Below are 115343 nucleotides of genomic sequence, written 5' to 3' on the forward strand. Positions count from 1 at the left end.
TTCGTGAATCGCCTGAGTCGAGATGTGCACGGTGAGATGATCGCCGTCGAACCTCGCCACGGCGGCATGTGGTTCGAGGCTTGCGTGCTGTTGAGCAGAGACGCGGAAGGTCTCCTCGACCAGCAGCGGATTGCGTTGCTGGCGCGCCTCGTCAAGCCAGCTCTTCGCCTGCTTGGCCCTTTGCGAGAACGGCGCCGAAGGTCCGCGCACATTTCCGCTCCACGACACCGGAGCGCCGCCAGCGCCCTCGGACACGTTCCCGGCACGCTTGCGGTCCCTTTTTTCGAACACGACTGGCGCATCGTCGCGTCGCGCAGCATCCAGCCCGATCACGGCGGGTAAAGGCGATGCCTTGAAGCTGATCGCAGCGATTGCCTTTAGCGCGGTGCGGCGATCCCTGGCCGCAACGGCTGCAATGGGCGCGCCGACGAAGCGGACCATGTTGTCGTCGTCGAGCAGCGGCACGACCGCAGCAACACCGGCCATGGCGCGCGCCGGCGCCAGATCAAGCCCGGTAATTTCAGCATGCGCGACGTGCGAACGCAGGATGACGCCTTCGAGCTGGCCGTCATGGTGGATGTCGACGGTGTAACGGGCCAGTCCCGTTACCTTGTCGCGGGCTTCCAGTCGCGGCGCGATCGGATCGATGCCGTCGAAGCGGCCCGAGCATGCTTCGGCCACGGCGCGATAGATGCCTTCATAGGCGCCGCAGCGGCAGAGATGTCCCGATAGCGCTTCGGCGATCTCCTCGCGCGAGGGTGTGGCCGTGCCCTTGGCCGCGCGCCAATGATCATGGAACGCGGTGGCTTCGACGACAAAGCCGGGCGTGCAGAACCCGCATTGGAGGGCGTCGTGCGCCATGAACGCCTTCTGTACGGGGTGCAACCCTGCGGCTCCGACGCCCTCGATGGTCGTCAATGATTTGTCGGCAGCCGCCCGCGCCGGCAAAAGGCAGCTCACGGCGGGCGTGCCATCGAGCAACACGGTGCAGGCACCACAGACACCGGAGCCGCAGACGAGTTTGGTGCCGGTGAGGCCGCTATCGCGGATCACCTCGATCAGGAGCGCATCCGGATCATCGGGTAGCACCAGAGGCCGTCCATTGATGGTCGTGATCGTCATTTTCGAACTCCCGTTTTGCGTAGGGACTTCCTTGCGGACGGCGCCATCGCGCCGGCGATCAGCATGCGCAGCATGGTCTCGAGCTGTTTGAGGAACGCGTCGACCGGCTGCATCGATGGGAAAGCGGTTTTGGTGCCGTGGACCGCCATCTCGACACAGCGCGCGAGCTCTCGCACGCTGACACCGCTTTCGAGCGTGAGCTTTCTCTTGCGGCACACCCGCGCGATCGTGGCTGCAATTTCATCGCCGAAACGGCTCGAATAGCTCTGATAAAGGTCGCGCGCCTGCGCGAGGTGCTCCGAAAACAGCTCCTCGCTATGAGGCGAGTCCTTGAGCGAAGCGAGCATCGACTGCATTCGCGCGCCGATCTCGGCGACCAGGATGTCGGCAAGCTCGAGGCCTGCTTCCTCCGCAGCCTTGGCCGCCGCGACTTCCGCAGCAAGCCCCTGCTCGTAGAGCCGCTCGATGACTGCGCGAAACAGCGCCTCTTTGGAGGCGAAGTGATGATAGAGCGCCTGCCGCGTCAGACCGGCTTCCTCAGCCGCCTGCTCGATTGATGAGCGGCGGAAGCCGTGGCGCCGAAACACGCGCATGGCGGCGTCTAGGATCCGGTCCTGGGGAGGGGCCTTGGCCTGCATTTGGTCAGTTTTGACAACGGCGACCGAACTGTCAAATCACAGTTCGATGACGGCGTTCTACGCGCAAGAGCGAAACTCGCCCTGCTCGGGGGGGGGAGCATCGCCGCATTCCACTGGCCGGCATTGGCGCTCCGAAGACGTGCCTGCGCCGGTAACGTCTCCTGTTCGAAGACACTCACGGTTCAGCACACAGAACATTCACCAGGGGAGCAGACGATCATCCGGGTTTCCATTCGGCAATGAAGTCACGATGCGGGACAAACAACCCGGGTGAGCGATACATTTATCATTTTGCAAGGGCCCGAGCCGGATGGCGGCGACGCGCCTTCTCGTCGCAGCTCCGTTCACGACAGCACCGGCCCCGCCCGCGATCTGCCGCTCAATTGAGTTTAGTCGCGATTTTCGACCATCGCGGCCTTGTCCGGTCAAGAACCGTACGGCGAAGGTCGTGAACCTATGCTGCATCATAAGGCGAATAGCCAAGGTTGGGAAAATCTGGTCTATTCTGGCCTTGCGAGCGGCCTCCGGCAGCGAGGCCCCCATTCTGAGATCGGCGACCAGCGGAGTCAGCCTTGGTTCCACCCACGCTTCTCATCCCAGATCATGAAGCTCCTTTCCAAGCGGCGGCGTCAAACGGAAATCGGAAAAAGCGACCTCGAGCCCGAATCGCTCTGGTGTGCAGGCCATGGGTCCGACGAGATAGGAAGAGTTCCTGGGGAATGGCGCAAGCCGCATGAGAGGCCAGATCTTTCCATCGTTCGATGCCTGTAAACGGACGACCCCATGCGCAACCGTGACACGCAACCGAAAGTCACTGGCGTCGTGCACATAGGTGGCTGTTGCCCAATCCGATTGACCCGCAGTCAGCACGCTCGACAGCATGGCGCGCCCGTCGGAGAATTCGATTCCCGCCTTTAGCCAGCATCGTTCGTCTACACGCACCATCAGGCCCGCTTGATCGTAGAGCGCTTTGAAATTGGCTCGCACGCGGAGTTCGGCGGTGAACGCATCTCCCGCCTGAAAAGCGAGAAAATGTCCACTATCGCGGATGAACCCGTAATGAGTTTCGCGCCAGAAATCGGTCGCTCGGTCGGTTGCTAGCTCAAGAAGGTTTTCCCTTTCTGACCAGTTCTCTGGCTCATTGAACCAATTGCCGTCAGACTTACCAAACATCTCTTGTGCTCGCTCTGATAAGGTCGCCGTTCAACAACGACGCCAGGCCACTTTCCCAGAAGTATAACTCGTCTGCGTCCCAGATCCGCCTGCGTGAAAAGCGGCTCTCGACGTGTCGAAGAAGACGTCCTCGAATCGCTGCAGGTCGCGACAACAAGGGTTCACCAACGAGCCGCATCAAGTGACGCTCCAATACGTCAGACACGTCCTTTCTATATCCCCGCATCGGCACTTCAGCCATGACGACAAATGTCTCCGTCGTCTGCCCGCTAGGACAAGTTCGACTTATGCTCCTTGGCTGGCTTTGCACCTCGTGAGCAATGGGCGGAGCGGAAGACGGGAAGGCATCCGCAGGAGGGACAGCATAGCGGTCGTAGTGTCAGCGGCGGGCCCCGGGACCGAGTGCAGTCGCCAGACCGGCTAACAAGGCACCCGCGTTTGCGACAGTCAGGACGGTGCCGCGGGGCGGCAGTCCCCAAACGCGAGTGCCTCCGGCGAGCGACACCATGACGGCGCGCTTTTCTTCGTCGATGCGCTAATCGAGGTTCTAAGGCGCGCTCTCGACTGGCTGAACGGCAGCGGTTCATCTGATAGTGCCTACGCCAAATTCATATAACGTTGGGGCTGAGCGCGTTTGGTCCAAGCGCTGGAGCTGTCGGGCCGGACGAGGTCATGTGGAAGACCTGCACTTTCGTGAGGACAGGTGACGCGCCTTCTTTCGTCCAGACGAAGATAATCAGAAAGACGCGCGCATCTTGCAGGATTGGTGTCGCGCTTGTCGGAGCTGCGCAACTCGTCCGATGCATCAGAGGGGCCTCAAAGGTCCAAGCACCTGCGCTAGCGCAGAGGCGAGCTCGTCGCTTTTGAATGGCTTTGACAGGCGTGCCAAATCAGGCGCAAGGCCCTCTGTTTCCGCATAACCAGATACGATCAGAACTCCTGCGTCGGGACGAGCCGCAAGGACAAGGCGGGCCAGTTCTACGCCACTCATACCCGGCATCAGATGATCGGTTACGAGCAGATCGATTGGCTCACCCTGGTGCACAAAGCGCAGTGCCTCCTCTGCGGAAGCGGCCTCAACGATGGAGAATCCCAAACCCTCCAACATGTCTGCCGTGCTGGCGCGGACCAGATCCTCATCATCCACGAGGAGCGCATGGCCGCGAGGTCCGACAAGGACCCGTGCATCAAGTGACGAAGACCGTGTTTCTGGAGCCATGTCGCTGCGCGGAAGCCAGAGCTCAATGTTTGTGCCGAGCCCCGGCCTTCGCCACCCCACAACATCACCATGGGCACTGGCGATCGAAGGAGGATCGCTGCGGCGGTTCTCAGGCTTTGAGGCCAAAGCTCGATCGGACCCAGTGAGGTCTGCGACCAATCGAAGGTTCGAATGAGCCGGCCCGCTTCTCCTCCGTCAGCCAGAAAGCTCCGGTTTATCTCTTCGTGCAGCCCCACAGACACCGTTCTCCTCGGGAGGCCTCGCTCCTGGCCGTTCTATTCAATAGTGCTGGTTCACCTCAGACCCGCTTGCGGCCCACACAAACCTCGCCCTAACAACAACTCCGCCAGTGACCTAAGGTTCCAGGTGTCACTGAGATCTGCACACAGCTGCGATCGGTCCTTGCCAGGCTGGGCGAGACTACCCGTCGGGAGCCCAATTCTTCGCCATTCTATCCAAGGCCCGCACCAAGGCCCCAGATCTCTTCCCCGGTCCTCCTGCAGCATCTTGACTGCATTCAGCGAGGAGGCCGCCCTGGAGCAATGGAGCTGTAGGTACTCGCCTGGCCCGCAACCGAGCATTTCTAATGAGCCCAACTCAGATTGACAACTTCAAGCAGCGTCGGCTCGTCGAGTTCAAGGATGGATGCCGCTATGGCAGATTCGGGAAGACGAAAGCTTATGAGCTGATCGCGCGCGAGCGGATCAAGGCTTACAAGATGGGGGGTAAGACACTCATCGATCTCGACAGCATCGACGAGTATCACGCCTCGCTGCCTCGCGTTGAATCAAGAGCAATGATCTAAGCCCGCCTTTGCTGCGGCGGGGCCTCCCTCACGAAGCCGATCGAGCCGGTCGGCCCGATGCTACATCAGGCATACACGTTCCGGTCACGAATGCGGTGCTCGCCGCTTCACTGAAGCCGAACATGTACCGGAGCGAGGACAACCCACCCGGTCATCCGGCAGAGCGGTTTGAAGCGATCCACGGCCGCCACTTGTGCATCAGAGCTCGGCGCATTTGCGTTCACCATTATCGTCAACAAGCGCACCGAGCGAGACGAGCAATCAGCCTCTGAAGCTCCGCTGCAGTAAGCCCCCTGGTGATCGCCGCCTCGCGCCGGAGAGCGTGTTCCAAACTCGTATCGTGCCCGACCCACGGGCAGACTGAAGGCTTGCGCTCGGCACCAGCGATTTGTCAGTGTCGTGCATCTGTTGCGACTGAAAGTTCCAGCATGACGACCGACCGATTTACCATCCGCTCGATCAAAGCTTTTTGCTTTCGCTATCCTCTGGCGACACCGGTTGTAACGTCGTTCGGTCGAATGGGCGACCGGCCGGCCGTCTTTATTCGCGTTATCGATGAGGATGGGATCGAGGGCTGGGGGGAAACGTGGTCGAATTTTCCGGCACCGGGAGCCGAGCACCGCTAGCGCCTTGTCAATGAGGTGATTGCGCCAGGCATTGCCGGACGTAGCTTCGGTGTCCCCTCCGAGGCGTTCGAGGAGCTGACAAAAGGGACCGAAGTGTTGGCGCTGCAGTGTGGCGAGCCCGGCCCCTTGGCTCAAGCGATAGCGGGTGTCGATCTCGCCCTCTGGGATCTCGTTGCCCGGCGCCGACGCCTGCCTTTGTGGCGCTTGCTTGGGGGGAGTGCGAACACGATCAAGGTCTATGCCAGCGGTATCAATCCCGGCGGCGCTGCGCAAACGGCGGAAGCCGTGCTGAAGCGTGGGCATCGCGCGTTGAAGCTGAAGGTCGGCTTCGGTGCCGACATCGATCTTGCGAATTTGGCCGCACTGCGCACTATCGCGGGAAGCGGCATGCTCGCTGCAGACGCCAACCAGGCTTGGTCGACCGAGCACGCGCTGACCATGCTGCCGCGTCTTGCCGCATTCGAGTTGCGCTGGCTCGAGGAGCCGATCCGAGCCGATCGACCGCGCGACGAGTGGCGCAGGTTGCGCGCACACGCACCAATGCCTCTCGCCGCCGGCGAGAACATCGCGAGCGTCGGCGGATTTGAGCAGGTATTGGCTGAGGACGTTCTGGGAGTCGTGCAGCCGGATATCGCAAAATGGGGCGGCATCAGCGCCGGTGCGAGCCTCGCCCGCGATATTATCAAGTCAGGTAAGACGTTCTGCCCTCACTATCTCGGCGGCGGCATCGGACTGCTTGCATCCGCTCATCTGCTGGCCGGTATTGGCGGCGGAGGATTGCTGGAAGTCGATGCCAATGACAATCCACTTCGGGACCAGTTCTGCGGTCCCGTGGCCCGAGTCACCGACGGAACGGTTGCTTTGGGCGAAGAACCCGGGATCGGCCTCGTGCCCGATCTCGCCTCGATCGCTCAGTATCGCAGCGCCTAAAGCACGCCGTGAGTTTGGCTGGACGTCCGGACAGCTTTCATGATCGCACCCGAACCTAAAGAATCCGGAGTGCATGAGCGGGTGTTGAGGCAATGACATTTGATGAAGCGTGCCAGAGCTGGGCCGGGCCTCCACTGAAGCCGGCCAGTAGCATAGCTCTGGCAGTAAGGCTTCGACCGGCCGGCTGCGGAAACTTTGCATCTCAAGCCGCGGAACAGGATTGAGAAGCGCCGAACAGCTTCAGAAATCGTCGGCGCCCAATCGTTCTTATCAGGGTTTGATAAATCCAGGTCGATGTCGATATGCGACCTTGCGTCCGTTATGCTCTACCAACTCGAGTCCTACTCCGACTAGCCGTCCATCCACGACCGCTAAGCAAGAAGGCTTTCTCGCAAGGCGTCTGGATACGCCGCGCTTGCTGATTTGCGCAGCAATCCTCTATCCACAACAAGCGAACAAACCTGCCTTGATGACCATGCCAGGACGCCAGGACAATAATCAGCTCCGACTGCTCAAGTTAAAGACGTGTGCCGGTATGGCAAATTCAGCAAAGCGAAAGCCTATGAGCTGATCGCGCGAGAACAGATCAAGGCTTACAAGATGGGAGGCAAAGACACTCATCGACCTCGACAGCATCGACGAGTATCACGCCTCGCTGCCCCGGGGCGAATCTCGGGCGATGATCTGAGCTGATTTGCGCACCGGCTCGGCAGCCCTCTCACGAAGCCGATCGAGCCGGTCAGCCCAATGCTGCATCAGGCGCACGCGTTCACCCCAATAAGCCGCCCTGTTATAGATGCCGCGGATCTTGTTCTTGTCGCCCTTGGCAAGCTGGCGTCGCACCACCTCGTCCCGGCGCCGCCTTTTCTTCTCATCTGTTTCGTGGGCAAGCTGAGCTTCCACCACATCACCGTCGAACACGCCTTCTTCATTGAGCAGGGTCGACGCACTCGAGCGAAAGCCGTGCGCGCAGTGGTCGCCACCGGGGCCGGTGTCATAGCCCATGATCCGCAAGGCCTTGTTGATCGTATTGTCTGACATCGGCTTGGCATCGTCATATGAGAACAAATAACGGCCGCGGCCAGTCAGAGGTCGCAGCTTGGCTAGGACAGCAAGAGCTTGCCGGGAAAGTGGCACCTCGTGATCATCTCGCATCTTCATTTTCGCCGCCGGGATGAGCCAGACGCAATTCGCCTCGTCGAACTCGCTCCATTCCGCCAACCGCAGCTCTCCTGGCCGAACCATGGTCAAAGCGATCAGCTTGAGCGCGTAACGCACCAATCCGCCGTTCTTGGCGTCATAGACCTCAATCCTTCGCATCAGATCGCCGATATCATCCGGGTCGGTCAGCGCTGGGCGCGGGCTACTCTTGGGCGCCCTGGTCAGGGCATGGGTCAAATCGCGGGTGGGATCGCTGTCGCAGTAGGCCGCGCCGACGCCAAACTGAAAGACCCGTGACGCTGTCGATCGCAGCCGCCCAACCGTGTAGAACCGGCCCCGCGCCTCGACGCGGCGCAATGCCGTCAGCAACTCCGGCGGGGTGATCTCACAGAGCGGCCGGTCTCCGATCTCGCGATAAAGCTGATCGAGATTCCATCGCTCGCGCTTGATCGTCGCCTCGGCTTTGTTCTCTCGCTCGAGCTTCGTGGTCACCCACTCTTCCCCGACCGCCCGGAAGGTGTGCCTGAGCTTTTCGTCTTCCTGGCGCTTGGCCTCGCGCACGACGACCGGATCCTTCCCTTGGTCGAGTAGCTTTTCGGCCTCATGGCGCTTGTCGCGCGCAGCCTTCAGCCCAACGCCTGGGAACGTTCCGAACGACATGTTCTTGCGCCTGCCGGCGAAACGATAGCGATAGAGCCAGAGCTTGGTCCCGTTGGGCCGGACGACGACGCTGAGGCCCTGGCGGTCAGCAATCGCGTATTCCTTGGCCGCCGGCGCGGCATTGCGAATTCTGGTATCGCTCAGCTCATCCATGGGGCGCCCCTCGTGATCGAGCGACGCGCCAGTGTACCCGGCCTGTCCAGTGTACCTACAGTGTACCCGAAAACGCCGGATGCTCTCGAACGGTCGCGAACCGTTTCGAGCGGTACTATAGCACGAAAAGACTGATTTTATGGCGGTTTTCGTCGTGCCACGAACCAGCGCGGACGAAAAAGAACGGGGTCGGAAGAGGGGATGGTGCCCAGGGGCGGGATCGAACCACCGACACTGCGATTTTCAGTCGCATGCTCTACCAACTGAGCTACCTGGGCAGGTCTCGTTCGGGACAGAAAAGCCCGGCGAGCCGGCGGGTTATAGTGGGACCGGGCGGTGCTGTCTACCGCCCAAGCGCGAAGTTTTCACATTCCTTTTGCAGTTGCTCGGAGGGCGCCGAGGCGGCCGCCAGACGGCCTGCGCCGCTGCGGCAAGGTCATGAAAACACGGCCTTATTCGACATCCTCCTCGTCACCTTCGGTGGCCGGGATGACATAGGAGCCGCTCAGCCAGCGGTGCAGGTCGACGTCGCGGCAGCGCGGCGAGCAGAATGGCCGCACGGCCTCGGCCGCGGGCCGGCGGCAGATCGGACAGCGGCCGGCGGGCTTGGGCGAGGCGGCGGTGGGCGGGGTGGGCGATTCGTTCGACATGGCCGCTATCTAGGCGCCCTGGGGGCGTGATGCACCCCCTCGGAGACGGCGTCAGACGCCGACGGTGTTCAGCCAACCGAAGCGGATCGGAAAGCCCTCGCCGGCGAGCAGGGTCGTGGTCTCGTACAGCGGCAGGCCGACGACGTTGGTGTAGGAGCCGACCATCTTCACCACGAACGAGCCGGCGATGCCCTGGACGGCGTAGCCGCCGGCCTTACCCCGCCATTCGCCGGAGCCGATATAGGCCTGGATGTCGTCCTCGCTGAGCCGCTTGAAGCGGACGCGGGTCTCGACCAGGCGCTGGCGGAACGCCTCCTTCGGCGTGACCAGGGTGATCGCGGTGTAGACGCGGTGGTTGCGGCCCGACAGCAGGCGCAGGCACTGCGAGGCCTCGTCGACCAGGTTGGCCTTGGGCAGGATGCGGCGGCCGACCGCCACGACGGTGTCGGCGGAGATGATGAAGGCGCCGCGCAGCTCGTCGTCGAGCTGGACGGATTTCAGCGCCGCGTCGGCCTTGGCGCGCGCGAGGCGATTGGCACAGGCGCGCGGCAGCTCGCCGCGCTTCGGCGTCTCGTCGACGTCGGCGGGGCGCAGCGCGTCGGGCTCGATGCCGGCCTGGTTGAGCAGCGCCAGGCGCCGGGGCGAACCGGATGCAAGAACGATTTTGGGGCGGCCGAGCATGCTGATTTCGCTAGGGGATTCGGAAAGCGTAAGGCGGGCGCGCGGAACCTATCGGAAGGGGTGCCATTCCACAACCCGGAGACTGCGACAAGGCTGCGACAGCCTGCTCTACGGGCTCAGTTTGAGCGGCGGACGACGTTGGTATTTCGGTTCGATGACACCTCGCCTGGGGAACCGGAACTCACAACCCCGCCGGGCCGGGCTTGGCGAAGCGCTTGCGGATGCGCGCGAACAGGCCGTCGCAGACCTCGCGATAGGCCGACAGCTTCTGCTCGCGATTGCCGTCGGTATTGGTGGGGTCCGGCGTCGGCCAATATTCGACGTCGGCGGCGATGGTGCGGGTCAGCTCGAGGGCCTTGTGATGCGCTTCCGGCGACAGCGTGATGATGAGGTCGAAGTTCAGGCCCTCCCAGTCCTCGAGCTCCTCGAAGGTGGTGGGCTTGTGCTGCGAGATGTCCTGGCCGAGTTCGGCCATCACCGAGACCGCGAACGGGTCGAGCTCGCCCTTCTTGACGCCGGCGGAGCGGACATAGAGCGCATGCGGAAACATCTGGCGCAGCAGGCTTTCGGCCATCGGCGAGCGCACGCTGTTCTGCCCGCAGGCGAACAGCACCGCCTGCGGCTGGCGCGCGCGCGGCGGCCCCTCGGCCATGCGGCTAGGCGCCCTTGGCCGGAAGCTGGGACGCGCGCTGGCGGGCGCGCGGCGTCACTGGCCCTCGCCCTTCCAATGCAGCACCGTAATCAGGGTGAACAGCCGGCGCGAGGTCTCGAAATCGACCCGCACCTTGCCCTTGAGCCGCTCCTGCAGGGTACGCGAGCCCTCGTCATGGATGCCGCGGCGGCCCATGTCGATCGCCTCGATCTTGTCGGGCGTGGCGGTGCGGATCGCCTGGTAGTAGCTGTCGCAGATCATGAAATAGTCCTTCACGATCCGCCGGAACGGCGACAGCGACAGCAGGTGCGTCACGACCGGCGTGCCGTCCTCGCGGCGGATGTCGAACATCAGCCGGTTGGCGGTGATGCCGAGATGCAGGGTGAACGGACCGGCGCCGTCGGCGCCCTCGGGCGCGAACAGGTTCTCCTCGACGAGGTCGTAGATCGCGATCGCCCGCTCATGCTCGATGTCCGGACCGGAGCGGCCGATCGACTCCTCGTCGAGCGTCACCGCCACGATGCGATTGGTCCGGTCGTCGCCTGGCGGGTGCTGGGTCATGGCAGGTTGAGGCGTATTCCCACGGAGCGTGAATGGGCGTCGAGACCCTCGGCCTTGCCCAGAGTCATCGCCGCTGGCCCCAGCGCGCGCAACTGCTCAGGACCGCATTTCAACAGCGACGTGCGCTTCATGAAGTCGAGCACGCCGAGACCGGAGGAGAACCGCGCCGAGCGCGCGGTGGGCAGCACGTGATTGGAGCCGCCGACATAGTCGCCGATCGCCTCCGGCGTGTGCGCGCCGAGGAAAATGGCGCCGGCATTGCGGACACGGGCCGCGAAGGCATCGGGATCGGCGGTCATGATCTCCAGATGCTCGGCGGCGATGGCATCCGCCAGCGGCACGGCCTGGTCGAGGTGGTCGACCTCGATGATGGCGCCGAAATCGGCCCAGGACGCGCCGGCGATCTCGGCACGCGGCAAGGTCTTGAGCTGGCCTTCGACGGCGCGGGCGACGTCGGAGGCCAAGCGCGGGCTGTCGGTGATCAGGATCGATTGCGCGCTGGCGTCGTGCTCGGCCTGGGCGAGCAAATCGGCGGCGATCCAGTCGGCATTGCCGCTGTCGTCGGCGATCACCAGCACCTCGGACGGGCCGGCGATCATGTCGATGCCGACCTTGCCGAACACCAGCCGCTTGGCGGCGGCGACATAGGCATTGCCCGGGCCGACGATCTTGGCGACGGGCGCGATGGTCGCGGTGCCATGGGCGAGCGCGGCCACGGCCTGGGCGCCGCCGACGCGGTAGATCTCGGAGACGCCGCCGAGATGGGCGGCGGCCAGCACCAGCGGGTTCAGCCTGCCGTCCGGCGCCGGCACCACCATCACGAGCCGGCCGACGCCGGCGACCTTGGCGGGAATGGCGTTCATCAGCACCGAGGACGGATAGGCCGCGGTGCCGCCAGGGACATAGAGACCGGCCGACTCGATCGCGCTCCAGCGCCAGCCGAGCTCGACGCCGGCGGCATCGGTGAAGCGCTGGTCCTGGGGAAACTGCTTGAGGTGGAAAGCTGTGATGCGGTCGCGGGCGAATTTCAGCGCATCGACGGTGGCCGTGTCGCAGGCCCTCACCGCGGCTTCGATCTCGGCGGGCGTCACGCGCAGCGTGGCGGCGTTCAGCTCAAGACGGTCGAACTTGGCCGTCGCCTCGAGCAGCGCCGCATCGCCGCGCTTGGCGACGTCGTCGACGATGGCGCGGGCGGCGGCTTCGACGTCGGCGGAGGTCTCGCGCTTGGCGGCGAGAAACTGCCGAAACTGGGCGTCGAAATCGGCGCTGGCGCGGGACAGGCGAATGGGCATCTCTGGCACTTTCCGAAGGGGTGGCTGCCCCCGACCCCCTGCTCAATGGCGCGGCAGCGCGGGGCCGTCAACCCTTTGAAACCGCCTTACCCGGTCAGCGGCGGGACGTCGTCGGAGGTGCCGAGATCGTCGGCACCGAGATCGGTCAGCTCGCATTCCAGGCATTCGACATCGAGTCGCAGCGCGCCGCCATGGGAGAACAGCAGCAGCGCACTGCCGGCGGGCGCCTCGGCTCCGGCGTGGAATTCGATGCCGATCAGCTCCAGCGCCGCGTCGGGCGCGGCGAGGTCGATGCGGCGCGACTTGCAGGCGAGCACCCGGTCGAAGCGCAACGCGGCCAGCAGCCGTCGCGGCTCGCTCTCGCCGTGCAGCGCCTGGTCCCAGTCGAGCCGGTTCATGCCGATGACCAGCCGCTTCTCGGCCTGGCGCCAGATGATGTCGGCCGGCTGCACCCGCGCGTCCTGCACGTGGGCGGAGATCACGGCGAGATCGTCGGCGTCGAGCGCGATCAGTTTGAGCCGGTCGGTCACGACATCATCCCCCTGGCAGCCTCATTCGCGGATGCGCTCGATCGTGGCGCCGCAGGCCTTCAGCTTGTCCTCCAGCCGCTCGAAGCCGCGATCGAGATGATAGACGCGATTGATCATGGTTTCGCCTTCCGCAGCAAGCCCGGCAATGACCAGCGACACCGAGGCGCGCAGGTCGGTTGCCATCACCGGCGCGCCGCGCAGGGTCGAGATGCCCTCGATCCGCGCGGTCTCGCCGTCCAGACTGATACGCGCGCCGAACCGCGCCAGTTCCTGGACGTGCATGAAACGGTTCTCGAAGATCGTCTCGGTGATCGCGGACGCGCCCTGCGCACGCACCATGAGCGCCATCAGTTGCGCCTGCAGGTCGGTCGGGAAACCGGGGAACGGTGCGGTCGTCACCTGCACCGGGCGGATGCCGTGACCATTGCGCACGACGCGGATGCCTTCGGCATCGCTCGAAATCTCGGCACCGGCTTCAGCGAGCACGTCGAGCGCCGATTGCAGCAGCTCGGGCCGGGCGCCGGCGAGACGGACGTCGCCGCCGGTCATCGCCGTCGCGATCGCATAGGTGCCGGCTTCAATGCGGTCGGGCAGCACCGTATGCCGCGCGCCGTGCAGAGACGCCACGCCCTCGATCTCGATGCGGGGCGTGCCGGCGCCGCTGATACGTGCACCCATCTTGTTGAGGCAGTCGGCGAGATCGGTGATCTCCGGCTCGCAGGCGGCATTGGTGATGATTGTCGTGCCCTTGGCGAGGCTCGCGGCCATGACCGCGACATGGGTGCCGCCGACGGTGACCTTGGGGAAATCGATGGTGCCGCCACGCAGCCCGCCCGGCGCCTTGGCAACGACGTAGCCCGCATCGATCTCGATGCCGGCGCCGAGCCTCGTAAGCGCCATGATCAGGAGATCCACCGGCCGCGTGCCGATGGCGCAGCCGCCGGGCAGCGACACACGGGCCTCGTGCATGCGCGCGAGCAGCGGTGCGATCACCCAGAAGCTGGCGCGCATCCGCGACACCAGCTCGTAGGGCGCCGTGGTGTCGATGATGTCGGCGGCGGAGATCTGCAGGGTCTGCCCCTGGTACTGGCCGTCACCCGGACGCTTGCCGACGGACATGATGTCCACGCCGTGATTGCCGAGAATGCGCTGCAGCTGGGCGACGTCGGCCAGCCGGGGGACGTTGTCCAGGATCAGCGTCTCCGGCGTCAGCAGGCCCGCGATCATCAGCGGCAAGGCGGCATTCTTCGCGCCCGAAATCGGAATGGTGCCGTGAAGCGGGTTGCCGCCGACGATGCGAATGCGATCCATGCTGATCCTGCTGGGCTGATCGGAAATTTGGCTGAGATGGGCGCAACAGGACCGACATTACGGCGATTTGATGGGTTCGCAACGGCAGGTCGCGGCGTCTCGAGATTCCTCCCAAGATGACGCTAATCAGACCGGCGGCACCAGCGGATCAGCGAGAAAGCCGTGCAGCGCGGCGACCACCTGGGCGCCCTCGCCGATGGCGCCGCCGACGCGCTTGACCGAGCCGGAGCGGACGTCGCCGACGGCATAGACGCCGGGCACCGAGGTCTCCAGCGGCGACACCATCCGCCCGGCGTTCTGCTCGGACTGCGCACCGGTCACGACGAAGCCGGCGCGGTCGAGCGTCACGCCGCAATCGCCGAGCCAGCCGGTGGCCGGATCGGCGCCGACGAACAGAAACAGGTTGCGGATATCGGCCGGCGTCTCCTCGCCGGACAGCCGGCTCTTCAAGGTGATGCGCTCCAACCCGGCATCGGCGCCGCCATCGAGCGCCACCACCTCGGTATTGAACAGCAGCTCGATGTTCGGCGTCGCCTCGATGCGCTCGATCAGATAGCGCGACATCGACGCGGCGAGCCCACCGCCGCGGATGATCATGAGCACCTTCTTGACGTGGCCCGACAAGAACACCGCGGCCTGTCCGGCCGAATTGCCGCCACCGACCAGCGCGACCTCCTGTCCGGCGCACAGCCGCGCCTCGATCGGCGAAGCCCAGTACCAGACGCCGCGGCCTTCGAACTCCTTGAGCCGTTCGAGATCCGGCCTCCGGTAGCGTGCGCCGCTGGCCACCACGACCGCGCGCGCCCGCACCTCGTCGCCGCCGTCCAGCGCCAGCACGAAGGCGCCGGCCTTGCGCTCGCAATCGAGCGCCGTCACCGACACCGGGATCATGATCTCGGCGCCAAACTTCTGTGCCTGGTTGAAGGCGCGCGCGGTCAGCGCCAGACCGGTGATGCCGGTCGGGAAACCAAAGTAGTTCTCGATGCGCGCGCTGGCGCCGGCCTGGCCGCCGAACGCCCGCGAATCCAGCACGGCGACCGACAGTCCCTCCGATGCGCCATACACCGCCGTGGCCAGCCCCGCCGGTCCGCAGCCGACGACCGCGACATCGTAGACCTTCTCACCGCGCGGCCCGCCGATCATGCCGACGGCGCGCGCCAGCTCCGTCTCGCTCGGATTGCGCAGCACGCTGCCGTCGGACACGACCACCAGCGGCAGCTCGGCCGGCGTCGGCGAATAGCGTGCGATCAGGTCGGCGGCGTCGTGATCGACGGCGGGATCGAGCAGATGGTGCGGAAAGCCGTTGCGGGTGAGAAAGCTCTGCAGCCGCGCGATCGCGGCCGATTGCGGCGGGCCGATCATGACCGGACCGCCGGCGCCGCCCTGGATCAGATTGACCCGGCGCAGAATCAGCGCCCGCATGATGCGCTCGCCGAGCTCGGCCTCGGCGATCAGCAGCGCCCGCAGCTTCTCGGGACGAATCAGGATGACCTCGACATCGCCCTCGGCATGACCGTCGACCAGCGCGACGCGGCCGGAGAGCTGGGCGATCTCGGCGAGAAACTGGCCCGGCCCCTGATCGATCACCGGCGTGACGTGGCCGAGACCATCGCGCTGGGTGATGGCAACGTGACCTTTCAAGATGACGAACATGCCGGGACCAGGCTTCCCGGTCTCGAACAGCAGCTCGCCGTCTTTATAGGTCCGGATCTCGCCGAAGCCGCGCAGCCGGGTGATCTCCTGTGGCGTCAGCTCCGGAAAGGTCTGGTCGAATCGCGGCAGCGTCTTCGCGAGCTCCGCTCGCTGTGCCGCCGCATCCGCCGCTGTCCCGTCATTCACCGCCATCACGCTCCCCACATTCAATCCGTTCGACGCGCTACGTCGTCAGAGCCGCCGCGAGCGGCCTCGTCCCCCTCGCCCTGCTCGGCCGGCGCCGCCTGGCTGCGCTCACGGCTCTGCACCTTGCGCCGCTTGAGGTTCTCGCGCAGCGCCTGCTTCAGCCGCTCCTCGCGCGCTCCCTTCCCCTTGCTGGTCCGATCCGTCATCCCCTTCCCCGGTCACCCCTTACCAGGGGCACAATTGGTGCTGCGGGCGCGAAAGCCAAGAGGGGATAGCGACGCAGACGGTAGGTTCCGGCCGACCTGGCGTCGACTGCCCGGGTGGGGAGTTGCGGACACGGCCCCCCTCGCTGGCCCCGCCTTTGACGAGGAGGAGAGAGAATTGTTGGCCAGATGGACGATTCCTTACGGATTCGGAGATCTTCGCCCGGTTTTTGACGGATCGCCCCCGCGTCTTTCCCCGAAAACCGGGCGAGCCGCGCTTGCGCCGGCGGGGAGCTTGTGGCAAGAACCGCCCGCGTTCGGGCGCGGCCTTCGGGCCGGCCCCGCGAGTCCCTTTGCTGCCGTAGCTCAGTGGTAGAGCACTCCCTTGGTAAGGGAGAGGTCGACAGTTCAATCCTGTCCGGCAGCACCATTTATCCCATTGCAGCCATTGATTTTATTGACTTTTCGGTCCTGGGTGCCACACGAAAGTGCCACGCAGACCAATGGTTTCCTTGAAGTTTTCGATGGCTAACAGAGCCCGTTCCAACGTTCCTCAATTCCGAGTTCGCGTCCCTGCGAAGGTCGTTGATCGGCTACGCGGCAAGCGCGTGCTGCTCAATCTGGCGAGCAAAAACGATCCGCCATTTATCAAGGTCCCGACCATTGGGAGCGATGTCGCTTTCTCCCTTGAGACCAGCGACCGCATCGTTGCAGCAGCGCGGCAAGCGAATGCTCTCGATCATTTAAGCCGGCTCTTTGAACTGACCGAGTCAGCGCCGATCGGTCTCTCGTTCAAAGAGATGGTCGCATTGAGCGGGACGGCTTACCAGATCTACAACGAGATTCACGGCGACAATCCGGGCGAGCCGTCAGCTTGGGCCTATCACAAAGCCCTGCACCGGGCGTCACTTGAAGGGCGCATACAAAACCCTCCGGACGCGACGCTTACGCTTGACGATGCTGCCAAGGCAATTGAGCTTTTTGGCTCTGGCGATCTCACAGAAGCCGTCAACGCCCTTCCCGCTGGCCATCATGACGCCCTGGAAGCGCGATTTGGACTGCTCGGAGATTGGGTCCTGATCCGTCAGCGCATTAACCTAGCGCCTGCCGATCGACGTCGTTTCCTGCAGCTGATCGGCACCGCCTCTCTCGATGCCGGCTACAATCTCAAGCGCAACGCGACTGGAGATTATTCGCCCGATGCGAAAGCGCAGCGATTTCCGCCTATCGAAACCGTCGCAGCGCTGAAGCCGAAGCAGACAATTACGGGGCTTCTCGACTCATGGTGGACAGAAGCAAAGAGGACAGGCCGCAGTCAGCAGACCTACGAAACTTACAAGGGCGCGATTGACCGCTTGATCAAGAAGCTCGGGCACGATGATGCTGATCGCGTCACCGAGCAGGACATGCTGGATTTCAAGGACGCTCGTCTAAAGGTGGTCTCCGCTAAGACGCTCAAAGATGGTGATCTGCCGGGGATCAAGTCCGTGTTCGGCTGGGCCGTCGACAATCGGAAGCTCGCGAAGAATCCCGCAAGCGCGATCAAGGTCAAGGCAGAGAAAAAGATCCTCACCCGCCCGAAAGGCTTTACAGATGATGAGGCAAGCGCGGTAGTCAATGCCTGTCTTGCATACGTTCCAAAGCCGAAAGAAGACGCGCAGACGGCTGCTGCCAAGCGCTGGGCTCCGCTGATAGCTGCCTATACCGGTTGTCGGATCAGCGAGGCGCTGCAGCTCCGCAAAGAAGACGTTCGAACGGATGCCGGACATCACGTTTTCGACCTCAATCCGCTTGCAGGCAGCATCAAGTCTGGAACGTACAGGCTGGTGCCTCTGCATAAGCACCTAATCGAATTAGGCTTCCTCAGCTTCGTCAAAAGCTCCAGCGATGGGCCACTGTTCGCAAAAGGCAGCTATAAGCGTGTCCTCGACTTCGTCCGGACCATCGTGAAAGACGAACGGGTTCAGCCAAACCACGCTTGGAGGCACAGATTTAAGACGATCAGTCGCAACCTTGGGCTTGATCATCGGGTCGTCGATGCAATCCAGGGCCATGCGGCCCGCACTTCTGGCGAGGATTACGGCGACATCTCTGTCATGGCCATGGCTCGGGTGATAGCAGCGCTTCCGAAGGTCAAAGCCACCGCATGAATAAGTCAATCCGCCGGTTCGGGACGAGGCACTTCGGGACTCCGACTCTGCCGAATCGACGTCGGAGGTCTACGCGCAATTCGTGCTGCGGCGCTCGCTTGGTAGTCGGGATGGTGATGGCCGTAGACTCGCTCTAGAACCTCTACGGTCATCCCAAGATAGCCAGCTGCGTCCCAGATGCTGGTGCCGTTCAGCATCAACCAAGTCGCTGCGGTGTGACGCAGTGTATGTGGCACGACGGCACCGATTGATGTATCGATCCTCGCCAGCCTGACAACCTTTCGGAAAGCCTTCTTGATCGAAGCGACGGGACGTCCGTTGAATTCGACGAAGCGCTCGCTTGCAATACCCGTGCGCACCCATCGTCGAAGATGCGCCAGCAGGCGTGGCGGTATGGGAACCGTGGTTTGACGCTTCTTGGTCGCCTTTTTGCCGATCGGCTTTCGATAGAGAATGCCGCGCTCCAAATCCACGAACGAGTGTCCCGGGACTTGTCGATGAGAAGCTGAGGCGATTGTGGCCGCACGGCTGCCGGTATAGCAGCCGAGGAGGAGAAAACGAGCGACGTGACGTAGGGGCCGCCGCTCGGTCACGACCTTCTGTCCTTTCCTACGGCCGACATGAATGGTTTGAACCTCGCGATACCGATAGGCCGCCCAGATCATGCGAGCCACCTCGGAGCGGGTCAGCCATCGGTCTCGTGGTTCACCGCGATCGGGAAGCCATAAACTGACGTTACCGTAATGGAGATTTTCTCTCGAATGATGATTGATGGCAGCCCGCATAACCTCAAGGTCGCGCCGGGCGCCACCTTCTCCGCCGCCTTCATAGATCCGGTGTTTGACATAAGCCTTTGCGGCCGGTGTGTTGATTCCAGCCAGGGTTAAATCGCCCCAATAGTCATTGAGACGGCTGATGTGTTGTATCAGAGCGCGCATCTTTATGGTCAGCACGGTCTGAGAACATTTCGGATCGCACTGATCCTCCAGGTAGACGGTCAGCACGTCAGCAATTGGAATCTGATCAATATCCCTGGAGCGCCGCTCTCCGTTCAGGTGAACAGTCGGCAAAGTGGCTGAGCTGCCCACTTCGTTACACAGACATTGTCTAATCTTTGCCCGCAACGATGCCCTTGATCTTGCTCCGTGTGCCCTCTCAAAAGGAGAGACCGACCCGTTAGGTGAGCAGATGGGCTTTATACCTTGATTTACAGGTGAATTCGGCCCTGCCGTCTGTATACGGCAGAGCCGCCGCATATTCTCGATGTCTCCCAGTGTTGTGTAGTATTTTCCCGCGATCAGTTCATAGCCAAGGCGCCCGCGGGTTATCTCGCAGCGCAGGCCAGAGAGCGTCATGGAGCCGTCTGGAAAAGCTAGGCTTGCAGCGACATCTAACCTCAGCGGAGTCGTCGAATCGACGTTGCGCAGGTCGATCGCTTCAGTCTGGTCCGGCTTCTTTGTCAATTCGAGCGCCCATGAATTTCTGCCGCTCATGGTCTGCCCAACGTGAGGTTCGGCAGACCAGACGGCCGACCACCCGATTGTCGTGAATCCCCATTTGCATATCAATTTGCATTATCGTGGATCACGTAACGCAATCGCCTGTTGCGAGTGCGAGAACTACGACCTTCAGGTATATTCGGTCTCACTGTCGTGGGCACGCCAATTCATTGACTCATCGATGCGTCGCTGTACCAGGGCCGCCAGTGCTTCCGGATCGTGCGAACCACCGTTGATGTGGATCGCGACATTTCCGGGGACCGAACGGGCATCCCCTCCGCCAGCTCCAGACGTCGTTGCTGGAGGTACGTTCTTCACCGTATCTGCCGGAGTAGGAACCTTGTCCAACCAAGGCTTCTTTCCGGTCCATTCGAAGTGCATGGGATCGCGGTAGCGTCGCGACCAATCGCCTCCCCACGACAGGCCGTGCTTAGCAGCCATGTCGCGAACGTTCGCCGGCATATCAGTGCCGCCGTACTGCGGGTTAGCCGCCGGGTTGATATCGATCGCGTTGCCGTAGGCATGCTGAGACCAACCGGATGCGCCCTTCTTCTTGCGCGGGCTGTATCCTCCAAGCGACTTGATCTTGTAGCCCGAGGATTCGAGTTCATCGACGAAACCTTTGAAGGACTCCGCCGCAGCGGCGTTGACTGTGAACCTCTTGCCGGTGGCAGTGACGATTGAGACTTGGTTTTCGCCGATACCGCCATACTGACCGTGCATGAAGTTGGCTGCCCCCTTAATCCCGAGCTTCTCAGCCAAGCCGGCCTGAGCGCCGGACGCGATGTTGGAGCTTCCGGACTGACCGTCAGCCATCTGGCTCATGAACTTGCCGACACCGCCGACCCAATGCTTATTCAGTCCATTCGGATCGTTCGCGGCTCCAATCGGCGCATAGATGTTGCCCATACGACCGAGATCGCCACCAGCCCTGGACCAGTTTTTGGCGACAATCGAAGCCGTCTTCTCAATACCGGCATCGAGGCTACCGAACCGCATCTTGCCGGCCGACGTCATGAGACCACCCGGGTTGTTCCAGTTCAGATTCTTACCCTGACCAGTCTCGTGGGCCATGATGCCCGCCAAAAGCGCAGGACTGATGCCGTTCGCCTTCGCTGCGGATACGACTTGATCGTACTTGTCTGCCATCGCTGTGCCAGCGAACACCCGGGCAAATGCCGACCTGTTTAGGCCGCTCGCCATGCTGCCACCCGTTCCGGAAAACGAAGGCATCCGATCGCGGCGGATGATGCCACCGGACCCAACGCCAAAGTTCGGAAGGATGCTGCCGGGCGCGCTTTTAAACAGAGCGGTCGGGTTGGCGCTACCAAGTGCCGGTTGGATTGGAACGGGCGATACACCGGCACCACCGGCGACGAATGAAGAACGCTCGACGATGGCACCATATTTTGCAAGCTGATCCTTCAACTCATCGACGGCGGAAGACGCTCTGCGTCGGCCGGAGAAGTCCGTAGGTGCGCCATCCTTGCCTTGACCCTGCTCTTTCTTGAGGCGCTTCTCTCGTTCCTTTTTGAACTCCTCTTGCAGCGCCTTGAAATCTTCGGGGCTGTTGTCCGGCCTGCCATCGCCGTAGAGCAGCATGCCGAGCCAGCCGGTCAATGGGGCAGCTACACGGCCGGACACCTTTGGGGCTGCTTTCTTGATGGACTCCTTACCAGGAACCAAGCCGGCGATCCACTCGACCCACTTGCCGATGCGCCATAGGAACGCGCTAACGGCTCCGAGCACCGTAACGAGCGGCGCGAGGAAGCGAAGCACCAACGTGAAGCCGAGTAGTTCGGTCGCGAGCTTCGCCATAGCCTTCGTGTCACCTACGTTGACGCCGGCAAACTTTGCGATGCCGGTGAAGACGTCCTTCATGGTGGACCAGACGGCCTTGATCCCTTCGGCAATGCCTTGGCCTATCTCGCCGTACCTTTTGGCATCGCCTACCGAGGCGCCACCGAACGCATTATCGAGCAGTTGTTTCCATGAGCCGTATCCGAATCCTGTCCGGATGCCGTCGACGAAATTCCGGACGTTCTCGGTCAGGCGGCTATAGTCGAATGCGTTACTGAAGTCGCGGAACCAGTCGCTGATTTCTTCGAACGCATCGGTGAAGCCACCGCCCATATGTTCGAATGCGAGCGCGAAGCTCTGAACGATACTGTTCCACCGACCTTGGAGCGAGTTGGTTTTGAGCTTCGACGCTTCCGCGATCTTGTCCGTCTTTTCTTCAACGGCTTTCCTGGTTGAGATAATCTGATCGACGGCGTTCCCGATCTGCAGAATCTCATCGTCCCAGGATTCTCCTCCGAGCAGCCGAGCAACATGGGTTCTCTTCTGGTCGGAAAGCGACTTCATGCGCTTAAACATGTCGATCAGAAGATTCATGGGGTCGTCGGCGGCACGCCTCGACATTGCAGACTTGCCGCCAAGCCCTAGAAGTCTCGCTGCCTGATCTAGATCCTTCGCCTTCTGACCTCTCGCGCTGCTGCCGCCGACCAACGTTGAAACCAGGTTGCTGATCGCGTTGCCAGCTTTGCCCGGTTGTACGCCGCTGGAAACGGCCACCGACAAGAGGGTTGCAAGATCACGTTCGTTGAGCTTGCTCATCGAAAGCGCAGCGTTGCCCTTCTTAAAGCCCTGAATTACCTCATCAGGATCAGCGGCCGTCTCCGCGGCTGCTACGCCGATCGCGTTCATCATGGCAAGCACGCGCTTCGGGTCCACGTTCCTGACGTCTCCGCCGAAGATGGTGGCCACCTTGCCGCTGAGCTTGATCAGTTGGTTGACGTCCAACTCAAGCGCAGACGTCGCCTCAAGTGCGCCCTGCGTGATCTGGCGAGCAGCGCCCCTGCCGAATCCCGCCTTCAGCGACTCGGTGAAGCTGTCGATGATCTTGCTGGCGGACTCGCCGAACTTGATTGAAGACTTGTCGATCCAGCCCCTTCGCTCGCTCTTGATCTCATCGCGGCTAAGGTCACCGAAAATGGAGGCCTTCACCTCACTCAGATCGGATTGCATGCGGCGCTTGAGGGCCGCTCCGATGCCGCCAGCCGTGGCTACGCCACCGATCGCGAGTTGGCGGGCAGTCGGTCCGGTAATGCGGCCAACACCACCATATCCAAATCGGCCACCGCCACCACGTCCGGCTGATCGTTCGGCTCTGCGCTCCGCAGCAGCGCGACGCTCGACTTGACGCAGATAGCCGGCTTCCATCCGCTCAAGAGACTGAAACATGCGGCGCGTATCGGCAACACGCTGATCAGCCGCCCTGCGCCAATCGTGAGATATGGAGCGGGCGGCGGACTTGCCGGTGTTCGCGAGACCTCGCATTTGTTGCGCCGCTGCCTGCGCTGCCCGGTTAAAGCCGTCCATGGACGACAATCCGGCGCGTCCCACGCCGGATAGCTGATTGTTGATCCGCTTGGCGATGTTTTCGAACTGCTTAAAGTCCGCGATCACCCGCTTAAGGACCGGCGACATTTCGTTGACGGCGGTTAGACGGGCGTGGATATCGAGGTCTTCTGACACGTGTTATCTTTCTTGTTGTTGGCGTCACGCGGACGCATGAACCTACCGAGATGTGAGGGGTACTTTTGAGAGGCGGTGGGGTCGTAATTCGTCTTTTACGGAATCGATCAGAAAAGGCGCTTCCCAACCCCAGCCGGCATATCGCCAAAAAAGTTTCGACTCTGCCCCGTCGGTTTCGGTGCTGGGAAACCGTTTTCGGCAGACTTGCAGCGGTGTGGCTGGTCGATGCCGCCGCTTCGCGAAGGCCGATCACCATCTGGCCAAGACGCCAGCGCGATCTTGGCTCCGCCAAGCGCATGCGCCCGGCTACATGGTGTTGGACCACACCAACACGGTGAGGCTCGGATGCAGCCAGTGGGAATACGACGCTATGCTGAGGCAGAAGCGTTCGCCAACACGCTATGAAGCCCATAGGACAGGTGGACGGTCATGCAAGCAGGCCCGCTACCGGTTCGCTCTGCGGCCAGTGGCGCCGACGCCAGTGCAAGTGCGAGGGCAGCCGTTCGGGTTGGCAATCCCGTCCAGCACCGTCTCTTTAGGGTATACGGTAGCGAGACGACGCGCTGAGACGGAAATTGTGTCTCAATAGGATTGACAATTGAGATATGAGACGTCATTGTCTCAAGGTCTAGAGTCAAACGAGACAGGAACCCCTTGGAATGCCCGTTATCGGATACGCTCGCGTCAGCACCACCGATCAAGACTTGTCGATCCAGGAAGCCGCCCTGCGGGCTGCCGGCTGCGACATCATCAGGACTGAGAAACGGTCCGGTACGACCACGGCGGGCCGCGAGGAGCTTCGGACCGTCCTGGACTTCATGCGCACGGGGGACGTGCTGGTCGTCACCCGCGTTGATCGGCTCGCGCGGTCGATTGGCGACCTGCAAGACATCGTTCGCGAGATCAAGGCGAAGGGCGCTGCCCTGAAGGCCACCGAGCAGCCGATCGACACCAGCACCGCAGCCGGCAAGGCCTTCCTCGACATGCTTGGGGTGTTCGCAGAGTTCGAAACGAACCTCCGGAAGGAACGGCAGCTGGAAGGTATCGCCAAGGCCAAAGCGAACAACGTCTATAAGGGCCGTAAGCCCTCTATCGACGTCGCGAAAGTCCGAGAGTTGAAGGCGGCCGGGGTGGGTCCTGCAGCGATTGCGAAACAGCTCAAGATCGGTCGTGCGTCGGTCTATCGTGCGTTGGGGGAAGCAGGGCAGGAGGCGCAACGGTGAGAGCCGAAGCGACGGGGTGAGCGATCCAGCGTTTCTCAATCACCGTCGCGCCTCCACTGGTCGAAGTACTAAACGGCTAATCGCCTAGTGGGGCGCTACTACTGTAACGCCTTCCCCTCTCTTTCGATCTCTGCCAGCTTCGTCAGTGCGGCATCCAGCGCGGCTTCCTCTGCGGCGGCGTCCCGGACCCGGTTCAGCGCCACGCGAGCGGCTTCAACTTCCTGTCGGGCTGCCTCAAGGGCGCGACGCCGTTCAAAGTCCTGGATGGCTTTGGCACGCTCTGCCCGAACTTCGGACGGGACGCTTTCGATCAGGTCGGCAGTAGCATGAACCGAGCGTGAGCGGCGGAATGTGTAATTCGTCATGTCATTTTCCTTGGCGGCGGCTTGCCGCAACTGCATCCATGTGAGCCCGGGTAACGGTGCCGGCGGGATAGCGCTCGCGGACCGCGTTGAAGTCCCCCGGCAAGGCCTGCCTGCGAGACACAGCCACGGCGGCCCGCATCTGTTCGGTCATCGTCACATTGCCGGCTGGCCGATCGTCGGGCCGGCCTGCATCGACGGGCCTGAAAGCGGTCGGCATCGCTTCTCGCAGCGCGCGGGCATAGTCGGCCGGCGCGAGCGCGCCTTTGCCGGGCACCATGATGAGGCCATGGGGCGTCAAGACGGCCCCGGCAAGATCGACGGCGGCCTGACGGATCGCGTCTGCCGTAGCTCCATAGCCCTGTTTCTTGGCAGCCTCGACTACCAGCGACTCCAGATCCGTCATCGGCTGGCCTCCCGCTTCAAACGGTCGATCAAGGCGCGCCGCATCCACGAACTGCGGTTCGGGCTCGATGGGTCGTCTTGCGCGGCTGCTCGGTCGATTTGTTCCAGCAGTAGCTTCGGAATTACAAGACTGACGTTCTCCATCGGGCTGGCGACGAGGTCAGATGGATCGAACTTGATAGTGGCCATGAGGGGACTCCATGAATCGAAAAGCCCGCTCGGCTGACCCGGCGGGCTGAAGTGACGGTTGCAAAAATGGAAATGGCCACCTTCAAGAGGCGGCCATTATTCATCGTGAACTTGTAGCAGTCTATCTGTAATCCTACCAAATATACGGCAATGCGTCAAGGGCGTGCAAACGGCCGGCATCGAGATGCGAAAATCAAATGTCCCTTTTTATGCGATCGGAATCGAGCGAACGGCAGAACCACGACTGAGGTTTAGTTCGCTCCTGTGGGGACTCAACCTGAGTTGACTTCGTTCGGTCGATACCGGCGCTAGAACACTTCGACTTTCCTCTGTCCGTGCTCCAGAGCCTGAATGCTGACTCTGGAGCGCTTTGAACGAGTTGGCCGGCGGTTGGCCGTGAGGTCGCAGAGAACGCACCGGTGAGGCCCGCAGGGGCCGGGCTGACCGGCTTCCGAATACGAAAATCCCGTGGAGACCGGCTGCCCGTTCAGATAGCGACAGTCCGGCGCGCCAAGACGCGGCGATGACGCTCCTCCACCGTCTCTTCCGGTAAGTCGTGCTCATCCGTCCAGCGCCGTTTTGCGAGCCAGTTGGCCGGATAGCTGACGAAGCGGCGGCGGTCCAGATCCCTCACGTCCCTGCGGACATCTGGACTTTGGGCATACCGCCGCATTCCATTGACTACGTCTTTGAATTCGACTGCGTCGGATTGTTCGATGCGCTCAAGCTCAGAGAGCGCTGCGTCCTTTCCAACCTTGAGGGGAACCACGTTCCAAAACTGCTCCTTGTAGTCGGCCGGCCATTGCTCCGTCTTTCGGACCGTAGCCGGTTGATGGGCCGGTACCTTGCCGCCGAGATCGCCTTCTGACTTTGGAACGTCCTTATAAGAGACAGCCGCCAGCCCAACACACCGCGTAGCGACGGGCTCCGCCCGACCTGCGTGGATGGGGTGCGTCTCTGGGAGGGGTGTATGAGGAGAGTCGGGGCCGGTGACCGAACCCTTACCGATAGGTGACCGAACCCCTGATGATAGGTGACCAGACCCCCCTCGATAGGTGACCGAACCCTTGTTATCATCTTGATAGGTCACCGAACCCTCAGGGTCGACTAGGAACGCTCCCCAGTCATTCAACCGGTATCGGTTGGAACCGTCCTTGCCGTCATCGGTCTTTGTATGCTCGACATCCAGGACTGCCTTGCAACTGACAAACTTCGTCTGTCCGCCGGAACGTGTCTGGCGCTGACCAGACTTCAACTCCTTGATGATGCGCTTAACAGCACTCACGTCCTTGGCGCAGTCGTTCGCGATCGTTTCATACCTCGGATACGCGCACCCCCACAGGCTCTCATCGGTGCCAGGCTTCCCCTCGTTCAGTCGGTCAACAACCGAAAAGAGCGCTCTGAACTGAGCATCGGTGATTTCAGGATCACGGCAAAAGGATCGCATTTGCTTCAGCGTGCGACCTTGTGTGATCTTAATCTTACTACCGTCTGGCGTCGAGATGACTGGCGTCTGATGGTCAGGCTTGCGGTTGCTTTTCTGGTTATTTTTCGGCATAGTCACTCGTGTTCAATCGTGATGGGTTGGACAGACGGTGAAATGGTTTCTGAAGCCCATGGCGCGCCAACGCCGTGGGCTTCTTAGTTAGTGGTCACTTGCGGCGGTCCGCAGCCATTGCAGACGCTCCTCGATGGCCTGGCGCACGAACTCCGACCTGCCCTGACGCAGGTTCAGGCGCGCTTCATCCAGCGCGGCCAGTTGGTGCGCTGACAGCCTGAAGCCGACATAAGGCCGCGCGGTGTCGGGGTCATAGAAGAGACGGTGGTTCATAGTTCCTCCAAAACGAAACGCCCCGGCAGGATTGCCGAGGCGCAAACGGGATGACGAAAAAGCCCCCGCTTGTGGCGAGGTTTTCCTCTGCGAAAATGAATAGCGATGTGGCGGTCCAATAGCACAAACCGGGAACGCTGTCAAATATTTGTCCGCCCGGCCGCATCAGCGATGGACCTGCGGATCATCAGAGCAGCCGCACAGCGCCCCGCCTTAATACCGCACCTCGGAAGAGCGAGGCGCGACCTAGAGCTCGACCGCAACCCGCGCCGATGGACTCATTTTGGCAGCTTAGCAACCAAATCGATGAGCCCCGCACGATGCACGTCGATCATGTCCGGTGACGTCTTCGGTGACAGCGACGCCCGTTCCTTTCGACCAAGGAAGTAAGCGATCCGCTCCGCATTAGCTCCGCTGGGATGAGGCAAGCCCGAGAGCAGGCGGCTTTCCGACAGAAGCCCGAGTTTGACGAGCAGCCCGAGCCCTTCGCTTGCTTTTGGACCCAAGGGCAACGAAACGTTCGAGGTGAGACATAGAGCTTACTGCGTTATCTCGATGTACCCGATCAGCTCAGCCGAGTAGCTGCCGTTTCCGCTTGCGGAACCCTTGTGCTTCAACTCTCGCTGCAAGGTCGGCTCGACTGCGCGTGTAAACAGGTCGAGCCGCTGCTCCGGCCGTAGGGTCGGGACAGCCGATTGGGCTTGAAAGTACTTCTCGCACTGGCGTTCGACCGCCGGGACACGCGCTCCATCCTGCTTGACCGCGATTGGCTGTACCGTCACACGGCGTTCGCCATTGCCAGCGGACGTCTCAACCATCCAGAGCGACAGCAGCACCTGTCCGTCCATCTCACCGGACACGGCGATGCCAAGATTCTCTGGTGGCAGATTGCGCCAGCGCTCCAGCTCCTCCTGCACCAATGGATGGTCTAAGCCCAACAATTGCAGTTCGTCCTGACCCGTCGCAGCTTCGCGGCTCAAAGTGAAGCGGGCACGGCGAGCGCCTTCCGCGGCGACCAGGTCGTAGGTTGCGTTATCGACCTTGATCAGCTTCTGCTGGCGGTCTGCGATCGCAGCCGAGAGGAAACGCACCAGCCTGTCCAGACTGGAAGACACATCCGAGAAGGGCTTGTAGTCATCAAGGCTGAAGCCATCGAGGTCTTGGAACAAGTCGAACACCACTTGCCGCGCTTCGCGCGAATTCGACAGCGCCGCCTCCAATTCCAGCTCCGTGCGCTTCAACTCCGGGTCGGAAAGCGCCTCCTGATATAGGCGGTCATAGTTCAGACGTTCGGACAACTGCCCAAGAATCTGCGCTCGCAAGTCCTCCGCCACGTTGCCTTGTTCGTCCACCTTGCCGACCGCTCGTGCGATCTCGGCCAGCTTCTCGTCCAGGAGCAGGAAGATACGTCCCTCGATAGTATCCGAGAGAACAAGATTATAAACCTGTGCCGTGTCACGTTGACCGTAGCGATGGATGCGCCCTATGCGCTGCTCCATATCCATCGGATTCCATGGCAAATCGAAATTGAATAGAATCCGCGCAAACTGTAGGTTGATGCCTTCGCGTCCTGCCGCCGTGCAAACCAGCACACGCGGACCATCCTTCTGTCGGAAGCGGCGCTCGGCCGCCACCTTGGCTCCGTGATCGCCACCGCGCAACACCACCACGCCCTGGCCGGGGTAGGTTTGTTCTATCTCGCTGGCGATCATGTCGACCGTGCCGAGGTACGTGGCGAAGATCACAATCTTCTCTCTCGGATTCTGTCTCCACAGCGTACCCAATCCGTCGAGTAGCTTCTGCATCTTGGTTTCCCGCTGTTGCGGGAACACGCTCAGTAGTTCACCGATGCGCAATCGCTCTTCAGGCAGATGGAGATTCACCGCTGCCGAGGCGGCTTCTTCCGCGTGCGTGGTCGAATATTCGCTGCCGTAAGGATCGGAGGCCATCGCCAGCGTCTCTTCGTCCAGCTTCTTCACGAGCCGGTATTTCAGATCGGCTAGCACACGATCCACCTCGATGCGACCGACATTGTCACGTAGCAGACCGAATTCCTCGTGGATCAGCTCACGCGCCTCCTCTGTCAATCGCTCGCGGTCTTCGATGTTCAGTTCCTTGTCGCGCAATAGCGCCTCGTGCAGCGTCATCATAAGCAAGCGGCGTTTCAGCGTGCGGCGCACGGCGGCGAAGCTCGACGCTGCGATCTTTTGGAAGATCGCCATCAAGAAGCCCAATGCGCGTCCTTGGCTGCCCTGGCGGCGCGCAAGGTCGAAGCCATCCTCCAAGTACTCTCGCAGCTTCTCATAGAATAGGCGCTCCCCTTGCGCCATAAGGAAAGACTCAGTGTGAACCCAGCGACGTGCAAATAGTGGCGAACCATCAGGCTGGCAGGCGTCCGCCTTCGTCCGGCGGAACATCACCGTGTTGAGCCGGTGGCGATTCTCCACCATCTCATCAGGGCCATGAAACAGCGTTGGGTTTAGCAACTGCACCAGCATCCAGAACTGGAAGTGATTGCCCTGGTGCGGCGTGGCGGAAAGTAGGACCAGGTCACGTGAGTGATCCTTCAACGCTTCCGCCAACTTGTAGTTCTCGGTCTTGCGTACCTTACCGCCGGTGCGGTAGGCGGTCAGGTGATGCGCTTCGTCGAACACGACTAGATCCCAACGCGGCGCATCCAGCAGGCGTTTGATGCGCGCCGGCCGCTTCAGAGTGTCTATACTCGCGATTAATCGATCGTGCTTGGCGAAAGCATTCGTCTTCCGATCTGTGATATCGCCCTCAGACCCGAACACTTCGAAATCGAGATTGAAGACCTCGTTTAATTCGCGGTGCCAGTTGTTCACGAGGCCAGCGGGTACCACCATCAAGGCTCGGTTCAGTTCGCCCCGGCTGGCTAGTTCACGCAGGATAAGCGCGGTTTCGATAGTCTTTCCTAAGCCGACCTCGTCAGCAATCAGGTACCGTCGGGGCGACGCGGTCGCTACACGGTGCGTCAACACCACCTGATGCGGCAACAAGTCAATTTTGGCCGAGGTTAGCGCCGAAGCGCTTTCCATCAACGGCAGCGCGTGCGCCTCGTAAGACAACCAAGCCTTACGTCCCCGATCCGCGCCACCCTCAACAGCACGAAGGATGCGCTCGGTGCGCGTGAGTTCACGCCGCACGGATGCGACTGGCACCCGACGCTCGCCGATGCCAAAGAAAGCACGCAGGTAACCATCACGCGCCGAGTCGAGGACGACACCCTGGCCGTATTCGTGATGGGTGATACGCTCGCCGGGTTGAAACTGAATGTCTGCCGTCACGGCCAACCTTTAAGTAATCCGCAGATGGAACATACCGGCGGGCCTACTCCCGGCGCGCAGTAGGATTTCCTGCGGGTACTCGTTCGCCTCGCCCCATAGGATACGGCCGAAGTCAAGCGGATAGCCATGTGGCGTGTGGCAAAGCCAGCTCACCGCGTCGGTGGATGCTTGCACCTTGATACGATTGTGGCCGGTCGGCAGCCAGAACACCAGCGCGGCGTCGCCTTCGTACTCATCCTGAAACGATAGGACGGCTGGTTTGATCGCATCGCCCAGCCACAACTCGGCATCTGTCGGCGTCAGGAGGTCGAGGCTGCCGTCCAAGCCGGCCACCACGAGTGTCTTGCATCCATTGCTCGGCAGCTCATCTGGCCAGCTACGCGGCACACCCGGTGAACCAGCCGCGCGTAGAAACTGGCGCAAGCTCCAGACCTCACTCGCCGCGCATACTTGGTTGCGTGCTTCCTCGTCCCAGACCCAACTCGTTCCGCGTCGCTGCCAAACGGTGTCCAGGAGCTGCCTCATAGCTCGTACTCCTCGAACAAGGAGCCCTGCGTGGGCCTGACCTGACTGGCTTGCCAAGCGTTGTAGATCGACAGAGCACGGGAGGCGGCGTTACGGGCTGGTTGATCTGGCCCATTGCGGATGAACCATTCAAGTAACGGCTTGAGGGCAATGTGGGGTTTGAAATTTTCGTTCTTCAGTGTGTCCGAAGCATTGATGCCACTGCCTTCGAAGCATGCGCCTATTAAGACGAGCGCCTGATCGAGGTCGAAAATCAGGCGGCGGCGATGCTTACCCGACCACTCACGCGCGAAGTCGAGCGGATTTGTGCGGGTGAAGACCTTATTCTTCTCTGCGCACCAACCGCGCTGCACGAAATCGTCCGGCGTGGTGATGGAGCCTTTAAGAAATTTCTGCAACTGATCTCGCTTCAGTTCGCTGCTATTGCTGAAGGTACGTAAGAACTGACGCGAGATCGGCTCGGCATCGACCGGCGGGGGTTCCCTGCCCTTGTCAGCATCCTCGTCGATTAGCTGATTGATACCGATCAGGGCATCCTTAACCGAGATAGGCCGGCCTTCGTCCACGTACACCTTTCCGTAGTGACGCGAGAAATATTCCAGTGCTTTACCGCGCCGAATGACCTGAAGATCGGCGGCTGGCAGACCTTCTTTGGCGTGGTTTTCCAATAGACTCTGCAACTGCCGCACATCGGCCATTACTTCGCGGCGCATACGACCCCAGCTTACGGGCTTGGGCTCCTCGGTGCGTTTGCGGCAAACGTGGATAATGTCATACTCGATAGTCTGCGAGCCAAACGTTCCAGGTTTTGCGCCCTCACCTTTGGTCTCATCTGAGCGGATCGGGTACGTCGCTTCAAGGTAGTAGCCTGCATCAAACAACGATTCCAGCACTGCTACCCACGGCTCGTCCTCGCTGTGATGGAATGTGAAGGCGAGAATGCCCCCGGGCTTGAGCATGCGATAGGCCTCGCGCCAGCACTGCGTCAGCAGGCGCTGATAGAAGCCGTCCGGGTTCTCAGGCTCGCGAGCACGGTTGGCAACCGCCTCAAGCAACTTTGGCGTGTACTCGGCGCGGAAATAGTTAGGGTATTTGTCCTTCAACGCGAGGCGTAGCCAAACATAGAAAAAATCGGACAATTCCGAGTATTGCAGCAGGCCACCGAAGGGGGGATCTGTTATGACTAGGTCGAGGCTAGCGGCCGTGGCGTAGGTTAGTTCTGTGGACGAACCCTGATACGAAACTGCCTCGCGAACCGAATCGCCGGGAAATACCTTTTCGCTCTTGCCTACGAGTTGAGCTGCTAGAACTGGAGAGTGACGCTTCAGCGTCTCATTACTGACAGCTTCCCACGGATTCAGTGTCCATTCGCGTCCTTCCACGATACCTTCGACGCAAGCGGTCCAGTTCCCGCGTCCCAAGGCTGGGAAAACACAGTTCTCCACGACTGTGGATTTCGGATGGAAATTATTATTCGCGAATTGAGGCTCCAGCTTGTCGCCACCCACATTCCACAGCGTAAACAGACTCTGGTTGCGCAGGTACTGCTGGAACGCGCCCAGCACAAACTCTCGCGTCTTCCAGTCGTAGGCACCTACATTCACGATGGCCTTTAGCAGTTGCGTATGAACCAGCAACTGACGCGGGTTGAACATCGTCCACCAGTGCGTGAAGCCATGGTTTGGAATTCCTCCATTATTCATGTGAGTCATGAAGCCAAATGGGAGTTCGGACCGTGGCCAATAGTCCTTTAGGTCTGCGTCCTTACGAGCTTCCCATTCAGCGAACGCGGCATCGTACTGCCGTGCATGCGTCGCATCGTAGGCTGCAAAGAAACGCCCGTTATAGGGCTTGCCCGCTTCGTGGCGCTTTGGCGCATAGCCCTGCACGGCGTAAGCGGCCATCGGCCCAGTCTTGCCAGTGGCCTTGATGGTGGTGAGCACATCCTGCACCGTGCCGCAGGCCGCGCAGGCGTAGTGCGATTTCTTAGGCACCGTGCCGGCCTCAGACTTGAACGTAACCTTTGTTTCCGGACAGGTCACTTCATCCGGCAGAGCGCCACGCACTTCTAACAAGCGAATATTTGAGGCACGTGCTTGGTCCCATCGAGCGGTCGCGGGCGCGTGGTCCTGGGCCGAGCCGCCATACGGCTGGCCGTTCAAATCTTGCTTTGACGAGCCCGCCAGCCATTGGGGATGCACCAGCAAGCTCAGCTCAACCTTCTTATTCTTGCCCTTGCCGAGATTCACGAGGGCCGTATGGCTGCAGTGGGGGCAGGTCACGCCTTTCCTTCGATCGAGCACAGCGTAAGGGTATTCGCTAGGCGCGACGTAGAGTGGCGCGTCAGGGGCCATGCGCGCTGCTTCTTCCTCGACGTGGAATGCCCCGTCGCACTTGCCGCAAGTGTATTCCCAATGCTTAACCGTGAGGGTTTTCACCGCCATCACTGGGCTGGTCATAATCGGCGTGCGATGGCCGCAGCCTGTCACCTGACACGGCCCGTGCTTAGCCCAGAAGGTATAGATGATTTCCGGCCCTTCATACTGGTAGTTACCGCGCTCTTCACGCGGGATGGAGAGCGGGTCGAAGTCGGCAGGCATCACCTTGTTGCTTGGCAAATGCTTCCATGTGCCTTTCTCGCTATTTGGTCCGTCGCAAAAGTAGTACGGAATGATCTGCGGCTTGACCTCGGCCTCAATGTCGGCGAGGAGCCTCTTCACCTGATCGAGATCGACATTGGCAAGCTCTTGCTTGACCACGAACCACGCCACGGGGTTGAGGTCGTTGCCGACCATCTGCATCCCAAGACGCGAGCCCTCCACCAAGGTAGTGCCGCCACCCATGAAGATGTCAGCCACCTTCAGGTGCTTGAACGCTCCGCGCTTCTGGTGGTTGGCATAGTAGTTATCCCAAACCAACTTGGCCGCGTGCGACGAATCTTCCGGCGCTTTGGTGGCCGCAGCGATCAGCATTGAACGGAACACGCTGGAACGGCGGCGCGCCCACCATTTAGACATCTGGTAGATGGGTTTGCCTGCGTTACCTTCTATAATCGCAACCTGATTGATCGACAGGATTGGGAAATCGACTTCCAGACACGTCTTGGGCCGGCTTGAATCGTTGAAATCGACGGTCTCCAGCACTGCGGTCTTGCCTGCGCCGACAGCCTTGGTGACCTCTTGTGCTAGTCCATTCTTTGCCATCAGCCAGCAATCCTTACTTGGTCAATTCGATGAAGGGCGACAGCACTTCAAGCAACGATAGACCACCATGTGTGAGCGTCGGATAACCGCCCTGGTTACGCCATTTCCTGCGCCCCACGGCCAACAAATACGCACCGTGCGGGCTGCTGATCGGCAGTGCAACAGGGGGCACGAATGGACCGCTGTCTCCGATACCGGGCTTGCTGCGTCCGCTAGAAAAGGTCTGCTTGAGGAACTGGCCCACCTCGCCATCCGTATCAGGGAAGTATCCAGTGGCCGCGTAGCCGTGATCGGACGTAATGACGAGCCGCCGTCCGGTTGCCAGGCGCTCCACAAAGGACCAGAAATCATCGCTACAAAGTTGCTCAGCAACGTCCTTCGTCAGCGCCTCCAGCCCCTGACCTGCACCGGAGCCGTCGTGCAGCTTGGCATCAGGCCAATGATGCCAGAAGATTTGGTTCGGCATGCTGCCGATCAGAGGTTCGCAGTCCTTCCAAGGCAAATCCACTGATTCGGTCCAACTGGATTGCAGCTTGTGTGCAAGGCCACCGCCGTTGTTCTGCAGCTTGCTGCGACCGCCAAAGCCGAGGGCGCGGGCGAATTCACCAGTTTCGCCTGGCAGTTCGGAGGCGTTCGCGCTGACCTCGTGCATCGTGAAGCCGCGCGTTTCCGCACCCTGCAATAACCACGGCAGTTCGCGCAAGGATAGGCCATCGAGGATGAGCACCGCCTTTGCGCTGAAGGGCTCGGCCCACCAGCGCACCAAGCGATCTGACGTACGCTCGACGGTACTGCCGAATGCCTGCCACAAATCCCATCCGCAAGAGGAGAGGAACAGGTCGAGTTCGCCGATCTCCCGGTCGCGCTTGACGACTTCGCTAGGCGCGCTGCCCACAGCCAGCGGCTCGGAAGCGATCTCGACTGTGTGCTTGATAAGGACGCGCCAAGCATCGGCGTCCGAGCCTTGCGTCAGGGCGTGCACCGCGCGGGCCGTCAGAGCCATCAATCGTCCTCCTTCTCAAGATTCAGCTCGAAGGTCATGCCTTCGGGTAGTTTCTTGAGCAGTTCTTTGAGCTGCGAACCGGTGGCGGAGGACACCTTGATCGACACTTCCGCTACTTTGGTGGCCGGTCCAATGCCCCAGCCTTCGATCTTGCCAATCAGGTTGAGGGGCGACGTGGCCGGGTTGGACAGGGGGATGCGCGGCTTGGCAGTTGTGGCGCCGCCGCCGAAGATGCCGCCTGGCGCGGGGTTTGTTGGAGCGCCAGAGGTCGTGTCACCTCCGAACACAGGTGGCGACGGTGGCGGCGCGCCATCGCCGTCGAATAGTCCACCAGTTGGTGATGCTGCAGGGGGAGCGGCACCGCCCGTGGCTGCCGCCGCAGAGGGGAGCATCACGAATACGTCGTCGAGATGGCGACCCGTAAGGGAAAGCTTGGCTCGCAGACGCCGCCACGCGGCGTCCTCATCCTCGCCCGGATGAGTCTGCAGAAATTCCATGCCGCGCACGTTGATTGCGACGCTGCCCTTGGCGCACAAGCGCAGCAGGCGCTCCTTCATCGCCGTTTCGCCGAGCCACGGAATGCAGTCCTGCCCGGCGGGGCGTGGCTCTTGCAGCTCACGCAGCAGCTTCCCGACCGATTCGTTATTGTTTGCGAATTCGAGCACGAGTGCCTCGAAGTCCTCTGGCACGAACAGATCGCTGGTCAGCGCTTCTTCGATTGCCTCAGGAATCTGCGAACCCTGTTTGTCCAGACGCTCGACGCTGAATTTGCATTGCGCGGAGTCCGCAAAATTCCAGCGATAGAGCACAGCGAAGCGATCAAACCGTTTCTTCAGATTGTCTCGCAGAGCGTTCTCGAATTCCTTGTGGAGCTTCTTGTACTCTGGGTTCTGTCCGCTCCATTCCTGAGCTTTCATCTCAGCACGAGCAAGGATGAGCAGGTCACGATCCAGAAAGGCGCTTACCGAGCCATTTCGCGGCAGCAAGAAGCGCACGGTATTACGACGCTTCTGCAACCTGTCTTTAAGCCAACGACCCAGCGTTGGCTCAAGTCGGTCCGGGTCTTCTGGTAGTACGAGGATAGGCAGGCGATCGTCCCATTTGTCAGGCTGTTCAGATTCATCGAGGGACGTCCAGGGATCGCTCGCCCAAGACTTTGGCAAAGCGATCACGCGGAACGTCTTGGCGACCTCATCAGCGCCGCCGATGACGTAACGCACCTGTTTGGCGAGCTGGGCTTGATCGGAGCCATCAGCAAACAGCTTGTCATTGCGCGCGTAGGCCATCAGCTTGGCCCGCGGGTTCTCTTCCTCGCGGAAGAGCAGTTTGTTGCCTTCCTGGTGGATATTGAAGCTGTTCTCGACGATGGTCGCCAGCTCAACCTGAAAGGCGTTATCGTCTAGACGCTTGCTGCGAGTGATGTCCAGTTGCAACGTGGCAGGTTCGGCTCCTGCGAGGTTGCCGACAGCAATCGACCGTAACCATAGCGCACTAACGATCTCTTGCAGATGCGGCGCGACGCTGGCGTGGTCATGTCGCGCCTCTTGCACCGAGATGATGTTCTGCTGCGCCTTTTCACGCAGCATCCGGTGATGCTGGTTGGCCACGGCTTCGAGCAACGCGCCGATGCCGGAGGCCTCGTCATCCAGTCGAAAATCAGCTGCGGTGAGCACCGGAACGATTTCGCCACGGCTTTTGTAAAGATTGGCGAGGATCCGGATCAGGTCGCGCGTTTCCTGCGCGTCTGTAGCGATGAGCACCTGTTCTTCGAGCAGGCGCAACAGATGCGGCGCGTACGGCCACGACTCGATGAACTCTCGGCGCTTCCGATCCTGCTCTGCAGCCGGCACATGGAGAAGACGAAAAGATTCAGCGACGTGCTGTTCAACCAATGATCCAATTGTGCCGTTGGCTATCTGCAAGCGATTATCGAACAGTCGGTGCAACAGCATCCGGCGGCGATCCTGTTGGATGCGCTCGGCGCTACCGCCTGCCTTGAAGTCGATCGCGATTGGATTGACGCGGTGGACCTGCTGATAGGCATCACTGCCGCCGTTCCGCACCGAGATCACCAGCACGAGCAAGTCGGGCCGCTCCTTGGCGATCTCCGAAAGAATCTGGATGAAGTTGAACGCCCAGTTCTTCCACGGATACTGCTTCGTATTGGTGAGGCCATCGTACCACGTCTGGAACTCGTCCAGCAGCAGCATCGTCGGCTTGTTCTCCAGCAATTCAATGATCAGCTTGTCGGATGGAATCTCGGTCTTGGATGCGCCTTGGCCTTCCCACTTCCCCTTGATGAAGTTGCCGTGCGGATGATTGTCGAACAACACGTCCCACAGGAACTTGTAGCGATGGCGATGCAGGCTTTCACCGATGACGTGCATCCCCTCTCGCAGCGCGATCTTAGCGATATTCGGTTCTGCCAGTGTAGTCGCCCATGCATTGAGCCACGCTCGAGTCGACGCCGGGTCGGTCACCGCGTGGTAGAGCGCAGCCATCAAGTGCGACTTACCGAGTCCGCGTTCGCCAATCACGACCACGGGGCGCCCCTGATTGGGGCCGACGGCCTCAATGCCCTTCAGCAGATCGTGGGTGGGATAGGTGATCTCCAAGAATTGCCTGGCCGCGATCTGCGTCGCGCCAGTGTGCTGATCGTTGGAGAGTTCAATCGCCGTACCCTTGAGGCGCCTACCCCGGAATTCTTCACGCAGAGTCAGTCCAAGCATTAGATAAGCTTCCCCCTAGGCAATTCTTCATACCGGAATCGTAATCAAATCAGCAGCATCGCATGTCTTGGACGGTTACGACCGCTCATCCGGTCAGCGCAACCATCTCGATAAAGCCATGCCCCGTACAATTGGCTAATCCACGCTCAAAATGCTGGTCGTGGTTGTGACCCTGAAAAGCAAAAGCGCGCACCGCTGAAATTCAACGACTGCGCGCTCGGCCGCTTGACAGCGACTGTTGAATGCTTTTAAATGCTTTCATTCCAAGTCAAGCAACGCCAATTGACCGGCTTGGAAGAAGTGCATCAACCAAAGGAAATCTTATTATGACTAAGCAACTTATTCAAGATCGCATCCGCATGGTCCGGGAGGGTGCTGGTCTCGACCGACACCAGTTCGCCGCACGTATCAAGAAGTCCTACACCGCCGTTTGGAACTGGGAGACCAAAGGGACGAGCACCGCGTTCGTCCCGGAGGACGGGTCTCTCCGCGACATCGTCGCCGCCTTTCCCAACGTCACCTTCGAATGGCTGCGTAACGGGACGGGCACCGAGCCTGAGTTCGATACCCCTGCCGCAGGAGCTGAGAAGCTGCCAACCGTGCTGAGAAAATTGGAGGACAGCATCCGCGAGTTGGAGCGTATGCCGATCATCGCTCACTATCTCGCGCTCGTTGCCGCGCGGGATGAAGCAATCGCAGCATAGAGCACACACGGTGGTCTTTGGGAGAGACGTTGCCCAGAGACCACCACGCCTCCACCCTCTGCCTTTGCTCTCACGATGCCGCGGCATGGCAATAAACCCGATGCATTCCCAACCTGATTCAGGTAGTCTCAGTGGCACGAGGCGCTACTCAAGAGTGCCACACAAAAACAGATCGTCGGACCAGAAATCGCAATAGAATCAATATGAATAAGGATTGAAGTCTCAGTTCAATCCTGTCCGGCAGCACCATCTCGTTTCCCACATTTTAGCCAAGCCACGGCATCTCGGCCTCATGGTTCGAGACGCGCCGCGTTATGCAATCGTCGTGACCGCTCGGTTCGGGCGCGGCGCTCCTCACCATGAGGGTCTGGCAAAGGCGGTGCTGCGCATCGACCATGAACACGCCGGCGGCGTGTTCATGGAGAGCGGCGCGGCCACGAGGTTGAAGCATCACCGCGAACTCGCCCTCATCCTGAGGAGACCGCCGCAGGCGGTCGTCTCGAAGGATGGGCCGCAGCAACCGCATTCACCCAGCATTGCTCATCGCGGCAACAGATTCTCCTTTGCCAGATCGATCACCTCGTCGCCGCGGCCGCTCATCACGGCGCGGATCAGCCAGACGCTGAAGCCCTTGACCTGTTCGAGGCCGATGGTCGGCGGCATCGACAGCTCCTGCTTCGCCGTGACGACGTCGAGCACGGCAGGGCCGTCATGCGCGAGCCAGTCGGCGACGGCGCCTGGCAGCTCGCCGGGATCCTCGACTCGGCGGCCATGGATGCCCACCGCCTGCGCCATCGCCGCGAAATCCGGGTTCTCCAGATCGGTGCCGTGCTCGACGAAGCCCGACGCCTTCATCTCCAGCGCGACGAAGCCGAGCGTGCCGTTGTTGTAGATCACGATCTTCACCGGCAGCTTCATCTGCTTGAGCGTGATGAGATCACCCATCAGCATCGCGAAGCCACCGTCGCCCGACAACGAGATCACCTGCCGTCCCGCCTGCGCGGCCTGGATGCCGATGGCTTGCGACATTGCGTTGGCCATCGAGCCGTGCACCAGCGAGCCGACCAGGCGGCGGCGGCCGTTCATGGCGACGTAGCGCGCGGCCCAGATCGTCGGCGTACCGACGTCGAAAGTGAACACGGCATCATCGGCGGCGGTCTCGCTGATCAGCCGCGTCAGATATTGCGGATGGATCGGCCGGCGGCCGGGCGTGCCCACCGCGAGATCGTCGAGGCCTTTGCGCGCCGAGGCGTAGCGCTTGAGGTTCTCGTCAAGATGGCTGCGGTCCGACTTCGCCGTAAGCTTCGGCAGCAGCGCCCGAAGCGTCTCCCCGACATCGCCGACCACGCCGACATCGAGCCGCGCGCGGCGGCCGAGCTGGCTCGGCCTGATGTCGACCTGGGCGATCTTGACGTCCGTTGGAATGAACTGCTTGTAGGGAAAATCGGTGCCGAGCATCACCAGCGTGTCGCAGCTGTGCATGGCGTGATAGCCGGAGGAGAAGCCGATGAAGCCGGTGAGGCCGACGTCATAGGGATTGTCGTACTCGACATGCTCCTTGCCGCCGAGCGCATGCACGATCGGACTCTTCAGCGCCTCCGCAAGCTGCATCAGCTCGGCATGCGCGCCGGCGCAGCCGCGGCCGCAGAACAACGTCACGCGCTCTCCGCCGTCGAGCAGCGCGGCCAAGGCATCGAGCTCCGGCTCGGCGGGACGCACCACGGGCTTGGGCGGCACCAGGCCGATCGCCGGCGGCAGCGCGCGCTTCGGCGCCGCCTTCAGCGCGACGTCGCCGGGAATGACGATGACGGCGACACCCCGCTCGCCGAGCGCGGCGCGGATCGCGTTCTCCAGCACGAACGGCATCTGCGTGGGATCAGAGATCATTTCGCAATACACGCTGCATTCGCGGAACAGGTTCTGCGGATGCGTCTCTTGGAAATAGCCGCCACCGATCTCGCTCGACGGGATGTGCGCGGCGATCGCCAGCACCGGCGTGCGGCTGCGCTGCGCGTCGTAGAGACCGTTGATGAGATGCAGATTGCCGGGGCCGCAGGAGCCGGCGCACACCGCGAGTTGGCCGGTGATCTGCGATTCACCCGAGGCCGCGAAGGCTGCCACCTCCTCGTGGCGGACATGCACCCAGTCGATCGTCTTGCGGACGCGCAGCGACTCGGTCAGCCCGTTGAGGCTGTCGCCGACGACGCCATAGATGCGTTTGACGCCGGCGATTTCGAGCATCTCGACGATCTGATCTGCAATGGTGGCCATGAGCGACTGAATCCTTTGGTCATGAGGGATGCCGAAACCTACGGCCGAGGCTTTGCGGTCTCGTTACCTGCACGAGGCGGCGCGGCCGAATCAAAAGCGCGCGCTTGCGAAGGTTCCCGCGGGATGCGCGTGAGCGAGATCATGACCTCAGGGCGATGCGGGCCGGCGGCTTGCCGCATGGCGCCGCGGCCTCGCGGCGCATATTGCGTCCGAGCTTTGCGGGAGGTCCGCCCTCTCGTTACGGAGGGCGCAGGGAAGGCCGGGAGCCTGCCGCCCCCATGGCCCGCCTGCAGAAAGAAAATGCAGGCGGCAGGTACCACAGGTTCGGCTGGGACATCCCGGCCCTCCCTGCGCGATGGGCTTACGATTTATACGCGCTCTCCCTGGGGACCGGGCTTTGTTGCCCCCATCACCCGCGATGCACTGACGCACATCAGCGAGCTTGACCTCAGCATCGGGAGGCCAGGACCACGCGACTTCATCGTCCGCATCGAAGTTGTTCGTCCGCTCGCGAATGCGCGCTGCAACTCCGACCCGGCCACCGCATCCCGCACCCAACGCTCGTGACGACTCGCGAACGCCCCTCTTCGATGAGCACGGGACGGCCGAAAATGTGCAGGTGATTTGCCCGACGACACAAGGGGAATGAGTGCGACAGAGTGGCACGACGGGCAGTTTGGGCATGGCGGGCATGCGGCAGCTTTGCTGTTTGGTGCAGCGTCACCGTAATCCCGATCGAATATTTTCAGAATTGCACAACAGAGCATGAGATGCTGACACAAAACGAAGTTTTCTACTTCAAAGCCGCTAATGCCCCGCAACCGATGGGCGTCACGAGTTGAGGGAATGCGCTCGAAAGCGAGCGGTTGTCTCGAGTCTAAGCAAATATTGACAGACAATAAGCCATACCGATCTCAGAGGCTATTCCATCATCTGCGACGTCGGCAACTTTTCGCGTAAGAAGCTAGGAGCTTGCTGACGTCGTGCGCGCAAAGATCTTCTCGGCTGAGAGATCCTGCTCTTCGAGATCGTCAAAAGGATAGACTCCTATAAATCCGTGACGCCTCTCCTGCGCAACAGGTTCTCTGAAGATTGTTGGGCCAGCAAGTAAGCTATTGGTTCGTTCACAACTCATTTGAAACCCAATTCATCGAGCAGCTTCTTGTCTCGAACAGCATCGAGCGAAACTGTGATAGGCGCTCCGACCATTTTCCACCGCGACGCTTCCCCATTCTGCCTCGCATCCAGGGTGGCTTCATAGAGAGCGTCGCCCAGGAGGTTAATTATTACTCCGTGGGCCCCAGGTGGGCACTCGATAACTCGGGCGCTGCCTGTAGCGTCCTTCCACAACCCTACCGCCCAACTGGCGCTTCTAGCGCCACGCTCGTCAGCAGACAGTCTCTCTAGAACTGCATTCGATCGCGCAATTAAAGCGCGGGATGTGAACGTGAGCACCGAGCTTCCAGGATCATCGGATAGCGCCGTTGCATACCGTGCCGACCATCGGATCGGCAATTGGGGGCCGTCCATCAGCAAGACGAAAACAAGATTGGGGCCGATCGCCCGCAACACCTCATGACAAGGATCACTTCGAGCAAGATCCTCGCAAATCATGGTTGTAAAAACGGATGAACTACGAATTACTTTAATGTGGATCTCTCGCTGCTGGAGAACGATCTTTTCCCACCAAAGATAGTCGGGTTCCAATGCTTGAACGAGGTCATAACTGACTAATTGATGGTGATCGAGACGCCACCGATGATGCTTCGCTCGGCTCGTTGTGGCGGCCATTCGTGTTGGATTTTCCTCGTGAAGCTCGTCGAAAAAGTGAGAAGATAGCGCAAAATTGCCCTTTTCTCCTGCACAGTTGTCACTTGTCCCAGCTACAAAAAATTCAACACCCGGATGATTGTCCCTAAGATGGTCGGCAATCGCTTTATATGACTTCCAATCTAAGGCATACTCTGGAAACACTACACCATTGACGCTGCCGGCACTAGCTCGGGCTTGCTGAAGCAGTCGATCTACGAATTGCACTATGTACTGGGCGTTTCGAGGAAGCCAGCCTTGTTCGATTTCGAACCAACCCCAAGGCTTTGCACGGCGACTTTTTTTGAGTTCCTCCTCGGTCGTGACTTTCTCTGCGGTAAACCAGTTGGCTTCAATCTCAAAGGGATAAGGAATAAGCAGTAGACGCAAGTCGGTCCGAGCTTCTGGCAGCATGTGCTGGGGAGGTCTCTGCCAATGCGCGCGCATTTCGCCGCGCGGAGGGAGAAGAGCAAGATTGTGCGCGAGCGTCCTTGGAGTACAACCGACTTCGGGAGTGTGTGATTTGGGTTGGACGCAAACCACATCGCGATCTGCCATCAGGCAGATACTAGCAATTTGCCTATCGACACGACGATGTCGATCCGACGGGTTTATTCCATCGGCCGCATTGCGGAGTAGATAGTCTACCATAAGGGCGACCCAGCTACCCTTCCACTCGTTCGGATGTCCATCAACATGGATATATCCAACGCTTTCGCAGGCCTCGTCGGCGATAGCCATTAAGGACCAACAGATCTTCCACCATTCCGGAGCTGGTTTTTCGGCCTCGGGTTCTTTGAAGACCGGCGCATCTTTGTGCTTCTTCCAAAGCTCGACCCACAGCTGTTGGACTTCCAGAGGCACCTTCGGATAGCTGCGCGCCCAGTCCTTTCCGACCCGTTGCCAATACCTGAGATCATCGTCAGTAACGCAAACGCAGGCCGCACTCCACGTGTTGCTAGTCTCTCCCGGCACGAAATAATGATATGCTCCTCCAACTTGGAGTAGGAACGCTGACACAGCGAACAAGTCCGGCGGGAAACCGGGAGCGCTGCTCAGCTTTGCATCTTCCTTATTCGGTCCGTCATTCGGCCCGTCGGGGAAAATCCACGAGATAACGGCCCCGACCTTCAGGTACCTAGGCCCGTCTGAAGGAGAAAATGGAGGCATTTGGCGATCAATTTCTTAGAGGAACCATGACAGTCTGACGCAGTTATGCGTGATAACAGAAATGTAATCAATGGTTGAAACTGTTGCGGGCGCCACCTAGATACGGTATATGCTCGGCGCACTGAGGGGGCCATCCCTGGACTCCGCTCTATGATTGTGGTGTTCTCCTCGAACCGCTACCGAGCGAAAAAAGACAAAATCTTAATGTAATGGCCCGAAACTAATTTTGGTCCATCTGATTCCTCACGAGGGCGAACTGTGACCATTCTTCTCGATAAGGCATACGAGGAAGCCAATCGTCGCTCTGCCGACTGGGCAGGGCAGATGATCGAGCGCCGCTTTGCCGAAGTTTACGGGGACCGCGGCTCTCAGGTTCTCACGGACATTCAGCTGCGAATGGACTCGAACGTCCGGAGTGACGGTCGTGCGACACCGTTGCCTTCGGGGACCCCCGATTCAGAATAGCCACTAGCGAGTGAACCCCGATTGCGATTTTGGCCGGCCGATCTTTGCGGTCAATTCCGCGATCCTCTTTGAGTCCCTCGACTTTGTTAACCTTCGAGGCGCTTTTAGGTCTTCTTCGTCAAAACGGGCTTCCGTCCGTGTACGACGTCGCTGAGGATCGGAACTGCTATCCGGCATCTCTAACTCTTTTGCAGGCCTGCGCGGGCGATTGATACGCGAGGACTGCGCCTCTCTCACCGCAGCCGATGCATCAAGCGAGCCTCACGCCGCGCGCACCGAGTCCAGGAACCTGCTGACCTCGTCGCGGAGGCGGCTGCTCTGGCCGGACAGCGACTTGGCGGCGGACAGCACCTGCGAGGAGGCCGAGCCGGTCTCGTCGGCGCCATGCCGGACGCTGGCGATGTTCGCCGAGACCTGCTGGGTGCCGTGCGCGGCCTGCTGGACGTTGCGCGAGATCTCGCGGGTGGCCGAGCTCTGCTCCTCGACGGCGGAGGCGATGGCGGACGCGATCTCCGACATCCGGGCGATGGTCTCGCCGATCTCCTTGATCGAGCCGACCGACTCCTGGGTCGCCGCCTGGATGCCGCCGATCTGCTGGCCGATCTCGCCGGTGGCCTTCGCGGTCTGCTCGGCGAGCGCCTTGACCTCGGAGGCGACCACCGCGAAGCCGCGGCCGGCTTCGCCGGCGCGGGCGGCCTCGATGGTGGCGTTGAGCGCGAGCAGGTTGGTCTGTCCGGCGATCGCGTTGATCAGCTCGACGACGTCGCCGATGCGCGCGGCGGCCTTGGCGAGCTCGGCGACGTTGTCGTTGGTCTTGCGCGCCTGCGCCAGCGCCTCGTTGGCGATGCGCGCGGAATCCTGCACCTGGCGGCTGATCTCGTTGACCGACGAGCTCATCTGCTCGGCGGCCGCGGCCACCGAATGCACGTTGGTCGAGGCTTCCTCGGACGCCGAGGTCACCACGGTGGCGAGCTCCAGCGAGCGGCCGGCGGTCGTGGTCAGCGAGGCGGCGGAACGCTCCAGATCGGCCGAGGCCGACGACACGATGCCGACGACCTCGCCGATCGCCATCTCGAACTCGCGGGTGAAGCGCTCGACGCGCTGGCCGCGCTCGATCTTGGCCTGCGCCTCGGCCGCGGCCTCCTGCTCGGCGCGCTTCTTCGCGAGCAGCGCTTCCTTGAAGGTCTGCAGCGATCCGGTCATCGCGGCGATCTCGTCGTCGCGATCGATCGTCGGGATCGCCACGTCGTCATGGCCGGCCGCCATTTCGCCGATCAGACCGGTCAGGTTCACGATCGGGTTGATCACGCGGCGGCGCAGCAACATGGTGACGAACACGAGAATGCCGGCAAGGGCGACGACGACGACCATCGCCAGCGCCAGCATGCGATAGGCCGCGTCACGCGCCGCGACGGCGCTGTCGCGCGCCTCGGTGATGGCGGCATCGCGCACGACGAAGAACTTCTGCACGGCCGGGACGACCGCCTCGGCCAGGCTGTCGGCGGTGAGTGTGTAGTTGAGATCGCCGAGCCCGGCTGCGAGGTCCTTGTCGATGATCGGAACGGCGCGCCCGAAATAGGCCTCTCGGGCCTCCTTGAAGGCCGTCAGCAGGCGCTCCGGATTGCCGAGCTGGTCGATGCCGGCCTCCAGACGCTCGCGATCGACCTCGGTGCGGCCCTGGGCGCGGTCCATCGCCGCCTTCTCGGCCGGCGTCACGGCGCGGCGGGCGCTGAGCGCCGGCGACAGCGCGGCGGCGCGGCCGCCGGCGGTCACGCGCAGGTCCTGCGCGGTGCGGGCGACGTCGAGCAGCGTCGTCAGCGATGCGTCGGCATTGGCGATACGGTTCTGCAACTGGTTCAGGATCGGCTCGATCGCGAGCGCCACCTGGGTCACCCCCGGCAGAAGGCTCTTGATGACCGCCGGATCCCGCGCGCTCAGCGGCGCGGTCAGGGTGGGGTCGACCTTGGCGAGGATCTCGGACAGCTTGGACGACGCCTGCTCCAGGCTGCGCGTGATCGCCGCACTGTCGGAGACGTTCGCCAGCTGCGCGCGGGCCTTGGCAAAGGACGCCTCGGACGACTGCCTGATCTTGCGCACGCCCTCCAGCTGCGCCGGCGTTGCCGGATTGTCCTGGAAGATCGGCGTGATGTAGGGGGCGCGATGACCGACGACATCCTGCGCGTAGAGCAGCACCGCGCCGAACGCCTCGACGGTCCTGATCGCTTCAGCCTTGTCGCTGACCGCCCTGACCTGCTCGATGACGACCTGGGCGGCAGGCAGGACGGCAAGCGCCGTTACGGAAAGCATGGAAATTGCAAAGAGGCGGCCGATCTTCATCGTCGAGTCCCGGGTTTCGAGTCGAATGAAGCTAGAATCGTATGCTTAAGACGATGCTTAATTCGGCACCCGTAGTTCCACGGGGGTCGTCGTCATCCGCGGAAGGCACGCGATGACCTCGGACTGCTCCCAGCTCATGGGAGGCTGACGTCCGCTACAGATCAAAATTCGTCGGCAGCATCACGACGTCGCGGATGGTCATGCCGCGCGGACGGGTCAGCATGAACATGATCACCTCGGCGACCTCTGAGGGCTCCAGCAGGCTGCCGGACTCGCGCGCCTGCTTCAGCTTCTCCGCGGGCCAGTCGGCAATCAGGGCCGTGACGACCGGGCCCGGCGAGATCGCGCCGACGCGGATGCCGTGCTTGAAGACCTGGCGGCGCGTGGTCTGCACGAAACAGTCGATCGCCCATTTCGACGAGGCATAGACCGGCTCCCAGGGGGTCGGATAGTGCGCGGCGAGCGAGCTGGTGACGATGACGTCGCCGGACCCGCGCGCGATCATGTGCGGGAGCACGTCGCGCACGTTCTTCATGACGACGTTGACGTTGAGGGTCAGCATGCGGTCGATCGCCTCGCCATTGGTCTCGACGAGGTCGCCGCCGAGATAGCTGCCGGCATTGGCGTGGAGGATGTCGAGCCGGCCGGCCGCGTCCAGCACACGCGGCAGCAGCGTGGCGCAATCCGCGGGGTCGAGCAGGTCGATGACCACGGGGATCATGGCGTCGCCGTGCCGCTCGCGAAGACGCGCCAGCGCCGCCGCATCGCGGTCGATCATCACCACGCGGGCGCCAGCCGCCAGCATCGCCTCGCTGCTGGCGAGCCCGATGCCGGAGGCCGCGCCGGTCACGGCCGCCACCTTGCCTTCGAGCGCTCCCGCCATCGTCGCCTCCTCACCGCTGTGATCTGCCGACCAGCGTAGCAAAAGATGGCGCGCGATGTCGGAGGCAATCGGCCGGCATGGCCGGGCCCTCGCTGGCACGCACCTTGCCTCGACCAGGACAATTCGTGCATCGCAGGGGGGCCCAATGAGCAGCTCGCATTTCGATTTCACACGCCGCAGCCTCGTGCTCGGCGGCCTCGGCGTTGCCGGGCTGACCTTGGCGCCGCGCAGCGCCTGGCCTCAGGGCCGCGCCGAGACGCTGCTGGTGGTGCAGGAGCTCGGGCCGAACTCGCTGGACATGCAGGGCGTCGGCTCGAACCAGACCGTCAACGGGCTCGCCTGGAACTGCTACGACCGGCTGCTCAGCTATGCCGCGAAGACGCTGCCCGATGGCACCACGTCCTATGATCGCGCGACGCTGGCGCCGGAGCTGGCCGAGAGCTGGGAGGTGGCCGCCGACGGCATGTCCTGCACCTTCAAGCTGCGCAAGGACGCGACCTTCCATGACGGCACGAAGGTGACCGCGAAGGACGTCAAATGGTCGTTCGACCGCGCGGTGTCGGTCGGCGGCTTCCCGACCTTCCAGATGTCGGCGGGCTCGCTGGAGAAGGCGGAGCAGTTCGTCGTGGTGGACGATCACACCTTCCGCATCGACTACATCCGCAAGGACAAGATGCTGCTGTTCAACGTCGCGGTGGTCGTGCCCTTCGTCATCAATTCGGAGCTTGCGAAGAAGAACGCGACGTCCGAGGACCCGTGGGCGCTGGCCTGGCTGAAGGCCAACGAGGCCGGCGGCGGCGCCTACAAGGTGGAGAGCTGGAAGCCGGGCACAGAGACCATCCTGAGCCGGTTCGACAATTGGAAAAGCGGGCCCTTGCCGAAGATCAAGCGCGTGATCGCACGCGATATACCCTCGGCCGGCACGCGACGGGCGATGCTCGAGCGCGGCGATGCGGATCTCTCCAGCGGCTTTGCGCCGCGCGATTTCGATCAGCTGATCAAGGAGGGCAAGGTCAAGGTGACGGGCGTGCCGATCCCCAACGCGCTGTGGTATGTCGCGCTCAACACCGCCAAGCCGCCGTTCGACAATGTCAAGCTGCGCCAGGCGATCGCCTGGGCGATGCCCTATGAGCAGATCCAGTCGAGCGCGTTCTTCGGCCGCGCCGTACCGATGTATGGCGGCGCCGCCGAGGTCGCCAAGCCGGTATGGCCGCAGCCGTTTCCCTATGCGACCGACCTCGACAAGGCCAAGGCTTTGATGAAGGAGGCCGGCTTGGATGGCCTGGAGACGACGTTGTCGCTCGACGCAGGCACCGCGACGGTCGGCGAGCCCACGGCGATCCTGATCCAGGAGAGCCTCGCCAAGATCGGCATCAAGGCGTCCATCGAGAAGATTCCCGGCGCCAACTGGCGCACCACGCTGAACAAGAAGGAGCTGCCGATGGCGCTCAATCGGTTCTCAGGCTGGCTCGATTATCCCGAATATTACTTCTACTGGAATTTCCACGGCCGCAATTCGATCTTCAACATCTCGTCCTACCAGAGCAAGGAGATGGACGCGCTGATCGACAAGGCACGCTTCACGACGGATGCCGGCGAGTATGAGAGCACGGTGAAGGCCTTCATCGCTCTGTGCATGCGCGAGGTGCCGGTCGTGCCGCTGAACCAGCCGATCCACGACGTCGCGATGCAGAAGGCGGTGAGCGGCTACGAGTTCTGGTTTCACCGCGAGCCGGACTACCGGCAGTTCGTGAAGGGGTAGTTTCGCTCGTCATTCCGGGGCGTGCGCAGCACGAGCCCGGAAATCATCTCACCACAGAACGCGCTGCAGAATGGACTCCGGGCTCGACGCGCTTGCGCGCGTAGCCCCGGAATGACACCGACACCAGAATTGCCTTTTCCTCACAACCATCCACGCCGCCGGAACTGCCAGTACAGCGTGCTGCACACCACGGCGATCAGGCCGAGCACGGCATAGTAGCCATATTGCCATTTCAGCTCCGGCATGTGCTCGAAGTTCATGCCGTAGATTCCCGCGACGGCCGTCGGCACGGCGAGAATGGCGGCCCAGGCCGCCAGGCGGCGGGCGATGTCGGTCTGCTGCGCCTGCCCGGCCATCATGCTGGCCTCGAACACGAAGGCGAGGATCTCGCGAAGGGAGTCCGCGTCCTCCTCGGAGCGCTTGGCGTGGTCGAGCACGTCGCGAAACAAGGGGGCCATCTCGGCATCGATCGCGACGTTGTCGACATGCTCGAGCCGCTTGCAGACGTCGACCACCGGACCCACGGCGCGGCGCAGCCGCAGCAGGTCGCGCCGCAGGCGATACAGCCGGTCGACCTCGTGGCGCGCCAGCGGCCGCTGCAGCACGACCTCCTCCAGGGTCTCGACCTCGGCCATGATGCTCTCGGTCACCGGCCGGTAATTGTCGACGATGAAGTCGAGGATCGCATAGAGGATGTAGTCCTCGCCCTTGGCGAGCGAGCCCGGACAGCTCTCGCAGCGCTCCCGCACCGCGCCGTAGGAGGTCGAGGCGCCGTGGCGCACCGAGACGACGAAGCCGGGGCCGACGAAGACGTGGGTCTCGCCGAACACGATGTGCTCCTTGACGAGCTGCGCGGTGCGCGCGACGACGAACAGCGCATCGCCATAGCGCTCGACCTTGGGCTGCTGATGCGCCTTCGATGCATCCTCGATCGCGAGCTCGTGCAGGCCGAACTGATCGGCCACCCGCTGCAACAGCGCCGCATCCGGCTCGTGCAGCCCGATCCAGACCACATGGCCCGGCCGCTTGCTCCAGGCACCGGCGTCCTCGATCGGGATGTCGGCGACGCGCCGGCCATCGGCATAGACGCCGGCCGCGACCACGCCGGGCTCGCGCGGCTCGCTGCGCGGCTGAACGACGGGCGCGCCCGCCGCTGTCTGCATCGTGACGTGACGCATGGTGGATTCTCCGCTCTGCGGACCGACTTTCGACGCGAGGACTCGCCGGGTCAAGCGGCGCATCAGGTCACACCGGTCGGGCCGTCGAGCAACTGCCGGACGCGGCGGACCAGATCGGTGCGGCGGTACGGCTTGTTGATGATCTCGAACTCGCCGATATGGGCATCGGCGCGCTCGACCGCGGCGTCGGAATAGCCGGTCGTGAGCAGCACCTTCAGCTTCGGCTGCCGCTTCCGCGCCTCGCGCGCCAGCACCGTGCCGTTCATGCCGCCGGGCATCACGAGATCCGTGAACAAGAGATCGAAGCGGGTCTCCGAATCCAACAGCTCCAATGCCGCGTGCGCATTGGCGGCGACCTCGGTGCGGTAGCCGAAATCCTCCAGGATCGAGCGCGCGAGCTCGGCCACCTCGGCGCGGTCCTCGACGATCAGGATGCGCTCGCTGCCGGTGCGATCCATCGCCATCGCGGGACGGATCGACGGCGCCGCGATCGCCTGCTCGGTCGCCGGGAACAGCAGCTGCACGGTGGTGCCGTGCCCGACCTCGCTGTAGATGTAGGTGCTGCCGCCGGACTGGCGCGTGAACCCGTAGACCATGGCGAGGCCGAGACCGGTGCCCTTGCCCTCCTCCTTGGTGGTGAAGAACGGCTCCGCGACGCGTGCGAGAATGTGGTGCGGAATGCCGACGCCGTCGTCCGACACCTTCAGCGCGACGTAGCGCCCGGCCTTGGGCACGCCGAACTGCGCGATGTCCTCCTCGGCGATCTCCTTGTTCTCGGTGCGAATCGTGAGCGTGCCGCCATGTGGCATCGCATCGCGCGCATTGACGAACAAATTGAGCAGCGCGACCTCCGCCTGGGTCTGGTCGACCCGGCTGTTCCACAGGCCCGGCTGCGCCTTGACGACGATCCGCACGCTTTCGCCGAGCGTGTGGCGGGCCATCTGCACCATGGTCTCGATCATGTTGTTGAGGTTGATCGGCCGGCTGTCGAGGCGCTGCTTGCGCGCGAACGACAGCAGCTGCTGCGTCAAGGTCGCGGCGCGATTGGCCGCCGCGCGGATGTTGTCGACGGCGCGACGGTGCCGCGGGGCCAGCTCGCTGACAGCGCCCTGCAGGGTCTCGGTGTAGCCGATGATTACCTGCAGGATGTTGTTGAAGTCGTGAGCGATGCCGCCGGTGAGCTGGCCGATCGCCTCCATCTTCTGCGACTGCACCAGCGCGCTCTCCGCGTCGCGCCGGCGCGAGACGTCGAGCTGCGAGCCGAAGAAATACACCAGCTCGCCGTCGCGATTGTAGACCGGGCTGATGAACAGCGCATTCCAGAACGCCGCGCCGTTCTTGCGATAATTGAGGATCTCGACCGCAATGTCCTGACGGTTCGCGATCGCGGTGCGGACCGCATCGATGGTGTCGCGATCGGTGTCCGGCCCTTGCAGGAAGCGGCAATTGGATCCGACGATCTCGCCGAGATCGTAGCCGGTCATCTCCAGAAACGCCCGGTTGGCAAACAGAATGGGATTGTCGTTCTGGCGCGGATCGGTGACGATCATCGGCATCCGCGTCGTCTCGACCGCGGCGAAGAAGATGTCGTGGTGCTCCGACGACAGATCGGACGCATCGCCGCTGTCGACGACGGCGCGATCGCGCTGCGGCCTGTGCTCTGACATCTTCCCTGCTCCGCCTTGGTCCCGTGGTGGCGCGCATGATTGCGCGGGCGCCGTGTTCCGATGCAGCGCACATCGATATGCCGCCCGATGGGCTCGGGTTCCCGCAGCCAAGGCCTGCGTGAAAGCCGGTACGTGCAAACTCACGAAAATGCGACGAGTGGACGCGGGAACAATACGCGCGAAGATGGCGATACCCGCCTCGTGCCCTCGACCGGATCGCGGCGAGCAGCTACATCGTCGCTTCGATCATCGGGGAGGAGCACACGTCATGACAGGACAAAAGGTCGCGCTGGTCACCGCGGGCGGCAGCGGCATGGGCGCGGCGGCAGCGCGCCGTCTCGCCGCGGACGGATTCCAGGTCGCGATCCTGTCGTCATCGGGCAAGGGCGAGGCGCTGGCCGCCGAGCTCGGCGGCCTCGGCGTCACCGGATCGAACAAGTCAAACGATGATCTCAAGCGCCTCGTCGACGGTGCCGTCAACCGCTGGGGCCGCATCGACGTGCTCGTCAACAGCGCCGGACACGGTCCGCGGGCGCCGATCCTGGAATTGACCGACGAGCAGTGGCACGGCGGGCTCGATACCTATCTGCTGAACGTGATCCGTCCGACGCGCCTGGTCACGCCGATCATGCAGGCGCAGAAGAATGGCGCGATCATCAACATCTCGACGGCCTGGACATTCGAGCCGTCGGCGATGTTTCCGACCTCGGCGGTGTTCCGCGCCGGTCTCGCCGCGTTCACCAAGATCTTCACCGACAGCTATGCTGCCGACAACATCCGGATGAACAACGTGCTTCCCGGCTGGATCGACAGCCTGCCGGCCACGGAAGAGCGCCGCAAGACCGTGCCGATGGGCCGGTACGGCAAGTCCGAGGAGATCGCCGCGACCATAGGCTTCCTCGCCTCAGAGGGCGCGGCCTACATCACGGGACAGAACATCAGGGTGGACGGCGGACTGACGCGGAGCGTGTGACACAGCCAAGCACGCAGAGGCAAATCTGCAGAATCAGCTACCGCTACAATCAGATCGAGAATGAATGACTCCGTCATGCCCGGGCTTGTCCCGGGCATCCACGTTTATCGGCATATGCCGAACGACGTGGATGGCCGGGACAAGCCCGGCCATGACGGCGGGGAGACCGGAGATTTGATCTCCGGCGACCATGGCGCTGCGGCTCAACCGTCAAAACATCTCGAAATATTCGCGCTGCTCCCAGTCGGATACTTCGGCGTTGAAGCGCTCGATCTCGGCGGTCTTGATGAAGGTGTAGTAGTCGATGAAGGTGGCGCCGAAGGCTTCGCGGAAGAACGCGTCCTGCTTCAACACGTTGACCGCCTCGCCCAGCGACTTCGGCAACAGGTCGGCCTTGGTCTCGTAGGGCACGTCGGCCGACGGGCCGGGATCGAGCTGGCGGTCGACGCCGTCGAGGCCGGCCGCGATCTGCGAGGCCATGTAGAGATAGGGATTGGCTGCGGGCTCGCCGATGCGGTTCTCCAGCCGTGTGGCGCGGTCGCCGGGGCCGCCGAGCACGCGGATCATGACGCCCCGGTTGTCGCGCCCCCAGATGGCGCGGTCCGGCGCCAGCGAGTAGGAGCGATAGCGCCGGTAGCCGTTGATCGTTGGGGTCGAGAACACCGCAGAGGCGCGCGCATGTGCGAGCAGGCCCGCCATGTAGTGGCGGCCGAGCGCGGACAGACCCTCGGCGTCCTGCGTCATGAACGCGTTGCTGCCGTCGCGCGCCACCAGCGACTGGTGCAGGTGCCAGCCCGACGACATCACGTTCGGGATGCGCGGCCGGCACATGAAGGTGGCGTGATAGCCGTGGCGCTGCGCGATCTGCTTCACGGCGCTGCGGAACAGCACCATCGTATCGGCCGGTACGAGGCCGAGCGACGGCTGCAACACGAACTCGCACTGGCTCGGCCCGTATTCGAGCTCGATCGAACGCAGCGGCAGACCGAGCGCGACGAGATTCGCCCTGATGAGCTCGAGTGCCGGCTCCATCTGATCGAAGCGTTGCTCGGTGAGATACTGATAGCCTTGGGTCAGCAGGCTGACGGTGGGCGGCGCGCCGGGCTGGCCCGGCATGCCGGCGTCGCCAGGGGCGAGACGGGGGTCTTCGACCTTGAAGATATGGCATTCGACCTCGAGGCCGGCCATGAACTGATAGCCGCGCTGATCGAGCCTCGCCAATGCCGATCGATAGAGGTTGCGCGTGGCGAAAGGCACGGGCGCGCCGTTGGCGAAATACAGGTCGCACAGCACCCAGCCGGTGCCGGGCGCCCAGGGCAGCACGCGGAACGTGGTGGGATCGGCGACCATCAGCGCGTCGCTGCCACCCTGCATCTCGGCCATGCCGAAGCCGCCGCCGGCGGTGAACACCGGAAACACCGTGCGGTGCGAGGTATCCTTGGCGAGCAGGGTCGTGGTGATCGAGCAGCCGCTCTCCAGCGACGACAACGCGGCATCAATCGTGAGCGTCTTGCCGCGCAGGACGCCGTGCTGATCCGGGAACGAGAAGCGGATCGTGGTGAGCCCGTGCTCCTCGGCGAGGCGGCGCATGCGCACCGCGGCCTCGGCCTGCTCGGCGCTCCACAGCTGATGCTTGTCGACGAAACTCAACGATGACTCCTGATTAGGATGGCGAGGCGCGCGATCGAGTTCGCGGCCGTCGGGAAGGTTTCGGTGCCGGCCTCACCCGCCTGCGGCTCGGCAATCGCATTTGGAGATCGCAGTGTAGCACCCGTCTGTGTCCACATCGTCATGGCCGGGCTTGTCCCGGCCATCCACGTTGTTCGGTATCCCGAGGACGGCGTGGATGCCCGGGACGAGCCCGGGCATGACGGAGTAAACAATTGACAAGGCTGCTCGTCGCGACAGCCCCCATCAAATGCGCGCTCACGCTCACCATCACTCCGCAGCGCTGAGATGCGGCGCGAGGCGCACGATATCCGCGGGCACCGGCGGTGCCCAGGGGGCGTTGCGGCGGCGGCGGACGTCGACTTCCATCCAATAGGTCTCCCAGCCGCGGGTCGGGCCGATGCCATCCATCGTTGCGGGCCCCTGCACGCTGCGCGCCGCCGCTGCATCGAGATGCAGCATCGGCGGCTCGCCGCGCCCGACCGTCTCGATCTGCTCACGCAGCAGCCGGCGATACTGGATGATCGCCTTGTCGGACTGCCCGAGATGCTCGCGGGTGCGGTCCTGGATCCGGCCCATCGACTCCACCGCCCACTGGTCGTGCACGTTGATGTCGTTGCCCATGCCGGTGTAGGTCGCGGTCGCCTGCTCGCGGGGATCGAAGCCGTAGTCGTTGCTCTTGTTCTTGCGCGAGCGATAGTCCGGCAGCTCGTAGAGCTCCAGCCGCTGCGCCCGCATCTTCGCCCGGTCGACCGGCGCGCCGTAGCTGGTGAAGATGGCGTACCAGTAGCAGGTCTCGTCATCGACCGGCACGTGCCATTGCGTGATCGTCATCTCCGTGCTCATCGGAATCACGAAGGCATGCGGGAACAGCTGATTGGTGACGCGGACGTGGGTGCGCTCGGCGTCGATCTCGCGCAGCGCGACGATGCGCAGGCCGTATTCGGTGCGCTCGACATTGATGATCGGGCGATCGTACTCGCGCAGCACCTTGGTCATCGGCAGCTCGCTGTCGGCCGAGGCGCCGCGGAACTGCTTGCCATAGGCCGTCGAGGTGTCCTCGTCCTCGAAGAAGCGATGCAGGAACGAGGCGTGGGCCGGGTCGATGCCGACCTCGAGCGCCTGGAGCCAGTTGCACTCGATCAGGCCCTTGAAGGCGAAGGTGTAGGCATCAGGCGCGGTGAAGCAGTCGAGATCGGGGAACGCTGGCGTGGCGCCGTCGCCGAGCCAGGCCCAGAGGATGCCGCCCTTCTCGACCACCGGATAAGAGCGCTGCTTGACGTTCTTGCACAGCGGCGAGCCGGCCGGCTCGGCCGGCGTCTCCAGGCAGTTTCCGTCGGCGTCGAACAGCCAGCCGTGGAAGGCGCAACGCAGCCCGCCATTCTCCAATCGTCCGAAGGCGAGGTCGGCGCCGCGATGCGGACAATCGCGGTCCAGTAGGCCATAGCGGCCATCCCCATCCTTGAAGAGAACGAAGTCCTGACCGAGCAGCTTGACCGCGCGCACCGGGCGCTCGCCCGCCAGCTCATCGACCAGCGCAGCCGGCTGCCAATACATCCTCATTAGTTTACCGGCAGGCGCGCCGGGTCCGATGCGGGTGATCAGGTCGTTCTGCTCCTGGCTCATCATGATGGCCGTCTCTCCTGTTCCGTCGCAAGTCGGGCGTTGAGCGTCACGTGATCATCTAATAATGTTCGCTAGACGAACACATGTTCGCCCAGATTAGATTCGCTTTAAGTGGGGAGAAGCGCAAGTGAAAAAGCTACAACCGAAGCCGAGGGGCAAGCGGGCAGCAGTTTCACTGCGGCCGAGAACAACAACAGCGGATCGTGTCGGGCCGATGCCGAAACTAAAGCGCACTGATGAGGAGAAGAAGCAGGCCCGGGGCGATGGTCCCGAGTTCGTGGAGGCTCTCGACCGTGGCTTGCGCGTCATCCAGGCCTTCAGTCGCGAGGGCCGGCCGATGACGCTGAGCAAGGCCGCGGAACTCACCGGCCTTGCCCGCGCCACGGTGCGACGGATTCTGCTGACGCTGAAGGCCTCCGGCTTCGTCCACGGCGACGACCGCCTGTTCTCGCTGACACCGCGCGTTCTGCTGCTGGCGTCCAGCTATCTCGCCTCCAACCAGATCAACAGCGTGATGCAGCCGTTGATGGACATGGCGGCAAGCGAGGCCCATGAGGTCTGCTCGCTCGCCGTCCTCGACGGCGACCAGGTCGTGTTCATCGCGCGGGCGACACCGGCGCGCATGTTCTCCACCGGGCTGGAGATCGGCTACCGGCTGCCCGCCTTCTGCACCTCGGTCGGTCGCGTACTGCTCAGCCGGATACCGGACGATCAGCTGCGCCACACGATCGAGCGCATGACGCTGACGGCGCTGACGCCGCAGACGTCGACCGACAGGGAGGCGCTGATCGCCGCGATCTCGGCAGTCCGCAGCGATGGCTATTCGCTCGTCGACGGCGAGGCGGAATCGGGCTTTCGCTCGATTTCCGTGCCGATTCGCCGCTATGACGGCGGCATCGTCGCGGCCGCGAATATCGGCGGCCATGTCGATCGCATCTCGGTCGATGAGATGAAGGAGCGCTTCCTGCCGCTCCTGAACAGGCTGTCGGCAACGGTCCAGCCACTGCTGGTCTGATCGCCCGCTGACCCCGGCAGGCTGATAGCGGCCGCGCTGAAGCCGCGCTCGCCCTGCCACGACTCCGGCCAACGCATCCGCTCGCGGCATCGCGACCTCCGCGCCCGCCACCTGCCCGGCATGGCCGCCGGCGTCGCAGCTGCATCGCCGGTGCGACGGAACTCGCCTCTGCTGATCAAGTCCATCTGATCGCGATCCGCCGGCGGCATCTTCGTCGCTCCCTGCACGACAGCCAACCATGGCGGAGAGAATCGTCCGCGCCCCGCGGCCATCGCTTCGATGTCATCACTGGCAGCACGGTGCTGGCAACTCATCGCCGCGAGGACACAGGAGAGCCGACCGCGCAGGGCCACGTGAAGTTTCGTCCTCAACGAACTAATCGTTGTAGTCGCAGTCGCTCCTGCAATTCGGCGCATGCCCATTACGTGATATTATCATGACACCCGACCCCGTTTGCCACGATTGACGATCTCTCCAGGTATCATCGCGCTGCATGCGAAGGTGGCATGATCCGGGGCGCAAGTAATTAGATCCCGGCCTCGCACGCGAATTGCGGACGGCGCCACCAGATTGCCGCGAATGGCAACGCGATCGCGAGCGGCGCTGCGGGCGAGATCGCGTGCGGCCCGTTCACCGTGATCGCCGGCCCGCCCCGAGCCGGGAGCAGAGGCGTCGGGGGGACGAGGTCGCCTTCCCCGGCGGCGCACCGCGAAGCGGTAGACTTCGTTGGACATCGGCGGCGTCTCGCGCGTAAATGGCACATCGGGGGCGAGACACCCGGTAGTGCCATCCAGGGGAAGAGCCATGACTGACGCGCTGCCGCTCGTGCTGGTGCCCGGACTGATCTCGTCGCCGCGCATCTATGCGCCGGTCATGCCCGCGCTGTGGCGGCTCGCGCCGGTGATGGTGGCGAACCACGTCCGCGATGATAGCATGGCCGGAATCGCGCGCCGCATCCTGGCCGAGGCGCCGCCGCGCTTCGCGCTCGCCGGCCATTCGATGGGCGGCTACATCGCCTTCGAGATCATGCGCCAGGCGCCGGAGCGCGTCGGCCGGCTGGCGCTGATCAACACCCAGGCCCGGCCCGATACGCCGGAAGCCAGCGCGCGCCGCCGCACCATGATCACCCGCGCGAAGGACGGCGACTATCACGGCGTGGTCGACGAGCTGTTCGCAGGCTTCGTCCATCCTTCGCGCCAGGACGACCCGCGGCTGCGTCAGCTGGTGCATGACATGGCCGAGGAGGTCGGCGTCATCGGCTTCATCCGGCAGCTGACCGCGATCATGTCGCGTCCGGACTCGCGGCCGACGCTGACGGCCATCCGCTGTCCGACCCTAGTGCTGACGAGCGATACCGACAACACGATCCCGAACAGCCTGTCGAAGGAGATGGCCGACGGCATCGACGGCAGCTGGCTGGTCGTCCTGGAGAATTGCGGCCACCTGCCGCAGCCCGAGCAGCCGGAGGAGACGGCGCAGGCGCTGATGGAGTGGCTGCGGGGGTGAGATGACCGTTGAGCCATATGAACCTCCGGACGGTAGCCGGTGGCAACTCTCCGGAATGCAGCGTATATTGCGACAATGCTGGACAACGCCAAAATCGCCAAGATCGCCCGCGATGTCGCCACTGCGAATCTGCGCAGCTCAGCCGCGGTGACGGACGTCACCACGGCGCCGTATGCGGACTCCGAAGGCCGCGACGCTCTGCGCATCACCATCGTATTGAGTCCCATCCATGGGACCGACATCGAGGGAGAAGCAGTGCTGGACACGCTGGTCCAGATCCAAGAGCAGCTGCAAGCCGCGGGCGAGGACCGTTTTCCGCTGATTGAATACGAGGCGGAGAACGAGGCCGTTGGCGACACTTAATCCGGAGCATTTGTTTCAGCAGGCTGAGCAGTTGATCGTTCCGCCCGCGGCGGGGCCACCGCGACAGGTGAACATCCGGCGCGCAATTTCGGCTGCCTATTATGGATTGTTTCACGCAACGCTCATCGCCGCTGCAGATCAATTTGTTGGCAAGACGAAACAAGGAACATCCTTGTACGCCCTCGTCTATAGAGCCGTGGATCATCGAGACCTCCGCTTGCTCTGCGAGGAGGTCAAGAAGTCGAAGCTCTCAGCCAAATACCTGCCGTTCGCTCCATCTGGAGGCTTTGGAGCGAACCTCCAGGCGTTTGCATTCGCTGTCCTCGAGTTGCAAGAGAAGCGGCATGAAGCCGACTACAATCCGATGATCCGCGTCAAAACCCTGGATGCGCAGGTCGCCATCAGAATGGCTCGCGCCGCGCTGGCGAGGTTTGAAGCCGCCCGTGCACAAAACCAGGACGCTTTTCTGGCTCTGTTGACCTTGTTACTTTTCCCGCCCCGCTGAGCGGGGAGGCAGTCAACTACGCTTCGCCGACTCGCCCCTTCCCCACCCTCATCCCATCCACGAACACATCCAGCAGCCGCAGCACGCTCTGCTGCCAGCCGGTCTGGTCGTGCATGTAGCACATGCCGATCAGCGCGCGGAGGACATCGTCGGCGCTGATGTCGCTGCGGATCTCGCCGGCGTCGACGGCGCGGGCGAGCAGCGCACCGATCGAGCGGGTGAGATGGCCATGCGAATAGGCGGCGAGCTCGGAGTTCGCGGTCATCACGATCGCGAGCGCGGCCATCATGCCCTTCTTGGTGGCGACGAACTGGACCGTGGAGCGCAACCAGCGCCGGAGCGCCTCGACGGCCGACGGCTCGCTCTTCAGCTCTTCCGCCAACTCGGCGAGCTGCTCGACCTCGCGGCGGTACACCGCCTCGAACAGGTCCTCGCGGGTGGGGAAATGGCGATACAGCGTACCGATGCCGACGCCGGCCTGGCGCGCCACCGCCTCCAGGCTGGCCTCGGCGCCGCCGACGCTGAACACCGCCTTGGCCGCCTCGAGCACGCGCTCGCGGTTGCGCTGGGCGTCGGCGCGCGGCTTGCGATGGCGGTCTTGTGGTTTCGTCTCCATCTCACCAGCTCTTGATGACGGACCGTTCATGTCCCCTTGCTAAACGGAGGAACCCTCCGTATAGATAGACCTGCCACCCGGGACAGCCAACCTTCCCTCAGCTGTCGTCCCGCGGTCGCTGGATCTGGACGGACCATCGCCCGTAAGGCGATGCCCGCTGCGATCCGATTAGGCCATCGCTTCGATCGGAACAACGCATGAATTGGACTGTCAGACTCACCGTCAACGGTGAGCCGCGAACCCTTGCGCTCGACGACCCCCGGGTCACCCTGCTCGACCTCCTGCGCGAGCGCCTCCACCTCACCGGCACCAAGAAGGGTTGCGACCGCGGCCAGTGCGGCGCCTGCACCGTCCTGGTCGACGGCCGCCGCATCAACTCCTGCCTGACGCTCGCGCTCAGCCTCGACGGCGCCGCCATCACCACCATCGAAGGTCTCGCCCAGGACGATCGGCTGCACCCGGTGCAGGAGGCGTTCATCGCTCACGACGCCCTGCAATGCGGCTTCTGCACGCCGGGCCAGATCATGAGCGCGGTTGGGCTCATCAACGAAGGCCAGGCCGGCGACGATCCCGAGCGCGTGCGCGAAGGCATGAGCGGCAATCTGTGCCGCTGCAGCGCCTATGTCGGGATCGTCGAGGCGGTGCGCGACGCACAGGCGACGCTCACGGACGACAAGGAGCGCGCGGCATGAACCGGTTCGATTATGTGAAGCCCGCAACTGTTGCCGAGGCGATCGCCGCGGCCGGCGCACCGGGCGCCGCTTATCTCGCCTCCGGCACCAACCTGCTGGACCTGATGAAGGGCAATGTCGTCCGGCCCGAACGGCTGGTCGACATCACCCACATCAAGGAGCTGACGCGCATCGAAACGTCAGGCAATGGCGACGTCAGGATCGGGGCGCTCGTGCGCAACGCCGACCTCGCCTACGACGCGTCCTTCGCCAAGGACTTCCCTGCGGTGGCCGAAGCGCTGCTGTCCGGCGCCTCGGCGCAGCTCCGCAATGCGGCCACCGTCGGCGGCAATCTGCTGCAGCGGACGCGCTGTGCCTACTTCTATGACACCGCCTCGGCCTGCAACAAGCGCACGCCGGGATCCGGCTGCGATGCCCGCGACGGCGAGAACGGCCAGCACGCGGTGCTCGGCTGGAGCGACGCCTGCATCGCCACCAACCCCTCGGACTTCTGCGTGCCGCTCGCGGCGTTCGACGCGGTCGTCGAAATCGAGGGCGCATCCGGCCGGCGCGAGATCGCGCTGGAGGCATTGCATCTCTTGCCCGGCAGCACGCCGGATCGTGAGAGCGTGCTCTCTCCCGGCGAGCTGATCGTCGCGATCCGTCTGCCTGCGGCCGCACGCGCCTTCGCCAAGCACGCGCGCTATCTCAAAGTGCGCGAGCGCAACTCCTACGCCTTCGCCGTAGTCTCCGCTGCGGCCGGGCTCGCGATCGAAAACGGCAGCATCAAACAGGCACGCCTTGCGCTCGGCGGTGTCGCCGCCAAGCCGTGGCGTGTGCATGACGCCGAAGCGCTGCTCGCCGGTCAGCCGGCTGAGCACGGCTCGTTCGAACGCGCCGCGGAGGCGGCGCTGCGCGATGCAAACCCCTCCGGCGACAATGCCTACAAGATCCCGCTCGCGCGGCAGCTGATCGTGCGCGCGCTGCAGGCCGCAGCGCAAGGCACGCCCTCGCGCATGCCGGCGCTGCCGGCCTCCCCCTTCTCCTCCGTTCCAGGAGTGCTTCATGACGCCTGAGCTCAACCTCTCCCGCGATCCCGCCCACCTCCGCCACGGCTCGAATATCGGCCAGCCGCTGTCGCGCGTGGATGGTCTGGCCAAGGTGACCGGCCGCGCGACCTACGCGGCCGACAACAACCCGCCCGGCCTGCTCTATGCCGTGCTGGCAACGTCCAGCATCGCGCGCGGCCGCGTCGTTTCGCTCGATGTCGAGGCCGCCAAGGCGCATCCCGGCGTGGTCGAAGTGATGACCTCCGCCAACCGGCCGCCGCTCTATTCCGACCCCGACGGCAAGCCCAATCCGTTCTCGTTCCGCTTCGAGGCGCTGCAGAACGACAGCGTGCGCTATGCCAATCAGCCGATCGCCGTCGTCATTGCGGAATCGCTGGAAGCCGCGACCGAAGGCGCGGCTTTGCTGGCGCCGCGCTATGAGGCGGAGCCGGCGCGCATCGGGCTCGATACCGATGCGGCTTATGTGCCGCCGGCCGTCGGCATGGGCATGCCGGCCGAGCAGCGCCACGGCGATGTCGAGGCTGCGCTGTCTGCCAGTGAGAAGCAGATCACCGCGATCTACGAGACCCCACCGCATTATCACAATGCGATGGAGCCGCATGCCATCGTCGCGGAGTGGCAGGGCGACAAGCTCGTCATCGACACGCCGACGCAGGGCCTCGTTTTGATGCGCGCGCGCCTTGCCGAACTGTTCGGCATCGCGCCGGACAACATCCTGATCCGCAGCCCCTTCCTCGGCGGCGGCTTTGGCGGCAAGGGCCTGATGGCCGGGCCGCAGGTGCTCGGCATCCTCGCCGCGAAGATGGTCGGCCGTCCGGTCAAGCTCGTGGCCCGCCGCGAGCAGCTCTATGGTCCGTTCGGCCACCGCTCGCCGACCCGGCAAACCTTGCGCATCGGTGCCAGTGCTGCCGGGCAGCTCTCAGGCATCCATCACCATGCCCGCATCGCGACGTCGAGCTTCGAGGATTTCTATGAAGCGGCGGCCCACGTGACCCATACGCTCTACGCCGCACCCGCGATCGCGACCACCTATGACGCCGTGCGCATGGACACCGGCACGCCGCTGTTCGTGCGCGCGCCGGGCATCGCACCGGGATCGATCGCACTGGAAAGCGCGGTCGACGAGATGGCCGAGGCCTGCGGCCTCGATCCGCTCGCCTTCCGCGTCAAGAACTACGCCGAGGTCGAACCCTCGACCGGCAAGCCGTTCTCGTCGAAGACGCTGCGCGAATGCTACACGCAAGGCGCCGAGCGCTTCGGCTGGTGGGAGCGGCCGCTGAAGCCCCGCACCATGCGCGACAAGGATGGCTTCCTGGTCGGCTGGGGCATGGGCACCGCGACGTTCCATGCGCTGATGTTCGCAGGGCAAGCGCGCGCCGTGATCCGGCGGGACGGCTCCGGCGTGGTCGAGAGCGGCGCGCACGACATGGGCCAGGGCGCGTGGACCGCGTTCGCGCAGGTCGCTGCGGATTCGCTGGCGCTCGAGCTCGAGCAGGTGACGTTCAAGGCCGGCACCTCGGACCTGCCGGATGCCGGCATCGCCGGCGGCTCGGCGCATACGGCGACGGTCGGCACCGCGATCCACAATGCCGGCGCAGCCGTGATCGCCAAGCTCGCCGAGCTCGCCACCTCGGATCAGCGCTCGCCGCTGTTCGGCGCCGGCAATGCCGGGGTGATCGCCCGCAACGGCCGGCTGCTGCGGCGCGACGACGAGGGCCGCGGCGAGAGCTATGCCGACATTCTCGCGCGCGCCGGGCTCGACGAGGTCGACGGCGCAGGCTCGGGCTTGCCGGATCCGGCTGCCAACGAGCAGTACGCGATGCATTCGCATGGCGCTGTCTTCGCGGAGGTGAAGGTCGATCCCGATCTCGGGCAGGTGCGCGTGACCCGCATGGTCGGCGCATTCGCCGCGGGGCGGATCATCAACCCGAAGCTGGTGAACAGCCAACTCATCGGAGGCATGATCTGGGGCATCTCTCTCGCGCTGCACGAGGAGGCTGTCACCGACCGTCGCACCGGCCGCATCATGAACGCCAATCTCGGCGAGTATCATGTGCCGGTGAATGCCGACATCCCGGCGATCGAGGCGTTCACGGTCGCGGAGCACGATCCGTTCGTCAATCCGCTCGGCATCAAGGGCGTCGGCGAGATCGGAATCACCGGCTCCGCGGGCGCGGTCGCCAATGCGGTGGCACATGCCACCGGCATCCGTGTCCGGCGCTTCCCGGTGCGGATCAGCGACCTCGCGCGCTCGGGCGATTGACGACCGGCGCATCCCGACACGCGACGCTGCGCCTCCGGCCGGAGGCGCAGCGTTGTCGCGCCAGGCCTTGCGGCCAGCCGGCGAAGGTGTGGGTAGCGAAATTTGAGAGGACCCGGAGCGCGGCCTCCCAGTCAAGCTACCGCCTCCGGTATTGCACCACCCGCTTCTGGAAATAGGCGATATCTCCAGACAGGGACTCATCATTGCGACAAGCCTTCTGCACGTCCTCCAATAACGACAAGGCCTCTGTCGATTCATAAAAGAAGGAACTGTTTCTCTCAGGTGTCACGATCGAGATTTGAACCGAGGTGCCTCCGGCAGACTCCGCATGTCTTTGCCGCGAGCTTTCGAAGCCATCGATCCTTGCGATGACATCGTTCAATAGAGACATGTCGACGACGTGCGCATCCGCCCGCTCTGCGGCGAATCGCCCGATCAGCATTCGACGGCCCCACTCCGCCCCTGCTCTAGAATTGCTCATCAGCACAGAATTCACGATCCCGTCTTGCTCTCCGACATACTCAATCGCCAGCACTGAATGGGTCGTGCGCTCATTTGCCTGAGCGAAGCAGTTCATCATCGCTGCGAGACAGACAATAAGGCTTGCCGCCGCTGTTGTTGCTCTACGTCTCATTTGCCTACCACCGGCGTGATCGCTCGCACCAGAACGTGGCGTGACGATGATGATCGCCACGGGAACTACGCTGATCACCTCGCGCGCGCCGGCCTCGACGAGGCCGAATGCGCAGGTGGCGGCAGACCCGATCCGGCGGCCGAGAGCCTGTCATACCCCCGAAGATCGTGAAGAGCGAGTTCGGTCGCCGATGCCGCGGCGCAGGCGAGTCCCGATGCGATCGGTGACCTCGTACGCGCCGCTGCATAACGGGCTTCGCGGCACGTACCTGAAAAGCAACAAGCCTCCGCTCGTCCGGGCGGAGGCTCGTCCCCTTGGTGCAATGCCGGACGGTTCAAGCCGCCTGGCGCATGAAGGAAGACCTGAACCAGGTCACGAAGGACTCGCGCTTGGCGCCGAGATCGAACTCGACCCGCAATGCGTCTCGGTCGCGGGCGCGAACCTGGTAGGGGACATCGCCGTCGAAACCGGCGAATTGCAGAATGCCGCGATCGCCGATGCCCGGCTCGGGATCGAGCCGGAACCAGGCGCCGCCCTCCGAGATGTCCACCAGATCCGCCCGAACCTCCCCCCTGCTGCTATCGACGACCTTGATCGGCAGGTTCGACCTGAAGCGCGGCGCGTGCCGGCGATCGGCCTCGGCAGTCGTCGTCCTCACCACCTTCACCAGCGTGGCGCGGAGGGCCGTCAGGCTCGACGCCACGTTGCCGATCGCGCTGCGCACCTCCGCAGCCCGGTCGTTGACCATGCCGGCATCCTTGCCGACATTGCCGATCTTGGACGAGACGTCGCGCGCGGCATTCGCCGAGGAGTGGACGGACCGGCTGATCTCCTGGGTCGCCGCATGCTGCTCCTCCATCGCCGCCGCGATCGACGCCGCCACCTCGTCGATCTCCGAGATCTGGCTGCCGATGCCTTCGACGACGTCGATGGTCGCCTGCGTCGTGGTCTGCACCTCACCGATCAGGCGCGAGATCTCCTCGGTCGACTTGGCGGTCTGATCCGACAACGACTTGACCTCCGCCGCGACCACCGCGAAGCCGCGGCCGGCATCGCCGGCGCGCGCCGCCTCGATGGTGGCGTTGAGCGCCAGCAGGTTGGTCTGCTCGGCGATGCCGCCGATCAGGTTCGAGACCTCGGCGATCTTGTCGACGGCCTTGGTCAGCGACAGCATCGTGGTCTTGGCCTTCTCGCGCCCGGTCACCGCCGATTTGGTGATGGTGCTGGCGCGCGCGACCTGGCTCGAGATCTCGCGGATCGCCGAGCTCAGCTGCTCGGCCGCCGCCGACACGGTCTGGGCATTGGCGAGCGACTGCTCCGAGGCCGCCGCCACCGACTGGGCATCCGCCGACAATTCATGTGCGAGGTCGGACAATCCGCTGGCGACGGACTCGACCTGGCGCGAGGCGGTTGCCGCCGATTCGACCGACGTGCCGGTCTCACGCTCGATCACGTCGGCCATGTCGAGCATGGCCCGCTTCTTCGTCTGCTCGGCCTCGGTGCGGTCGCGGTCCTGCTTGTCCCGCAGGCTGTTGTTCTCGATCGCATTGGTCTTGAAGACGCCGAGCGCGCGTGCCATCGCGCCGATCTCGTCGCCGCGTTCGGCATACGGAATCTCGGTGGCCAGCTCGCCCTCGGCGATCCGCCGCATCAGTCCGGTCATGCGCGACAGCGGACGGACGACGCCCATCACCAGTCCGGACAGCCCGGCCACGACCAGCGCGAGGACGATGCCGGCCACGCTCCAGACCACGACCGAGATGCTGCGATCCTGCTCTGCCGCAATCGTCTCGATGTCCGAATTCAGCTTGTTCGCCTTCTCGACCAGACGATCGATCACCGCACGGTGCGCGCCATAGGCCTCCGAGAGCCGCGCATAGGCCGCGTCGGCCTTCGCCGTATCGCCGGCGCGCAGGGCCGGGATCAGCTCGGCTTCCGCCGCCTGCCAGAACCTCCTCACCTCGCCGTCCGACTGCTCGACCAACAGCGTCTTCAGCTCGGGCTCGAGCGCCGAGCCGCTCCAGAACGTCTTGCGGTCCTCATAGTCCTTCTTGAGCTGCTCCAGCTTCTTGACGTGCGCGTCGACGTTCTTGGGATTGCGCAGCGCCAGCGTCGCCTCGAGATAGGCCTCGAGCACATATTCGGGCGGCGGCAGGATGTCGGCCACCAGGTCGTTGCCCAGCTTGATCTTACTGTAGAGCGCTCCGCCGACCTTCAGCTCGCGCAACGCGTAAGCGCTGGTCAGCACCACGGCACCGAAGCCGAGCGCCAGCACGAGGCCGAAGGCGGCAATGACGGCGGAGATCGACAGACGCATCTTCATGTCGGACGGCATTCCTCGTTGAACGGCACTAAACGGCGAACGGCGCCGGCCGGACCTCGTTCTGCCCCCGAGGAGATCGCAGGATCACGGTCCGGGCTGGCCCCAGTGGCAAATCGACGCTGCGACGATCATGCACAACTCATTTTCAACGAAGGTAAATTTCCGTCTCCGTAGAAATGCGGCTCGTCCGGCGGCAGCCCGAGCACCGGGTGCGCAATCCTCCGACCATGGCAGCCGTCTGACCTGGCGCAAGGCGCGGCTCCGGCGATCTGCGAGAATGCGGCGTGTCCCCGCAGGAGCCCGCTTATGTCGAAACCCGTTCCGGACAAGGCCGAGATCGCGCTCGAATATCCCGACAAGTTCTATGTCGGCACGTTCGAACGGTCCTCGCGCTTCGAAGCCCATCTCGACCCCTCGGGATTGGCGCTCACACTGGAGCGGCCCGGGGCTGAGGACGTCCGCAAGTCGATCCACATGCACCTCAACTACGGACTGCTCGCCGCGATCCTCACCGAGATCGCCGCAGGCATCGCCGCGATTCCCGAGGAGGACGGCCTCCATCGCGGCCAGCTGCGCGACGCGGCCGCCGCACTGCACGAAGCTCTTAAGCCGCGTTAACCGGTTGTCCCGCAGCGGCACAGTCCCTCGCGCCATCGAGGCCGGACCCCGCTTTTGTTAGCGCTTTGCTAACTACGACAAGACGTTTGGCCGCCGACGGGTGGGGTTGAAGACCACTGTGCTGCCCGAGTGACAGCATTTGATTCAAATTCGATCTATCTCCGATCCATCGACGGCGCGCGATGCGCGAGCCTTGTTAGTTGAGTGTTGGAGACCCGCCATGAAGAAGATCCTGTTCGCAACCGTTGCCCTCGCCGCGCTCGCCTCGGCCCAGTCCGTCCTCGCCGCCGATCTCGGCGCCCGCAATTATCCGTATGCGGCCAAGGCACCGGCCTATGCCGCGCCGATCTACAACTGGACCGGCTTCTATCTCGGCGCGCATCTCGGCGGCGCCTTCTCCAGCGACAACAACTTCTCGGGCCTGGCCACCGGCAACAACTCGAACGGCCGCTTCCTCGGCGGCGTGCAGGTCGGCGCCGACTGGCAGTTCGCCCCGACCTGGGTGATCGGCGCGGAAGGCCAGTACAGCTGGCTGAGCGGCAATGTCGGCGCAGCCTTCCCCGGCGGCTTCGTCTACACCAACAGCCAGCGCGGCCTCGGCTCGATCACCGGCCGCTTCGGCTACACCTGGGGTCCGGGCCTCCTCTATGTGAAGGGCGGCTACGCCTATTCGGACAACAACGAGAAGGTGACGCTCGCCGGCGTCCCGGTCGGCTTCGCCACCAATGGCGATCACCGCAACGGCTGGACCGTCGGCGGCGGTCTCGAATACATGTTTGCTCCGAACTGGTCGGCCAAGGCCGAGTATCAGTACTACAATTTCGGCAGCGCCACCTTCGCAGCGCCGGCCGGGCTGGTTCCGACCGGCAGCTTCACCACCGACGATCACACCTTCAAGGCCGGTGTGAACTACCGCTTCAACTGGGGCGCGCCGGTCGCGGCCCGCTACTGATTCCGCAGGCGTCAAATAACAAGCAAGACGGGGGCTGGCAGCGATGCCGGCCCCTTTTGCTGTCATAGGTGAATCGGAACGCCCGAAACAATCATTTCCACCCCGTTAAATGCCGCATGGTGAAATGCGGAAATGCACGAAAATTCAGCGGCAACCGAGTATTTTCCCGGATTTGTTAACCGCCGCCCGCGATACTGCCGGAAAGCATCAGCTCCAAGTAGCGCGTATCGGGGGAAACCAGAGATGGCGAATAGGTTCAGCTTCGGCAGGGTGTTCGGGATCCTGCGACCCAGATGGGGCGTACGGGGCAGCCTGTTTGCAGCCTTCACCGTCATCGCGGGCATGGCCATCGCGATCAGCATCGGCGCCGGGCTGATGCTGCGCTACATCGGCGGCACCATGGTCGAGCTGTCGAGCCGCGATATTCCGCGTCTCACCTCGAGCCTGCAGCTGCTGGCTCAGAGCTCCAGCCTCGCGAGCCTCGGACCCGCGTTGTTGGGATCGCAGACCGAGGACGCCCTCAACGATCGTCTGAAGAAGATGCAGGACATCCAGAAGGGCACGCAGCAGCGCCTCGCCGAGATCACCGCGCTCGGCGCCGCCAAGAGCGTGGTCGCGCCGCTCGCCGAGACCATCAAGAACATCAACGAAGCCAACCAGAGCCTGGTGTCGGCCGCGCGCGAGCGGCTCGCGGTCGCGGCCACCCACAACAAGCAGTATGACGCGTTGCGCAAGGCGCAGGAGGAGTTCACCAAGGCCGCCAACGAGCCGATGCTGGATGCCCAGACCCAGCTCAACGCCGTGCTGGGCGCCGCCGAAGTGTCGGCCGATGACGCCACCGCAGCGGCAAGGTTCGTCGAGCAGCTCGGCAACGTGACCGCGTCGGGCAATCTGATCGTGGCCCAGATGGCGGCCGCGCTCTCGGCCAATGACAGCGACACGCTGGAGACCATCGAGCGGCAGTTCAAGGACTCGCTGGCGCAGCTGAGGTCCAATCTCGAGCTGCTGCCGAGCGGCCGCGGCACCAAGGCGATCCGTGACGCCGCGACCAAGCTCGCCGCGCTCGGCGAGGGCAAGGAGCGCGTGTTCAAGACCCGCGAGAAGGAGCTCGACGCCAACGATTACGGGCAGACCGTGCTCGAGGAGACGCGCAAGCTGAATGTCGGGCTCGACATCAGCGTCCAGCAGCTGGTCGAAGGCGTGCGCAAGTCCACCGAGGACGCAACCGGTACCGCCGGCCGCGAGATCGAGCTGGCGACGTTCGGCATGATCGGCGCCGGTGCAGCCACGCTGCTCGGCTCGTTCCTGTTCGTCTGGCTCTATGTCGGCGGCAACATCCTCCGCCGCATCAAGCGGCTGCAGCAGGCGATGCAGCGTCTGTCGGGCGGCGACCTCGAAACCGAGATCCAGACCTCGAAGCAACGCGACGAGATCAGCGCGATGGTCGACACCCTGCAGGTGTTCCGCGACAACATGGTGCAGGCTCGCACCCTCGCTGCCGAGCAGGATCGCGAGAACGCCGCCAAGGCCGAGCGCGCCACGCGCATGGAGGCCCGGATCGCCGAGTTCGAGGCGACGGTGCGCAGTGCGCTCGGCAACCTGCAGAGCTCCGCCACCGCAATGCAGACGACGGCGCAGGGCATGTCGCAGACCGCCGATCAGTCCAACTCGCTGGTCAACGCTGTCGCGGCCGCCGCCGAGGAGACCTCGGTCAACGTGCAGACGGTCTCGGCCGGCACCGAGCAGCTGTCGTCGTCGATCGCCGAGATCGGCCGCCAGGTCGTGACCTCGGCGCAGATCGCCAAGAAGGCCGTCGAGGAAGCCGGCGCCACCGACTCCACGATGCAGGGTCTCGCCGACAATGCGAGCCGCGTCAGCGTGGTCGTCGACCTGATCCAGGCGATCGCCTCGCAGACCAACCTGCTGGCGCTCAACGCCACCATCGAGGCGGCGCGCGCCGGCGAGGCCGGCCGCGGCTTCGCGGTGGTCGCGCAGGAGGTGAAGAGCCTCGCCAGCCAGACCGCCAAGGCGACCGACGAGATCCGGACCCAGATTGCGGGCATGCAGCAGGTCGCGTCGACGGCCGTGTCGGCGATCCGCAACATCGGCGAGACCATCGCCGAGATCGACAACGTCACCACCGCGATCGCTGCGGCCGTGGAGGAACAGGGCACCGCGACGCGGGAGATCGCGCGCAACATCCAGCAGGCGGCGTCGGGCACCAGCGAGGTCTCCAACAACATCACCGGCGTTTCCAGCGCCTCGGCCCAGGCCGGCACTTCCGCCAACGAGGTGCTGAGCGCCTCCGAGGCGCTGCGCCGCGAAGCCGACACCCTGCGCGCCGAGGTCGATGCGTTCCTGACCAACATCAGGGCGGCGTAGCTACCATACGGGCCTCGCCCTTCGAGACGCCCGCCCGCGGCGGGCTCCTCAGGGTGAGGAGGTAAAGCTCGCGCTGTGGCCGGGCCGCCTGTGGATGGAAACGCAAACTCTCGCCTCTCGCCATCAGCATGCTGCTGATGGTCAGTGTGCAGCTCCGGTTTCGGAGCCGCCCCTCATGGTGAGGAGCGCCGTCAGGCGCGTCTCGAACCATGAGGCCCCGGCCTGCCGCGCCCCGGAATGACAGGCAGCCATGCCGTTTCCGGATTGTTTTTCGGCTGGCGCTCGCCCGCGGCGGCCGTTAATCGATGAGGCATGACCAAGACCGACACCGCTTATTCCTCCGCCGAAGCCCTGCGCTACCCCTGGGAGCAGCATCCTGGTGAGGACCAGGTCGTCGAGGTCGCGCCCGGCGTGCTGTGGCTGCGGCTGAAGCTGCCGTTCCGCCTCAACCATGTGAACATCTATTTGCTGGCCGACGGCGACGGCTGGGTCGCGGTGGACTCGGGCTTCGGCAACGAGGAGTCGATCGCCGCCTGGACGCGGCTGCTCGACGGCCCGCTGAAGCATGTGAAGATCAGCCGGCTGATCGTCACGCATTCGCATCCCGACCATGTCGGCCTCGCCGGCTGGATCGTCGAGCGCTTCGACTGTCCGCTGGTGATGTCGCAGGTCGAGTACCTGCAATCGGTCTATCACCAGAACCGCGGCACCGAAGAGCGCCGCAACGCGCAGCGGCTGTTCTTTCGCCGCCACGGCATGGACGAGACCCTGACCGACAAGCTGCTCGGCCGCGGCCAGGAATATCTGCAGCGCGTCTCGGTGCTGCCGGCGTCCTACCGCCGCATCTCCCATGGCGACGAGATCCAGATCGGCAGCCGCCGCTTCAAGGTGATCACCGGCGGCGGCCATGCGCTCGACCAGGTGATGCTGTATTGCGCCGCCGACAAACTCTTCCTGTCCGCCGACCAGGTGCTGAGCAAGATCTCGCCCAATGTCAGCGTCTGGGCGGTCGAGCCGGACCAGAACTCGCTCGGCGAATATCTGGCGTCGCTGGCGAGCCTCACCACAACCCTGCCCTATGACGTGCTGGTGCTGCCCGGTCATGGCGTGCCGTTCTACGGCCTGAAGACCCGCATCAAGCAGCTCGCCGATCATCACGAGGAGCGCTGCCGGATGATCGCGGACGCCTGCCGTGACGAGACCAGGACCTCGGCCCAGCTCGTGCCGGTGGTGTTCCACAAGCATGTGCTCGACCCGCACCAGATGGGCTTTGCCGCCGGCGAGCTGATCGCCCACGTCAACTACATGCTGGTCGAGGGCCGCCTGACAGCGCGCGAGGTCGACGGCGTGCTGCATTATCGCACCACCTGAGGCTGCCGCAGGTCTGCCGCAAGACGAGCGCGGTTCGGCCGTCATCGGCGCTGCCTTGGACAAATCGCCCAAGTCCTGCCGCGGGATTCCGGCTCGACAGCCGCTCTGGAAACGCTCTAAGAAGACCTTGAGCCCCCGCCGCTTAGAGGGTCCGTTCCAGGCGCTGCGCTGCAGCGCAGCACGTCAGGTTTCGTGATGGACTACAGCCAGTACTTCAGTGCCGCCCTCGGTCGTCTGCATGATGAGCGTCGCTACCGGGTTTTCGCCGATCTCGAACGTATCGCCGGCCGGTTCCCGCACGCGACCTGGCACTCGCCGAGCGGCCCGCGCAATGTCGTGATCTGGTGCTCGAACGATTATCTCGGCATGGGTCAGCACCCCAAGGTGGTCGGTGCGATGGTCGAGACGGCCACTCGCGTCGGCACCGGCGCCGGCGGCACCCGCAACATCGCCGGGACCCATCATCCGCTGGTGCAACTGGAAGCCGAGCTTGCCGACCTCCACGGCAAGGAAGCCGCGCTGCTGTTCACCTCCGGCTACGTGTCGAACCAGACCGGCATCGCCACGCTCGCCAAGCTGATCCCGGACTGCCTGATCCTGTCGGACGCGCTCAACCACAATTCGATGATCGAGGGCGTGCGCCAGTCCGGCTGCGAGCGCCAGATCTGGCGCCACAACGACCTCGCCCATCTCGAGCAGCTGCTGATCGCCGCCGGTCCCAGCAGGCCGAAGCTGATCGCCTGCGAGAGCCTGTATTCGATGGACGGCGACGTCGCGCCGCTCGCCGCGATCTGCGATCTGGCCGAGCGCTACAATGCGATGACCTATGTCGACGAGGTCCATGCCGTCGGCATGTACGGCCCGCGCGGCGGTGGCATCGCCGAGCGCGACGGCGTCATGCATCGCATCGACATTCTCGAAGGCACGCTCGCCAAGGCGTTCGGCTGCCTCGGCGGCTACATCGCCGCCAAGGGCGAGATCATCGACGCGGTGCGTTCCTATGCGCCGGGCTTCATCTTCACCACCGCGCTGCCGCCGCCGATCTGCTCGGCCGCGACGGCTGCGATCAAGCACCTGAAATCGTCGAGCTGGGAGCGCGAGCGCCACCAGGACCGCGCCGCGCGCGTCAAGGCGATCCTCAACGCCGCCGGCCTGCCGGTGATGGACAACGACACCCACATCGTGCCGCTGTTCGTCGGCGATCCCGAGAAGTGCAAGCAGGCCTCCGACCTGCTGCTCGAAGAGCACGGCATCTACATCCAGCCGATCAACTACCCGACCGTCGCCAAGGGCACCGAGCGCCTGCGCATCACGCCCTCGCCCTATCACGACGACGGCCTGATCGATCGCCTGGCGGAGGCCCTGCTGCAGGTGTGGGAGCGGCTGGGGCTCGCGCTGCACAAGAAGCCGCTGGCGGCGGAATAGGCCTCTCCCCGTCATTCCGGGGCGTTCAGAGCACGAGCCCTGCGGGCGCCCCGGAATGACGGCCGAGAATGCGGTGACACGTTTGCCCTGCTCGCCGCCCGGCTGATGGAGCAACACCCTCTCCCCGTCATTCCGGGGCGTGCGGAGCACGAGCCCGGAATCCATCGGGCTACGGATCATGAGGCAAAATGGATTCCGGGCTCGCCCTGCGGGCGCCCCGGAACGACCGGCGAGAACGCGGTGACACGTTTGCCCTGCTCGCCGCCCAGCTGATGGAGCAACACCCTCTCCCGGTCATTCCCAGGGCTATCGCATATGGCGATCGATGTTTTGCGCCCATCTCCCTCCGCGTCGTCATGGCCGGGCTTGTCCCGGCCATCCACGTCGTCCAGCATGCTGAGAACGACGTGGATGCCCGGGACGGAGCCCGGGCATGACGATGTGGAGACGGTTTCGCGACACACTCAGATTGACCATATGCGATAGCCCTGCCGTCATTCCGGGGCGTGCAGAGCACGAGCCCGGAATCCATCGGGCTACGGAGCATGAGGCAAAATGGATTCCGGGCTCGCCCTGCGGCGCCCCGGAATGACGGCCGAGAATGCGGTGACACGTTTGCCCTGCTCGCCGCCCAGCTGATGGAGCAACACCCTCTCCCCGTCATTCCCAGGGCTATCGCATATGGCGATCGATGTTTTGCGCCCATCTCCCTCCGCGTCGTCATGGCCGGGCTTGTCCCGGCCATCCACGTCGTCCAGCATGCTGAGAACGACGTGGATGCCCGGGACGGAGCCCGGGCATGACGATGTGGAGACGGTTTCGCGACACACTCAGATTGACCATATGCGATAGCCCTGCCGTCATTCCGGGGCGTGCGGAGCACGAGCCCGGAATCCATCGGGCCACGGAGCATGAGGCAAAATGGATTCCGGGCTCGCCCTACGGGCGCCCCGGAATGACGGCGGAGAATGCCGAGCCGACTTGCCACGCTAACGATGAACCAAGGTCGGCACTCCCCGGGCAAGATCGCTGTCGCCTCGCCTGCGGCAAAGGGCTAGATTTCCCGGACAACGGGATCAGCCCGGAGCCTTCGGGGAAGACGTCGGAGACGCGTAGGAGATGCTGCACGACTGGGGCGTGATCCTGGCCGCGTTCGGCTATATCGGGTTCCTGTTCCTGGTCGCGAGCCGCGGCAACCGGGCGGGAGAGCGGCGGCCGGCGGAGGGGCGCGGGCGGCTGGCCGGGCTGATCTACCCGCTGTCGCTGGCGATCTACTGCACCTCCTGGACCTTCTTCGGCTCGGTCGGCTTCGCCTCGCGCACCAGCGTCGACTTCCTCGCGATCTATCTCGGCCCGATCCTGATGGTCGGCGCCTGCACGCCGCTGCTGCGACGCGTGATCCAGCTCGCCAAGACGCAGAACATCACCTCGGTGGCCGACCTGATCGGCGCGCGCTACGGCAAGAGCCAGGCGGTGGCCGCCACCGTGGCGCTGATCGCGATCATCGGCTCGGTGCCCTATATCGCCTTGCAGCTCAAGGCCGTCGCCTCGTCGCTGCAGACCATCCTGATCGACGACCGCGCCTTCGCCCATATCCCGATCGTCGGCGACATGGCGCTGATGGTCACCTTGGCGATGGCCATGTTCGCGGTGCTGTTCGGCACACGGCAGACCGACGCCACCGAGCACCAGCACGGCCTGATGCTGGCGGTCGCGACCGAGTCGATCATCAAGCTCGTCGCCTTCATCGCGGCCGGCGCCTTCGTCACCTTCGTGATGTTCTCGCCGGTCGAGCTGATCGAGCGCGCGATGAAATCGCCGGAGGCCGAGCGCGCGCTGGAATACGTGCCGGGCATCGGCAACTTCCTCACCATGACCCTGCTGTCGTTCTGCGCCGCGATGCTGCTGCCGCGCCAGTTCCATGTCAGCGTGGTGGAGAATGCCAACGACGCCGAAGTCTCGCGCGCGCGCTGGCTGTTCCCGCTCTATCTCGTCGCGATCAATCTGTTCGTCATCCCGATCGCGCTGGCCGGCCTCGTCACCTTCCCGTTCGGCGCCGTCGACAGCGACATGTACGTGCTGGCGCTGCCGATCGAGGCCAACTCGCAATGGCTGTCGATCCTCGTCTTCGTCGGCGGCCTGTCGGCGGCGACCGCGATGGTCATCGTCGAATGCGTCGCGCTGTCGATCATGGTCTGCAACGACATCGTCGTGCCCCTGGTGCTGCAGCGCCAGCAGGAGCAGCGCGAGATCGGCCGTGACTTCGCCGGCTTCCTGCTCGGCACCCGCCGCATCGCGATCTTCGCCATCATGGTGATGGCCTATTTCTACTACCGCGCGCTCGGCACCACGCAGCTCGCCGCGATCGGCCTGCTGTCGTTCGCCGCGATCGCGCAGCTCGCGCCGAGCTTCTTCGGCGGCCTGTTCTGGCGCCGTGCCACCGCGCGCGGCGCGATGGGCGGCATGCTGGTCGGATTCGCGGTCTGGCTGTACACGCTGTTCATCCCGAGCTTCCTCGACACCTCCACGTCAGGCATCCTGTTCCTGCAGCACGGCCCGTTCGGACTGGAGGCCCTGCGGCCGCAGGCGCTGCTCGGCACCGACCTGCCGCCGCTGCTGCATGGCGTGCTGTGGAGCCTGTCGCTCAATCTGTTGACCTACATCGTGCTGTCGCTGGCGCGGCAGCCGTCGTCGATCGAGCTGTTGCAGGCCGATCTGTTCGTGCCGGCCGAGCTGACGCCGAGCGCGCCGAGCTTCCGGCGCTGGCGCTCCACCGTGACCGTGCAGGACATCCAGAGCACCGTCGGACAATATCTGGGCCCGGATCGCGCCCGCGCCTCGTTCGAGGCCTTCGCCGCCCAGCGCAACCTCCCGCTCGACGCTGCCGCGCCTGCCGACTTCGAGCTCTTGCGCCATGCCGAGCATCTGATCGCCTCCTCGATCGGTGCGGCGTCGTCACGCCTCGTGATGTCGCTGCTGCTGCGCAAGCGCACGGTCTCCGCAAAGGCCGCGCTCAAGCTGCTCGACGATTCCCACGCCGCGCTGCATTTCAACCGTGAGATCCTGCAGACCGCGCTGAACCATGTGCGCCAGGGCATTGCGGTGTTCGACGCCGATCTGCAGCTGATCTGCTCCAACGGCCAGTTCGTCGACCTGCTCGGACTGCCGCCGGACCTGGTGCAGATCGGCAGCCCCTTGAAGGAGATCCTCGAATTCATGGGCACGATCGGTGCGCCGACCTATGAGGACAGCGAGGCGCTGCTGGCGCGCCGGCTCGCCGCCTACACCACCGAGGGCGAGCCCTATCTCGAACGCCTTGCCGACCGCCACATGGTGATCGAGGTCCGCAGCAACCGCATGCCCGATGGCGGCCTCGTCATCACCTTCACCGACGTCACGCCGTCCTTCGAGGCCGCCGAGGCGCTGGAACGCGCCAACGCCACCTTGGAGAAGCGCGTGCGCGACCGCACCGAGGAGCTGACCCGGCTGAACTCCGAGCTCGCGGTCGCCAAGAGCGCCGCCGAGGATGCCAACATCTCCAAGACCCGCTTCCTCGCCGCCGCCAGCCACGACATCCTGCAGCCGCTGAACGCGGCGCGGCTCTATGTGACGAGTCTCGTCGAGCGGCAGACGCCGGGCGAGGACTCGCGTCTGGTCGAGAACATCGACGATTCATTGGAAGCGATCGAGGAAATTCTCGGCGCGCTGCTCGACATCTCCCGGCTCGACGCCGGCGCGATGACACCGTCGGTGTCGAGCTTCAAGATGGCCGACCTGATGCGCTCGCTGGAGATCGAGTTCGCGCCGGCTGCGCGCGCCAAGGGCCTCGAGCTGATCTTCGTGCCCTCCTCGCTGCCGGTCGAGTCCGATCGCCTGCTGCTGCGCCGCCTGCTGCAGAACTTCATCTCCAACGCCATCAAGTACACGCCGCAGGGCCGCGTGCTGGTCGGCTGCCGCCGCCACGGCACGTCGCTGCAGATCGGCGTCTACGACACCGGCGTCGGCATCCCCCCGGTCAAGCGCGGCGAGATCTTCAAGGAATTCCACCGCCTCGAACAGGGCGCGCGCATCGCCCGCGGCCTCGGCCTCGGCCTCTCCATCGTCGAGCGCATCGCCCGCGTGCTCAATCACGGCATTGCGCTGGACTCGCAGCCCGGCCGCGGCTCGGTGTTCTCGGTCACCGTGCCGATCGCCAAGGCGATCAACCACACCGCCGCCGTCACCAGCGCCACGCCGTTGGCGACGACACCGATCTCCGGCGCCCTCATCGTGTGCATCGAGAATGATCCCGCGATCCTCGACGGCATGCGCACCTTGCTCACCGCGTGGGGCGCGGAGGTGATCGCCGTGCCGGATCCGGAGTCCGCAGTCGAGGCCATCGAAGCCCGCAACGGCGCCGTCACCGGTCTGCTGGTCGACTACCACCTCGACCGCGGCAACGGCATTGCCGCCATCCGCGACATCCGCCGCCGCTTCAACGAGGCGCTGCCCGCGATCCTGATCACCGCCGACCGCAGCCCCCACGTCCGCGCCGCCGCCCGCGACGACAACATCGCCGTGCTGAACAAGCCGCTGAAGCCGGCCTCCTTGCGGGCGCTGCTCGGGCAGTGGCGCATTCAGCAGATGGTCGCGGCGGAGTAGATCAGGAGTCGCGCTCGCCGACGCCGAGCTTGCCTGCGAGCTCCCGAGGAGGACGTCCCGATACCCGGCTGAACACGCGCGAGAACGCGGCGGCGCTGTCGTAGCCGACTTGAGCCGCGACGCTCTTCACGGGCTTGCCCTTGGCGAGCAGCTGGCGCGCCAGCGTCATGCGCCAGGCCGTCAGATAGTCGATCGGCGTGCGGCCGATGCGCGTCCGGAACAGGTCGGCGAAGCGCGTGCGCGACATGCCGGCGAGGTCGGCCAGATCGTCCAGGGTCCACGGCTTGGCGGGCGACTCATGGATCGCGGTCAGCGCCTTGGCCAAGCGCGGATCGGCGAGCCCGGCGAGCACGCCGCTCTCGACCGCACCGCTGGCGACGACGTCACGGACGATCAGGATCAGCAGGTAATCGAACAGCCGGTCCAGCGCAGCCTGTCGTCCCCCACCGTCGGCGAAGCCCTCGGCCACCAGGAGATCGCAGACCGGCGCGAGCGTCGGATGGCCGGCAATCGGCATCACCACCAGCTCCGGCAATCCCTCTCCGATCGGATTGCCCTCAGCGCCGCCAAGCTCGACGGTCGCGCAGACGAGATCGGCGCCACGCACGGGATCGACCCGGAAGCGGTGCGTCCGGCCACGCGGAAAGAACAGCAAGGTCGGCTCGTGCAGCTCCAGATCATCCGCGTCCGGCTGGGTCAGCGTCAGCACGCCGCCCTTGAACAGGTGCAGATGGCCGTCCGTCCCGAACTCGATCGAGTTGCAGAGGTTTCCGGAGAAGAAGGTCCGGGCCCGCGGGGTGACATGGGCAAACAGCGCGGCGAATGGGTCCATGGGGCGTTCTCGGGACGATCGGCAATGTTTATGGCACCTGATGTCACCCATAGTCCGGCATAGAGAGGGCGTGCAAGCCCACTCCTCAACAAAGGATCCTCTCCATGCCCCGTATTGCTGTCGTCGACACCGCCCGCGCCGAGGCAGGCGTTCTCGCCACCCTGTCCGCCGTCAAGGCCAAGATCGGCATGACGCCGAACCTGTTCTCGACCTTCGCTCAGTCACCGGCGGTGCTGAACGGCTATGTCGCCTTCTCGGATGCGCTCGCCAAGGGCGCGCTCTCGGCCAAGCAGCGTGAGATCATCGCGCTCGCCGTCGCCCAGGCCAACGGCTGCGAGTATTGCCTCGCGGCACACTCGCTGATGGGCAAGGGCGCGGGCCTCGCCCCGGACGCTCTGCGCAAGGCGCGCGCGGGCACGGCTGACGACGCCACCGACGCCGCCGTCGCCCGCTTCGCGCGGCGCGTGCTGGACACGCGGGGACAGGTCGCGGACGCCGATCTCGCGGCAGCGCGCGCAGCCGGTCTCGACGATGGCCGCCTGCTCGAGATCATCGCCAACGTCGCGATCAACGTGCTCACCAACTACACCAACAACGCGGCACAGACCGTCGTCGACTTCCCCAAGGTCGATGCCGCGTTGCAGCCGGTCTGACAACCAGGACACGCAGGCCGTCCGCCGGGACCTCTCTCGATCCCCGCGGGCGGCATGTCCTGCGCCTACGCGTCTCTCTTCGCGCCCATCCGCTCCACCAGATAGTCCACGAACACGCGCACGCGCGCCGGCGTGTTGGACCCGCCGACGAACACCGCGTGGAAGACCTCCCTGTCGCCGGGATTGAACGCTTCGAGCAGCCGCACAAGGCGGCCCTCGGCGATCGCGCTGCCCAGGCTGAAATCACCGACGCGGGCGATGCCGACGCCATCGCGCGCGAGCTCCGTCAGCGTGTCGCCGCTGTTGGCTTCGATGGCGCCGCGCAGCTTCAGCGCGTAGTCGACGCCGTCACGCCGAAACGGCCACACCGGCTCGGCGCGGCGGAAGCTGAAATTCAGGCAGTTGTGGTTGTGCAGGTCCTCGGGCGTCTGCGGCACACCCCAGCGCGCGAGATAATCCGGAGAAGCCACGATGCTGCGGCCGTTGTCGCTGAGCCGGCGCGCGGTGAGCGCGCTGTCAGCCATCGGACCACCGCGGATCGCTACGTCCGCCTGCCCCGCCGCGATGTCGACGAGACCGTCGCCGAGATGGATGTCGACCAGAATGTTGGGATAGCGCCGCACGAACTCGCCGAGCAGCGGCACGATGCAGATGCGGCCATGCGACAGCGCGGCGCTGACGCGGATGCGCCCGCGTGGCGCGCCCTGGTCGGCGATCGCCTGCTCGGCCTCGTCGAGATCGGCGAGGATGCGGCGGGCGGCGGCGAGATAGGCTTGCCCCTCGGCCGTCAAAGTCAGCGCGCGCGTCGACCGCAACAACAGCCGCGCGCCGAGCCTGATCTCGATGCGGTCGAGCGTGCGGCTCACCGCCGACGGCGTCAGCCCGAGACCGCGCCCTGCGGCGGAGAAGCTGCCGCTGTCGGCGACGGCGCAGAACACTTCGAGGTCCCGGGCGCGGTCCGCGCTGGCCAGCGTCATCTTTGCGTCCAGATCAAAAATCCTTGGCGTGACTACCCTCTAATACCGCGTTCGTCCCTCGTCTAGCTTTGCGTGCATCGACCAACCCAGAGGAGACCGCCATGACCCTGCCCCGCCTGCTGCAGCGAACCACCCTTGCCGCCACCGCGTTCACCGCCCTCGCCGGTATCGCGCTCGCCGACGCGACCGACGCGCCCGGCCAATTCCCGGCGACCTTCCGCACCCAGGAGATCCCGACCAACGGCACCACCATCCACGTCCGCGTCGGCGGCACCGGGCCGGCCGTGGTGCTGCTGCACGGCTATGGCGACACCGGCGACATGTGGGTGCCGCTCGCCGCCAAGCTCGTCACCAACCACACCGTGATCGTGCCCGATCTGCGCGGGCTCGGTCTGTCCGCCCGCGCCGACAAAGGGTTCGAGAAGGCCAACCAGGCCGAGGACATCGCCGGCGTGATGGATGCGCTCGGGGCGCGCACCGCCGAGGTCGTCGCGCACGACATCGGCAACATGGTCGCCTACGCACTGGCGGCGCGGCACTCCGACCGGGTGACAAAACTGGTGCTGATGGATGCGCCGGTGCCGGGCATCGGCCCGTGGGAGGAGATCCTGAAGAACCCGCTGCTGTGGCACTTCCGCTTCGGCGGCCCGGACATGGAGCGCCTGGTCGAGGGCCGCGAGCGCATCTATCTCGACCGCTTCTGGAACGAGTTCTCTGCCGATCCGAAACATTTCCCGGAGGCCGCGCGCGTCCATTACGCGCAGCTCTATGCCGGACCGGGCCGGATGCACGCCGGCTTCAGCCAGTTCGGCGCGTTCGACCAGGACGCGATCGACAACCGTGCCTGGCTCGCCGCGCACGGCAAGCTGACGATGCCGGTGCTCGCGATCGGCGGCGGCGCGTCGTTCGGCGCGACCATGGCTGCGGTGACACGGGCCGGCGCCGACAACGTGCAGGAGCAGGTCATCGACGGCTCCGGCCACTGGCTGATGGAGGAACAGCCCGCTGCAACGGTCGCCGCGATCGACGCCTTCCTCAACGCGCCGTCGTCGCGCTGATCCCGACGCATCGACCCAACGCAGCCGAAGCGCCGATCATGTCAACCCACTCACGCGATGATGCGGTCGGCGAAGCCAACGCATCGCGAAAGCCTGCCATCATCTTCATCCACGGCCTGTGGCTGAAGCCCAGCTCCTGGGACCGCTGGATCGAGATGTTCGACGCCGCAGGCTACGCCGCGCTGGCACCCGGCTGGCCGGCGAAGATGGGCGGCGCGGCCGCCCCCGAGACCATCGGCGAAGTGGCGGCGCACTTCGCCGGCATCGCGGCGGCGCTCGACAAGCGCCCGGCGCTGGTCGGCCATTCCTTCGGCGGCCTCATCGCGCAAATCCTCGCCGGCCGCGGTCTGTCGGCCGCGACGGTCGCCATCGATCCCGCGCCGTTCCGCGTCGTGCTGCCAGTGCCCGACTCCGCCTGGCCGGTGCTGCACAACCCTGCCAACGCCAACCGTAACGTCAGCCCCACCCCCGAGGAATTCCGCTACCCTTTCGCGAACGCGGTGCCCGAGACCGAGTGTGACGCGGTCAACGCATCCTCTCAAGCCTCCGCCCCCGGCCTGCCGGTCTTCCAGGCCGCAGCTGCCAATCCCAATCCCTGGACCGAGGCCCAATTCGATACGGAGACTGCGGAACGCGGCCCGCTGCTGATCATTTCCGGCGAGCACGACCACACCATGCCGCCATCCGCCACCCGCGCCGCCTTCGAGCGGCAACAGCACAATCCACACGCCGTCACCGAATTCGCACGGGTGTCGCTGCGCGGGCATTCGCTGACGACCGGCCACGGCTGGCGCGAGGTGGCGGAGACGGCGTTGAGGTTTGTCCGACGGTTTATCTAGCGTTCTGCTCAATACGCAATTTCGGCCGCCCCTGGTCGACGACTCCGATCTCGAGAGCGCTGGACGAGGAGTTGGCTCGAAGAACGCCGGGGATTGACAGGGTTGCAGCGAAGTCGGCGACCCAGACGCGGACCGTCGCAGTTGACACAGCCGATGGTTGAACCTTACCAGAGAAAGCTTGGAGACTTACGATCCTTCAGTTCACATTTTCCAATTGGACTTGATTTGGTGGGACGATTTTTTTTCGTTTTGATTGCGCTGACGGGAACGATCCTCAGCGCGCAGTCGCGGCCTATCGCGACGATCGGCCTAACTGGAACTCTGCCGCTTGCGTGCGACCGAACTGTTGTTGCGTTCGGCGGCGACATACGAATTGCACTTCCGGCGGCAACCGATCTCGAGGATGGCTGCGATATCGTTCTCGTCAACGAAGAGTCCGAGGCCGGCAAGCTCCTGATCGGCTTCCCTCGAGACATCAACCCGCGGCTCTATCCCAACCAGTCGGTCGGAATAACAAGCTACAAAGGTCGTTGGATTTCCACATACAAGCCCGGGCGATACAAAGTTCCGGACGGAAGCTTGAGGATCCTTGTTGATAATGCCGGCGATGACGGCAATGACGGCATCAGCAGGCCGGTCAAACATCTCGCCACCGCGGTCCAGTTGATCCAGCAGGACCTCGACACGCGCCAATCGCTCGTGACGATCGCGCCGACCATCGGCCAGACTTTCACGGACGACGCAGTTGCCATTGGCGGGCAACCCCTCGGCGGCAATCTGATCGCACTGTCTCCCAACGGAAACGGCACGATAAAGCTGGTGCACGCGGCGACCTGCATCACGGCAGGCGACAATGGTGAGCTGTTCCTATGGGCGGACCAATTCGGGCCGCAGGGGCGGATCGAGCTGCATTGCAATAGGGACAACAATCCGAACACACCGCAGATGCTCTCGCACAACAATGGCGTTCTCGATGGTTCGGGAAGGATCGTCTTTTACGGAGCCGGCGACAAGGACGTTGCCGTCTCATTTGACGGTCCGACGGCGGGCTCATCGTTCAATGGAGGAATCCAAGTCGCCGGCCGGTTCGACATCGTCTGGCGCATGGAGCAAGGCGGAGGACGGTTCACGCTAGGCTGCAACTCCGAAGGGTGCGCCAGCATTGAGCCGATAGGGGATGAATCGGGCGAGATGCCGAGCATCAACCGCTTGTTCATGATCATCGGGAGCGAACAGCTACGTCTCGGGAACTGTCCCAGAAGGGATGGCTACCGCAAGCTGGGGCCCTCGCTTGTCGGAGGCCACGGCCTGCTGGTGAAGTTCGGCTGCTTCATCCCGGGCACGCCCGACGGCGTGCCTCTGATGACGCAGAATGGAAAAGTGTACGACTCGGCTTACTGACGGCCTTAGTTGCCCAAAGACCTCAAAATCAGGGGGGCCAGCTGTTGGCGCGCCAACCAGACCGAGGCGAATGGACGGAGGTGAACCGTATCGGCCGTGATCAGCCCTTCGCGGCGGTTGTCTCCGAGGAACGTAAGACACCCCTCCGCGCTGCAGAACGGTTGCATCTCGTCCACAAACTCGAAGGGCTCGTCGCGCTTCAGCTGCGACTGAAACTTCCGAGTGAACGACATCAACTCCTCATCGAGGTGACCCGGTATGTACCGCGGGGTCGACTTCCAATACTCGTCCAGAATGATCTTGTGCAGGAAGCGCTTCCAGTGCGGGCGCTGCCCGAGCACGAGCACTTTCTTGACGCCATACCCCTTCACCATCATGGAAAACTTCCGGATGTACTCGATGTCGAACGAGTTGTTTGATGAAAGCAGCAGAACATCGGGCGGGTCGGCTTCAATCCGACGCAATGCAAAATGGTTCGCCATGTTACAGTGGTGAGTTTCTACGATGTGCTGGATGATCGGGCTGACCTGGCAGCCCGAACTGTGAATCAGCAGCACGGAGACATCTTTCGGCAGAACTTCATTGAGCCCATAATAGAGGTCCGCAGCATTGGAATCTCCGAGAATGAGCACAGTCTTGTCGGAATGCCGCATGTAGCAGCTGGGATCGATGGCCTTTCTTGGCGCCAGCGTGGGGACCGGACTGTCCCAAGCATAGAAGTTGCAGCGATTTTGCATGATATCCTGGGCCTCCGCCTGGATCAGCGGCGATCCGCCATAGAAATAGGCCGCGTATTCGCGCCTGTCCTCGTCGTTGATCCGGCCCGGAAGGCCCTGCATCTCGAAAACGAGGAACCCACATCCGCCAATCGCGATCATCGCCATTGCCAGCCCAGGCGTCGTCCAGACACGCCGCGCGCCAAACCGGATCGGCTTCTCGACGAGCTGATAGGTCGCCCACGCGAGCCCGACTGAAGCAGCGACTGAGAATGCCAGGACGGCTTGCGGGGGCGGCGAGGCTCCATAGTGGATGCGCGCGAACGTCAGCAGCGGCCAGTGCCACAAATACAATGGATAGCTGATCAAACCGATCCACACCATCACCGGATTTGAGAGAAGCACGCGGTTGAGCAAAGCTCCGGGCCCGGCGAGGATGACCAGATAGCTCCCGGTGACCGGCATGAGCGCCCACCAACCTGGGAACTCTTGTCGGCGTGTGATCATGAGAACCGAGGCAGCAATCAGCGCGATGGCCGCAACTGAAACGAAGTCGCGGTAGATCTTTTTCTCGTCCACCGCGCCGCGCTCGAAGAGAACGGACGCTACGACGGTCGCGATGCCATTTTCGATCCAGGTCGCCGCTCGCGGCGTCGAAAAAGCGAGATAGGCCAGGATGCTGCCCGCTGACAGCTCCCAGAAGCGGGCTGCGGGAGAATAGAATGCGGCGGCTGGGTTGGAGGGCGTCGCCTTGATGCTGTAGACCAATGAAGCTGCAAACACTGCGACGAAGATCGTGAACAGGTTGAGGCGCAGCCGCCAGGCAATCCAGATGACGGCCGGCCATAGCAGATAGAACTGCTCTTCGATGCCGAGCGACCAGAGATGCAGCAGGATCTTCGTGTCCGCCGCGACGTCGAAATAGTTGGCTTCCTGCCAGAGAGCAAAGTTGGACACGAAGCCCGCGCCAGCGGCCACGTGCTTTCCGAGCAGACGAAAGTCGTCGGGCAGCAGCAGCAGCGCTCCGGCCAGCACCGACGCGGCCAGCACCAGCGCAAGCGCCGGAAAAATCCGTTTGATCCGCCGGACGTAAAATGTCTGGAAGCTGAATGCGCCACCTTCCATCCCGCCGAGAATGATCGACGTGATGAGGAAGCCCGAAATCACGAAGAAGATGTCGACGCCGACAAACCCGCTTCGGAGCGTGTTGGGGAAGGCGTGAAAGGCGACCACGGAGACAACGGCGACCGCCCTCAATCCGTCTATGTCCGGCCGATAGAGAGTTCCAGGAATGGAGTCCCTGGCGTGGTGCGCCTCGACTGGTGAATGCATGTCGCCCCGCTCTCTTCCCCACGCGCCAACACTACCGATGCGATCAAACGCATTACTCCGCAATCCCCCAACGATCAAACCTGGAAACCCGACACAGGCCGAAACGCGACTGATGTTTTCACATCCGGTTGAGTACCTGGCCGATCGGCGTCGGACAGTCCTCTTCTTGTACGACCGCCTGCCTTTCTCCCGAGCGACGCCCGTCCGCCAGTCGTCGCTCAACGCTCCATCATCCGGGCCCGTGCGTTTCGCCGGAGCGCCGCGCCACACAGATCTAGCGCCGATAACGACCGCGCGCGTCGGCTCGCCCGTAGAGCGCTCGCATTACCAGTCTTCTCAAAGAGGCATTCAGATCCGTGAATTCACGACGCGCGTCGAATAGTATTTCTTTTTCTCAGAAATCATGCTATCCCCTGAGTCGTCCCGTGCCCGCCATGAGGGGCGTTTCGCGATCGTCACGAACGTGGGGCGCGGGATGCGGTGGGCGCGTCGGGTCGCAGCGGGCTTATGTCTCGCGGACGAACGATCCGATGCGCACGGTCAAGCCGTGTGGTCCTGGCATCCCGGTGCTGATGCCAAGTCCGTAGCGACGATGTTGCGGATGACGGGGGCAAGAACGCCGGTCCCCGGGGAGAGCGCGGAGCAGCCGTAAAACCATCGCGCAGGGAAGGCCGGGTGTGTTCGGCCAGACCTGTGGTGACTGCCGCCTGCTTTTTTGCTGCAGGCGGGCCACGGGCGCGGCCAGCGCCCGGCCTTCCCTGCGCCCTCTGTCTTGAAAAGGGCGAATGATGAGCAAAGCTCGGACGCGTCATGCGCCGCGAGGCTGAGAAGGTGTGTCGCGATGGATCCAACAGAAGACCTTGGCTTCCTGCTCAACTCGATCCTTGGCTCCCGAGCCGACGATGCCACTCCTCACCCTGAGGAGCGCGCCCGAGGCGCGCGTCTCGAAGGGCGAGGCCTCGGTCGGGCCTCATGGTTCGAGACGCGCCGCGCCAGAGACAATCTAGCCATACGTCAAGCTGCGTGCGGCGCGGCGCTCCTCACCATGAGGATTTAGCGCGGAAAGCGGCGCTGCAGATGGTCATGCCCAACGTGCTTATTGAGACGATCAGCCCGTCATTTCCCCGTCGGAATATCCTGGCGCCACGCCGAGCCCGCGATCTTCGCCGCCGCGATCACGGCCTGTGTCCGGCTCTCCACCCCGAGCTTCTGCAGGATGGCCGAGACGTGCGCCTTGATGGTCGCCTCGGAGACGCCGAGCTCGTAGGCGATCTGCTTGTTGAGCAGCCCCTGCGACAGCATCATCAGCACCCGGACCTGCTGCGGCGTCAGCGTGACCAGCCGGTCGCGCAGCTTCGTCATCTCCGGATCGGCGCCGGCCGCCAGATCCGTGTCCGCCGGAACCCAGACCTCACCGTCCATCACCTTCATGATGGCGTCGCGCAACACGTCCACGCCGAACCGCTTCGGGATGAAGCCGGAGGCGCCGAAATCGAGCGAGCGGCGGATCGTCGCGCCGTCGTCGCTGGCAGACACGATCACCACCGGGATCGCCGGATATTGCGCGCGCAGATAGATCAGGCCGGAGAAGCCGGAGATGCCGGGCATGGTGAGGTCGAGCAGCACCAGATCGACGTCGGAGTCTTTCTCCAGGAGCGCCGTGAGGTCCTCGAACGAGCCGGCCTCGTCGACCACGGCCTCGTTGAGCACGCTCGCGACCGCCTGCCGCAGCGCGTTCCGAAACAGCGGATGATCATCGGCAATGACGAGATGGGTGTTGGCAGCCGCCATACGTTCTGACTTGACCTTGCGACACCGGCCGCGCGCTCGTTTCGCACGCAGCCTGCTTTTGCGGAAATACTCGCCCGGCGACTGGTTGCATGCAAGCATGCAATTCCACTTGCGGGGAAGGCGGTTAATCCACGCCTTGTGCAACGCAACATCAATAGCCCTGCGCCCGCTGACCGAACTTGATCCGCCGCAAGGTCCGCAACTGTCCTGTGTGCGGCAGCCGGTCAGGGCCGAAAGTCGTATTGGGCCGAGTTTCACTGCAATGTTACTTAGGCGCCAAGGTCTCCGCGATCTGCGCCGTCCAAGTCCGGCATGCGGAGGCGAAACCATCACAGCAACAATCTTGGGGAGCGAATGCCGATGTCGACAATGGTAGCCACGCAAGCGAGATCGGGAGGCATGACGAAGGACGAACGCTTCGTCATTCTGGCCTCTTCTCTCGGCACTGTCTTCGAGTGGTACGATTTCTATCTCTACGGGTCGCTGGCCTCGATCATCGGCGCCCAGTTCTTCTCGGCCTATCCGCCCGCCACCCGCGACATTTTCGCACTGCTCGCCTTCGCCGCCGGCTTCCTGGTCCGCCCGTTCGGCGCGATCGTGTTCGGCCGCATCGGCGACATCGTCGGCCGCAAATACACCTTCCTGGTCACGATCCTGATCATGGGTCTGTCGACCTTCATCGTCGGCATCCTGCCGAACGCCGAGACGATCGGCTTCGCCGCGCCGGTGATCCTGATCGGCCTGCGCCTCCTGCAGGGCCTCGCGCTCGGCGGTGAGTATGGCGGCGCTGCGACCTATGTCGCCGAACATGCTCCGATGGGCAAGCGCGGCTACTACACATCGTTCATTCAGACCACGGCCACGATGGGCCTGTTCCTGTCGCTGCTGGTGATCCTGTTCACCCGCACCATCATCGGTGAGGCCGACTTCGCCAAATGGGGCTGGCGCATCCCGTTCCTGGTGTCCGTGCTGCTGCTCGGAGTCTCCGTCTGGATCCGTCTGCGCCTCAACGAGTCGCCCGTGTTCCAGAAGATGAAGGAAGAGGGCAAGAGCTCGAAGGCACCGCTGACGGAGGCGTTCGCCAACTGGGGCAACGGCAAGATCGTGCTGCTGGCGCTGATCGGCGCCACGATGGGCCAGGGCGTGGTCTGGTACACCGGCCAGTTCTACGCGCTGTTCTTCCTGCAATCGATCCTGAAGGTCGACGGCTACACCGCCAACCTGCTGATCGCCTGGTCGCTGCTGCTCGGCACCGGCTTCTTCATCGTGTTCGGCATCCTCTCCGACAAGATCGGCCGCAAGCCGATCATCATGGGCGGCTGTCTGATCGCGGCGCTCACCTTCTTCCCGATCTTCAAGATGATCACCACCAACGCCAACCCGGCGCTGGAGAAGGCGATCGAGGCGACGAAGGTGGAAGTGGTGGCGGATCCCGCCGGCTGCGGCGACCTGTTCAACCCGGTCGGCACCCGCGTCTTCACCGCGCCCTGCGACACCGCCCGCGCCTTCCTGGCCCAGTCCTCGGTCAAGTACTCGACCGTGCCTGGCCCGGCCGGCTCCGGCGTGAAGGTCACCTTCAACGGCAAGGAAGTGCCCTACACCGACGCCAAGACCAGCAACCCGGCCCTGACGGCCGCGATCGGCGAGGCCGGCTATCCGAAGGCGGGCAACCCTGCGATCGTGAAGATGGCGCATCCGTTCGACATCTTCCGTCCGCAGGTGGCCTCCATCATCGGTCTGCTGCTGATCCTGGTGATCTTCGTGACGATGGTCTACGGCCCGATCGCCGCAATGCTGGTGGAGCTGTTCCCGACCAAGATCCGCTACACCTCGATGTCGCTGCCCTACCATATCGGCAACGGCTGGTTCGGCGGCCTGCTGCCGGCCACCGCCTTCGCAATCGTGGCCTCAACCGGCGATATCTATGCCGGCCTGTGGTACCCGATCACGTTCGCGGTGATCACGGCCGTCGTCGGCTTCCTGTTCCTGCCGGAGACCAAGGACGTCGACATCCAGGAGAAGTAATCAGGATGCGAGCGGCGTCCCCGCTCGCGTCTCTCTCCAACGAACGGCCGCGGATCGCTCCGCGGCCGTTCCGCATTTCAGGCCAAGAGTTTTGTCTTTTTGGAATCAGACCGCGCCAATGAACTGCAGCACCACCTCGCGCCGATGCGGCCGGGCCCGATGCTCGATCAGATAGAGCGCCTGCCAGGTGCCGAGCATCATCCGGCCGTCCCGCACCGGCACCTGCAGCGAGACTGCGCTCAGCATCGTCTTGATGTGCGCCGGCATGTCGTCGGGGCCCTCGGTGTCATGCACCCAGCCGGCATCCTCCGGCGCCAGCCGCGCCAGCGCCGTGGTGAGATCGCGCAGCACGGTCGGATCGGCATTCTCCTGGATCGTCAGCGAGGCCGAGGTGTGGCGGATGAAGGCGGTCACCGCTCCATCTCTTGCGCCGATCTCGCGCAGCAGCGCCTTGACCTCGCGCGTCAGATCGGTGAAGCCGCGGCCGGGGGTGTGCACCGTCAGAACCGACGTCACGACCGTGTCGATCGCGACAACCACGGGCGCCGTGCGCGACATCGCTGGTGCAGACATGCGCGTCGCCTCCTCGCCGCAGCCTCAGATCTTGCCCGACACGTCCTTCTGAACCCGGCCCGCCATGTCGAGCAGCCGCCGCCAGGCCTGCTCGAGGAAGCCCATCATGCGATCCATGTCCTGGTCGCTGGGCAACGGAATTTCGAGCTTGCGCGTGCCCTCGGCGGACTTGGATTCCCCAGGCTTGGATTCTCCAGGCTTGGATTCGCCGGACTTCGGCTCGGCCTTCTTCAACTGGTCGGATTTCGGCAGCGCCTGGTCCTTCGGCAGCGGCTCGTCGATCTTGCCGGTGACGCTGTGATCGCGCGAGGCGAGCTGGACCTTGAGCTTCTCATTCTCGTCCTGCAGGCGCCCGATCTCGGCATCCAGCGCGGCCCGCTCGTCGGGGATCGCATAGCAGGCCCAGCCGGAGCCGGCACTGTTGCTGCAGGTCGAGACCGAACCGGTGCGGGTGTCGAGCCGGATCACGCCGTCAGGCGTCGTCGTCATCGTGTACCGGCCCTTGTCGGCATCGGACGCCGTGTCCTCCGCCAGGACCGGCCCGCCCAGGCAGCCGAAGGCGAGAAGCGCAATGAGGGGCGGCCCGTACGACTGCATGGGATTCATGGCTGGCTCAGCCTCCAAGGCGCCTCGAAGCGCATTCGAAAACCGCCGTCATGCACGCCTCCATTGTGTCGTCCCCATGACGTTCCGTCCGGTGCGATGACCTGCCACAGCGGACACCGGCGCTCTCGACGTAGGAGCGAAGCCGCCGGATTTCAACGCGACGACCGCCCGATCAAAGTCGGACCGTCGCCGAGCCGTCCTCCGCATCCCGGCCGGCGCACCGTGCCGGCCGGAACCGCCGGCACGGGATCCACGCCAGCACGGCGAGGCAACAGATCGCAGCTGCACAGAACACTGTTGATGCGGCGCGGTGACACGCGCGACCGATCTGACGAAAAAGCCGAGAAAACGAGCAGAATCAGGCATCTAACAGTTCAACACGCAATCTTGACTTGGGGGGATGCGGTCAGTATGGTCCGCGCGGCTTTAAAGGGCGATGGGGCGCTATTTCCTGACATTCGCGGCAACGGATCGGGTCTCCACACATGGCGGACAAGCACATGGCGGATGGCGCGAACGAGAGCAGCGGAGGCGGGGATCGCGACAAGTCGCCCGATGAGGTTGCGCTTTCCGCAAGGCTCGGAAGTCTCGACCAACGGTTGTCCGAAATTCGGGGCGGCCGAAAGATCGGGGCTGATCAACCTGGAAACAGCGGCGGTGACACTGCAGCCCGGGCTTCGGCCATGGCGCGTGGCCTGCGACTGTCCTCCGAGTTGATTGCCGGTGTCCTCGTCGGCGCGGTGCTTGGCTGGGGCTTCGACCGCTTGCTGTCGACATCGCCCTTCGGATTTATCGTGTTTTTCCTGCTCGGCTTCGCAGCCGGCGTGTTGAACGTGGTGAGATCTGCAGGCATAGCTCCCGACAGGCCCCGCCAGTGAGATCTGCGCGAGAGACCCAGACTCTGAAGGCCCACGAGTGAATTGCAAAGCGCCGGCGTGGCCGGTGAACAACTGAGACGCCACGCGGATGATCGATCCGATCCATCAATTCCATCTCAACAAGATCTTCACGATCGGCCACATCGGCAATCAGGAGATCGTCTTCACCAATTCGTCCGCGTACATGCTGCTCGCGGTCGTGCTGATCGCCGTCATGATGATGGCCGCCGGGCGCGCGCTCGTCCCGGGCCGGTTCCAGTCGGTGGTCGAGCTGTCCTACGAATTCGTGGCCAACACCATCAGAACCAGCGCCGGCTCGCACGGCATGACGTTCTTTCCCCTGGTGTTCTCGCTGTTCATGTTCATCTTCGTCTCGAACATCGTCGGCATCATCCCCTACACCTTCACCGTCGCCAGCCACATCATCGTCACCTTCGCGCTGGCGCTCCTGGTGTTCCTGACGGTCATCATCTACGGCTTCTACAAGAACGGTCTGAAGTTCTTTAAGCTGTTCGTGCCCTCCGGCATCCCCGCGGTGATCCTGCCGCTGGTGGTCGTGATCGAAATCATCTCCTTCTTCTCCCGCCCGATCTCGCACAGCGTCCGTCTGTTCGCCAACATGCTGGCCGGCCACGTCACGCTGAAGGTGTTCGCGAGCTTCGTGACCATGCTCGGCGCGCTCGGCTTCGTCGGCAAGGTCGGCGCGCTGCTGCCGCTCGGTCTCACGGTCGCCCTGACCGGCCTCGAGCTGATGGTCGCGTTCCTCCAGGCCTACGTCTTCACGATCCTCACCTGCATCTATCTCAACGATGCTATCCATCCGGGCCACTGATCCGGCCCTCTCTACCTAACCTCTCAAAGGAGTTCGTCATGGATCCGGTCGCAGCGAAGTACATTGGCGCGGGCATTGCCTGCATCGGCATGGGTGGCGCGGGTGCCGGCATCGGCATCATCTTCGGCAACTACCTCTCGGCCGCTCTGCGCAATCCGTCGGCCGCCCAGGGCCAGTTCGGTAACCTGATTTTCGGCTTCGCGGTGACCGAAGCGCTCGGCATCTTCTCGCTGCTGATCGCCCTGCTCCTGCTGTACGCCGTCTAAGACGGCCTGAGCCGGACAGGAGAAGCCCGTGGCTGAAAGTCATGGCGAGGCCAAGGGCACCGCAAGCGCCCATACGGAGGCCGATGGCGGGCATGGTTTCCCTCCCTTCCAGAAGGAAACCTTTCCCTCCCAGATCGTCTCTCTGGTGATCGCCTTCGTGGCGCTGTACGTGATCGTCTCGCGTGTGGCGCTGCCGAAGGTCGGGGCCGTCATCGACGCCCGCCAGAAGTCGATCGACGGCGATCTGGCCGAAGCGCAGCGGCTGAAGGACGAGTCCGAAGCCGCGATGAAGGCGTATGAAAGCGAGCTGGCGACGGCCCGCGCCCGCGCTCAGGCGATCGGTGCCGAAACCCGCGAGAAGCTCGCGGCCTCTTCGGATGCCGAGCGCAAGGCGCTGGAAGACAGCCTCGCAGCCAAGCTCGCGGCGGCTGAGACCTCCATCGCCACCACGCGTGCGACCGCAATGAGCAATGTCCGCGGCATCGCCGCTGACGCGGCCAGCGCGATCGTGCAGCAACTGACCGGAAAGGCCCCGGCGGCCAAGACGGTCGAGGCTGCGGTCGATGCATCGTTGAAGGGAACAGCCTGATGCATTTGCTAGCTGATCCGGAAACCTGGGTTGCGATTGCCTTCGTGATCCTGATGGGCCTGTTCGCCTATCTCGGTGTCCATCGCATGGTCCTGAAGGCGCTCGACAATCGCTCGGAGCGCATCAGGGGCGAGCTGGCGGAGGCCAAGCGGCTCAAGGAAGAGGCGGCCAAGGTGCTCGCCGACTACAAGACCCGCCGCGCCAGCGCCGAACGTGAGGCCGAGGAGATCGTCACCAGCGCCAAGGCGGAAGCCGAGCGCATCGCGGCGGACGCCAAGGCCAAGATGGAAGACTTCGTCGCCCGTCGCACCAAGGCCGCCGAGAGCAAGATCGCCCTCGCCGAAGCCCAGGCCCTCGCAGATGTGCGGGCCGCCGCGGCGGAAGCCGCCGTCCAGGCCGCCGCGACCGTGCTGTCAAAGTCGGTCAAGGGCGCTCTGGGCGAGGATCTCGTCGCCAAGGGCATCGAGGAAGTCGGCCGCAAGCTGAACTGAGCGGCGGCCCGCCACTCGTCCGACGTCTTCAAGAGGCCGGAGCGATCCAATCGCCCCGGCCTTTTGCTTTGCAGAGCTCTCCGCGGCGATTGGGCGGCGCAGGCCGTCATCCAAGGATCTTGCTCACCTACCCAAGCCGCTATCTCACCTCCGCTTCTTGCCCCGCTCGGGTGTCAGGGCCTGCGGATCGAAGCCGATGTAGAACACGTAATTGTCGGCGTTGGCGCCCGGCGGCGGCACCGGATAGACCACGTCCTCGGCGACGATCGTAAACGGCACGCTGCCATCCCCCGTCATCTGCACCGTGGTCCGATAGGCCTTGGTGGCGATCACCTTCTCGCCGATGCCGCCCTGCACCACCGCGATGCGCATCGGGATGTCGACGGTCGCCGGCGCGCCTGCGGGCCCCGCGACGACGCGTCCCTGGATGCCGATCTTGCCGATGATCTCGGCGCCGTTGAGATTGCACTCGCGCGCCGTCTTGGTGATCGACGCCTGGAACCGGACGTCATTGCCGACCGCCTGCTTTCCGGGCGCGGCTACCGCATAGGTCGAAGCGCCCGAGCGGATGCTGACGGGCGGGCAGGTCAGGCCGTCGGTCGGATCGACCGGCGGGCCGCCACTGGCGGGCAAGTTCTGCTGTCCTTTGTCGTCGGAGCTGCCACCGAACAGGCTCTTGAAGCGGTCGGTCAGGGATTGGGCACCAGCCGGCGCCGCCGCCGATGCGGCTCCCAAGGCCAGCAGCACGGCTGTCAACGTCCCAACCCGAATCATACGCGTCTGTCGCATCTCGAAGTCCCCGGCATCTCGCCGCCTGGCCGCACCAAGCTCCACCCCCGCAAGGACGGCAAAACCGGGACGACGGCGACTGTACAAAGGCGTCTATACCCATTTCAGAGGCCGGAACCAGCCCCGAACGGCCTCGCTCGTCGGCCTGCCCGATCACAAATGCTAACCCCGGAAATCCTCATGCAGCAGGCCGTAGAGATAGTGGTCCTGCCAGACGCCGTTGATGCAGAGGTAGCGGCGCGCGAGCCCCTCGCGGGTGAAGCCGCACTTTTCCAGGACACGAATCGACGGCGTATTGGTCGGAATGCAGGCCGCCTCGACGCGGTGCAGATTGAGCTCGCCGAACAGCGTCGGCAGCAATAGCCTGAGCGCGGCCGTCATGTAGCCGCGATGGGCGTGCGGCTGCCCCATCCAATAGCCGATCGTGCCGGCCTGAACGATGCCGCGGCGGACATTGGCCAGCGTGATGCCGCCGAGCATGGCGCCATCCTGCTCGCGGAAGACGATGAACGGATAGGACCGGTCGGCCGAGATGTCCTCGGCGTAACGGCGCAGCCTGCGCCGGAAGCCGGAGCGCGTCAGGTCGTCGGACGGCCAGATCGGCTCCCATGGGGTGAGATAGTCGCGGCTGACGTCGCGCAACTGCGCCCATTGCGCATAGTCCGCCATCTGCGGCGCGCGCAAATACAGGCCCAGCCCACGCGGGGCGAGCGCGGCCTGTCCGCTGGACGGCAAGCGAAACAGGGCCATCGGTGATGCTCCCCCCTGCTCTTCAGTCCGCTGGCTTGCGGCCGGCGCACCTGACGGCGAACCAGGCAATGCCCCGGGCTTCCGGACTCGTGCTCAATGCAGCTGAGCCTTCGACTTCGGCCCGGTCAGACCTTCGGCGAAAGTCACCGCCGTGTCCAGACCCCTGCCGCTGCCGAGCGCGACCACCGCGGGCTTGCTGCGCGCGAGCAGCGCACGCGCCGCATCGCGGGTGCTCTCGACGCTGACGGCCTCGATCTTGGCGACCATCTCCTGCAGGGTCTGCGGCCGGCCGTAAGCCAGAATGTGACGCGCCAATTGCTCGGCGCGGGCGCTGCAGCTCTCCAGCGCCATCAACAGCCCCGCCTTCATCTGCGCCTTGGCGCGGGCGACCTCGGCCTCGCTCAGGGTCTCCACCGCGTTGCCGATGATGTCGACCACCACTTCCATCATCTCGGGCGCGTCGGCCGGATCGGTGCCGGTGTAGAGACCGAAGAAGCCGGTGTCGCTATAGGGCGCGTGGAACGTGTAGACGGAGTAGCAGAGCCCGCGATTCTCGCGCACCTCCTGGAACAGCCGGGACGACATGCCGCCGCCGAGGATGTTGGTGAACACCTGCAGCGAGAACAGCGACGGGTCGGCTTGCGGCACGCCCTCGAGCGCAAGCGTCAGATGCGCCTGCTCGAGGTCGCGATGAACCACCCGCGAGCCGCCCTTGCCAAACGCGGCCGGCAGCGGCTTCGGCCCCTCGCCGCCGTTGAAGCTGGCGAAGCGCTTCGTCACGTCCTCGACCACGCGCTGATGGTCGACGGCGCCGGCGGCCGCGACCACCATGTCGGGCCCGCGATAATGGGTCGACAGATAGCCGTGCAGCTTGTCGCGGTCGAACGCCTCCAGCGTCTTGGCCGTGCCGAGCAAGGAGCGGCCCATCGGCTGGTCGGGAAAGCACAGCTCGTTGAGATGCTCGAACACGACGTCGTCGGGCGTGTCCTGCGCCGCGCCGATCTCCTGGACGATGACGTTCTTCTCGCGCTCCAGCTCCTCCGGCACGAAGGAGGGATTGGCGAGGATGTCGGAGAGCACGTCGAGCGCCAGCGGCACGTCGGCCTTCAGCACACGGGCGTAGTAGGCGGTGGTCTCGGTCGAGGTGCCAGCATTGAGATCGCCGCCGACCGCCTCGATCGACTCGACGATCTCGCGCGCGCTGCGCGTCGTCGTGCCCTTGAACGCCATGTGCTCGAGGAGATGCGAGATGCCGTGCTCGTCCGGCTTCTCGTCGCGGCCGCCGACCCCGGCCCAGACGCCGAGCGCCGCCGTCTCCAGATGCGGCATCGTGTCGGTAACCACCGTCAGTCCGGTCGGCAGCTTGGTGACTTCCACACCCATCATGCAATTCCCTGCTTGGCGGCCCGGCTGACCGAGCGGATGAACTTTTCCACCTCGGCCTGATCGTTCCGCATGACCCTCGCATCCTCGCGCTTGCTCATCAGCCCTTCGAGCCAGACCGGCAGATGCGGTCGCTGTCCGCAGGCCGCCTCGACCGCGTCGGGGAATTTGGCGGGATGTGCGGTCGACAGCACGATGTTCGGCACGGAGGTATCGGTGCCGTCGCGGTCGGCCACGGCCAGCGCGACCGCGGTGTGCGGATCGACGAGATCGCCGGCCTCGCGGAATGCGGCGCGAATCGCCGCCGCGGTCTCGGTCTCGTCGGCGCGGCCCGCGTCGAAATCGGCGCGGATCGCCGCCAGCATCGCATCCGGCAGCACGAAGCGGCCGGACTGCTTCAGGCTTTCCATCAGCCGCCGCACCACGGCCGCGTCGCGACCGCCGGCCTCGAACAACAGTCGCTCGAAATTCGACGACACCTGGATGTCCATCGACGGCGACACCGTCGCATGCACCTCGCGCACCTCGTAGATGCCGGTCGCCAGCGTGCGGGCGAGGATGTCGTTGACGTTGGTGGCGACGCGCAGCGTCCGCACCGGCAGGCCCATGCGCTTGGCGACGTAACCGGCGAACACGTCGCCGAAATTGCCGGTGGGCACGGTGAAGTCGACGGCGCGGTGCGGCGCGCCGACGGCGACCGCCGCGGTGAAGTAGTAGACGACCTGGGCGACGACGCGCGCCCAGTTGATCGAATTGACGCCGGACAGCGCCACGGAGTCACGGAAGCCGTGATTGTTGAACAGGCCCTTCACCAGCGCCTGGCAATCGTCGAAATGGCCTTCGATCGCCAGCGCATGGACGTTCGAGGCGCCCGATGTCGTCATCATCCGCCGCTGCACCTCGGAGATGCGGCCATGCGGGAACAGCACGATGAGGTCGGCATTGTCGCGGCCGGCAAAGGCGTCCACGGCCGCGCCGCCGGTATCGCCCGAGGTCGCGACCACGATCGTGGTGCGCTCGCCGCGCTTGGCGAGCACATGATCCATCAGCCGCGAGATCAGCTGCATGGCCACGTCCTTGAACGCCAAGGTCGGGCCGTGGAACAGCTCCAGCACGAACTGATGCGGCGCGCTCTGGTCGAGCGGCACCACCGCGGGATGGCGGAAGGTGGCGTAGGCCTCGTTCGCCATCCGGCCGAGCTCGGCATCGGAGATTTCGCCGGCCACGAACGGCTTGATGACCTCGACCGCGACCTCCCAATACGGCCGTCCGAAGAACGAGGCGATGGTCTCGGGCGAGAGCTGCGGCCAGGTTTCGGGCACGTACAGGCCGCCGTCGCGGGCGAGCCCGGTCAGCATCACATCGCAGAAGGTGAGCGCGGGGGCTTCCCCGCGGGTCGAAACATAGCGCGTCAAACCGCTCTCCTGACCTGCGTCACCAGGCCATAACCCGTTGATTGAATTCGAAATCGGAACCGCCCGGCGGCAACATGGTCCGGCACCATAATGGTTTTGGGCGGGGTGCGAAACCGGTTGTTGGGCCGGAGAATGGTCATGGCTGCGGGTTACGGCGGGGTTACGGGGCGCGCAAGAGCCGAGGTCGCGCACACCCATCTCCTCCAGCTTCGACGGTCGGTCTCGCCTCCCCGAAGCTGTCATCGCCCGGCTCGACCGGGCGACCGCCGCGGCGGCTGTGATCGACCGCGCCGCCGCGGCGTACTGGATCCCGGCCGTCGCGGGGATGACGGCGGTGGTGGTGGTCACCGGCCGGGCAGCTCGAACGAACGAACCTTGAAACATGGCGCATCTCTCCCCATCGTCATTCCGGGGCGCGCGGAGCGCGAGCCCGGAATCCATAGCCACGACCAGGAGTATGGATTCCGGGCTCGTGCCGCTGCGCGGCCCGCCCCGGAATGACGGCGGAGCGTGGAGGAGCTTCCTCGCGACGCCATAGGCGCCCGAGCTTTGCGGAAGTTCCTCCCTCCATGAAGCAGAGGGCGCAGGGAAGACCGGATGCCGGCTGGCACCCGCGGCCCCCGTGCGAACAAGAATGCACGGGGCAGGAACCACAGGTTCAGCCAGAGCGACCCGGCCTTCCCTGCGCGATGGGTTACGGCTTATACGCGATCTCCTCGGTGCACCGGGCTTGTTGGCCACCGTAGCGCATGATGCTTGCGCATCAGCGCGTGATACCAGCGTCGGGGTATCAGGACCACGCGACTTCGCCGTCCGTGCCGGCCGCACTCGTCAGTTGCAGCCTGCCCGTCCATCGCATCCCACCTCACGTCCGTGACGACGCGTACGCCCCTCGCAACGAGGCGGGATGGAGGGATACAATCATGATTTCTGAAAAAAAGCAATCAAAGACTTGCCGTCAGTCGATGCTGCAGGCAGCAGCGCGTTGAGCATGCTCACGTATTGAATTTTTCGGCGCAACCGAGTTCTTGCTCTCCGACTCGCTCACGGGCCACCGCGGACCGCCCGTCGGGCGACTCGGCCCAATATCGCAATCGCCATGATGAGACTCAGGTGTAATCGCATGAGCGCAGCGACATTGGGGGCCATGCTCGGCGGTCGAGACGAACCCACATATCGCTGCGCTCATCCGGGCTACGCGCTGATCAATCATCCGCATCCTGGTCCAGATAGAAAGTGTAACCGCGCGGCGGATTGAAGCGCCGATGGAACCAGCCGACCTGCTCTAATTTCGCGACCGTCACCATTCCGGCTCGACCGGGCTTACGCCAGCGATCGTCGGCAAGAACACGACTCACAGCACGATCTACGGCGACATCGGCAGTCGGCGCATCCAGAATACAGGTGGTGAAGAACCGGCACGAGGTCGGTTCTCCGGCGATGATGGTTACGAAGTCCTGGCCATTGAGCAAGATGCAGAAGCGCATGATGTCACCTGACGGTTGGACATGTCTGTCGGCTAAGCGGGCGATAGCCAACCCATCGTCATCGGGTGTTCGCAGCGACGGCACCGGGCGTGCAGCGGCATATCACACCACATCGTCATCGCAAGGCGACAAGTGACGACGGAAACGTAGCCGCGCGTCAACTAATCCGCTTGCGCCGTCTTCACTCGCGGGCGCTTAACGCCTAGCATTGCAACGAGAGAACAAGCGAGACCGTCATGATCATCCAACGCGTCGCAGCCTTCACCGACGGATCACGCGGCGGCAATCCGGCCGGTGTCGTGATCTGCGAGGCCCTGCCTGAGGCGGCCGCGATGCAGGCGATAGCGGCGGAGATCGGCTATTCCGAGACCGCGTTTGCCGCCCCGCTCGGAGACACATGGCAAGTGCGCTATTTCGCACCAGAGGCTGAGGTCGATTTCTGCGGGCACGCCACCATTGCGCTGGGCGCGGCGCTGGCCCGGCAGCAGGGCTCGGGCCGCTTTGCGTTGCGGCTCAATCATGCCGACATCACCGTCGAAGGGGTGCATTCGGCGACGGAATGGAGCGCGGCGTTCAGCTCGCCGCCGACGCGGACGCGCGCGCTCTCGGCTGCGGCGGTCGAGGAAATCCTGGCGCTGTTCGGCCTGACGCGGGATGATCTCGATCCGCGGATAGCGCCAACGCTCGCTCACGCGGGCATGGACCACCCGGTGATTGCGCTCCGTGAGCGCAACCGCCTCGCTGGCATCGCCTACGATTTCGGCCGCGGCCAGGAACTGGCGCAGCGCGAACGGTTCTGCACCTTTGCCCTCATCCATGTCGAGACGCCGCAACTCATTCACGCCCGCAATCCGTTCCCGTTCGGCGGCGTCTATGAGGATCCGGCGACCGGCGCTGCCGCCGCGGCGCTCGCCGGTTATCTGCGCGAGCTCGGCTGGCCGGCGCAGGGACCGATCCTGATCCGCCAGGGCGAGGACATGGGTGTGCCGTGCTGCCTGCAGGTCGATCTCGACGGGCCGCCGGGCGCGCCGGTGAAGGTGTCCGGCAGCGCGAGGTCGATCGAGGCAGTGTAGCCCGCATGAGCGCGGCGGTCGTCGCTCAGACCGATGCGGCCTCACTCGCCTTCGCATCGGCCTCCGCGAACACCGCCTTGGCTGCGAACAGGCCGTTGAGCGCGGCCGGGAAGCCGGCATAGACCGCCATCTGCATGATCACCTCGGTGATCTCGTCGCGGCTGAGGCCGACATTGAGGCCCGCATGAATGTGGACCTTCAGTTGCGGGCCGGCATTGCCGAGCGCGGTCAGCGCCGCGATGGTCGCGATCTCGCGGCTGCGCAGATCGAGACCCGGGCGCGAATAGATGTCGCCGAACGGAAACTCGATGACGTAGGTCGCGAAGTCAGGCGCGATGTCGGCGAGCGCCGCGATCACGTTGTGGCCGGCCTCGCCGTCGATCCTATCGAGCGCGCGCCGGCCGCGCGCCAGGCGATCCTGATCGTTGTCGGCGCCGGAGGACGTCGTGCTCGCGGTTGCGGATCGGTTCGGGATGGATTGCGTCATGCTCATCAGTCCTCTCGCTGCTGCCGGCATAGCCGGCGATCTTGCCGTCGAGAACGAGAAGGCAATCCTGCAACGTGGCGACCTGCGCCCGGACCGCTTCGCGATGCCGCTCCAGCAGCCGGCGTCGTTCCGGCTCGGTGGCGGCGCCGCCCGCGCGCAGCTCCGCATAACGGAGCATGTCCCGGATCGGCATTCCCGTGGCCTTGAGACGGCCGAGGAATTCGATCCAGGTCAGGATCGATGCGTCGTAGTCCCGCTGGCGGGCATGATCGCGATCGGCCCTGGGCAGCAGTCCGATCCGCTCGTAGTAGCGGATCGTATGGGCCGTCAGCCCCGACTGCCTGGCCAGCTCGCCGATCTTCATGCGCGCTTGATCTCCATTCACGACGCCAGGCAGGCTACGGGTTCGAGCGCGCTCTAAGTCAAGCGGCGTTTTGCCGGCGGCAGCTCATCGATCGGCCCTGCGCCGCCCCCTCGCCCACACCGCGAAGGCTGCGATCAGCGCCGCGGCCAGCGAGAACCAGGTCAACGCGTATTGCATGTGCTCGTCGCGCAGATGCGGCGACAGCGGCCCGGGCTTTGGAATGCCGTTGTCCGGCACCGGGGTTTCGAGGTCGATATAGAACGGCGCGACCTCACCCCAGCCGAGCGCCTTGGCCATCGCGAGATGGTCGCGGGTGAACCACAGGCGCTTGTCGTGGTTCTCGGCCGCGGTGAGCAGGCCGGCCGCTTCGGGAAAGCGCAGATAGCCGGTCAGCGTCACCGGCTCGCCGGTGACGAGCTTGCCGACCTGGCGGTCCTGGATGCTGCGCTCCTGCATCGTGTTGGCGACGAAGCCGGCGTCGACCACGATCGTTTCGCCGGATGCGAGCCGCGCCGGGAGGAACGCCCAGGTGCCCGGGCCGGAGACGTCCTCGCGCACCGCGGAGCCGGCGCTGTAGACCATGGCGTCCGGGAGCTTGGCGTAAGCAGCGGTGAAGCTGACGCGGCGGAATTCGTCGCGCTCGGGCGTCAGCGTACGCCATTCGCTTCGCGGCGGCAGTTGCGCGGGGGCCGCGGCAACGCGCTCCGTGAGCGCGGCGATCAGCGCATGCTTGGCGGCGCGGCGCTGCAGCTGCCAGACGCCGAGGCCGATGAACAGCGCGACCATCACCAGGGTGAAGGCGGCGAAGGCGCGGGCGGAGGTTTTGGGACGGGGAGAGGTCATGAGGTCGCTGGGTTGGTGGAGTCGAGCGTCTTTCGGAGTGGATGACCCGGCAGATGAGCGGCGGGCTCGGTCCTCACCTCTCTCCGCCTGCGGCAGGGCTATCGCATATGGTCAATCTGAGTGTGTCGCGAAACCGTCTCCACATCGTCATGCCCGGGCTTGTCCCGGGCATCCACGTCGTTCTCAGCATGCTGGACGACGTGGATGGCCGGGACAAGCCCGGCCATGACGACGCGGAGGGAGATGGGCGCAAAACATCGATCGCCATATGCGATAGCCCTGCCGCCTGCGGGGAGAGGTCGGATTGCATCGCCAGATGCAATCCGGGTGAGGGGGTACAGGTCTCACCGCGAACACTTCCCGTGTGGCGGCCCCTCACCCCAACCCTCTCCCCGTAAGAACGGGGAGAGGGGGCGCACCTTCGGCGCGGTTGATATCTTCACTCCCAAGCAGATTGGCTCTTCGCCTGCTTCCGGTCCCTCATTGCGGCGTCTTGTCCACCAGACGTCCGGGCGCCGCCTTGTGGTGGAATTGCAGGGCGATCAGCAGCGACTTCATGGCGCGCAGCGGCAGCAACGTCGTGACCAGGATCAGCGGCCCCCACAGCGCCGCGTGGACCCAGAACGGCGGCTGGTACTTGACCTCGACGATCAGGGCCGCGCCGACCACGATCGCGCCGGCCAGCATCATGATGAAGATCGCCGGGCCGTCGCCGGTGTCGATGAAGGCGTAATCGAGGTCGCAGGCCTCGCAGCGCTTGCGTAAATTGAGGAAGCCCTCGAACAGCTTGCCCTGGCCGCAGCGCGGGCAGCGGCAGGCGAGGCCGCGCAGGACGGTCTGGGTCAGGGCGACGGGCGGATGCGTGGTCATGGTGTCTTGCCCCTGGACCGCCGGGTTGCGCCTCGAAGATACAGCCGAAGGCGACGACAGCGGATCACATCTGGATCAGCCGCCACGTGCCGCCCCATGAAAAAGGGCGGCCCGGCGGCCGCCCTTTCTTATCACGTTCGTCGGGGCCGGCGCGCGGCTTTAGTGCGCGCCGTGCGCCATGGACTCCGCGCCGTGGCCCCAGACGTAGATGCAGATGAACAGGAACAACCACACCACGTCGACGAAGTGCCAGTACCACGCAGCGAACTCGAAGCCGAGATGCTGCTTCGGCGTGAAGTGGCCGGCATAGGCGCGCGCCAGGCAGACGATCAGGAAGATCGTGCCGACCAGGACGTGGAAGCCGTGGAAGCCGGTCGCCATGAAGAAGGTCGAGCCGTAGATGTGGCCGGCGAACGAGAACGTCGCGTGGCCGTATTCATAGGCCTGCACGCAGGTGAAGGTCGCACCGAGCAGGATGGTTAGGATCAGGCCGTATTTGAGACCCTTGCGGTCGCCCTCGAGCAGCGCGTGGTGCGCCCAGGTGACCGTGGTGCCCGAGGTCAGCAGGATCAGCGTGTTGAGCAGCGGCAAGTGCCAGGGATCGAAGGTCTCGATGCCCTTGGGCGGCCAGACGCCGCCGATCAGCGCGTCGCGAGTGGCCTGCACCTCGAAATTCGGGAACAGCGCGACGTTGAAATAGGCCCAGAACCAGGCGACGAAGAACATCACCTCGGAGGCGATGAACAGGATCATGCCGTAGCGGTGATGCAGCTGCACCACGCGCGTGTGGTCGCCCTTGTACTGGGCTTCCTTGATGACGTCGCCCCACCAGCTCGCCATCGTGTAGAGCACGCCGAGGGTGCCGATGCCGAACACGATCGGTGCCGCGCCGAACATCTTGTGCATCCAGCCGATCGCGCCGAACGCCATGATGAAGGCCGACACCGAGCCGACGAACGGCCACGGGCTCGGATCGACGAGGTGGTAGTCGTGATGCTTGGCGTGCGCCTCAGCCATGTCTAGTCTCTCCCCAGATCGATGCCGGTCGCGCCGGCACGGTATCGTTCAGCAATGGTCCCCAGCAATCGGACGTCGATGCGGTCACAGGCTGCCCCGCGGCTTGTCCGGCTCGCTCGCGGCAACCGGCTTCGGCGCCACGTCGCGGACGGGATAGAACGTGTAGGACAGCGTGATCGTCTTCAGACCGTCGTTCTCATGGTCGGCCGTGATCGCCGGATCGACATAGAACACGACCGGCATCTCGCGGGTCTCGCCCGGGGCCATGGTCTGCTCGGTGAAGCAGAAGCAGTTGATCTTCTGAAAATAGGCGCCCGAGGTCAGCGGCGTCACGTTGTAGGCGGCCTGCGCCATGGTGGTGCGCGCCGACTGGTTGGTGACCTTGTAATAGACGGTGACGGCCTCGCCGATCGCGACCTCGATCTCGGTCTGCTCCGGCTCGAACTTCCAGGGCAGCCCGCCGGCGACGTTGGCGTCGAAGCGGACGCCGATGCGGCGCGTCAGCGGCGCGGAGGACGGCGCCGAGGACGCAACCTGCGTGGTGCCGTTGAAGCCGGTGGCGCGGCAGAACCAGTTGTAGAACGGCACGGCGGCATAGGACGCCCCGACCATCAGCGCGACGACGGCGCCGCAGATGCCGCCGACCAGCGCATCCCGGCCGACGCCGCGGCGCGGCGCGGACGGCGCCTGCGCTGTCTTGGTGGGGGTCTGGTCGTCGCTCGCCATCGCCTGTGTCTGCTTCACACCGTCCTGCATCGATCTTTTACATCGGCCGCTTCAGCACCACCGGCCCCTTGACCATGGTGACCGCGAAGAACAGCACCACGAGCACGCCGAGCGCCAGCGCGATCGCGATCGAGCGCCGGCGGCGGCTGCGCAGCTGCGCGTCGGTGAGGACGATGCCCTCGGGCTCATTCGGATCGGCCATTGCGGTTGCCATGCGTCCTTTACCAGATCAGCGGCGCGATCATGCGCGCGACGGCCTCCAGGCCGAGCGTCGCGAACAGCGCGAACAGATACAGGATCGAGAAGGCGAACAGCTTGCGGTTGGCGCGCAGCGACTGGCTGCGCTCGCGCTTGCGGAACACCTCGATGGCCAGCCACAGCATGCCGGCGCCGAGCGCCAGCGAGACGACGCCGTAGACGGCATCGAAATAGCCGAGCGGCCAGGGCGCCAGCGCGATCCCGACCAGGACGATGGTATAGAGCAGGATCTGCAGCCGCGTCGCGTCGGGGCCGGCGACGACGGGCAGCATGGGCACGCCGGCGCGGGCGTAGTCGTCGGTGCGGAACAGCGCCAGGGCCCAGAAATGCGGCGGGGTCCAGAAGAAAATGATCAGGAACAGCCAGAGCGGCTCCGGCGCGATTCCGCCGGTAGCCGCAGCCCAGGCCACGACCGGCGGCAGCGCGCCGGCGGCGCCGCCGATGACGATGTTCTGCGCGGTCCAGCGCTTCAGCCACAGCGTGTAGATCACCACGTAGAAGAAGATCGTGAAGGCGAGCAGCGCGCCGGCGAACCAGTTGACCAGGATGCCGAGCGTCAGCACCGAGAAGAACGACAGGGTGATGCCGAAGGCCAGCGCCTCCTGGCGGGTCACGCGTCCCCGCGGGATCGGCCGGTTGGCGGTGCGCGACATCAGCGAGTCGATGTCGCCTTCCAGCGCCATGTTCAGCGCGCCCGACGCGCCGGCGCCGACGGCGATGCACAGCAGCGAGGTGACGGCGAGCACGGGGTGGAAATGGCCGGGAGCGATCAACAGGCCGATCAGCGCCGTGAAGATCACGAGCGACATCACCCGCGGCTTGAGCAGCGCGAGATAGTCGCCGACATCGGCCTCGGAGATCCGCGGGCCGACGGCAATGGCGTTCTGATCAATGACCGACACGACGTATCCAGACTTCAATTCAAAGGGTCCTGAAGCACGGCGCTTCGAAGCTTCGCTTGGCGGATCCGGACGGCGCACCGGGATGCACCGCCCGCAGATGTCGACGCGGCGCCAGAGCGGCGCCGCGTCGTTGATGAGGGATCACTGCACCTTCGGCAGCACCTCGAACTGGTGGAACGGCGGCGGCGACGAAAGGGTCCATTCCAGCGTCGTCGCGCCCGGTCCCCACGGATTGGCGGCCGCCTGCTGCTTGCGCATGAAGGCATCGACCACGCCGTAGATGAAGATCAGCACGCCGAACGCCGAGATGTACGAGCCGAACGAGGAGACCAGGTTCCAGCCGGCATAGGCATCGGGATAGTCGATGTAGCGGCGCGGCATGCCCGACAGGCCGAGGAAGTGCTGCGGGAAGAACACCAGGTTCACGCCGACGAAGGTGACCCAGAAATGCGCCTTGGCGATCGCCTCCGAGTACATGTAGCCGAACATCTTCGGGAACCAGTAGTACCAGCCCGCGAAGATCGCGAACACGGCGCCGAGCGACAGCACGTAGTGGAAGTGCGCGACGACGTAGTAGGTGTCCTGCAGCACGCGGTCGACGCCGGCATTCGCCAGCACCACGCCGGTGACGCCGCCGACCGTGAACAGGAAGATGAAGCCCACGGCCCACAGCATCGGCGCGCGGAACTCGATCGAGCCGCCCCACATCGTGGCGATCCAGGAGAAGATCTTCACGCCGGTCGGCACCGCGATCACCATGGTGGCGGCGACGAAATAGGCCTGCGTCGCCGAGGACATGCCGACCGTGTACATGTGGTGCGCCCACACCACGAAGCCGATGCCGCCGATCGCGACCATGGCGTAGGCCATGCCGAGATAGCCGAACACGGGCTTGCGCGAGAAGGTCGACACGATCTGGCTGATCATGCCGAAGCCGGGCAGGATCAGGATATACACTTCGGGGTGACCGAAGAACCAGAACAGATGCTGGAACAGCAGCGGGTCGCCGCCGCCGGCCGGATCGAAGAAGGTGGTGCCGAAATTGCGGTCGGTCAGCATCATCGTGATGGCGCCGGCGAGCACCGGCAGCGACAGCAGCAGCAGGAACACCGTCACCAGGATCGACCACACGAACAGCGGCATCTTGTGCAGGGTCATGCCCGGCGCGCGCATGTTGAAGATCGTCGTGATGAAGTTGATCGAGCCGAGGATCGACGACGCACCGGCCAGATGCAGCGACAGGATCGCGAAATCCACCGCCGGCCCCGGATGGCCCGAGGTCGACAGCGGCACATACATCGTCCAGCCGGCGCCGACGCCGTTGGCGCCCGGCTCGCCCTCGACGAAGGTCGAGGTCAGCAGCAGCGCGAAGGAGGCCGGCAGCAGCCAGAACGAGATGTTGTTCATGCGCGGGAACGCCATGTCCGGCGCGCCGATCATCAGCGGCACCATCCAGTTGCCGAAGCCGCCGATCATCGCCGGCATGACCATGAAGAAGATCATGATCAGGCCGTGCGAGGTCACGAACACGTTGTAGGTGTGGTTCTCGTGGAAGAGTTGCACGCCCGGATACATCAGCTCGATGCGGATTGCGACCGACATCGCGAGGCCGATGATGCCGGCGCACACCGCGAAGATCAGGTACATCGTGCCGATGTCTTTGTGGTTGGTCGAATAGACCCAGCGCCGCCACCCGGTCGGATGGTCGTGCGCGTGATCGTCATGGCCGGTATGGGTCGCTACGTTCGTCGCCATTGTCCAATCCTCAGTGTCCCCGTGGACCGCCGAGGCGGCCCTCAATTCTCTCGCGTTGGTCCCCGCGCTACTGCTGCACGCCCGCAGCCGACGCGTAGGTGGTCGTGGGCGCGCTGGCGTACTTCTTCTTGGCGTCCTCGACCCAGGCGGTGAATTCCTGGTCGCTCACGACGCGCACCGCGATCGGCATGTAGGCGTGATCCTTGCCGCAGAGCTCGGAGCACTGGCCGTAATACATGCCGACCTTGGTTGCCTTGAACCAGGTCTCGTTGAGACGGCCGGGAATGGCGTCGATCTTGATGCCGAACGACGGCACCGCGAAGGAGTGGATGACGTCGGCGCCGGTGGTCTGGACGCGAATCACCTTGTTCACCGGCACGACCATCTCGTTGTCGACGGCCAGCAGGCGCGGCTTCTTGTCCTGCGCCATCAGCGAGTCGAACTCGAACTTGCCGTTATCGGGATAGGCGTAGCTCCAATACCACTGCTTGCCGGTGGCCTTGATGGTGAGATCGGCCTTCGGAATGTCGAGCTCGAGGAACAGCAGGCGGAACGACGGCACCGCGATGACGACGAGGATCAGCACCGGGATCAGCGTCCACGCCACCTCGAGCAGCGTGTTGTGCGTGGTGCGCGACGGCACCGGATTGGCGCGCGCATTGAACTTGACCACCACGGCCACCAGCAGCGCCAGCACGAACAGGGTGATGATGGTGATGATCGCCAGCAGCAGCCCGTGGAACCAGGTGATGTTCTCCATCACCGGCGTTGCGGCTTCCTGCAGCTTGTATTCCCACGGCGCCGGCTGCCCCACTTCGGCAAACGCCCGTTCACCCGACACGAGCGTCACGCCCGCTACGGCCAACCCCAGCAAGCAGGCGCTCAATTGGCCTTTCGACATCTTCATGTCGTCGCGCTCCCTTCAGAACTTTCCCCCTCAGCACGCCGCGAGATTGACGCCGCGCGCCGTTCGATCCGCTCTCCTGACAAATGGCCTTCGGGCGGACGCTTAGAAAAGCACCTGGGCCAGTTCACTGGAATGACGAAATCTTTCTTCTCAAACCATAATTCTTGACCTATCGCAATGCAGTCTTAAGCCGGATATCGCGTGCGGCGCTCTTCGTCGCGGCGCGTCGACTTTTCCGAGAAATTGCCGCATGCCGTGGTTTCGCGGACAACGGGCGCTTGACAGGCGTGCGGCGCGATGTAGGCAACGGAACATGGCGGCTTGCGAGGCTGATTCGGCGAGGCGCAGCGGCAGTGCACCCGTGACCCGGCCTTATTTCGTGTCGTTTCGTGCCGTACGCTTGTGACGCTGTCCTCATGACGCCATCATTGCCGTATCATGGCGTCGGATGCGCAGATCACCCACAGGAAATTGTCATGGCACCGACCCGGACCAGGGTTTCAACGGACAGGACAGCTGACATGTCGACCCCAACTGCGAATGACTCGCGCGGTTTGTGCCGATTCAGCGCGGTGCGTGCGCGACTCACGACGAGCGTGGTTGTCATCCGCAGCGTCGCGGCTGCAGTCGCCGTGACGCTGACGGCTGCGATCGGCCTGCCGCATTCGGCGCTGGCGCAGGGCGCCGTGCGCTCGGTGCATGGCGATTGGCAGATCCGCTGCGATACGCCGCCGGGCGCGCAGGCCGAGCAATGCGCACTGATTCAGAGCGTGGTCGCCGAGGACCGCTCCAATGCCGGCCTGACCGTGATCATGCTCAAGACCGCCGACCAGAAGAGCCGGCTGATGCGCGTGGTGGCCCCGCTCGGCGTGCTGCTGCCGTCCGGCCTCGGCCTCAAGCTCGACAACCAGGATGTCGGCCGCGCTGGCTTCGTGCGCTGCCTGCCGAATGGCTGCGTCGCCGAGGTCGTGCTCGAGGACAAGCTGCTCGGTCAGCTCAAGACGGCGAAGACCGCGACCTTCATCATCTTCGAGACCCCGGAGGAAGGCATCGGCTTCCCGCTGAGCCTGAACGGCCTCGCCGACGGATTCGACAAGCTGCCCTGACGTCGCACCGAATTGACAACCGTACCGCGCACGTTGACGTGATCGGGGGGATCGTGCTGCGTCCCAGACGCCCGCCGCTCAGCCCCGCGCATCCAGCGCCAGCGCCATCACCAGCAGGGTCTTGTCGAAGCCGTCATCGCCGGCCTCGCGCGGCTGCACGGCCTTCAGGAGAAAGCCGGCCCTCTGGTACAGCCTGATCGCATTGGTGTTGCCGCGATAGACCGTGAGCTCGGCGCGCGAGAAGCCGGCGGCCCGCGCGGCCTCCAGCGCCGCGGTCATCAGCCGCCGGCCGATGCCCTGGTGCCGAAACTGCGGCAAAAGGCCCATGCCGAGCACCCCGATCCGGGCATCGATCGGCCCCGATTTGGGCGTCACATCGCACCAGCCGACCACCTCACCGGCCGAGAGAGCGACGAATTGCGGATACCCTTCGTGGATGTTGTTCAGAATGAAGGCGCGCGTCGAGTTCAGCGGCGGCGCCTGCACGAAGGACAGGTACCGCCGTTCACGCGCGACGTAATCGAGCGTGCGATGGAAGCTCTCGATGTGAGCGGCCGTAATGGGAACGATCTCAACCATGTCAGTTCGGTAATCATCCTGCCCCTCGCGCCCCGGCGTCAAAACAACTATCTTGGAATGACCGCTCCGACAACGGATTGACCCATGACCGCTCCCACCACGTCCCTGCTCGAACGCGCCAATCTGGATCGCGATGCGGTCCGAAGCGAGGTCGCGCGTGGCCTTTCCGGCGCCGATGACGGCGAATTGTTCTTCGAGTACAGCCAGACCGAGGCGCTGACCTTCGACAATGGCCGGCTGAAGCAGGCGACCTATGACACCAGCCAGGGATTCGGCCTGCGCGCGGTGAAGGACGATGCGGTGGGCTACGCGCATTCCTCCGACGTCTCGCTGCCGGCGTTGATGCGCGCAGCCGATGCGGTCAGCGCGGTGCGCGGCGGCTATTCCGGCACGTTCGCGAGCGCGCCGCCGCACACCAACGTGCGGCTCTATGGCGACGACAATCCGCTCGACGCCCCCGGTTTCGAAAGCAAGGTCAAGCTGCTCGGCGAAATCGACGCGTACTTGCGCGACAAGGATCCGCGCGTGCGCCAGGTGACGGTGTCGCTTGGTGCGACGTGGCAGGTCGTGGAGATCCTGCGGCCCGACGGCGAGAGCTATCGCGACATCCGCCCGCTGGTACGGGTCAACGTCTCCGTGGTCGCCGGCCAGGGCGATCGCCAGGAGAGCGGCAGCAAGGGCTATGGCGGCCGCGAGGCCTATGCGCGCTTCATCGAGACCAAGGCGTGGCGCGAGGCCGCCGACGGCGCGCTGCGCGAGGCGCTGGTCAATCTGGAATCCGTCCCAGCCCCCGCCGGCGAGATGGACGTCGTGCTCGGCGCCGGCTGGCCCGGCGTGATGCTGCACGAGGCGGTCGGTCACGGCCTCGAGGGCGACTTCAACCGCAAGAAGACCTCGGCCTTTGCCGGCCTGATGGGCAAGCCGGTGGCCGCCAAGGGCGTCACCGTGGTGGACGACGGCACCATGGCCTCGCGCCGCGGCTCGCTGTCGATCGACGACGAGGGCACGCCGACCAGCCGCACCGTGCTGATCGAGGACGGCATTCTCGTGGGCTACATGCAGGACCGCCAGAACGCGCGTCTGATGAACATGGCGCCGACCGGCAACGGCCGCCGCCAGGGCTACGCGCATGTGCCGATGCCGCGCATGACCAACACCTACATGCTGGCCGGCGAGCGCGATCCGGCCGAGATCATCGCCTCGGTCAAGAACGGGATCTATGCCGTGAATTTCGGCGGCGGCCAGGTCGACATCACCTCGGGCAAATACGTCTTCCAGTGCACCGAGGCCTACAAGATCGAGAACGGCAAGGTCGGCGCGCCGGTCAAGGGCGCGATGCTGATCGGCAACGGCCCGACCGACCTCAACCGCATCAGCATGATCGGCAACGACCTGTCGCTCGACACCGGTATCGGCACCTGCGGCAAGAACGGCCAGGGCGTACCGGTCGGCGTGGGACAGCCGACGCTTCGCATGGATCGCATCACGGTGGGAGGCACGGGCCGATGAGCCTCGACAAGATGTCCACGGGCAAGGTCAGCACCAAGGCTCCGCGCAAGGACACGACGTGGGGCGGGCAGATCGCCCAGCTCGCCGCCGTCGTCGCGGTCGTCTTCCTCGCCAAGGGTGCGATCGCCGAGCCGTTCTACGTCCCCTCGGGCTCGATGGAGCCGACGCTCCTGATCGGCGACGCGTTGCTGGCGTCGAAATTCCCCTATGGCTACGGCACCTCGTCGCTGCCGATGCAGATCACCTTGCCGGAGACGGGACGGCTGTTCGGCGAGACGCCGAAGCGCGGCGACGTCGTCGTATTCCGCTGGCCGGGCGACACCTCGCAGGCCTGGGTCAAGCGCGTGGTCGGACTGCCCGGCGATCGCATCCAGATGCGCCAGGGCCAGCTCTACATCAACGGCGAGGCCGCTGCGCTCAAGCCGGACGGCATCGGCGACGCCGAGGATGACAGCGGCCGCAACGAGCCGGCCTATCGCTACGTCGAGACGCTGCCGAACGGCGTGTCGCACCTGATCTTCAAGATGCGCGACAACGGCCGGCTCGACAACACGCCGGAGGTCACCGTGCCGCCCGGCAAGCTGTTCGTGCTCGGCGACAACCGGGACAATTCCGCGGACAGCCGCGTCTCCCTGCGCGACGGCGGCGTCGGGCTGCTGCCGATCGACAACCTCGTCGGCCGCGCCGACGCGGTGGTCGGCTCCTGGGATCTCGGTTTCAAGAACCAGCCGGTCTGGGCGTGGCTGTCGGGCTTCCGGCTCGATCGCTTCTTCACGGCGGTCCGCTGAGCGAGCGGCGCGGTGATTTGACGATCTCGGCACTCTCCGATTTTGCGGCTGCGCTTTTCCGAGGCGCAGCTCTCGGACGTTGATGCGTCGCCTTTGATGATGTCCGCGTGAGCGGACGGCAGTTTCGTGCTATCCACGGCCATGACCGAGGATGACTTCGTCACGTCGGCGTTGCGCAATCCCGTCAACGCGGCGATCATGGATGTGCTGCGCAGGACGGCGCTCCCCGATGCCTGGATCGTCGCTGGCTGCCTGACCCAGACCGTCTGGAACGTACGCACCGGACGTCCCGTCGGTTACGGCATCAACGACTACGACATCTTCTACTTCGATCCCGACACGTCGTGGGATGCCGAAGACGCGGTGATCCGGCGTCTCGCATCCTGTCTCGATGCGGTGGATGCCAAGGTCGAAGTCCGCAACCAGGCGCGCGTGCATCTGTGGTATCCGACCAAGCACGGCCGCCCCTACCCTGCGGTGACACGTTCCACCGACGGCATCGACCGTTTTCTCACCGTCAACACGCAGGTCGGTCTTCGCCCTGTCGCAGACGGATACGAGCTCTATGCGCCCAAGGGCCTCGACGACATCGAACAGATGATCGTGCGGCCGAACTATACGGCCAACTTCTCGGCGGCGAACTACGCGGCCAAGGCGGCGCGCTGGAAGGCGCTATGGCCGGAAATCACGATGATCGCTGCCGAGGAATGATGCGCAAGGAGAGCAACAGCTTTCTCCGCGTCATTCCGGGGCGCGCGCAGCGCGAGCCCGGAATCCATTGCTCCTCAGTGCCCGCGGCCCGATGGATTCCGGGCTCGTGCCGCTGCGCGGCCCGCCCCGGAATGACAGCGAGGGTGTTGAGCTGGCGGCGCGGTGGAAGGCGCTGTGGCCGGAGCTCACGGTGATCTCACCCGAGCAATGATCCCCGCGAGGAGCCACCGCTCTCTCCACGCGTCATTCCGGGCGCGCGAAGCGCGAGCCCGGAATCCATTGATCGTCAGTACGCGCGGCGCGATGGATTCCGGGCTCGTGCCGCTGCGCGGCCCGCCCCGGAATGACGGCGAGTGTGTCGTGCTGCCGGCGCGTCTTGCAAACGCTGCCTAGGGCGTGGACTCATAAGCCCTGGCCCAGAGGCGGGTTGAGCCGAGTGCGACAGCCGCGAGAAAGTTGCGAGCGAGCTTGTCGAAACGGGTCGCGATGCGCCTGAAATGCTTGAGCTTGCAGAAGAAGCGCTCAACCAGATTTCGCTTGCGATAGATGCGGCGGCTGACGGAGCGTTGGACCACTCGCTGGCTGGTGGAGGGAATATGAGCCCTAGCTCCGTGGGCTCTGATCATGTGCAGGAGGGCATCGGCGTCGTAACCACGGTCGGCCACAACATCACGGCATTTGAGCCCTTGGAGCAGAAATGGCGCAGCACGCAGATCGTGGGCCTGCC

At 64.1% G+C, this 115343-nt stretch carries 94 protein-coding genes, 2 tRNA genes and 1 pseudogene (2 of these 97 only partly in view); 36 read left to right on the top strand and 61 right to left on the bottom strand.

From position 1 onward, the window contains the following. From QXZ94_RS23230 to QXZ94_RS23245, 4 genes are all read right to left on the bottom strand, one after another. Positions 1-1122: the start of a molybdopterin-dependent oxidoreductase gene (locus QXZ94_RS23230; protein WP_315722352.1), read on the bottom strand. 1566 nt of this gene lie to the left of the window's left edge; the window shows 1122 of its 2688 coding nt (coding positions 1-1122); it begins with the start codon at positions 1120-1122; its stop codon lies off the left edge, out of view. After that, positions 1119-1760 carry a helix-turn-helix domain-containing protein gene (locus QXZ94_RS23235; protein WP_315722353.1) on the bottom strand — a complete coding sequence of 214 codons (642 nt, stop codon included), beginning with the start codon at positions 1758-1760 and terminating at the stop codon, positions 1119-1121. The genes QXZ94_RS23230 and QXZ94_RS23235 overlap by 4 nt, the downstream gene beginning before the upstream one ends. Before the next feature lie 591 nt (positions 1761-2351). Continuing rightward, on the bottom strand, positions 2352-2933 hold the full coding sequence (locus QXZ94_RS23240; RefSeq protein ID WP_315722354.1) for a DUF1349 domain-containing protein: 582 nt from the start codon (positions 2931-2933) through the stop codon (positions 2352-2354). Between the two features lie 805 nt (positions 2934-3738). Continuing rightward, positions 3739-4080: a response regulator gene (locus QXZ94_RS23245; protein ID WP_315722355.1), complete on the bottom strand. Its 342-nt coding sequence runs from the start codon at positions 4078-4080 to the stop codon at positions 3739-3741. Between the two features lie 658 nt (positions 4081-4738). Between QXZ94_RS23245 and QXZ94_RS23250 the strand changes: the two genes are divergently transcribed. Then, entirely contained in the window at positions 4739-4957 is a 219-nt protein-coding gene (locus tag QXZ94_RS23250) for a helix-turn-helix domain-containing protein (RefSeq protein ID WP_315722356.1), read from the top strand. A gap of 428 nt (positions 4958-5385) precedes the next feature. Beyond that, positions 5386-6513 (top strand): annotated as a pseudogene (locus tag QXZ94_RS23255) (mandelate racemase/muconate lactonizing enzyme family protein). A 645-nt stretch (positions 6514-7158) separates the two neighbouring features. Here the strand turns inward: QXZ94_RS23255 and QXZ94_RS23260 are convergent. From QXZ94_RS23260 to QXZ94_RS23310, 11 genes are all read right to left on the bottom strand, one after another. Further along, positions 7159-8487, bottom strand: a complete 1329-nt coding sequence (locus tag QXZ94_RS23260; RefSeq protein ID WP_315722357.1) for a tyrosine-type recombinase/integrase — start codon at positions 8485-8487, stop codon at positions 7159-7161. Positions 8488-8689: 202 nt separating this feature from the next. Continuing rightward, positions 8690-8765, bottom strand: a tRNA-Phe gene (locus tag QXZ94_RS23265). 174 nt (positions 8766-8939) lie between these two features. Further along, positions 8940-9137, bottom strand: coding sequence for a DNA gyrase inhibitor YacG (gene yacG / locus QXZ94_RS23270; protein WP_315722358.1), 198 nt, complete (start codon positions 9135-9137; stop codon positions 8940-8942). 51 nt (positions 9138-9188) lie between these two features. Beyond that, entirely contained in the window at positions 9189-9818 is a 630-nt protein-coding gene (locus tag QXZ94_RS23275; RefSeq protein ID WP_006613056.1) for a Maf-like protein, read from the bottom strand. A gap of 181 nt (positions 9819-9999) precedes the next feature. Next, complete coding sequence (locus QXZ94_RS23280; RefSeq protein ID WP_172110186.1) at positions 10000-10470, bottom strand: low molecular weight phosphatase family protein; 471 nt, start codon at positions 10468-10470, stop codon at positions 10000-10002. Between the two features lie 54 nt (positions 10471-10524). Beyond that, positions 10525-11031, bottom strand: coding sequence for a UPF0262 family protein (locus QXZ94_RS23285; RefSeq protein WP_015663966.1), 507 nt, complete (start codon positions 11029-11031; stop codon positions 10525-10527). Further along, positions 11028-12323 carry a histidinol dehydrogenase gene (hisD, locus tag QXZ94_RS23290; RefSeq protein WP_315722359.1) on the bottom strand — a complete coding sequence of 432 codons (1296 nt, stop codon included), beginning with the start codon at positions 12321-12323 and terminating at the stop codon, positions 11028-11030. The genes QXZ94_RS23285 and hisD overlap by 4 nt, the downstream gene beginning before the upstream one ends. A gap of 86 nt (positions 12324-12409) precedes the next feature. Further along, positions 12410-12853 (bottom strand): DUF2948 family protein, encoded by a 444-nt coding sequence (locus tag QXZ94_RS23295; protein WP_315722360.1) that lies wholly within the window; start codon positions 12851-12853, stop codon positions 12410-12412. A gap of 21 nt (positions 12854-12874) precedes the next feature. Continuing rightward, positions 12875-14164 carry a UDP-N-acetylglucosamine 1-carboxyvinyltransferase gene (gene murA, locus QXZ94_RS23300; RefSeq protein WP_315722361.1) on the bottom strand — a complete coding sequence of 430 codons (1290 nt, stop codon included), beginning with the start codon at positions 14162-14164 and terminating at the stop codon, positions 12875-12877. A 126-nt stretch (positions 14165-14290) separates the two neighbouring features. Continuing rightward, complete coding sequence (locus QXZ94_RS23305) at positions 14291-16009, bottom strand: FAD-dependent oxidoreductase (RefSeq protein ID WP_315722362.1); 1719 nt, start codon at positions 16007-16009, stop codon at positions 14291-14293. A 14-nt stretch (positions 16010-16023) separates the two neighbouring features. Next, on the bottom strand, positions 16024-16209 hold the full coding sequence (locus tag QXZ94_RS23310) for a hypothetical protein (protein ID WP_172183966.1): 186 nt from the start codon (positions 16207-16209) through the stop codon (positions 16024-16026). Between the two features lie 352 nt (positions 16210-16561). Here QXZ94_RS23310 and QXZ94_RS23315 point away from each other — a divergent pair. Continuing rightward, positions 16562-16636, top strand: a tRNA-Thr gene (locus tag QXZ94_RS23315). 94 nt (positions 16637-16730) lie between these two features. Continuing rightward, a complete protein-coding gene (locus tag QXZ94_RS23320; protein WP_315722363.1) occupies positions 16731-18356 on the top strand; it encodes a tyrosine-type recombinase/integrase in 1626 nt (541 codons plus the stop codon). A gap of 5 nt (positions 18357-18361) precedes the next feature. Here QXZ94_RS23320 and QXZ94_RS23325 read toward each other — a convergent pair whose 3' ends face one another. Together QXZ94_RS23325 and QXZ94_RS23330 are read right to left on the bottom strand one after the other, a co-directional pair. Further along, positions 18362-19849 carry a site-specific integrase gene (locus QXZ94_RS23325; RefSeq protein WP_315722364.1) on the bottom strand — a complete coding sequence of 496 codons (1488 nt, stop codon included), beginning with the start codon at positions 19847-19849 and terminating at the stop codon, positions 18362-18364. A gap of 135 nt (positions 19850-19984) precedes the next feature. Beyond that, entirely contained in the window at positions 19985-23392 is a 3408-nt protein-coding gene (locus QXZ94_RS23330) for a M15 family metallopeptidase (RefSeq protein ID WP_315722365.1), read from the bottom strand. Between the two features lie 659 nt (positions 23393-24051). Here QXZ94_RS23330 and QXZ94_RS23335 point away from each other — a divergent pair. Beyond that, entirely contained in the window at positions 24052-24615 is a 564-nt protein-coding gene (locus QXZ94_RS23335; protein WP_315722366.1) for a recombinase family protein, read from the top strand. Positions 24616-24713: 98 nt separating this feature from the next. On the opposite strand, the gene QXZ94_RS23340 is transcribed toward QXZ94_RS23335, so the two are convergent. The 10 genes from QXZ94_RS23340 to QXZ94_RS23385 all read right to left on the bottom strand — a co-directional run bounded on the left by QXZ94_RS23340 (position 24714) and on the right by QXZ94_RS23385 (position 38170). After that, on the bottom strand, positions 24714-24980 hold the full coding sequence (locus QXZ94_RS23340) for a hypothetical protein (RefSeq protein WP_315722367.1): 267 nt from the start codon (positions 24978-24980) through the stop codon (positions 24714-24716). A gap of 1 nt (position 24981) precedes the next feature. Continuing rightward, positions 24982-25383, bottom strand: coding sequence for a hypothetical protein (locus tag QXZ94_RS23345; RefSeq protein ID WP_315722368.1), 402 nt, complete (start codon positions 25381-25383; stop codon positions 24982-24984). Next, positions 25380-25571, bottom strand: coding sequence for a hypothetical protein (locus tag QXZ94_RS23350; RefSeq protein ID WP_315722369.1), 192 nt, complete (start codon positions 25569-25571; stop codon positions 25380-25382). Before QXZ94_RS23350 ends, QXZ94_RS23345 begins: the two co-directional genes overlap by 4 nt. A 487-nt stretch (positions 25572-26058) precedes the next feature. Beyond that, positions 26059-27129, bottom strand: a complete 1071-nt coding sequence (locus QXZ94_RS23355) for a hypothetical protein (RefSeq protein WP_315722370.1) — start codon at positions 27127-27129, stop codon at positions 26059-26061. 87 nt (positions 27130-27216) lie between these two features. Next, entirely contained in the window at positions 27217-27402 is a 186-nt protein-coding gene (locus QXZ94_RS23360) for a ribbon-helix-helix protein, CopG family (RefSeq protein WP_315722371.1), read from the bottom strand. Positions 27403-27941: 539 nt separating this feature from the next. Continuing rightward, positions 27942-30710, bottom strand: a complete 2769-nt coding sequence (locus tag QXZ94_RS23365) for a DEAD/DEAH box helicase (RefSeq protein ID WP_315722372.1) — start codon at positions 30708-30710, stop codon at positions 27942-27944. Positions 30711-30719: 9 nt separating this feature from the next. Then, positions 30720-31235, bottom strand: coding sequence for a hypothetical protein (locus tag QXZ94_RS23370; RefSeq protein ID WP_315722373.1), 516 nt, complete (start codon positions 31233-31235; stop codon positions 30720-30722). Then, positions 31232-34438, bottom strand: a complete 3207-nt coding sequence (locus QXZ94_RS23375; RefSeq protein ID WP_315722374.1) for a DUF1156 domain-containing protein — start codon at positions 34436-34438, stop codon at positions 31232-31234. Before QXZ94_RS23375 ends, QXZ94_RS23370 begins: the two co-directional genes overlap by 4 nt. Positions 34439-34451: 13 nt before the next feature. Next, on the bottom strand, positions 34452-35441 hold the full coding sequence (locus QXZ94_RS23380) for a hypothetical protein (protein ID WP_315722375.1): 990 nt from the start codon (positions 35439-35441) through the stop codon (positions 34452-34454). Beyond that, positions 35441-38170, bottom strand: coding sequence for a nucleoporin (locus tag QXZ94_RS23385; RefSeq protein WP_315722376.1), 2730 nt, complete (start codon positions 38168-38170; stop codon positions 35441-35443). The genes QXZ94_RS23380 and QXZ94_RS23385 overlap by 1 nt, the downstream gene beginning before the upstream one ends. Positions 38171-38496: 326 nt before the next feature. On the opposite strand from QXZ94_RS23385, the gene QXZ94_RS23390 reads away from it, so the two are divergent. Further along, the gene (locus QXZ94_RS23390; RefSeq protein WP_315722377.1) at positions 38497-38874 is read left to right on the top strand and encodes a helix-turn-helix transcriptional regulator; all 378 of its coding nucleotides are present in this window, start codon (positions 38497-38499) and stop codon (positions 38872-38874) included. A gap of 540 nt (positions 38875-39414) precedes the next feature. Here the strand turns inward: QXZ94_RS23390 and poxB are convergent. The 4 genes from poxB to QXZ94_RS23410 form a co-directional block, all read right to left on the bottom strand. Next, a complete protein-coding gene (gene poxB, locus QXZ94_RS23395) occupies positions 39415-41145 on the bottom strand; it encodes a ubiquinone-dependent pyruvate dehydrogenase (protein ID WP_315722378.1) in 1731 nt (576 codons plus the stop codon). A 1131-nt stretch (positions 41146-42276) separates the two neighbouring features. Continuing rightward, positions 42277-43929, bottom strand: coding sequence for a hypothetical protein (locus QXZ94_RS23400; protein ID WP_315722379.1), 1653 nt, complete (start codon positions 43927-43929; stop codon positions 42277-42279). Positions 43930-44850: 921 nt separating this feature from the next. Continuing rightward, a complete protein-coding gene (locus QXZ94_RS23405; protein WP_315722380.1) occupies positions 44851-46926 on the bottom strand; it encodes a HAMP domain-containing methyl-accepting chemotaxis protein in 2076 nt (691 codons plus the stop codon). A 154-nt stretch (positions 46927-47080) separates the two neighbouring features. Next, positions 47081-47809, bottom strand: coding sequence for an SDR family oxidoreductase (locus tag QXZ94_RS23410; protein WP_315722381.1), 729 nt, complete (start codon positions 47807-47809; stop codon positions 47081-47083). Between the two features lie 145 nt (positions 47810-47954). Between QXZ94_RS23410 and QXZ94_RS23415 the strand changes: the two genes are divergently transcribed. After that, positions 47955-49571: an ABC transporter substrate-binding protein gene (locus tag QXZ94_RS23415; protein WP_315722382.1), complete on the top strand. Its 1617-nt coding sequence runs from the start codon at positions 47955-47957 to the stop codon at positions 49569-49571. 140 nt (positions 49572-49711) lie between these two features. On the opposite strand, the gene QXZ94_RS23420 is transcribed toward QXZ94_RS23415, so the two are convergent. Then, on the bottom strand, positions 49712-50749 hold the full coding sequence (locus QXZ94_RS23420; protein ID WP_315722383.1) for a magnesium and cobalt transport protein CorA: 1038 nt from the start codon (positions 50747-50749) through the stop codon (positions 49712-49714). Between the two features lie 62 nt (positions 50750-50811). Beyond that, positions 50812-52416 (bottom strand): hybrid sensor histidine kinase/response regulator, encoded by a 1605-nt coding sequence (locus tag QXZ94_RS23425; RefSeq protein ID WP_315722384.1) that lies wholly within the window; start codon positions 52414-52416, stop codon positions 50812-50814. A 268-nt stretch (positions 52417-52684) separates the two neighbouring features. On the opposite strand from QXZ94_RS23425, the gene QXZ94_RS23430 reads away from it, so the two are divergent. Further along, positions 52685-53389 carry an SDR family oxidoreductase gene (locus tag QXZ94_RS23430; protein ID WP_315722385.1) on the top strand — a complete coding sequence of 235 codons (705 nt, stop codon included), beginning with the start codon at positions 52685-52687 and terminating at the stop codon, positions 53387-53389. Positions 53390-53599: 210 nt separating this feature from the next. Here QXZ94_RS23430 and QXZ94_RS23435 read toward each other — a convergent pair whose 3' ends face one another. Together QXZ94_RS23435 and QXZ94_RS23440 are read right to left on the bottom strand one after the other, a co-directional pair. Beyond that, positions 53600-55039 (bottom strand): glutamine synthetase family protein, encoded by a 1440-nt coding sequence (locus QXZ94_RS23435; RefSeq protein ID WP_315722386.1) that lies wholly within the window; start codon positions 55037-55039, stop codon positions 53600-53602. 288 nt (positions 55040-55327) lie between these two features. Beyond that, a complete protein-coding gene (locus QXZ94_RS23440) occupies positions 55328-56686 on the bottom strand; it encodes an aromatic ring-hydroxylating dioxygenase subunit alpha (RefSeq protein WP_315722387.1) in 1359 nt (452 codons plus the stop codon). A gap of 124 nt (positions 56687-56810) precedes the next feature. On the opposite strand from QXZ94_RS23440, the gene QXZ94_RS23445 reads away from it, so the two are divergent. The 4 genes from QXZ94_RS23445 to QXZ94_RS23460 all read left to right on the top strand — a co-directional run bounded on the left by QXZ94_RS23445 (position 56811) and on the right by QXZ94_RS23460 (position 60072). Continuing rightward, on the top strand, positions 56811-57698 hold the full coding sequence (locus tag QXZ94_RS23445; protein ID WP_315722388.1) for an IclR family transcriptional regulator C-terminal domain-containing protein: 888 nt from the start codon (positions 56811-56813) through the stop codon (positions 57696-57698). An 804-nt stretch (positions 57699-58502) separates the two neighbouring features. Beyond that, the gene (locus QXZ94_RS23450; RefSeq protein WP_315722389.1) at positions 58503-59204 is read left to right on the top strand and encodes an alpha/beta hydrolase; all 702 of its coding nucleotides are present in this window, start codon (positions 58503-58505) and stop codon (positions 59202-59204) included. 75 nt (positions 59205-59279) lie between these two features. Continuing rightward, positions 59280-59567: a hypothetical protein gene (locus QXZ94_RS23455; protein ID WP_315722390.1), complete on the top strand. Its 288-nt coding sequence runs from the start codon at positions 59280-59282 to the stop codon at positions 59565-59567. Continuing rightward, complete coding sequence (locus QXZ94_RS23460) at positions 59554-60072, top strand: hypothetical protein (RefSeq protein ID WP_315722391.1); 519 nt, start codon at positions 59554-59556, stop codon at positions 60070-60072. Before QXZ94_RS23455 ends, QXZ94_RS23460 begins: the two co-directional genes overlap by 14 nt. Before the next feature lie 16 nt (positions 60073-60088). Here QXZ94_RS23460 and QXZ94_RS23465 read toward each other — a convergent pair whose 3' ends face one another. Further along, positions 60089-60688, bottom strand: a complete 600-nt coding sequence (locus tag QXZ94_RS23465; RefSeq protein WP_315722392.1) for a TetR/AcrR family transcriptional regulator — start codon at positions 60686-60688, stop codon at positions 60089-60091. 197 nt (positions 60689-60885) lie between these two features. Here QXZ94_RS23465 and QXZ94_RS23470 point away from each other — a divergent pair, with 197 nt between their 5' ends. From QXZ94_RS23470 to QXZ94_RS23480, 3 genes are read left to right on the top strand one after another with little or no spacing between them, the layout of a single operon-like run. Further along, a complete protein-coding gene (locus QXZ94_RS23470; protein WP_315722393.1) occupies positions 60886-61380 on the top strand; it encodes a (2Fe-2S)-binding protein in 495 nt (164 codons plus the stop codon). Then, positions 61377-62435: a xanthine dehydrogenase family protein subunit M gene (locus QXZ94_RS23475; RefSeq protein ID WP_315722394.1), complete on the top strand. Its 1059-nt coding sequence runs from the start codon at positions 61377-61379 to the stop codon at positions 62433-62435. The genes QXZ94_RS23470 and QXZ94_RS23475 overlap by 4 nt, the downstream gene beginning before the upstream one ends. Continuing rightward, positions 62425-64692 carry a xanthine dehydrogenase family protein molybdopterin-binding subunit gene (locus tag QXZ94_RS23480; RefSeq protein ID WP_315722395.1) on the top strand — a complete coding sequence of 756 codons (2268 nt, stop codon included), beginning with the start codon at positions 62425-62427 and terminating at the stop codon, positions 64690-64692. The genes QXZ94_RS23475 and QXZ94_RS23480 overlap by 11 nt, the downstream gene beginning before the upstream one ends. Before the next feature lie 136 nt (positions 64693-64828). Here QXZ94_RS23480 and QXZ94_RS23485 read toward each other — a convergent pair whose 3' ends face one another. Together QXZ94_RS23485 and QXZ94_RS23490 are read right to left on the bottom strand one after the other, a co-directional pair. Further along, a complete protein-coding gene (locus QXZ94_RS23485; protein ID WP_315722396.1) occupies positions 64829-65386 on the bottom strand; it encodes a hypothetical protein in 558 nt (185 codons plus the stop codon). A 274-nt stretch (positions 65387-65660) separates the two neighbouring features. Continuing rightward, the gene (locus QXZ94_RS23490; RefSeq protein WP_315722397.1) at positions 65661-67649 is read right to left on the bottom strand and encodes a methyl-accepting chemotaxis protein; all 1989 of its coding nucleotides are present in this window, start codon (positions 67647-67649) and stop codon (positions 65661-65663) included. Between the two features lie 306 nt (positions 67650-67955). Here QXZ94_RS23490 and QXZ94_RS23495 point away from each other — a divergent pair, with 306 nt between their 5' ends. The 6 genes from QXZ94_RS23495 to QXZ94_RS23520 all read left to right on the top strand — a co-directional run bounded on the left by QXZ94_RS23495 (position 67956) and on the right by QXZ94_RS23520 (position 79038). Next, positions 67956-68267, top strand: coding sequence for a hypothetical protein (locus QXZ94_RS23495; RefSeq protein ID WP_315722398.1), 312 nt, complete (start codon positions 67956-67958; stop codon positions 68265-68267). Between the two features lie 220 nt (positions 68268-68487). Then, on the top strand, positions 68488-69219 hold the full coding sequence (locus QXZ94_RS23500) for an outer membrane protein (protein ID WP_172110215.1): 732 nt from the start codon (positions 68488-68490) through the stop codon (positions 69217-69219). 243 nt (positions 69220-69462) lie between these two features. Beyond that, positions 69463-71601 carry a HAMP domain-containing methyl-accepting chemotaxis protein gene (locus tag QXZ94_RS23505; protein ID WP_315722399.1) on the top strand — a complete coding sequence of 713 codons (2139 nt, stop codon included), beginning with the start codon at positions 69463-69465 and terminating at the stop codon, positions 71599-71601. Between the two features lie 312 nt (positions 71602-71913). Next, the gene (locus tag QXZ94_RS23510) at positions 71914-72972 is read left to right on the top strand and encodes an MBL fold metallo-hydrolase (RefSeq protein ID WP_315722400.1); all 1059 of its coding nucleotides are present in this window, start codon (positions 71914-71916) and stop codon (positions 72970-72972) included. Between the two features lie 195 nt (positions 72973-73167). Beyond that, positions 73168-74397, top strand: a complete 1230-nt coding sequence (hemA, locus tag QXZ94_RS23515) for a 5-aminolevulinate synthase (protein ID WP_315722401.1) — start codon at positions 73168-73170, stop codon at positions 74395-74397. A gap of 1119 nt (positions 74398-75516) precedes the next feature. Continuing rightward, positions 75517-79038, top strand: a complete 3522-nt coding sequence (locus QXZ94_RS23520) for a PAS domain-containing hybrid sensor histidine kinase/response regulator (RefSeq protein WP_315722402.1) — start codon at positions 75517-75519, stop codon at positions 79036-79038. A gap of 1 nt (position 79039) precedes the next feature. On the opposite strand, the gene QXZ94_RS23525 is transcribed toward QXZ94_RS23520, so the two are convergent. After that, positions 79040-79870 (bottom strand): AraC family transcriptional regulator, encoded by an 831-nt coding sequence (locus tag QXZ94_RS23525; protein WP_315722403.1) that lies wholly within the window; start codon positions 79868-79870, stop codon positions 79040-79042. Between the two features lie 104 nt (positions 79871-79974). On the opposite strand from QXZ94_RS23525, the gene QXZ94_RS23530 reads away from it, so the two are divergent. Beyond that, positions 79975-80523 (top strand): peroxidase-related enzyme, encoded by a 549-nt coding sequence (locus QXZ94_RS23530; protein WP_315722404.1) that lies wholly within the window; start codon positions 79975-79977, stop codon positions 80521-80523. A gap of 65 nt (positions 80524-80588) precedes the next feature. On the opposite strand, the gene QXZ94_RS23535 is transcribed toward QXZ94_RS23530, so the two are convergent. Continuing rightward, positions 80589-81500, bottom strand: a complete 912-nt coding sequence (locus QXZ94_RS23535) for a LysR family transcriptional regulator (protein WP_315722405.1) — start codon at positions 81498-81500, stop codon at positions 80589-80591. 101 nt (positions 81501-81601) lie between these two features. Between QXZ94_RS23535 and QXZ94_RS23540 the strand changes: the two genes are divergently transcribed. From QXZ94_RS23540 to QXZ94_RS23550, 3 genes are all read left to right on the top strand, one after another. After that, positions 81602-82558, top strand: coding sequence for an alpha/beta hydrolase (locus tag QXZ94_RS23540; RefSeq protein ID WP_315722406.1), 957 nt, complete (start codon positions 81602-81604; stop codon positions 82556-82558). 38 nt (positions 82559-82596) lie between these two features. Then, positions 82597-83397: an alpha/beta hydrolase gene (locus tag QXZ94_RS23545; RefSeq protein ID WP_315722407.1), complete on the top strand. Its 801-nt coding sequence runs from the start codon at positions 82597-82599 to the stop codon at positions 83395-83397. Positions 83398-83625: 228 nt separating this feature from the next. After that, a complete protein-coding gene (locus QXZ94_RS23550) occupies positions 83626-84798 on the top strand; it encodes a hypothetical protein (protein WP_315722408.1) in 1173 nt (390 codons plus the stop codon). A gap of 5 nt (positions 84799-84803) precedes the next feature. Here QXZ94_RS23550 and QXZ94_RS23555 read toward each other — a convergent pair whose 3' ends face one another. Next, positions 84804-86846 carry an acyltransferase family protein gene (locus QXZ94_RS23555; RefSeq protein ID WP_315722409.1) on the bottom strand — a complete coding sequence of 681 codons (2043 nt, stop codon included), beginning with the start codon at positions 86844-86846 and terminating at the stop codon, positions 84804-84806. A 1116-nt stretch (positions 86847-87962) separates the two neighbouring features. Further along, on the bottom strand, positions 87963-88637 hold the full coding sequence (locus tag QXZ94_RS23560; RefSeq protein WP_315722410.1) for a response regulator transcription factor: 675 nt from the start codon (positions 88635-88637) through the stop codon (positions 87963-87965). 354 nt (positions 88638-88991) lie between these two features. Here QXZ94_RS23560 and QXZ94_RS23565 point away from each other — a divergent pair, with 354 nt between their 5' ends. Then, positions 88992-90662 carry an MFS transporter gene (locus tag QXZ94_RS23565; protein ID WP_315722411.1) on the top strand — a complete coding sequence of 557 codons (1671 nt, stop codon included), beginning with the start codon at positions 88992-88994 and terminating at the stop codon, positions 90660-90662. A 105-nt stretch (positions 90663-90767) separates the two neighbouring features. Here the strand turns inward: QXZ94_RS23565 and QXZ94_RS23570 are convergent, their stop codons facing one another. Together QXZ94_RS23570 and QXZ94_RS23575 are read right to left on the bottom strand one after the other, a co-directional pair. Next, positions 90768-91235 (bottom strand): secondary thiamine-phosphate synthase enzyme YjbQ, encoded by a 468-nt coding sequence (locus QXZ94_RS23570; RefSeq protein WP_315722412.1) that lies wholly within the window; start codon positions 91233-91235, stop codon positions 90768-90770. 24 nt (positions 91236-91259) lie between these two features. Beyond that, positions 91260-91841, bottom strand: a complete 582-nt coding sequence (locus QXZ94_RS23575) for a hypothetical protein (protein ID WP_315722413.1) — start codon at positions 91839-91841, stop codon at positions 91260-91262. Between the two features lie 500 nt (positions 91842-92341). On the opposite strand from QXZ94_RS23575, the gene QXZ94_RS23580 reads away from it, so the two are divergent. From QXZ94_RS23580 to QXZ94_RS23600, 5 genes are all read left to right on the top strand, one after another. Beyond that, complete coding sequence (locus QXZ94_RS23580; protein WP_315726467.1) at positions 92342-92719, top strand: AtpZ/AtpI family protein; 378 nt, start codon at positions 92342-92344, stop codon at positions 92717-92719. A gap of 88 nt (positions 92720-92807) precedes the next feature. Beyond that, positions 92808-93551, top strand: coding sequence for a F0F1 ATP synthase subunit A (locus QXZ94_RS23585; RefSeq protein ID WP_315722414.1), 744 nt, complete (start codon positions 92808-92810; stop codon positions 93549-93551). Between the two features lie 38 nt (positions 93552-93589). Next, positions 93590-93817: a F0F1 ATP synthase subunit C gene (locus QXZ94_RS23590; RefSeq protein ID WP_006615622.1), complete on the top strand. Its 228-nt coding sequence runs from the start codon at positions 93590-93592 to the stop codon at positions 93815-93817. A gap of 28 nt (positions 93818-93845) precedes the next feature. Beyond that, positions 93846-94406, top strand: a complete 561-nt coding sequence (locus QXZ94_RS23595; RefSeq protein WP_315722415.1) for a F0F1 ATP synthase subunit B' — start codon at positions 93846-93848, stop codon at positions 94404-94406. Beyond that, on the top strand, positions 94406-94897 hold the full coding sequence (locus tag QXZ94_RS23600) for an ATP F0F1 synthase subunit B (protein WP_315722416.1): 492 nt from the start codon (positions 94406-94408) through the stop codon (positions 94895-94897). Before QXZ94_RS23595 ends, QXZ94_RS23600 begins: the two co-directional genes overlap by 1 nt. A gap of 144 nt (positions 94898-95041) precedes the next feature. Here QXZ94_RS23600 and QXZ94_RS23605 read toward each other — a convergent pair whose 3' ends face one another. The 5 genes from QXZ94_RS23605 to QXZ94_RS23625 all read right to left on the bottom strand — a co-directional run bounded on the left by QXZ94_RS23605 (position 95042) and on the right by QXZ94_RS23625 (position 100721). After that, positions 95042-95653: a hypothetical protein gene (locus QXZ94_RS23605; protein ID WP_315726469.1), complete on the bottom strand. Its 612-nt coding sequence runs from the start codon at positions 95651-95653 to the stop codon at positions 95042-95044. A 195-nt stretch (positions 95654-95848) separates the two neighbouring features. Next, on the bottom strand, positions 95849-96436 hold the full coding sequence (locus tag QXZ94_RS23610; RefSeq protein WP_315722417.1) for a GNAT family protein: 588 nt from the start codon (positions 96434-96436) through the stop codon (positions 95849-95851). A 93-nt stretch (positions 96437-96529) separates the two neighbouring features. Further along, entirely contained in the window at positions 96530-97819 is a 1290-nt protein-coding gene (locus QXZ94_RS23615; RefSeq protein ID WP_315726471.1) for a pitrilysin family protein, read from the bottom strand. Beyond that, a complete protein-coding gene (gene thrC / locus QXZ94_RS23620; RefSeq protein WP_315722418.1) occupies positions 97819-99234 on the bottom strand; it encodes a threonine synthase in 1416 nt (471 codons plus the stop codon). Before thrC ends, QXZ94_RS23615 begins: the two co-directional genes overlap by 1 nt. A gap of 1205 nt (positions 99235-100439) precedes the next feature. After that, on the bottom strand, positions 100440-100721 hold the full coding sequence (locus QXZ94_RS23625) for a hypothetical protein (RefSeq protein WP_315722419.1): 282 nt from the start codon (positions 100719-100721) through the stop codon (positions 100440-100442). A 236-nt stretch (positions 100722-100957) separates the two neighbouring features. On the opposite strand from QXZ94_RS23625, the gene QXZ94_RS23630 reads away from it, so the two are divergent. Continuing rightward, on the top strand, positions 100958-101794 hold the full coding sequence (locus QXZ94_RS23630; protein WP_315722420.1) for a PhzF family phenazine biosynthesis isomerase: 837 nt from the start codon (positions 100958-100960) through the stop codon (positions 101792-101794). Between the two features lie 25 nt (positions 101795-101819). Here QXZ94_RS23630 and QXZ94_RS23635 read toward each other — a convergent pair whose 3' ends face one another. From QXZ94_RS23635 to coxB, 10 genes are all read right to left on the bottom strand, one after another. Next, positions 101820-102281, bottom strand: a complete 462-nt coding sequence (locus QXZ94_RS23635; RefSeq protein ID WP_315726474.1) for a carboxymuconolactone decarboxylase family protein — start codon at positions 102279-102281, stop codon at positions 101820-101822. Further along, positions 102178-102645: a MerR family transcriptional regulator gene (locus QXZ94_RS23640; protein WP_315722421.1), complete on the bottom strand. Its 468-nt coding sequence runs from the start codon at positions 102643-102645 to the stop codon at positions 102178-102180. The genes QXZ94_RS23635 and QXZ94_RS23640 overlap by 104 nt, the downstream gene beginning before the upstream one ends. 84 nt (positions 102646-102729) lie before the next feature. Beyond that, complete coding sequence (locus QXZ94_RS23645; RefSeq protein ID WP_315722422.1) at positions 102730-103488, bottom strand: SURF1 family protein; 759 nt, start codon at positions 103486-103488, stop codon at positions 102730-102732. A gap of 480 nt (positions 103489-103968) precedes the next feature. After that, complete coding sequence (locus tag QXZ94_RS23650) at positions 103969-104358, bottom strand: DUF983 domain-containing protein (RefSeq protein WP_315722423.1); 390 nt, start codon at positions 104356-104358, stop codon at positions 103969-103971. A gap of 159 nt (positions 104359-104517) precedes the next feature. Then, positions 104518-105375, bottom strand: coding sequence for a cytochrome c oxidase subunit 3 (locus tag QXZ94_RS23655; RefSeq protein ID WP_315722424.1), 858 nt, complete (start codon positions 105373-105375; stop codon positions 104518-104520). 84 nt (positions 105376-105459) lie between these two features. Continuing rightward, on the bottom strand, positions 105460-106101 hold the full coding sequence (locus tag QXZ94_RS23660) for a cytochrome c oxidase assembly protein (protein ID WP_315726476.1): 642 nt from the start codon (positions 106099-106101) through the stop codon (positions 105460-105462). A gap of 37 nt (positions 106102-106138) precedes the next feature. Next, positions 106139-106315 carry a CoxF protein gene (locus QXZ94_RS23665; protein ID WP_172133816.1) on the bottom strand — a complete coding sequence of 59 codons (177 nt, stop codon included), beginning with the start codon at positions 106313-106315 and terminating at the stop codon, positions 106139-106141. Between the two features lie 7 nt (positions 106316-106322). Then, the gene (locus tag QXZ94_RS23670) at positions 106323-107261 is read right to left on the bottom strand and encodes a heme o synthase (protein WP_172133817.1); all 939 of its coding nucleotides are present in this window, start codon (positions 107259-107261) and stop codon (positions 106323-106325) included. Positions 107262-107402: 141 nt separating this feature from the next. Next, positions 107403-109016: a cytochrome c oxidase subunit I gene (gene ctaD, locus QXZ94_RS23675; RefSeq protein ID WP_315722425.1), complete on the bottom strand. Its 1614-nt coding sequence runs from the start codon at positions 109014-109016 to the stop codon at positions 107403-107405. A gap of 67 nt (positions 109017-109083) precedes the next feature. Next, the gene (gene coxB / locus QXZ94_RS23680; RefSeq protein WP_315722426.1) at positions 109084-109923 is read right to left on the bottom strand and encodes a cytochrome c oxidase subunit II; all 840 of its coding nucleotides are present in this window, start codon (positions 109921-109923) and stop codon (positions 109084-109086) included. Between the two features lie 476 nt (positions 109924-110399). On the opposite strand from coxB, the gene QXZ94_RS23685 reads away from it, so the two are divergent. Then, complete coding sequence (locus QXZ94_RS23685; protein ID WP_315722427.1) at positions 110400-111029, top strand: invasion associated locus B family protein; 630 nt, start codon at positions 110400-110402, stop codon at positions 111027-111029. 78 nt (positions 111030-111107) lie between these two features. Here the strand turns inward: QXZ94_RS23685 and QXZ94_RS23690 are convergent, their stop codons facing one another. Continuing rightward, positions 111108-111608 (bottom strand): GNAT family N-acetyltransferase, encoded by a 501-nt coding sequence (locus tag QXZ94_RS23690; RefSeq protein WP_315722428.1) that lies wholly within the window; start codon positions 111606-111608, stop codon positions 111108-111110. A gap of 84 nt (positions 111609-111692) precedes the next feature. Between QXZ94_RS23690 and tldD the strand changes: the two genes are divergently transcribed. The 3 genes from tldD (at position 111693) to QXZ94_RS23705 (ending at position 114616) form a co-directional block, all read left to right on the top strand. Further along, positions 111693-113117, top strand: a complete 1425-nt coding sequence (gene tldD, locus QXZ94_RS23695; protein WP_315722429.1) for a metalloprotease TldD — start codon at positions 111693-111695, stop codon at positions 113115-113117. After that, the gene (gene lepB / locus QXZ94_RS23700) at positions 113114-113905 is read left to right on the top strand and encodes a signal peptidase I (protein WP_315722430.1); all 792 of its coding nucleotides are present in this window, start codon (positions 113114-113116) and stop codon (positions 113903-113905) included. Before tldD ends, lepB begins: the two co-directional genes overlap by 4 nt. Positions 113906-114046: 141 nt before the next feature. After that, entirely contained in the window at positions 114047-114616 is a 570-nt protein-coding gene (locus QXZ94_RS23705) for a nucleotidyltransferase family protein (protein ID WP_315722431.1), read from the top strand. A 389-nt stretch (positions 114617-115005) separates the two neighbouring features. On the opposite strand, the gene QXZ94_RS23710 is transcribed toward QXZ94_RS23705, so the two are convergent. Then, positions 115006-115343, bottom strand: a protein-coding gene (locus tag QXZ94_RS23710; RefSeq protein WP_315719298.1) for an IS5 family transposase (it continues 426 nt past the right edge of the window). Within the gene, positions 115006-115343 belong to an annotated coding region that runs on past the window's edge; the region does not span the whole gene.

Source organism: Bradyrhizobium sp. SZCCHNS2022 (genome assembly GCF_032377575.1).
Lineage (GTDB): Bacteria > Pseudomonadota > Alphaproteobacteria > Rhizobiales > Xanthobacteraceae > Bradyrhizobium > Bradyrhizobium aeschynomenes.

Excerpts from the sequence above, each read along its gene's own strand:
- QXZ94_RS23235 (WP_315722353.1), bottom strand. The coding sequence starts at position 1,760 with ATGCAGGCCAAGGCCCCTCCCCAGGACCGGATCCTAGACGCCGCCATG.
- QXZ94_RS23240 (WP_315722354.1), bottom strand. The coding sequence starts at position 2,933 with ATGTTTGGTAAGTCTGACGGCAATTGGTTCAATGAGCCAGAGAACTGG.
- QXZ94_RS23250 (WP_315722356.1), top strand. The coding sequence starts at position 4,739 with ATGAGCCCAACTCAGATTGACAACTTCAAGCAGCGTCGGCTCGTCGAG.
- QXZ94_RS23260 (WP_315722357.1), bottom strand. The coding sequence starts at position 8,487 with ATGGATGAGCTGAGCGATACCAGAATTCGCAATGCCGCGCCGGCGGCC.
- yacG (WP_315722358.1), bottom strand. The coding sequence starts at position 9,137 with ATGTCGAACGAATCGCCCACCCCGCCCACCGCCGCCTCGCCCAAGCCC.
- QXZ94_RS23275 (WP_006613056.1), bottom strand. The coding sequence starts at position 9,818 with ATGCTCGGCCGCCCCAAAATCGTTCTTGCATCCGGTTCGCCCCGGCGC.
- QXZ94_RS23280 (WP_172110186.1), bottom strand. The coding sequence starts at position 10,470 with ATGGCCGAGGGGCCGCCGCGCGCGCGCCAGCCGCAGGCGGTGCTGTTC.
- QXZ94_RS23285 (WP_015663966.1), bottom strand. The coding sequence starts at position 11,031 with ATGACCCAGCACCCGCCAGGCGACGACCGGACCAATCGCATCGTGGCG.
- hisD (WP_315722359.1), bottom strand. The coding sequence starts at position 12,323 with ATGCCCATTCGCCTGTCCCGCGCCAGCGCCGATTTCGACGCCCAGTTT.
- murA (WP_315722361.1), bottom strand. The coding sequence starts at position 14,164 with ATGGATCGCATTCGCATCGTCGGCGGCAACCCGCTTCACGGCACCATT.
- QXZ94_RS23305 (WP_315722362.1), bottom strand. The coding sequence starts at position 16,009 with ATGGCGGTGAATGACGGGACAGCGGCGGATGCGGCGGCACAGCGAGCG.
- QXZ94_RS23310 (WP_172183966.1), bottom strand. The coding sequence starts at position 16,209 with ATGACGGATCGGACCAGCAAGGGGAAGGGAGCGCGCGAGGAGCGGCTG.
- QXZ94_RS23320 (WP_315722363.1), top strand. The coding sequence starts at position 16,731 with ATGGCTAACAGAGCCCGTTCCAACGTTCCTCAATTCCGAGTTCGCGTC.
- QXZ94_RS23325 (WP_315722364.1), bottom strand. The coding sequence starts at position 19,849 with ATGAGCGGCAGAAATTCATGGGCGCTCGAATTGACAAAGAAGCCGGAC.
- QXZ94_RS23335 (WP_315722366.1), top strand. The coding sequence starts at position 24,052 with ATGCCCGTTATCGGATACGCTCGCGTCAGCACCACCGATCAAGACTTG.
- QXZ94_RS23340 (WP_315722367.1), bottom strand. The coding sequence starts at position 24,980 with ATGACGAATTACACATTCCGCCGCTCACGCTCGGTTCATGCTACTGCC.
- QXZ94_RS23345 (WP_315722368.1), bottom strand. The coding sequence starts at position 25,383 with ATGACGGATCTGGAGTCGCTGGTAGTCGAGGCTGCCAAGAAACAGGGC.
- QXZ94_RS23350 (WP_315722369.1), bottom strand. The coding sequence starts at position 25,571 with ATGGCCACTATCAAGTTCGATCCATCTGACCTCGTCGCCAGCCCGATG.
- QXZ94_RS23355 (WP_315722370.1), bottom strand. The coding sequence starts at position 27,129 with ATGCCGAAAAATAACCAGAAAAGCAACCGCAAGCCTGACCATCAGACG.
- QXZ94_RS23360 (WP_315722371.1), bottom strand. The coding sequence starts at position 27,402 with ATGAACCACCGTCTCTTCTATGACCCCGACACCGCGCGGCCTTATGTC.
- QXZ94_RS23370 (WP_315722373.1), bottom strand. The coding sequence starts at position 31,235 with ATGAGGCAGCTCCTGGACACCGTTTGGCAGCGACGCGGAACGAGTTGG.
- QXZ94_RS23375 (WP_315722374.1), bottom strand. The coding sequence starts at position 34,438 with ATGGCAAAGAATGGACTAGCACAAGAGGTCACCAAGGCTGTCGGCGCA.
- QXZ94_RS23380 (WP_315722375.1), bottom strand. The coding sequence starts at position 35,441 with ATGGCTCTGACGGCCCGCGCGGTGCACGCCCTGACGCAAGGCTCGGAC.
- QXZ94_RS23385 (WP_315722376.1), bottom strand. The coding sequence starts at position 38,170 with ATGCTTGGACTGACTCTGCGTGAAGAATTCCGGGGTAGGCGCCTCAAG.
- QXZ94_RS23390 (WP_315722377.1), top strand. The coding sequence starts at position 38,497 with ATGACTAAGCAACTTATTCAAGATCGCATCCGCATGGTCCGGGAGGGT.
- poxB (WP_315722378.1), bottom strand. The coding sequence starts at position 41,145 with ATGGCCACCATTGCAGATCAGATCGTCGAGATGCTCGAAATCGCCGGC.
- QXZ94_RS23405 (WP_315722380.1), bottom strand. The coding sequence starts at position 46,926 with ATGAAGATCGGCCGCCTCTTTGCAATTTCCATGCTTTCCGTAACGGCG.
- QXZ94_RS23410 (WP_315722381.1), bottom strand. The coding sequence starts at position 47,809 with ATGGCGGGAGCGCTCGAAGGCAAGGTGGCGGCCGTGACCGGCGCGGCC.
- QXZ94_RS23415 (WP_315722382.1), top strand. The coding sequence starts at position 47,955 with ATGAGCAGCTCGCATTTCGATTTCACACGCCGCAGCCTCGTGCTCGGC.
- QXZ94_RS23420 (WP_315722383.1), bottom strand. The coding sequence starts at position 50,749 with ATGCGTCACGTCACGATGCAGACAGCGGCGGGCGCGCCCGTCGTTCAG.
- QXZ94_RS23425 (WP_315722384.1), bottom strand. The coding sequence starts at position 52,416 with ATGTCAGAGCACAGGCCGCAGCGCGATCGCGCCGTCGTCGACAGCGGC.
- QXZ94_RS23430 (WP_315722385.1), top strand. The coding sequence starts at position 52,685 with ATGACAGGACAAAAGGTCGCGCTGGTCACCGCGGGCGGCAGCGGCATG.
- QXZ94_RS23440 (WP_315722387.1), bottom strand. The coding sequence starts at position 56,686 with ATGATGAGCCAGGAGCAGAACGACCTGATCACCCGCATCGGACCCGGC.
- QXZ94_RS23450 (WP_315722389.1), top strand. The coding sequence starts at position 58,503 with ATGACTGACGCGCTGCCGCTCGTGCTGGTGCCCGGACTGATCTCGTCG.
- QXZ94_RS23455 (WP_315722390.1), top strand. The coding sequence starts at position 59,280 with ATGCTGGACAACGCCAAAATCGCCAAGATCGCCCGCGATGTCGCCACT.
- QXZ94_RS23465 (WP_315722392.1), bottom strand. The coding sequence starts at position 60,688 with ATGGAGACGAAACCACAAGACCGCCATCGCAAGCCGCGCGCCGACGCC.
- QXZ94_RS23470 (WP_315722393.1), top strand. The coding sequence starts at position 60,886 with ATGAATTGGACTGTCAGACTCACCGTCAACGGTGAGCCGCGAACCCTT.
- QXZ94_RS23475 (WP_315722394.1), top strand. The coding sequence starts at position 61,377 with ATGAACCGGTTCGATTATGTGAAGCCCGCAACTGTTGCCGAGGCGATC.
- QXZ94_RS23480 (WP_315722395.1), top strand. The coding sequence starts at position 62,425 with ATGACGCCTGAGCTCAACCTCTCCCGCGATCCCGCCCACCTCCGCCAC.
- QXZ94_RS23490 (WP_315722397.1), bottom strand. The coding sequence starts at position 67,649 with ATGAAGATGCGTCTGTCGATCTCCGCCGTCATTGCCGCCTTCGGCCTC.
- QXZ94_RS23495 (WP_315722398.1), top strand. The coding sequence starts at position 67,956 with ATGTCGAAACCCGTTCCGGACAAGGCCGAGATCGCGCTCGAATATCCC.
- QXZ94_RS23500 (WP_172110215.1), top strand. The coding sequence starts at position 68,488 with ATGAAGAAGATCCTGTTCGCAACCGTTGCCCTCGCCGCGCTCGCCTCG.
- QXZ94_RS23505 (WP_315722399.1), top strand. The coding sequence starts at position 69,463 with ATGGCGAATAGGTTCAGCTTCGGCAGGGTGTTCGGGATCCTGCGACCC.
- QXZ94_RS23510 (WP_315722400.1), top strand. The coding sequence starts at position 71,914 with ATGACCAAGACCGACACCGCTTATTCCTCCGCCGAAGCCCTGCGCTAC.
- hemA (WP_315722401.1), top strand. The coding sequence starts at position 73,168 with ATGGACTACAGCCAGTACTTCAGTGCCGCCCTCGGTCGTCTGCATGAT.
- QXZ94_RS23520 (WP_315722402.1), top strand. The coding sequence starts at position 75,517 with ATGCTGCACGACTGGGGCGTGATCCTGGCCGCGTTCGGCTATATCGGG.
- QXZ94_RS23525 (WP_315722403.1), bottom strand. The coding sequence starts at position 79,870 with ATGGACCCATTCGCCGCGCTGTTTGCCCATGTCACCCCGCGGGCCCGG.
- QXZ94_RS23530 (WP_315722404.1), top strand. The coding sequence starts at position 79,975 with ATGCCCCGTATTGCTGTCGTCGACACCGCCCGCGCCGAGGCAGGCGTT.
- QXZ94_RS23535 (WP_315722405.1), bottom strand. The coding sequence starts at position 81,500 with ATGACGCTGGCCAGCGCGGACCGCGCCCGGGACCTCGAAGTGTTCTGC.
- QXZ94_RS23540 (WP_315722406.1), top strand. The coding sequence starts at position 81,602 with ATGACCCTGCCCCGCCTGCTGCAGCGAACCACCCTTGCCGCCACCGCG.
- QXZ94_RS23545 (WP_315722407.1), top strand. The coding sequence starts at position 82,597 with ATGTCAACCCACTCACGCGATGATGCGGTCGGCGAAGCCAACGCATCG.
- QXZ94_RS23555 (WP_315722409.1), bottom strand. The coding sequence starts at position 86,846 with ATGCATTCACCAGTCGAGGCGCACCACGCCAGGGACTCCATTCCTGGA.
- QXZ94_RS23560 (WP_315722410.1), bottom strand. The coding sequence starts at position 88,637 with ATGGCGGCTGCCAACACCCATCTCGTCATTGCCGATGATCATCCGCTG.
- QXZ94_RS23565 (WP_315722411.1), top strand. The coding sequence starts at position 88,992 with ATGCCGATGTCGACAATGGTAGCCACGCAAGCGAGATCGGGAGGCATG.
- QXZ94_RS23570 (WP_315722412.1), bottom strand. The coding sequence starts at position 91,235 with ATGTCTGCACCAGCGATGTCGCGCACGGCGCCCGTGGTTGTCGCGATC.
- QXZ94_RS23575 (WP_315722413.1), bottom strand. The coding sequence starts at position 91,841 with ATGAATCCCATGCAGTCGTACGGGCCGCCCCTCATTGCGCTTCTCGCC.
- QXZ94_RS23580 (WP_315726467.1), top strand. The coding sequence starts at position 92,342 with ATGGCGGATGGCGCGAACGAGAGCAGCGGAGGCGGGGATCGCGACAAG.
- QXZ94_RS23585 (WP_315722414.1), top strand. The coding sequence starts at position 92,808 with ATGATCGATCCGATCCATCAATTCCATCTCAACAAGATCTTCACGATC.
- QXZ94_RS23590 (WP_006615622.1), top strand. The coding sequence starts at position 93,590 with ATGGATCCGGTCGCAGCGAAGTACATTGGCGCGGGCATTGCCTGCATC.
- QXZ94_RS23600 (WP_315722416.1), top strand. The coding sequence starts at position 94,406 with ATGCATTTGCTAGCTGATCCGGAAACCTGGGTTGCGATTGCCTTCGTG.
- QXZ94_RS23610 (WP_315722417.1), bottom strand. The coding sequence starts at position 96,436 with ATGGCCCTGTTTCGCTTGCCGTCCAGCGGACAGGCCGCGCTCGCCCCG.
- QXZ94_RS23615 (WP_315726471.1), bottom strand. The coding sequence starts at position 97,819 with ATGGGTGTGGAAGTCACCAAGCTGCCGACCGGACTGACGGTGGTTACC.
- QXZ94_RS23625 (WP_315722419.1), bottom strand. The coding sequence starts at position 100,721 with ATGCGCTTCTGCATCTTGCTCAATGGCCAGGACTTCGTAACCATCATC.
- QXZ94_RS23630 (WP_315722420.1), top strand. The coding sequence starts at position 100,958 with ATGATCATCCAACGCGTCGCAGCCTTCACCGACGGATCACGCGGCGGC.
- QXZ94_RS23635 (WP_315726474.1), bottom strand. The coding sequence starts at position 102,281 with ATGACGCAATCCATCCCGAACCGATCCGCAACCGCGAGCACGACGTCC.
- QXZ94_RS23640 (WP_315722421.1), bottom strand. The coding sequence starts at position 102,645 with ATGAAGATCGGCGAGCTGGCCAGGCAGTCGGGGCTGACGGCCCATACG.
- QXZ94_RS23645 (WP_315722422.1), bottom strand. The coding sequence starts at position 103,488 with ATGACCTCTCCCCGTCCCAAAACCTCCGCCCGCGCCTTCGCCGCCTTC.
- QXZ94_RS23650 (WP_315722423.1), bottom strand. The coding sequence starts at position 104,358 with ATGACCACGCATCCGCCCGTCGCCCTGACCCAGACCGTCCTGCGCGGC.
- QXZ94_RS23655 (WP_315722424.1), bottom strand. The coding sequence starts at position 105,375 with ATGGCTGAGGCGCACGCCAAGCATCACGACTACCACCTCGTCGATCCG.
- QXZ94_RS23660 (WP_315726476.1), bottom strand. The coding sequence starts at position 106,101 with ATGGCGAGCGACGACCAGACCCCCACCAAGACAGCGCAGGCGCCGTCC.
- QXZ94_RS23665 (WP_172133816.1), bottom strand. The coding sequence starts at position 106,315 with ATGGCAACCGCAATGGCCGATCCGAATGAGCCCGAGGGCATCGTCCTC.
- ctaD (WP_315722425.1), bottom strand. The coding sequence starts at position 109,016 with ATGGCGACGAACGTAGCGACCCATACCGGCCATGACGATCACGCGCAC.
- coxB (WP_315722426.1), bottom strand. The coding sequence starts at position 109,923 with ATGAAGATGTCGAAAGGCCAATTGAGCGCCTGCTTGCTGGGGTTGGCC.
- QXZ94_RS23685 (WP_315722427.1), top strand. The coding sequence starts at position 110,400 with ATGGCACCGACCCGGACCAGGGTTTCAACGGACAGGACAGCTGACATG.
- QXZ94_RS23690 (WP_315722428.1), bottom strand. The coding sequence starts at position 111,608 with ATGGTTGAGATCGTTCCCATTACGGCCGCTCACATCGAGAGCTTCCAT.
- tldD (WP_315722429.1), top strand. The coding sequence starts at position 111,693 with ATGACCGCTCCCACCACGTCCCTGCTCGAACGCGCCAATCTGGATCGC.
- lepB (WP_315722430.1), top strand. The coding sequence starts at position 113,114 with ATGAGCCTCGACAAGATGTCCACGGGCAAGGTCAGCACCAAGGCTCCG.
- QXZ94_RS23705 (WP_315722431.1), top strand. The coding sequence starts at position 114,047 with ATGACCGAGGATGACTTCGTCACGTCGGCGTTGCGCAATCCCGTCAAC.